This is a genomic window from Mycobacterium kyogaense, assembly GCF_036946525.1.
GTDB classification, from domain to species: Bacteria; Actinomycetota; Actinomycetes; order Mycobacteriales; family Mycobacteriaceae; genus Mycobacterium; species Mycobacterium kyogaense_A.
The window spans coordinates 114,109-227,139 of sequence record NZ_JAQIIY010000011.1 but is presented as its reverse complement, the minus strand read 5'-3'; the positions used below and the strand labels follow the sequence as shown (position 1 = coordinate 227,139).

General features: G+C 66.9%; 111 protein-coding genes, 1 other RNA gene and 2 pseudogenes (1 of these 114 only partly in view). 68 read left to right on the top strand and 46 right to left on the bottom strand.

Annotated elements, in window-relative coordinates; translation table 11 throughout:
- On the bottom strand, positions 1 to 748 hold a 748-nt coding region (locus tag PGN37_RS10500), incomplete at its 3' end, for an APC family permease (RefSeq protein WP_335330968.1).
- A 106-nt stretch (positions 749 to 854) separates the two neighbouring features.
- On the opposite strand from PGN37_RS10500, the gene PGN37_RS10495 reads away from it, so the two are divergent.
- Genes PGN37_RS10495 through PGN37_RS10480 form a run of 4 tightly spaced genes read left to right on the top strand, consistent with a single transcriptional unit; the run spans position 855 to position 3,882 of the window.
- On the top strand, positions 855 to 2,021 hold the full coding sequence (locus PGN37_RS10495) for an LLM class flavin-dependent oxidoreductase (protein ID WP_335330967.1): 1,167 nt from the start codon (positions 855 to 857) through the stop codon (positions 2,019 to 2,021).
- On the top strand, positions 2,021 to 2,821 hold the full coding sequence (locus tag PGN37_RS10490; RefSeq protein ID WP_335330966.1) for an aminoglycoside phosphotransferase family protein: 801 nt from the start codon (positions 2,021 to 2,023) through the stop codon (positions 2,819 to 2,821). Before PGN37_RS10495 ends, PGN37_RS10490 begins: the two co-directional genes overlap by 1 nt.
- A 41-nt stretch (positions 2,822 to 2,862) precedes the next feature.
- Positions 2,863 to 3,387: a nuclear transport factor 2 family protein gene (locus PGN37_RS10485; RefSeq protein ID WP_335330977.1), complete on the top strand. Its 525-nt coding sequence runs from the start codon at positions 2,863 to 2,865 to the stop codon at positions 3,385 to 3,387.
- A gap of 45 nt (positions 3,388 to 3,432) precedes the next feature.
- Positions 3,433 to 3,882 (top strand): VOC family protein, encoded by a 450-nt coding sequence (locus PGN37_RS10480; RefSeq protein ID WP_335330965.1) that lies wholly within the window; start codon positions 3,433 to 3,435, stop codon positions 3,880 to 3,882.
- 6 nt (positions 3,883 to 3,888) lie between these two features.
- On the opposite strand, the gene PGN37_RS10475 is transcribed toward PGN37_RS10480, so the two are convergent.
- Complete coding sequence (locus tag PGN37_RS10475) at positions 3,889 to 5,004, bottom strand: DUF1214 domain-containing protein (protein WP_335330964.1); 1,116 nt, start codon at positions 5,002 to 5,004, stop codon at positions 3,889 to 3,891.
- Positions 5,001 to 5,576, bottom strand: a complete 576-nt coding sequence (locus tag PGN37_RS10470) for a TetR/AcrR family transcriptional regulator (RefSeq protein WP_335330963.1) — start codon at positions 5,574 to 5,576, stop codon at positions 5,001 to 5,003. The genes PGN37_RS10475 and PGN37_RS10470 overlap by 4 nt, the downstream gene beginning before the upstream one ends.
- 31 nt (positions 5,577 to 5,607) lie before the next feature.
- On the opposite strand from PGN37_RS10470, the gene PGN37_RS10465 reads away from it, so the two are divergent.
- On the top strand, positions 5,608 to 6,852 hold the full coding sequence (locus PGN37_RS10465) for a sulfotransferase family protein (protein WP_335330962.1): 1,245 nt from the start codon (positions 5,608 to 5,610) through the stop codon (positions 6,850 to 6,852).
- Between the two features lie 11 nt (positions 6,853 to 6,863).
- Here PGN37_RS10465 and treS read toward each other — a convergent pair whose 3' ends face one another.
- Positions 6,864 to 9,080, bottom strand: a complete 2,217-nt coding sequence (gene treS, locus PGN37_RS10460) for a maltose alpha-D-glucosyltransferase (RefSeq protein ID WP_335330961.1) — start codon at positions 9,078 to 9,080, stop codon at positions 6,864 to 6,866.
- A 209-nt stretch (positions 9,081 to 9,289) separates the two neighbouring features.
- Between treS and PGN37_RS10455 the strand changes: the two genes are divergently transcribed.
- On the top strand, positions 9,290 to 10,186 hold the full coding sequence (locus PGN37_RS10455; protein WP_335330960.1) for a lytic transglycosylase domain-containing protein: 897 nt from the start codon (positions 9,290 to 9,292) through the stop codon (positions 10,184 to 10,186).
- Positions 10,187 to 10,199: 13 nt separating this feature from the next.
- On the opposite strand, the gene PGN37_RS10450 is transcribed toward PGN37_RS10455, so the two are convergent.
- Entirely contained in the window at positions 10,200 to 11,618 is a 1,419-nt protein-coding gene (locus PGN37_RS10450) for a DUF2252 domain-containing protein (RefSeq protein ID WP_335330959.1), read from the bottom strand.
- Positions 11,619 to 11,712: 94 nt separating this feature from the next.
- Between PGN37_RS10450 and PGN37_RS10445 the strand changes: the two genes are divergently transcribed.
- Positions 11,713 to 12,375: a TetR/AcrR family transcriptional regulator gene (locus PGN37_RS10445; RefSeq protein ID WP_335330958.1), complete on the top strand. Its 663-nt coding sequence runs from the start codon at positions 11,713 to 11,715 to the stop codon at positions 12,373 to 12,375.
- Here PGN37_RS10445 and PGN37_RS10440 read toward each other — a convergent pair.
- The 3 genes from PGN37_RS10440 to PGN37_RS10430 are packed head-to-tail and all read right to left on the bottom strand — an operon-like array spanning position 12,330 to position 14,483.
- A complete protein-coding gene (locus tag PGN37_RS10440) occupies positions 12,330 to 12,824 on the bottom strand; it encodes a nuclear transport factor 2 family protein (protein ID WP_335330957.1) in 495 nt (164 codons plus the stop codon). The genes PGN37_RS10445 and PGN37_RS10440 overlap by 46 nt on opposite strands.
- Positions 12,825 to 12,837: 13 nt before the next feature.
- Positions 12,838 to 13,686, bottom strand: coding sequence for a PaaI family thioesterase (locus tag PGN37_RS10435; protein WP_335330956.1), 849 nt, complete (start codon positions 13,684 to 13,686; stop codon positions 12,838 to 12,840).
- Entirely contained in the window at positions 13,683 to 14,483 is an 801-nt protein-coding gene (locus PGN37_RS10430; RefSeq protein ID WP_335330955.1) for an enoyl-CoA hydratase/isomerase family protein, read from the bottom strand. The genes PGN37_RS10435 and PGN37_RS10430 overlap by 4 nt, the downstream gene beginning before the upstream one ends.
- Positions 14,484 to 14,590: 107 nt before the next feature.
- Between PGN37_RS10430 and PGN37_RS10425 the strand changes: the two genes are divergently transcribed.
- From PGN37_RS10425 to PGN37_RS10410, 4 genes are all read left to right on the top strand, one after another.
- Positions 14,591 to 16,213, top strand: coding sequence for a class I adenylate-forming enzyme family protein (locus PGN37_RS10425; protein ID WP_335330954.1), 1,623 nt, complete (start codon positions 14,591 to 14,593; stop codon positions 16,211 to 16,213).
- A 1-nt stretch (position 16,214) separates the two neighbouring features.
- Entirely contained in the window at positions 16,215 to 17,381 is a 1,167-nt protein-coding gene (locus tag PGN37_RS10420; protein WP_335330953.1) for an acyl-CoA dehydrogenase family protein, read from the top strand.
- Between the two features lie 36 nt (positions 17,382 to 17,417).
- Positions 17,418 to 18,176 carry an enoyl-CoA hydratase/isomerase family protein gene (locus PGN37_RS10415; RefSeq protein ID WP_335330952.1) on the top strand — a complete coding sequence of 253 codons (759 nt, stop codon included), beginning with the start codon at positions 17,418 to 17,420 and terminating at the stop codon, positions 18,174 to 18,176.
- 107 nt (positions 18,177 to 18,283) lie between these two features.
- Complete coding sequence (locus PGN37_RS10410) at positions 18,284 to 18,715, top strand: hypothetical protein (RefSeq protein WP_335330951.1); 432 nt, start codon at positions 18,284 to 18,286, stop codon at positions 18,713 to 18,715.
- A gap of 9 nt (positions 18,716 to 18,724) precedes the next feature.
- On the opposite strand, the gene PGN37_RS10405 is transcribed toward PGN37_RS10410, so the two are convergent.
- From PGN37_RS10405 to PGN37_RS10385, 5 genes are all read right to left on the bottom strand, one after another.
- Positions 18,725 to 19,591, bottom strand: coding sequence for an enoyl-CoA hydratase (locus PGN37_RS10405; RefSeq protein WP_335330950.1), 867 nt, complete (start codon positions 19,589 to 19,591; stop codon positions 18,725 to 18,727).
- Positions 19,592 to 19,702: 111 nt separating this feature from the next.
- Positions 19,703 to 20,290 carry a twin-arginine translocation pathway signal gene (locus PGN37_RS10400; RefSeq protein ID WP_335330949.1) on the bottom strand — a complete coding sequence of 196 codons (588 nt, stop codon included), beginning with the start codon at positions 20,288 to 20,290 and terminating at the stop codon, positions 19,703 to 19,705.
- Positions 20,287 to 20,985, bottom strand: a complete 699-nt coding sequence (locus tag PGN37_RS10395; protein WP_335330948.1) for a hypothetical protein — start codon at positions 20,983 to 20,985, stop codon at positions 20,287 to 20,289. The genes PGN37_RS10400 and PGN37_RS10395 overlap by 4 nt, the downstream gene beginning before the upstream one ends.
- A 102-nt stretch (positions 20,986 to 21,087) precedes the next feature.
- Positions 21,088 to 21,519, bottom strand: a complete 432-nt coding sequence (locus tag PGN37_RS10390) for a hypothetical protein (RefSeq protein ID WP_335330947.1) — start codon at positions 21,517 to 21,519, stop codon at positions 21,088 to 21,090.
- 1 nt (position 21,520) lies between these two features.
- Positions 21,521 to 21,898: a hypothetical protein gene (locus tag PGN37_RS10385; protein ID WP_442932903.1), complete on the bottom strand. Its 378-nt coding sequence runs from the start codon at positions 21,896 to 21,898 to the stop codon at positions 21,521 to 21,523.
- A 117-nt stretch (positions 21,899 to 22,015) separates the two neighbouring features.
- Here PGN37_RS10385 and PGN37_RS10380 point away from each other — a divergent pair, with 117 nt between their 5' ends.
- Complete coding sequence (locus tag PGN37_RS10380; protein WP_335330945.1) at positions 22,016 to 22,531, top strand: hypothetical protein; 516 nt, start codon at positions 22,016 to 22,018, stop codon at positions 22,529 to 22,531.
- Positions 22,532 to 22,544: 13 nt separating this feature from the next.
- On the opposite strand, the gene PGN37_RS10375 is transcribed toward PGN37_RS10380, so the two are convergent.
- The 8 genes from PGN37_RS10375 to PGN37_RS10340 are packed head-to-tail and all read right to left on the bottom strand — an operon-like array spanning position 22,545 to position 31,715.
- Positions 22,545 to 24,089 carry an MlaD family protein gene (locus tag PGN37_RS10375; protein WP_335330944.1) on the bottom strand — a complete coding sequence of 515 codons (1,545 nt, stop codon included), beginning with the start codon at positions 24,087 to 24,089 and terminating at the stop codon, positions 22,545 to 22,547.
- A complete protein-coding gene (locus PGN37_RS10370) occupies positions 24,089 to 25,312 on the bottom strand; it encodes an MCE family protein (RefSeq protein ID WP_335330943.1) in 1,224 nt (407 codons plus the stop codon). Before PGN37_RS10370 ends, PGN37_RS10375 begins: the two co-directional genes overlap by 1 nt.
- A complete protein-coding gene (locus PGN37_RS10365; protein ID WP_335330942.1) occupies positions 25,309 to 26,781 on the bottom strand; it encodes an MCE family protein in 1,473 nt (490 codons plus the stop codon). The genes PGN37_RS10370 and PGN37_RS10365 overlap by 4 nt, the downstream gene beginning before the upstream one ends.
- The gene (locus PGN37_RS10360; protein ID WP_335330941.1) at positions 26,778 to 27,860 is read right to left on the bottom strand and encodes an MCE family protein; all 1,083 of its coding nucleotides are present in this window, start codon (positions 27,858 to 27,860) and stop codon (positions 26,778 to 26,780) included. Before PGN37_RS10360 ends, PGN37_RS10365 begins: the two co-directional genes overlap by 4 nt.
- On the bottom strand, positions 27,860 to 28,891 hold the full coding sequence (locus PGN37_RS10355; protein WP_335330940.1) for an MCE family protein: 1,032 nt from the start codon (positions 28,889 to 28,891) through the stop codon (positions 27,860 to 27,862). Before PGN37_RS10355 ends, PGN37_RS10360 begins: the two co-directional genes overlap by 1 nt.
- On the bottom strand, positions 28,888 to 30,054 hold the full coding sequence (locus PGN37_RS10350) for an MCE family protein (RefSeq protein ID WP_335330939.1): 1,167 nt from the start codon (positions 30,052 to 30,054) through the stop codon (positions 28,888 to 28,890). The genes PGN37_RS10355 and PGN37_RS10350 overlap by 4 nt, the downstream gene beginning before the upstream one ends.
- Positions 30,055 to 30,084: 30 nt before the next feature.
- Complete coding sequence (locus PGN37_RS10345) at positions 30,085 to 30,948, bottom strand: MlaE family ABC transporter permease (protein ID WP_335330938.1); 864 nt, start codon at positions 30,946 to 30,948, stop codon at positions 30,085 to 30,087.
- Positions 30,945 to 31,715 carry an MlaE family ABC transporter permease gene (locus tag PGN37_RS10340; RefSeq protein WP_335330937.1) on the bottom strand — a complete coding sequence of 257 codons (771 nt, stop codon included), beginning with the start codon at positions 31,713 to 31,715 and terminating at the stop codon, positions 30,945 to 30,947. Before PGN37_RS10340 ends, PGN37_RS10345 begins: the two co-directional genes overlap by 4 nt.
- Positions 31,716 to 31,916: 201 nt before the next feature.
- Here PGN37_RS10340 and PGN37_RS10335 point away from each other — a divergent pair, with 201 nt between their 5' ends.
- The 4 genes from PGN37_RS10335 (at position 31,917) to dmpG (ending at position 35,702) form a co-directional block, all read left to right on the top strand.
- Positions 31,917 to 32,798: an alpha/beta fold hydrolase gene (locus PGN37_RS10335; protein WP_335330936.1), complete on the top strand. Its 882-nt coding sequence runs from the start codon at positions 31,917 to 31,919 to the stop codon at positions 32,796 to 32,798.
- 82 nt (positions 32,799 to 32,880) lie between these two features.
- The gene (locus PGN37_RS10330; protein ID WP_335330935.1) at positions 32,881 to 33,675 is read left to right on the top strand and encodes a 2-keto-4-pentenoate hydratase; all 795 of its coding nucleotides are present in this window, start codon (positions 32,881 to 32,883) and stop codon (positions 33,673 to 33,675) included.
- Between the two features lie 33 nt (positions 33,676 to 33,708).
- Positions 33,709 to 34,659: an acetaldehyde dehydrogenase (acetylating) gene (locus PGN37_RS10325; RefSeq protein WP_335330934.1), complete on the top strand. Its 951-nt coding sequence runs from the start codon at positions 33,709 to 33,711 to the stop codon at positions 34,657 to 34,659.
- Positions 34,656 to 35,702 (top strand): 4-hydroxy-2-oxovalerate aldolase, encoded by a 1,047-nt coding sequence (gene dmpG / locus PGN37_RS10320; RefSeq protein WP_335330933.1) that lies wholly within the window; start codon positions 34,656 to 34,658, stop codon positions 35,700 to 35,702. The genes PGN37_RS10325 and dmpG overlap by 4 nt, the downstream gene beginning before the upstream one ends.
- Positions 35,703 to 35,747: 45 nt before the next feature.
- Here the strand turns inward: dmpG and PGN37_RS10315 are convergent, their stop codons facing one another.
- A complete protein-coding gene (locus PGN37_RS10315) occupies positions 35,748 to 36,617 on the bottom strand; it encodes an SDR family oxidoreductase (RefSeq protein WP_335330932.1) in 870 nt (289 codons plus the stop codon).
- 2 nt (positions 36,618 to 36,619) lie between these two features.
- On the bottom strand, positions 36,620 to 38,233 hold the full coding sequence (locus PGN37_RS10310) for a flavin-containing monooxygenase (protein WP_335330931.1): 1,614 nt from the start codon (positions 38,231 to 38,233) through the stop codon (positions 36,620 to 36,622).
- 132 nt (positions 38,234 to 38,365) lie between these two features.
- Between PGN37_RS10310 and PGN37_RS10305 the strand changes: the two genes are divergently transcribed.
- From PGN37_RS10305 to PGN37_RS10280, 6 genes and pseudogenes are all read left to right on the top strand, one after another.
- Entirely contained in the window at positions 38,366 to 39,445 is a 1,080-nt protein-coding gene (locus tag PGN37_RS10305) for a ferredoxin--NADP reductase (RefSeq protein WP_335330930.1), read from the top strand.
- Positions 39,446 to 39,544: 99 nt separating this feature from the next.
- A pseudogene (locus PGN37_RS10300) lies at positions 39,545 to 40,727 on the top strand (acyl-CoA dehydrogenase family protein).
- Between the two features lie 14 nt (positions 40,728 to 40,741).
- Positions 40,742 to 41,650 (top strand): biphenyl-2,3-diol 1,2-dioxygenase, encoded by a 909-nt coding sequence (bphC, locus tag PGN37_RS10295; protein WP_335330929.1) that lies wholly within the window; start codon positions 40,742 to 40,744, stop codon positions 41,648 to 41,650.
- The gene (locus PGN37_RS10290) at positions 41,647 to 43,104 is read left to right on the top strand and encodes an FAD-dependent oxidoreductase (RefSeq protein ID WP_335330928.1); all 1,458 of its coding nucleotides are present in this window, start codon (positions 41,647 to 41,649) and stop codon (positions 43,102 to 43,104) included. Before bphC ends, PGN37_RS10290 begins: the two co-directional genes overlap by 4 nt.
- A gap of 149 nt (positions 43,105 to 43,253) precedes the next feature.
- The gene (locus PGN37_RS10285) at positions 43,254 to 44,150 is read left to right on the top strand and encodes an IclR family transcriptional regulator (RefSeq protein WP_335330927.1); all 897 of its coding nucleotides are present in this window, start codon (positions 43,254 to 43,256) and stop codon (positions 44,148 to 44,150) included.
- The gene (locus tag PGN37_RS10280) at positions 44,147 to 45,070 is read left to right on the top strand and encodes an alpha/beta hydrolase (protein ID WP_335330926.1); all 924 of its coding nucleotides are present in this window, start codon (positions 44,147 to 44,149) and stop codon (positions 45,068 to 45,070) included. The genes PGN37_RS10285 and PGN37_RS10280 overlap by 4 nt, the downstream gene beginning before the upstream one ends.
- On the opposite strand, the gene PGN37_RS10275 is transcribed toward PGN37_RS10280, so the two are convergent.
- Positions 45,047 to 46,279, bottom strand: coding sequence for an NADH:flavin oxidoreductase (locus PGN37_RS10275; protein ID WP_335330925.1), 1,233 nt, complete (start codon positions 46,277 to 46,279; stop codon positions 45,047 to 45,049). The two genes, PGN37_RS10280 and PGN37_RS10275, sit on opposite strands and share 24 nt — an antisense overlap.
- A gap of 481 nt (positions 46,280 to 46,760) precedes the next feature.
- On the opposite strand from PGN37_RS10275, the gene PGN37_RS10270 reads away from it, so the two are divergent.
- Complete coding sequence (locus PGN37_RS10270) at positions 46,761 to 47,363, top strand: Dabb family protein (protein WP_335330976.1); 603 nt, start codon at positions 46,761 to 46,763, stop codon at positions 47,361 to 47,363.
- 4 nt (positions 47,364 to 47,367) lie between these two features.
- On the opposite strand, the gene PGN37_RS10265 is transcribed toward PGN37_RS10270, so the two are convergent.
- Positions 47,368 to 48,255, bottom strand: a complete 888-nt coding sequence (locus PGN37_RS10265; protein WP_335330924.1) for an SDR family NAD(P)-dependent oxidoreductase — start codon at positions 48,253 to 48,255, stop codon at positions 47,368 to 47,370.
- A complete protein-coding gene (locus tag PGN37_RS10260) occupies positions 48,252 to 50,177 on the bottom strand; it encodes a flavin-containing monooxygenase (RefSeq protein WP_335330923.1) in 1,926 nt (641 codons plus the stop codon). Before PGN37_RS10260 ends, PGN37_RS10265 begins: the two co-directional genes overlap by 4 nt.
- A 101-nt stretch (positions 50,178 to 50,278) precedes the next feature.
- Between PGN37_RS10260 and PGN37_RS10255 the strand changes: the two genes are divergently transcribed.
- The 6 genes from PGN37_RS10255 to PGN37_RS10230 are packed head-to-tail and all read left to right on the top strand — an operon-like array spanning position 50,279 to position 57,362.
- A complete protein-coding gene (locus PGN37_RS10255) occupies positions 50,279 to 51,865 on the top strand; it encodes an acyl-CoA synthetase (protein WP_335330922.1) in 1,587 nt (528 codons plus the stop codon).
- Positions 51,866 to 51,879: 14 nt separating this feature from the next.
- The gene (locus tag PGN37_RS10250) at positions 51,880 to 53,001 is read left to right on the top strand and encodes a zinc-binding dehydrogenase (protein WP_335330921.1); all 1,122 of its coding nucleotides are present in this window, start codon (positions 51,880 to 51,882) and stop codon (positions 52,999 to 53,001) included.
- 2 nt (positions 53,002 to 53,003) lie between these two features.
- A complete protein-coding gene (locus tag PGN37_RS10245; RefSeq protein ID WP_335330920.1) occupies positions 53,004 to 54,428 on the top strand; it encodes an aldehyde dehydrogenase family protein in 1,425 nt (474 codons plus the stop codon).
- Positions 54,425 to 55,201 carry a crotonase/enoyl-CoA hydratase family protein gene (locus tag PGN37_RS10240; protein WP_335330919.1) on the top strand — a complete coding sequence of 259 codons (777 nt, stop codon included), beginning with the start codon at positions 54,425 to 54,427 and terminating at the stop codon, positions 55,199 to 55,201. Before PGN37_RS10245 ends, PGN37_RS10240 begins: the two co-directional genes overlap by 4 nt.
- Complete coding sequence (locus PGN37_RS10235) at positions 55,198 to 56,307, top strand: acyl-CoA dehydrogenase family protein (protein WP_335330918.1); 1,110 nt, start codon at positions 55,198 to 55,200, stop codon at positions 56,305 to 56,307. The genes PGN37_RS10240 and PGN37_RS10235 overlap by 4 nt, the downstream gene beginning before the upstream one ends.
- 29 nt (positions 56,308 to 56,336) lie before the next feature.
- On the top strand, positions 56,337 to 57,362 hold the full coding sequence (locus tag PGN37_RS10230) for an acyl-CoA dehydrogenase family protein (protein WP_335330916.1): 1,026 nt from the start codon (positions 56,337 to 56,339) through the stop codon (positions 57,360 to 57,362).
- 58 nt (positions 57,363 to 57,420) lie between these two features.
- Here the strand turns inward: PGN37_RS10230 and PGN37_RS10225 are convergent, their stop codons facing one another.
- Positions 57,421 to 58,290 carry a hypothetical protein gene (locus PGN37_RS10225; RefSeq protein WP_335330915.1) on the bottom strand — a complete coding sequence of 290 codons (870 nt, stop codon included), beginning with the start codon at positions 58,288 to 58,290 and terminating at the stop codon, positions 57,421 to 57,423.
- Between the two features lie 576 nt (positions 58,291 to 58,866).
- On the opposite strand from PGN37_RS10225, the gene PGN37_RS10220 reads away from it, so the two are divergent.
- Genes PGN37_RS10220 through PGN37_RS10200 form a run of 5 tightly spaced genes read left to right on the top strand, consistent with a single transcriptional unit; the run spans position 58,867 to position 63,124 of the window.
- Complete coding sequence (locus tag PGN37_RS10220; RefSeq protein ID WP_335330914.1) at positions 58,867 to 59,358, top strand: nuclear transport factor 2 family protein; 492 nt, start codon at positions 58,867 to 58,869, stop codon at positions 59,356 to 59,358.
- On the top strand, positions 59,355 to 60,218 hold the full coding sequence (locus PGN37_RS10215; RefSeq protein WP_335330913.1) for an SDR family NAD(P)-dependent oxidoreductase: 864 nt from the start codon (positions 59,355 to 59,357) through the stop codon (positions 60,216 to 60,218). The genes PGN37_RS10220 and PGN37_RS10215 overlap by 4 nt, the downstream gene beginning before the upstream one ends.
- A gap of 1 nt (position 60,219) precedes the next feature.
- The gene (locus tag PGN37_RS10210; RefSeq protein ID WP_335330912.1) at positions 60,220 to 61,257 is read left to right on the top strand and encodes an alpha/beta hydrolase; all 1,038 of its coding nucleotides are present in this window, start codon (positions 60,220 to 60,222) and stop codon (positions 61,255 to 61,257) included.
- Positions 61,247 to 62,323, top strand: a complete 1,077-nt coding sequence (locus PGN37_RS10205) for a hypothetical protein (protein ID WP_335330911.1) — start codon at positions 61,247 to 61,249, stop codon at positions 62,321 to 62,323. Before PGN37_RS10210 ends, PGN37_RS10205 begins: the two co-directional genes overlap by 11 nt.
- A gap of 18 nt (positions 62,324 to 62,341) precedes the next feature.
- Positions 62,342 to 63,124: an SDR family NAD(P)-dependent oxidoreductase gene (locus PGN37_RS10200; protein WP_335330910.1), complete on the top strand. Its 783-nt coding sequence runs from the start codon at positions 62,342 to 62,344 to the stop codon at positions 63,122 to 63,124.
- A gap of 94 nt (positions 63,125 to 63,218) precedes the next feature.
- Here the strand turns inward: PGN37_RS10200 and PGN37_RS10195 are convergent, their stop codons facing one another.
- Complete coding sequence (locus PGN37_RS10195; protein WP_335330909.1) at positions 63,219 to 64,151, bottom strand: hypothetical protein; 933 nt, start codon at positions 64,149 to 64,151, stop codon at positions 63,219 to 63,221.
- A gap of 249 nt (positions 64,152 to 64,400) precedes the next feature.
- On the opposite strand from PGN37_RS10195, the gene PGN37_RS10190 reads away from it, so the two are divergent.
- Complete coding sequence (locus tag PGN37_RS10190; RefSeq protein ID WP_335330908.1) at positions 64,401 to 65,039, top strand: TetR/AcrR family transcriptional regulator; 639 nt, start codon at positions 64,401 to 64,403, stop codon at positions 65,037 to 65,039.
- Here the strand turns inward: PGN37_RS10190 and PGN37_RS10185 are convergent.
- Positions 65,036 to 65,314, bottom strand: coding sequence for a ferredoxin (locus tag PGN37_RS10185; protein ID WP_335330907.1), 279 nt, complete (start codon positions 65,312 to 65,314; stop codon positions 65,036 to 65,038). The two genes, PGN37_RS10190 and PGN37_RS10185, sit on opposite strands and share 4 nt — an antisense overlap.
- On the bottom strand, positions 65,311 to 66,453 hold the full coding sequence (locus tag PGN37_RS10180; RefSeq protein WP_335330906.1) for a Rieske 2Fe-2S domain-containing protein: 1,143 nt from the start codon (positions 66,451 to 66,453) through the stop codon (positions 65,311 to 65,313). Before PGN37_RS10180 ends, PGN37_RS10185 begins: the two co-directional genes overlap by 4 nt.
- A 138-nt stretch (positions 66,454 to 66,591) precedes the next feature.
- Here PGN37_RS10180 and PGN37_RS10175 point away from each other — a divergent pair, with 138 nt between their 5' ends.
- Positions 66,592 to 68,313 (top strand): 3-ketosteroid-delta-1-dehydrogenase, encoded by a 1,722-nt coding sequence (locus tag PGN37_RS10175; RefSeq protein WP_335330905.1) that lies wholly within the window; start codon positions 66,592 to 66,594, stop codon positions 68,311 to 68,313.
- A 19-nt stretch (positions 68,314 to 68,332) separates the two neighbouring features.
- Here the strand turns inward: PGN37_RS10175 and PGN37_RS10170 are convergent, their stop codons facing one another.
- A complete protein-coding gene (locus tag PGN37_RS10170; protein WP_335330904.1) occupies positions 68,333 to 68,998 on the bottom strand; it encodes a PadR family transcriptional regulator in 666 nt (221 codons plus the stop codon).
- Positions 68,999 to 69,119: 121 nt separating this feature from the next.
- Here PGN37_RS10170 and PGN37_RS10165 point away from each other — a divergent pair, with 121 nt between their 5' ends.
- Positions 69,120 to 69,659 (top strand): flavin reductase family protein, encoded by a 540-nt coding sequence (locus tag PGN37_RS10165; protein ID WP_335330903.1) that lies wholly within the window; start codon positions 69,120 to 69,122, stop codon positions 69,657 to 69,659.
- Positions 69,656 to 70,243 carry a PaaI family thioesterase gene (locus PGN37_RS10160; protein WP_335330902.1) on the top strand — a complete coding sequence of 196 codons (588 nt, stop codon included), beginning with the start codon at positions 69,656 to 69,658 and terminating at the stop codon, positions 70,241 to 70,243. The genes PGN37_RS10165 and PGN37_RS10160 overlap by 4 nt, the downstream gene beginning before the upstream one ends.
- Before the next feature lie 29 nt (positions 70,244 to 70,272).
- Here the strand turns inward: PGN37_RS10160 and PGN37_RS10155 are convergent, their stop codons facing one another.
- From PGN37_RS10155 to prfB, 11 genes are all read right to left on the bottom strand, one after another.
- Positions 70,273 to 70,683 carry a GNAT family N-acetyltransferase gene (locus tag PGN37_RS10155; protein WP_335330901.1) on the bottom strand — a complete coding sequence of 137 codons (411 nt, stop codon included), beginning with the start codon at positions 70,681 to 70,683 and terminating at the stop codon, positions 70,273 to 70,275.
- Positions 70,684 to 70,824: 141 nt separating this feature from the next.
- Positions 70,825 to 71,106, bottom strand: a complete 282-nt coding sequence (locus PGN37_RS10150) for a hypothetical protein (RefSeq protein WP_335330900.1) — start codon at positions 71,104 to 71,106, stop codon at positions 70,825 to 70,827.
- Between the two features lie 71 nt (positions 71,107 to 71,177).
- Positions 71,178 to 71,546, bottom strand: a transfer-messenger RNA (tmRNA) gene (gene ssrA / locus PGN37_RS10145).
- A 69-nt stretch (positions 71,547 to 71,615) separates the two neighbouring features.
- Positions 71,616 to 73,973 carry a putative bifunctional diguanylate cyclase/phosphodiesterase gene (locus PGN37_RS10140; protein WP_335330899.1) on the bottom strand — a complete coding sequence of 786 codons (2,358 nt, stop codon included), beginning with the start codon at positions 73,971 to 73,973 and terminating at the stop codon, positions 71,616 to 71,618.
- Positions 73,974 to 74,001: 28 nt separating this feature from the next.
- Positions 74,002 to 74,856 (bottom strand): EamA family transporter, encoded by an 855-nt coding sequence (locus PGN37_RS10135; RefSeq protein WP_335330975.1) that lies wholly within the window; start codon positions 74,854 to 74,856, stop codon positions 74,002 to 74,004.
- On the bottom strand, positions 74,853 to 75,350 hold the full coding sequence (gene smpB, locus PGN37_RS10130) for an SsrA-binding protein SmpB (RefSeq protein ID WP_335330898.1): 498 nt from the start codon (positions 75,348 to 75,350) through the stop codon (positions 74,853 to 74,855). Before smpB ends, PGN37_RS10135 begins: the two co-directional genes overlap by 4 nt.
- A gap of 2 nt (positions 75,351 to 75,352) precedes the next feature.
- A complete protein-coding gene (gene ftsX, locus PGN37_RS10125) occupies positions 75,353 to 76,249 on the bottom strand; it encodes a permease-like cell division protein FtsX (RefSeq protein ID WP_335330897.1) in 897 nt (298 codons plus the stop codon).
- Positions 76,249 to 76,938, bottom strand: coding sequence for a cell division ATP-binding protein FtsE (ftsE, locus tag PGN37_RS10120; RefSeq protein ID WP_335330974.1), 690 nt, complete (start codon positions 76,936 to 76,938; stop codon positions 76,249 to 76,251). Before ftsE ends, ftsX begins: the two co-directional genes overlap by 1 nt.
- A 64-nt stretch (positions 76,939 to 77,002) precedes the next feature.
- A complete protein-coding gene (locus PGN37_RS10115; RefSeq protein ID WP_335330896.1) occupies positions 77,003 to 77,524 on the bottom strand; it encodes a hypothetical protein in 522 nt (173 codons plus the stop codon).
- Complete coding sequence (locus PGN37_RS10110) at positions 77,521 to 78,492, bottom strand: mechanosensitive ion channel family protein (RefSeq protein ID WP_335330895.1); 972 nt, start codon at positions 78,490 to 78,492, stop codon at positions 77,521 to 77,523. The genes PGN37_RS10115 and PGN37_RS10110 overlap by 4 nt, the downstream gene beginning before the upstream one ends.
- 3 nt (positions 78,493 to 78,495) lie before the next feature.
- Entirely contained in the window at positions 78,496 to 79,614 is a 1,119-nt protein-coding gene (gene prfB, locus PGN37_RS10105; RefSeq protein WP_335330894.1) for a peptide chain release factor 2, read from the bottom strand.
- A 134-nt stretch (positions 79,615 to 79,748) separates the two neighbouring features.
- Between prfB and PGN37_RS10100 the strand changes: the two genes are divergently transcribed.
- The gene (locus PGN37_RS10100; RefSeq protein WP_335330893.1) at positions 79,749 to 81,128 is read left to right on the top strand and encodes an FAD-dependent oxidoreductase; all 1,380 of its coding nucleotides are present in this window, start codon (positions 79,749 to 79,751) and stop codon (positions 81,126 to 81,128) included.
- Here the strand turns inward: PGN37_RS10100 and PGN37_RS10095 are convergent.
- A complete protein-coding gene (locus tag PGN37_RS10095; protein ID WP_335330892.1) occupies positions 81,105 to 81,440 on the bottom strand; it encodes a hypothetical protein in 336 nt (111 codons plus the stop codon). The genes PGN37_RS10100 and PGN37_RS10095 overlap by 24 nt on opposite strands.
- Positions 81,441 to 81,463: 23 nt before the next feature.
- Here PGN37_RS10095 and hisN point away from each other — a divergent pair, with 23 nt between their 5' ends.
- The 3 genes from hisN to PGN37_RS10080 all read left to right on the top strand — a co-directional run bounded on the left by hisN (position 81,464) and on the right by PGN37_RS10080 (position 84,994).
- Positions 81,464 to 82,264: a histidinol-phosphatase gene (gene hisN / locus PGN37_RS10090; protein ID WP_335330891.1), complete on the top strand. Its 801-nt coding sequence runs from the start codon at positions 81,464 to 81,466 to the stop codon at positions 82,262 to 82,264.
- Positions 82,265 to 82,367: 103 nt separating this feature from the next.
- The gene (locus tag PGN37_RS10085) at positions 82,368 to 83,750 is read left to right on the top strand and encodes an acyl-CoA dehydrogenase family protein (protein WP_335330890.1); all 1,383 of its coding nucleotides are present in this window, start codon (positions 82,368 to 82,370) and stop codon (positions 83,748 to 83,750) included.
- A gap of 32 nt (positions 83,751 to 83,782) precedes the next feature.
- Positions 83,783 to 84,994 (top strand): acyl-CoA dehydrogenase family protein, encoded by a 1,212-nt coding sequence (locus PGN37_RS10080; protein ID WP_335330889.1) that lies wholly within the window; start codon positions 83,783 to 83,785, stop codon positions 84,992 to 84,994.
- A gap of 11 nt (positions 84,995 to 85,005) precedes the next feature.
- Here the strand turns inward: PGN37_RS10080 and PGN37_RS10075 are convergent.
- Positions 85,006 to 86,006 (bottom strand): annotated as a pseudogene (locus PGN37_RS10075) (MDR family oxidoreductase).
- Positions 86,007 to 86,104: 98 nt separating this feature from the next.
- Positions 86,105 to 87,082, bottom strand: coding sequence for an esterase family protein (locus PGN37_RS10070; RefSeq protein WP_335330888.1), 978 nt, complete (start codon positions 87,080 to 87,082; stop codon positions 86,105 to 86,107).
- Between the two features lie 295 nt (positions 87,083 to 87,377).
- Between PGN37_RS10070 and PGN37_RS10065 the strand changes: the two genes are divergently transcribed.
- The 11 genes from PGN37_RS10065 to PGN37_RS10015 all read left to right on the top strand — a co-directional run bounded on the left by PGN37_RS10065 (position 87,378) and on the right by PGN37_RS10015 (position 97,308).
- Positions 87,378 to 87,941, top strand: a complete 564-nt coding sequence (locus PGN37_RS10065) for a TetR/AcrR family transcriptional regulator (protein WP_335330887.1) — start codon at positions 87,378 to 87,380, stop codon at positions 87,939 to 87,941.
- 33 nt (positions 87,942 to 87,974) lie between these two features.
- On the top strand, positions 87,975 to 89,153 hold the full coding sequence (locus PGN37_RS10060) for an acyl-CoA dehydrogenase family protein (protein ID WP_335330886.1): 1,179 nt from the start codon (positions 87,975 to 87,977) through the stop codon (positions 89,151 to 89,153).
- Positions 89,154 to 89,163: 10 nt separating this feature from the next.
- Positions 89,164 to 89,553 (top strand): nitroreductase/quinone reductase family protein, encoded by a 390-nt coding sequence (locus tag PGN37_RS10055; RefSeq protein WP_335330885.1) that lies wholly within the window; start codon positions 89,164 to 89,166, stop codon positions 89,551 to 89,553.
- 80 nt (positions 89,554 to 89,633) lie between these two features.
- Positions 89,634 to 90,737 (top strand): homogentisate 1,2-dioxygenase, encoded by a 1,104-nt coding sequence (locus PGN37_RS10050; RefSeq protein WP_335330884.1) that lies wholly within the window; start codon positions 89,634 to 89,636, stop codon positions 90,735 to 90,737.
- On the top strand, positions 90,737 to 91,909 hold the full coding sequence (locus PGN37_RS10045) for an alpha/beta hydrolase family protein (protein WP_335330883.1): 1,173 nt from the start codon (positions 90,737 to 90,739) through the stop codon (positions 91,907 to 91,909). The genes PGN37_RS10050 and PGN37_RS10045 overlap by 1 nt, the downstream gene beginning before the upstream one ends.
- A gap of 107 nt (positions 91,910 to 92,016) precedes the next feature.
- Complete coding sequence (locus PGN37_RS10040) at positions 92,017 to 93,222, top strand: CaiB/BaiF CoA transferase family protein (RefSeq protein ID WP_335330973.1); 1,206 nt, start codon at positions 92,017 to 92,019, stop codon at positions 93,220 to 93,222.
- On the top strand, positions 93,219 to 94,121 hold the full coding sequence (locus PGN37_RS10035; protein WP_335330882.1) for a hydroxymethylglutaryl-CoA lyase: 903 nt from the start codon (positions 93,219 to 93,221) through the stop codon (positions 94,119 to 94,121). The genes PGN37_RS10040 and PGN37_RS10035 overlap by 4 nt, the downstream gene beginning before the upstream one ends.
- A 4-nt stretch (positions 94,122 to 94,125) precedes the next feature.
- Positions 94,126 to 94,749: a TetR/AcrR family transcriptional regulator gene (locus PGN37_RS10030; RefSeq protein WP_335330881.1), complete on the top strand. Its 624-nt coding sequence runs from the start codon at positions 94,126 to 94,128 to the stop codon at positions 94,747 to 94,749.
- Between the two features lie 23 nt (positions 94,750 to 94,772).
- Entirely contained in the window at positions 94,773 to 96,023 is a 1,251-nt protein-coding gene (locus PGN37_RS10025) for an acyl-CoA dehydrogenase family protein (RefSeq protein ID WP_335330880.1), read from the top strand.
- Entirely contained in the window at positions 96,020 to 96,982 is a 963-nt protein-coding gene (locus PGN37_RS10020) for a phosphotransferase family protein (RefSeq protein WP_335330879.1), read from the top strand. The genes PGN37_RS10025 and PGN37_RS10020 overlap by 4 nt, the downstream gene beginning before the upstream one ends.
- A complete protein-coding gene (locus PGN37_RS10015) occupies positions 96,979 to 97,308 on the top strand; it encodes a DUF6285 domain-containing protein (RefSeq protein ID WP_335330878.1) in 330 nt (109 codons plus the stop codon). The genes PGN37_RS10020 and PGN37_RS10015 overlap by 4 nt, the downstream gene beginning before the upstream one ends.
- A gap of 11 nt (positions 97,309 to 97,319) precedes the next feature.
- Here the strand turns inward: PGN37_RS10015 and PGN37_RS10010 are convergent, their stop codons facing one another.
- On the bottom strand, positions 97,320 to 97,556 hold the full coding sequence (locus PGN37_RS10010; protein ID WP_335330877.1) for a hypothetical protein: 237 nt from the start codon (positions 97,554 to 97,556) through the stop codon (positions 97,320 to 97,322).
- Between PGN37_RS10010 and PGN37_RS10005 the strand changes: the two genes are divergently transcribed.
- From PGN37_RS10005 to nuoN, 15 genes are all read left to right on the top strand, one after another.
- The gene (locus PGN37_RS10005) at positions 97,555 to 97,968 is read left to right on the top strand and encodes an Rv3143 family two-component system response regulator (RefSeq protein WP_335330876.1); all 414 of its coding nucleotides are present in this window, start codon (positions 97,555 to 97,557) and stop codon (positions 97,966 to 97,968) included. The genes PGN37_RS10010 and PGN37_RS10005 overlap by 2 nt on opposite strands.
- 166 nt (positions 97,969 to 98,134) lie before the next feature.
- Positions 98,135 to 98,509 (top strand): NADH-quinone oxidoreductase subunit A, encoded by a 375-nt coding sequence (locus PGN37_RS10000; protein WP_221356024.1) that lies wholly within the window; start codon positions 98,135 to 98,137, stop codon positions 98,507 to 98,509.
- Positions 98,500 to 99,054, top strand: coding sequence for a NuoB/complex I 20 kDa subunit family protein (locus PGN37_RS09995; protein WP_335330875.1), 555 nt, complete (start codon positions 98,500 to 98,502; stop codon positions 99,052 to 99,054). The genes PGN37_RS10000 and PGN37_RS09995 overlap by 10 nt, the downstream gene beginning before the upstream one ends.
- A gap of 28 nt (positions 99,055 to 99,082) precedes the next feature.
- On the top strand, positions 99,083 to 99,754 hold the full coding sequence (locus PGN37_RS09990) for an NADH-quinone oxidoreductase subunit C (protein ID WP_335330874.1): 672 nt from the start codon (positions 99,083 to 99,085) through the stop codon (positions 99,752 to 99,754).
- Positions 99,754 to 101,082: an NADH dehydrogenase (quinone) subunit D gene (gene nuoD, locus PGN37_RS09985; protein ID WP_335330873.1), complete on the top strand. Its 1,329-nt coding sequence runs from the start codon at positions 99,754 to 99,756 to the stop codon at positions 101,080 to 101,082. Before PGN37_RS09990 ends, nuoD begins: the two co-directional genes overlap by 1 nt.
- Positions 101,083 to 101,086: 4 nt before the next feature.
- Positions 101,087 to 101,989, top strand: a complete 903-nt coding sequence (nuoE, locus tag PGN37_RS09980; RefSeq protein ID WP_442932899.1) for an NADH-quinone oxidoreductase subunit NuoE — start codon at positions 101,087 to 101,089, stop codon at positions 101,987 to 101,989.
- Entirely contained in the window at positions 101,986 to 103,305 is a 1,320-nt protein-coding gene (nuoF, locus tag PGN37_RS09975) for an NADH-quinone oxidoreductase subunit NuoF (protein WP_335330871.1), read from the top strand. Before nuoE ends, nuoF begins: the two co-directional genes overlap by 4 nt.
- Positions 103,306 to 103,371: 66 nt before the next feature.
- The gene (locus PGN37_RS09970) at positions 103,372 to 105,804 is read left to right on the top strand and encodes an NADH-quinone oxidoreductase subunit G (protein WP_335330870.1); all 2,433 of its coding nucleotides are present in this window, start codon (positions 103,372 to 103,374) and stop codon (positions 105,802 to 105,804) included.
- Positions 105,801 to 107,048, top strand: coding sequence for an NADH-quinone oxidoreductase subunit NuoH (gene nuoH / locus PGN37_RS09965; RefSeq protein ID WP_335330869.1), 1,248 nt, complete (start codon positions 105,801 to 105,803; stop codon positions 107,046 to 107,048). The genes PGN37_RS09970 and nuoH overlap by 4 nt, the downstream gene beginning before the upstream one ends.
- Positions 107,041 to 107,559: an NADH-quinone oxidoreductase subunit NuoI gene (gene nuoI, locus PGN37_RS09960; protein WP_335330868.1), complete on the top strand. Its 519-nt coding sequence runs from the start codon at positions 107,041 to 107,043 to the stop codon at positions 107,557 to 107,559. The genes nuoH and nuoI overlap by 8 nt, the downstream gene beginning before the upstream one ends.
- Before the next feature lie 9 nt (positions 107,560 to 107,568).
- On the top strand, positions 107,569 to 108,321 hold the full coding sequence (locus PGN37_RS09955; RefSeq protein ID WP_335330867.1) for an NADH-quinone oxidoreductase subunit J: 753 nt from the start codon (positions 107,569 to 107,571) through the stop codon (positions 108,319 to 108,321).
- Positions 108,318 to 108,617, top strand: a complete 300-nt coding sequence (nuoK, locus tag PGN37_RS09950) for an NADH-quinone oxidoreductase subunit NuoK (protein WP_335330866.1) — start codon at positions 108,318 to 108,320, stop codon at positions 108,615 to 108,617. The genes PGN37_RS09955 and nuoK overlap by 4 nt, the downstream gene beginning before the upstream one ends.
- A 100-nt stretch (positions 108,618 to 108,717) precedes the next feature.
- Entirely contained in the window at positions 108,718 to 110,598 is a 1,881-nt protein-coding gene (gene nuoL / locus PGN37_RS09945) for an NADH-quinone oxidoreductase subunit L (RefSeq protein WP_335330865.1), read from the top strand.
- Positions 110,592 to 112,172 (top strand): NADH-quinone oxidoreductase subunit M, encoded by a 1,581-nt coding sequence (locus tag PGN37_RS09940; protein ID WP_335330864.1) that lies wholly within the window; start codon positions 110,592 to 110,594, stop codon positions 112,170 to 112,172. The genes nuoL and PGN37_RS09940 overlap by 7 nt, the downstream gene beginning before the upstream one ends.
- On the top strand, positions 112,169 to 113,031 hold the 5' portion of the coding sequence (gene nuoN, locus PGN37_RS09935; protein ID WP_335330863.1) for an NADH-quinone oxidoreductase subunit NuoN. 712 nt of this gene lie beyond the right edge of the window; only the first 863 of its 1,575 coding nucleotides appear in the window; it begins with the start codon at positions 112,169 to 112,171; its stop codon lies beyond the right edge, outside the window. The genes PGN37_RS09940 and nuoN overlap by 4 nt, the downstream gene beginning before the upstream one ends.

Sequence of the window (113,031 nt, the reverse complement as noted above, 5' to 3'; positions counted from 1 at the left end):
CCCCGGCGGTGATCAGCGCACCGAACAGCGCCCGCGGATACACCCGGCTCGGATCCTTGATCTCCTCCACGACATTCGCCGACGTCTCGAACCCGACGAACGAGTAGTAGGCGATGATCGCGCCGCCGAGAATCGCCAACGCCGGCGTCGACCCGTCCGGGAACTCGACCACACGACCCACGTCGCCCTGGCCGCGGCCGAGCATCACGGCCACCACCGCGATGACGATCAGCAGGCCGGACAGCTCGACGACCGTCATCACCACGTTGGTCTTCAGGGATTCGGAGATGCCCCGCGCATTCAGGCACGCGACCAACAGAAGGAACACCAATGCCGCGGGGACGGCGGGCACGTCGAGGAACGTCGCGAGATAGTCGCCCGAGAACGCCAACGCCAGCCCGGCGGCACTGGTCACGCCGGCCGCGAGCATCGAGAAGCCGACCAGGAACGACAGCAGGGGTCTGCCGAACGCCCGGTCGGCGAACACCGACGCTCCCCCAGCGCGGGGATACTTGGTGACCAGTTCGGCGTAGGACCCGGCAGTCAGCAGCGCCAGCGCAAGCGCGATCACCAGCGGCGCCCACAGCACACCGCCGACCTCCTGCGACAGCACACCCATCAGCGCGTAGATCCCTGCGCCGAGAACGTCGCCGAGGATGAACAGGAACAGCAGAGGACCCGTGATCCGACGGGCCAGTTTCGTCGTCGCGACGCCGGCGTCGGGTGTCGCGTCGGTCTCCGATGACATCAGATGTCCTCCCCTGGCAGGCGCGTTCGCGCCGGTCCGCCCGACTCAGTACCCGCTGCGTCGCCATCTAGGCCCGGGGAATCGAGCGACACCGCAGAATGGGCGGATGCGCTTCGGGAGCTTCATGGCACCGTTTCACCCCACCGGGCAGAATCCGACGCTCGCGATCGAGCGCGACCTCGACCTGATCGTCGCGCTGGACCGCCTGGGCTTCCACGAGGCCTGGATCGGGGAGCACCATTCGGCGGGGTTCGAGATCATCGCCTCGCCGGAGGTCATGATCGGCGTGGCCGCCGAGCGCACGAAGCACATCAAGCTGGGCACCGGCGTCAGCTCGCTGCCCTACCACCACCCGCTGATGCTCGCCGACCGCATGGTGCTGCTCGACCACCTGACCCGCGGTCGGGTGATGCTCGGCTGCGGGCCGGGTCAGCTGACCTCCGACGCGCACATGCTCGGCATCCCGGCCGACGAACAGCGCCCCCGGATGGAGCAGTGCCTCGAGGCGATCATGGCGCTGCTGCGTGGCGAGACCGTCACGATGCACACCGCCGGCTTCACGTTGCAGGACGCGCGCCTGCAACTCGCGCCCTACAGCGATCCGTGTTTCGACGTCGCGGTCGCAGCCTCGTTCTCCCCCACCGGTCCGCGCGGAGCGGGCAGACACGGCATCGGGATGCTGTCGATCGCGGCGACCGCCCGGCAGGGGATGGATCTGCTGGCCCAGCACTGGAAGACGTGGGAGGAGGTGGCACTCGAGCACGGGCACGTCGCGGACCGGTCGAAGTGGCGCCTGGTGGGTCCCATGCACCTGGCCGAGACACGCGAAAAGGCCGAGCGCGACGTCGCCTACGGAATCGCCGAATTCTCACGGTATTTCAGCCACATCCTGCCCGCCGGGCCGGTGCAGGGCGACACCGTCGCCGAGATCATCGCGAACAATCACGAGTCGGGCTTCGCCGTGATCGGCACGCCGGACGACGCGATCGCCAAGATCGAGGAACTCGTCGAGGCCAGCGACGGCGGGTTCGGGGCGTTCCTGCTGTTCGACCACGACTGGGCCCCACCGGCGGCCAAGCTGCGCAGCTACGAACTGTTCGCGCAGCACGTGATCCCCCATTTCACCGGTCAGCTCACCCCGCCGCGTGCATCGCAGGAGTGGGTGACCGCGAGCGGGCGCGAATTCGTCGACCGCGCAGCGCATGCCATCGGCAAGGCCATCGAGGATCACGCCGCCGAGCAGCAGGCCAAGCATTCTCCGGCCACCCCGTAGTGCCCGATCGGGCTGAGCTGACAGCACAGCTGGTCGACGAGTGGCGGCTGCGTACTGACGGACCGGCCGAGGACGATGCCGACTCGCTGAGCCTCCCGGTGCGCACCCCCGACGGCGCGCCCGCCCTGCTCAAGATCGGGTCGCCGGCGTCCGCCGACGAGCACCTGGTGCTGCGCCGATGGGCCGGTGACGGTGCGGTCCGACTGCTGCGCGCCGACCCGCACCGCCACGCCGTGCTCACCGAGCGCGCCGGCCCGGCCACCCTGGAGACGCTGGACGACACCGAAGCCTGCGAGGTGGTGGCCGGCCTCTACGCCCGGCTCCACGTCGCGGCGATGCCCCAACTACGTTCCACGGCAGACACATTGCGCCGTTGGCTCGACGATGCGGGGCATGCCGGCACCGCCGTACCGCGCCGGCTGGTCGACCAGGCGCAGTCCCTGGCCCGGGATCTGCTCGCCGACGGCGACGCCACCGAGGTGGTGTTGCACGGCAATCTCCACGTCTCGTCGGTGCGCGCCGCGGACCGCGCGCCATGGCTGGCGATGAATCCCCGACCGGTCAACGGCGACCGCAACGACGAGGTGGCACCGATGTTGAGTGCCCGCTGGGATGAGGTCGCCGGCCGGGTGCGCGACGGCATCCGGCAGCGCTTCTGGACGCTCGTCGACGTCGCAGGACTCGACGAGGATCGTGCCCGCGCCTGGGTGATCGTGCGCATGGTGCGTGCGGCCACCCGCGCCACGCTGCCGGATGAGGTGACGCGATACCTGGCGATCGCCAAAGCGGTGCAGGACTGACCGGCATACGGTGTCTCTCTGTGAGCGATCCCGACCTGGCCATGATGCTCGACGAGTTCGCCCTGCAGCGGCTCGTCCACCGGTACTGCCGCGCGGTGGACCGCGGTGACGCGGAACTGCTGCGCAGCCTCTACCACCATGGAGCGAGCGATCAGCACGGCGGCTTCTCGTCGGGCACCGCCACCGATCTCGTCGCGCAGATCACTGCCGCGCGTCCATATCTGAAAGCCATGCAGCACCACGTCACCACAGTGAACTTCATGGTGGGCCAGGGTGACCTCGCGGGTACTGCCGAAGGTGAGGTGCACATGCTGGCCGTCCACACGGTCGGAGCAGGCGACCGCGACGTCGACGTCATCGTCGGCGGCCGCTATCTCGACAAGTACGAGAAGCACGCCGGGCGTTGGGGATTCATCCACCGGATGATCGTGACCGATTGGGCCAGGATCAGCGATCCCTCGCAGACCGACCTCAGCCATCCCATCACCCGGAACACCGCGATCGGCACGCTGGGCGACGACGACCCCTCACACAGCTTCTTCTCGCTCCTCGGACGAGGCGGATGACGATTCGGTGACTACGCTTCGCTGACTGCCGCGAGGTGTCTCGAGATGGGTACGACCATAAACATGGCTCTCGTCGACAGCTCAGGGTTCGCGCATGTCCGTATCACCGTCAGCGACATCGCGCGCTCCAAGAAGTTCTACGACACCGTGTTCGGCTGGCCGCTGGTGGTGGACGCGTCCTCCATGGCTGACGACCCGGGTGTCGCGCAATCAGCCGAGCGGTTCTTCGGCGGAGCGGTCTACCAGACGCCGCAGGGCACCCTGTTCGGGCTGCGGCCAGGCGGCAGCGGTGGCTTCGATCCGGAACACCTGGGCCTGGATCACGTCAGTTTTGCCGTCGCCGGCCGCGCGGAACTGGCGGCAGCCCAGAGCGCACTGGCGGACGCGGGAATCCCCCACGGGGCGATCTCGGTGCTCGAGGACGCCGGCATCGCGATCCTGTCCTTCCAGGACCCCGACGACATCAACATCGAGCTGACCGCTCCGCTGGACTGAGCGGCATCAGGTCACCTGCGTCGGCGCGTCGGTGAGCTGCACCAGCGCCACATCCGGCCGCGCCGGCACCTGGTCGGCGTGAAACCACCGGAAGGCGAGGTTGCCGCGCGGGTAGTCCACCGTCGATATCGCATTCGGATGCGCTGCTTGGCCTTTCGAGATCACGACGGTCACGGAGCCGTCGCTGTTGGGTACGGCCGTCGCGCCGTTGATCGAGACGCGGGCGTCGGTGACGATGTGGCCACCCATGAATTGGTTCCACACCACGAGGTTCCAGAACCGGCAGGCGGGCGGGCGGTGGGTGACGACGAGCGCCTCGTCGTCGTCGAGAACGAAGCTCGCGTAGGCATAGCAGGCGTCGCGGGCCGACCACCCGAAGTTCGCGTCGGGAACCTGATACGGCTCACCGAATTGGTTGGCGACATTGCCGGTTTCGTGGCCGAGCGCATGCACATCGTCGACCCGGGCACCCACCGTCAGCGGGATGATGGCGAACATGGTTCGCAGCCAGGCCGCGCAGGCGCGCAGCGACGCCGCGGTCTCGGCATCTGAGTGCCGGATCGGATCCGGTTCGTCGAGAGCCTCGATGCGCCAGCGCACCGGCCGCCCGGCCAACGGATCGGCCTGGTAGTCCCGCGTCACCAGCACCGCCATCTCGGGCAGCGGTCCGATCTCGAAGGCGAACTCGCCGTCGGCGTCCATCCGCCCGTCGGCCTCGAGATCGGAATCGTTGACGATGCCGACCACGCGGTCCGACCAGCTACCCGGCGCTGGCTCGTTGTAGGCGGTCACCGAAAAGTACACGCTGTCACCGCGATTGCCGCTGATGCGGTAGCGACGGTTCTCATCGACCGGGCACAGGTGATACCACGCGTCGGTGTTGTCGCCTCCCCAGCGACGGTCTCGGCGGAACGGCGTGTTGAGCTCCACGAACTGCGGTCGGCTCCGCTCGGCGAACAGGTACGTGTCGAAGGCGACGCCGAGCGTGGTGGCCAGCATCCGGTAGCCGTCGGCGAGGTGGCGGTCGTCGACGACGGCGCGGTCACCCCCGGTGAAACCACGGTCGAGCTCACCGAGGGTCTGGACCAATTCTTGCCAGGCAGTGGTGGATTCGGCGCTCATGTGGCGATTCCTCTCGTGATCAGGGTGGCGGTGCGATCCAGCCAGCCGTCATCGGGTGTGGTCGGGTGGGTCAGCAGAGAGAGCATGGTGATACCGACGACGGCTTCGGCGAGCTCTGCCGCATCGACGTCCGGGCGGACCTCGCCGCGCCGGACGGCATCGCGAAGGAAATCGCCGAGCCCGCGGGTGATCACGTCACCGAACCGTTCCAGCAGCGCGGCGTGCAGCGTGGGGTCAGCGGCCATCTCGGCGATCAGTCCCGGGATGGCCGCCCGCGCCGGCGGGGCGGTCAGAATGGCCGCGACGCGGCGCACCATCTCGCGGATGTCGGTGGCCAGTGCGCCGGTCGAGGGGATCTCGGTCGCCTCGCCGATCGGGAAGACCGCCTCGTGCACCAGGTGCGCCTTGCTCGGCCAGCGCCGGTAGATCGCGGGCTTGCTGGTGCCGGCGCGCCGCGCGATGGCACCGACCGACAGCTCGGCGTAGGGCACCTCGCCGATCATCTCGGCAGCGGCGGCCAGCACGGCGTCGTCGATGCGCGGATTCCGGGGCCGGCCCAGCTCTGTCTTCATTACGTGACTCAGAGTAACATAACTGGTTGTGATGCACACCACACCCTCGGCGATAGAGCTGACCGATCTGGCCGCACCGCGGTACAGCGTTAAGGCACAACAGGTTCGCGACATGATCGCCTCGCTCGCCGACGGTTGCACCCTCACGTCCGACGCGCTGCACGCGGCCGCGCGGGACGCGACCGGTCTCGACGACTTCGGCGCCGACGACTACCGGGAACGCCTCGACGTCTACCTCGGCGCGCTCGCGGGACTCGACGACATGCACGACTGTGGACGGGTCAACTTCTTCAGCCAGCTCTCACAGTGGTTGAAGAACCGGCTGCTGCTCACCGACCTCCTGCGTCGGCATCCCGAGATCCACGACATCGAGTTGGCCCCGCCGGTCGTCATCGCCGGGCTTCCCCGCACCGGAACCACACACCTGCACAACATGCTCGCCGCAGGACCGACGTTCCGCACGATGCCTTACTGGGAGAGCGCCGAGCCGTTTCCCGCGCCGGCGGAGATCGGCGCCGAGCCCGACCCGCGGGTGGCCCGCATGGAGATGGCGGTGTCGGTGATGGACCTGCTGCTCCCCCACTTCCGGGCCATGCACGAGATGACCAGTGAGCACGTACACGAGGAGATCCAGCTGCTGGCCAACGACTTCTCCACGATGCTGATGGAGACGCTCGCGCATGTGCCGGCCTGGCGCGACTACTACCTCGCTCACGATCAGAGCCCGCACTACGAATACCTGCGCACCCAGCTGAAAGCCATGCAATTCCTCCGCGGCGGACGCCGCTGGCTGCTGAAATCGCCGCAGCACCTCGAGCAGCTGACCGTGCTGAAGCGCGTCTTCCCCGGCGCCGTGGTGGTGTGCACGCATCGTGATCCCGTCCCGGTGGCGATCTCGATGGTCGCGATGGTGGTCTACACGTCCCGGATGTACAGCGCCGCACCGCCGGTGCGGGCCATCGCCGCCTCGTGGACCGATCGTCTCGAGCGGATGCTCGCTGCGCTGGTGCGTGATCGCGACGTGCTCGGGCCCGACCAGTCGACCGACGTCGGTTTCGACGCCTTCATGGCCGACGAACGACGCACCGCAGCGCGGGTGTACGCGCTGGCCGGCGAACCGATGACCGATGAGAATCGCAGCGCCATCGACCGTTATCTGGCCGACCACCAACGCAATCGGTTCGGCCGGGTGACGTGCACAGCCGAGATGTTCGGGCTCGACGAACACGAGCTGTCCGAACGTTTCAGCGGCTACACCGAGCGCTTCCTCACCTGATCACTCCCTGCTCATTCCGGTTCGGGGGCCTCCACCAGAAGCGACATCCCGTGCAGCGGCGGCATCTCGGTGGCGAAGCTGTGCAGATCGTCGACGGTCGCGATCTCGTTGCCGCTGAACATGTCCGACACCACCGCACCGGGCGGGAGATGCTCCGAGCGCACGGTGCCGGCGATCTGCTCCTGGGCGAAGTTCAGCACGGTCAGCTGGAAGCGACCCTCACCCTCGAGTTCGTGGACGAGCACCAGCATGCCGCGGTGCGACACCTCGGGGATGTCGAGCTGGCGGCTGGTCGCAATCCCGTAGTGCGAGCGAACTTTCAGGATCGCCTGGAGTTGGCGGATGAAGCTGGTCTCATCGGCGAGCTGCGCCGGGATGGGACCGTACAGGTTGCGGCCTACCGGCATGCCCGCGATCGATTGGCGCGCATGCGGGTTGATGCCCATCAGGTCGTGCGCGCCCCGGTTGATCCAGCGGGTGTCACCTTCGGCGACCAGTTCGGCGACGTCGGAGACCGGCAGCGTCAGCATCCCGACCAGATCCCAGCCCGACAGCGCGAACACCCCCGGCTGCAACGCGTTGAACATCGCGAGCAACAGGTGGGCGCGCCGGATCGGATCGATGTCGCCGATCTCGTCGAAATCCTTCACTCCGAGCGAAGCGCAGACGACAGTCGCTGTCGTGCAAGCGATTCCGTTGGTGGTGAAGGTCCGATTGTACGGCGCGTCGGGTCCGGTCAGGTTCTCGACGAGGTCGCTGCGCACGGTCGCGGCAACCTGCTCACCGGTGACCTCTTCGCCCCGGAAGGTGTAGACATCGTCGCGATGCCCGTTCTCCCAGTGCAGCAGCTCATAGGTCAGCTCGTCGTGGTTCTGCAACGCATGCACGAGTGACGCCGGATCGACACCGAGCTCCAGTGTGGTGCGCAGTGTCAGCCGCAGGAATTCGGTGTCCCCGGTGGCCAGCGCGTGCTGATAGGCCGGCCGGTTGATGAAGTCATAGGACAGATCGGCACCCGCCTCGCCGATCTGGCGGATGTCGTCGATGGTGAGATTCAGCTCCTGGAAGGTGAATCCGCCGACCTTGCGCACCATGCTCGCGATCAGGTGGTTGGCCGCCTCGGACAGCGGATGGCCCTCCGACCACGCCGACGAGCCTTCCGCCGCTGCCTTTTCCACACCGAGGAACCCGTTGGCGTCCAGACGCAATGCACCGGTACCCAGATCAGCGAGCGAATGCAGGGCATCGCCGATGACGAGTCGCATACCCGCGAAGGACGGGTCCAGCCAGTTGATGGACGGCTGGCCGTCCTTGAAGTAATGCAGGTAGACCCAGCGCCGTTCGACTCCGTCGACACCGGTGACCGCGCGGGTCACGCTCCAGTTCGTCTCCTTGACGCCCTCGGCGTAGAAGATGACGCGCTGCAGCCGTCCGATGATGTAGCCGGCTTTGTCGAGCCACTCCTCGGTGGCCGCGTCGATGTTGATTGAATCGGCGCCGGCGGGGACGTCGGGCAACTCGTGCCAGTCGCGCGGATCGATTTCGACCATGTGGTAGACGCCCGGGTAGTCCGCGTACTTCATCTCGGCCAACCGGAAGTCGGCGCCCTTACCGGTATGGCCCGGGACGATGTCGTCGATGATCGTTCCGCCGTACCAGCCGGCCGTCGCGCACATCTGGCGGAATTCGTCCTCGGTGCCGAACGCCGGGTCGATCTGCGTACCGATGCGGTCGAAGTGCCCGTCGACGCTCGGGGTGTACTGCCAACCGGAGATGCCGCCGGCCCGCTTCACCGGGCCGGTGTGGATGGCCTCGATGCCGATCTCGGCGAACGCCTTCCACATGTCCTCGCTGGCCATGGCCTTGAGGAAGGACTCGTCGGGCCGGGTGATCAGGGACAGCGGGTAGGCGGTGAACCACACCGAGGCGGTGTCGACAGCACCGCGGGGATTCGGCGTGGCGTAGGGGTTCTGCCACATCGAGCCCTGGCCCGAGAACTGAGCGCTGATCTCGTTGGCGTCAGCCAGCATCGACTGCGCACGCAGCCACTCCACGTAGGCGGGGTTCGTGCCGTTGGCGGGACCGTCCTGGGCCACCGAGCGGCGCACGAACGGCGTCTTGACCCGCGGCCGGAACCGCAGCGTACGCGGGCGCGCCGGGTGAAGGTGCTCGGCGTAGGTGGGCTCGACCGACTCGTGTCCCTCGTCGGTGACCTCCAACTCCGACATGCATCTCCTCCTCATCGGTGGCGATCGTGATCGAACATTCCAGCCCGTATTGCCACCGCACCGTGGCCGGAAACCGCCGGACGCATTCTGTGGCGCGATCGCCAGTGACGACGATACTGGCGGCCGGGGATCCACTCGACGCGAGAGACAGGGAGCGCGCCCTGAGCAGGAGAACAACCAGGAGACCAACACGGTGCCGCGGTCGTGCCGTGGCGGTACTCGTCACGGTGTGTGCGCTGGCCGGTTGCTCGCCCGCGCCGACTCCGCCCGCGGTGGGGCCGTCTTCGGCGGGCCCATCAGCGCCGCCGTCTCCGTCCGCCGGTCCGGCGCCCCGGGTGTTGGCGACGGAGCCGGCCGGTCTCGCCGACGGCGTCGTCGCCGACGAACGGGCGCTGCGCGACCCTGCGTCGTCCGACGCGCTGGTCGTGGCGGCGGCCCGTCGCCAGCAGGCCGCCTATCGCCTGCTCGCCCGTCATCCCGAGTGGGACGTCCCGGCGCGTGCACGTGTGCCGACCGAGCTGCTGAGCTCCTATGACCACAACATCGACGCCCGCCGTCAACTCGGGGCCATGGCGCGGCCCCGCGCGACCCTACCGGCGTGGCGGATCGTCGAGCCGCGGCCCATCGACGAGCTGACGGGGTACTACCGCGAGGCGGAGGCCGCCTTCGGAGTCGACTGGCATGTGCTGGCGGCGGTCAACTTCGTCGAGACGGCGTTCGGCCGGGTGGCCGGGGTCAGCACGGCCGGCGCGCAGGGCCCGATGCAGTTCATGCCGTCGACGTTCGCGGCATACGGGGCCGGCGGCGACGTCCATGCTCCGCGTGACGCGATCATGGCCGCGGGTCGCTACCTCGCCGCCAACGGCTTCGCGCGCGACCGCGACTACGCGCTGTACCGGTACAACAACTCGCAGCAGTACGTGCGGGCGGTCAACGACTACGCGACGGTGATCGCCGCCGACCCGGCGGGACTTCGGGGCTACTTCCACTGGGGCGTCTACGTCAACACCACCGCCGGAGACGTGCTGCTGCCCGACGACTACGCCGCCACCGAACCCGTTCCGGTCGAGGACCACCTCGCATCGAAACCTCCTGCCAGACGCTGACTTTCGTCAGCTCTCACACGCCGCGCTCGACGGGCATCCTGCCCCGCTCGACGGCCGTCACCAGCGCGGCATGGTCGGCTTCGGTCTGGTCGGCGTAGCGGCGGGCGAACGCGCACAACGCCTTGTCCACCTTCTCGGAGCGGCCGAGGTATCCGGCGATCATCGACGCCCCGCTGGTGCGCGCATGCCCTTTGGCGAGCAGCTGGCCGACCACCGCGGTGTAGTCGATGAGCGCCTCGGAGTCCATCGCGTCCAACGGGATGGTGCCCTTCATGTTGCGGAACTGCCGCACATAGAACTGCAGGCCGTCCATCGTCGTCCACCCCAACAGCGGATCGCTGACCGTCTGCAGCGCCTTCTGGTACTCGACCACACGCTGACCCTGATGTGCGTGCCACGCCGATTCGCCGTGCACGTAGCGCGCCAGTACCGAGCGGCGCGCCTGTTTGAGCTGCAGGAAGACCACGTCCTCGGGTGAGGAGCCCTCCAGCAGAGCCACGTAGGCGCGCAGACCGACGCTGCCCACACCGACGACCTTGTGCGCGACGTCGACCAGGGTGTACCCCCCGAGCACCCGGCGCCAATGCGTGGACAGCGTCGGGAGGTAGTCGTCGAGCGCCTCCGCCAGCGCCTCGGCTTCCCGCTCGGGCAGGCGCGTGATCAGCGGCGGTTCCTCGACGATCTGGCGGACGCCGTCGACCTCCTCGGTGAACCGGGGCACGGCACGGTCGCTGGTCCGGTGACGGGCACGCTTGGCTGAGCGCCGCACCTCGTCGGCCAGCGGCCCGTGCGCTTCTCCCGCCAACCGGTCCACGTCGAGGCGCGCGAAAGACCGCGAGAACAGCGGCTCGTCGGCCAGGCGGCGCACCTCGCTGCGATACGCCGCGACACACGAGCGGACCGCGCACCCGCAGTCCTCCTCCGACGAACCGTTGTGGCGGCCGGCCACCCAGATGCTGGCGACCAGGCGGCGCAGGTCCCATTCCCACCCGCCGGGGTGGGCCTCGTCGAAGTCGTTGAGATCGATGACCAGATCGCGCTCCGGTGATGCGTAGAAGCCGAAGTTGCCGAGGTGGGAGTCGCCGCAGACGACCGGTGTGATGCCGGTGGCAGGCAGATGCGCGACGTCCTCGGCCATGACGACGGCGCTGCCGCGAAGAAATCCGTACGGCGAGGCGACCATGCGCCCCACCCGGATCGGAACGAGGCGGTCCACCCTGCCGCGGTGGTTCTCCTCGATGAGTGCCACCGGGTCAGGCCTGCCGGCGGGAGGGGTCCAGTCCGCAAGCGCTTTTCGAGGCACCCGCTGACGCAGGCTCTTACCGAGCGCGTACCGCTCGGCCCGCGTCACCGGTTGTTGCCTCAACGAGTGGTATGCCGCACTGTCGGTCTCCGCCAGAACGGTGTGCCGTGTCGGCTCAGCAGTGGTCATCGGGTTCCATGGTGCGCGGGTCGGCGGCCCGGCGTTGGCATTCGGCGCAGTTTTGTTGCCGAAACGGAGCTCCGCCCCCCACTACAGTGACCCCATGACTGCTGACCGGACGGGCGACGGGACGTTGTCCAAACGGCAATTGCAGCGTGCCGCTTCGGTCGCCCGCATCGTCTCGGCAGCCCAGGAGCTGCTGTCTGAGGCAGACCGATTCTCCGACATCTCCGTCGACCAAGTGATTGCGCGAGCGGGCATTTCACGGTCGACGTTCTACAGCTACTTCGACGACATGGGTCACCTGCTGCGTGCCGTCAGCGAGGGCGTGGTGGAGGAAGTGGTGACGTCAGCTCGCGCGTGGATGGATCTCGACACCGGTGCCACCGAAGCGCAACTGGTCGACATCTTCTCCGATCTGGTCGCGACGTATCGGCGTCGCGCCAAGCTGCTGGCCGCGTTGGCCGAAGCCTCCGTTTACGATTCGGGCGTTCGCGACGAGTGGCACCGATTGCTCACGACAGGCCACGTCGAACTCGCCAAACACATTCGGCGGGCACAGAAAGCCGGTGGCGCGCGTGCCTCGATCGATCCCGAGAGCACGGCGGCGTGGCTGGTGTGGATGGTCGAACGCGGCCTCTATCAACAGGTGCGCCCCGCCAGTGCGGCCGGGCGGCGCCGGCACGTCGCATCACTGGCGGCGATCGTCTGGCACGCCCTCTACGCGCCGGATCCGGGCTCAGATACCAGCAGCGACAAGAGGTAACTGCCGCCGATGCGATCACCCCGTGGCGGCAAGGCCCCGTACTGACGCATCATCTCGGTGATCTCGTACTGCGCGAGATATCGGGACAGCAGGCCGTCACGGAACTCCAGGAAGATGTCGCACCCGTAGGTCTCGAAACGCCCGGTGCCGTAGCGCGCCGGACCGGTTCCGCGCTGGATGAACAGGAACAGGCCACGTCCGTCCTCGGGCGCGGTGAAGAACTGCACTTCCTCGAAGGTCACGTCGGGCATGACTTTCCAGATCATGTCGACGTAGGCCGGCATCGCGTCGATGCCGGTGATCACGTGTGGCCAGAACACGGTGTCGTCCCAGACGATCTCGGGATGCAGGAGCGCCAACACCTTCTCGGTGCTGTGCGAGTTCCAGGCGTGACTCCAACGGGTTCCGAAGTCGCGCAGGAACTCTGGATCGTGGGGCGTGGCGCTCATGGGCGACTCCGTTCTAAGCGACAGGGGGCTCGATGTGTCGTGCGGTGACGGTCGAGACGGTGCACAAGGTTCCGTCATCGGTGTAGCCGCTCACCTGTGTCAGTGCGAAGCGGCGACCGACACGCACGACTGATGCCCGCACGGTGATCCCGGCGGCCGGCACACCGGGTCGCAGGTAACTCGTGTGCACGTGGGCGGTGGCGAGGTCGCGGTTCGCGGAGCTGATCGCCTCGGCGGCAACCATCTCGGCCAGGCAGGCCCAGACCCCCCCGTGGAGGACGCCGAATCCGTTGGTCCACGTCGCGGGTTCGGCGAGCCGGGCGGAGATGCCGTCGGCCGTGCTGCGGTAGGTGACCCGCAGTAGGTCCTCCAGCGACGCAGCTGAGCTCGAAACAGGCAGTGGCGACGAGGAATCGCGCGCCTGGCCGCGCTCGGCGGGGACGTTGACCGTGCGGGTGGTCGCCATCACCACGGGATTGCCCGCACTGTCGCTCATCGTCCCGGTGGCGAATCCGGAATGCCGCTCCAATCTCACCGGTGATCCCGTGAGGCGCAGGACCTCATCCGGACGTACCGTGGCACCGACGAGGTCCAAGGTGAGCTCAGCCGTCAACGACCAGTGCCCCGGCGGGCGACGCAGAAATCCGACCTCTCCCAGGACGTGGTCGACGGCGACCGCGAGAGCACCGGCGCGCACGCGGCCGTGGTCGTCGACCGCCCAGGGCGGTACCACGTAGTCGCAGAAGCTGTCCGGCAGTTCGGGTTGGCAGTTGCGCACTCCGAAGCGCGCCTCGACAGACGTGGGGTCGGTACCGGCGCAGCGCGGAGGCAGCGTGGACGCCGCACTCCCGGACGTCGTCACAGCGAGGGCTTCGCCAGTCGCTCCGTGGCCCGGCTCCGACCGGACTTCAGTCGGTTGATGCCGTCGTCGATGCGCCGGGTGAACAGGCCGCGCTGGAGAAGATCCTGCGTCACGCGGAGCTCGTAGGCCGTGGCGCTCACGTGGTCCATGTTCTGCGACCGCAGCGCAACCTCTTTGAGCACCGTCGTCAGCTCGGCCCCGGACTCAGCGATCTGCTTGGCCAACGTCAGCGCGGTCTCGCGCAGCCTTCCGACGGGGACGACTTCGTCGGCCAGGCCGACCCGTAGCGCTTCCTGCGCGCCGATCGGGTCGCCGGTGAAGAACATGCGGCGACTGCGTTGTGTGTTCATCTTGCCGACCATGCCATGGTAGAAGCCGTTCATGGCGTACTTCACCTGAGTGGAACCGAATACGGCGTTCTCGGAGGCGATCGTGATATCGCACATGTTCGCGACGTCCATGCCATACCCGGGCGCGACACCGGCCACTGCTGCCACGGTCGGCTTCCGGTAGTCATACAGGTCGGTCATGAACCGTAGGGCGAGATCGGTGAAACGGGTGCGCTCGTCGCCCCTGGTCCCCTGGAGGACGTCGAGAGCCCAACCGGCGCAGAAGTATTCCTCGTTGCCGATGATCAGGACCGCGGCGACGTCGTCGTCGTAGGCCCACTCGGCGAGCGCGGCGATCAGCTCTTCGTGCAGCTCCCATCCCAGCGCGTTGCGCTTCTCCGGGTGGTTGAGCTGCAGGATGCCCACACCGTCTTCGGCGCTCGTGATCAGGTACTTGCGAACGGCCATGATCGAAAAACATACACGGCGTTCGAGTTTTACTCAAAAAGTCGAACGCCGTGTATGGTTTTTTCAATCGGTCCGGTGAGGACCGTCGACCGCCACCGAGGAACCCCATGACCGTGCCTCCCGAACGGGTGCAGCAGTACGAGGCACTCGGCTCGTGGACCGAAGACCGCGTCGGCGACCTGGTCCCCCGGCAGGCAGCCACCCATCCCGATCGCGAACTCTTCCTCTTCCAGGGGCGCCGGGTCACCTACCTCGAGTTCGATTCCTGGGTCACCGCGGTGGCCTCCGACATGGTTCGCCGCGGTGTCACCCGTGGCGATCGCGTCGTCGTGCAGCTGCCCAATTGCCTCGAGGCGCTGGTAGTGCAGGTCGCAGCCTTGCGTATCGGAGCGCTGGACGTGCCCGTGATACCGATCTACCGCCAGCACGAGACACGGCAGATACTCGCCGACACCCGTCCATCGGTGGTCGCCGCCGCGGCCACCATCGGCGACCGCCGACCGCCGACCGAAATCGACCACCTGCTCGCAGAACTCGGCCACCAGCCCGCGGTGCGGTACCTGGTGGGTGGCGTGGCACCGGGATGGTCACCGGTCCCCGACGACATCTCCGGTCACGCCACTCTGCCCGATCCCGCAGCCGCGCACGAGCCGGCGGTGATCTTGTACACCTCGGGCACCACGTCGGCCCCCAAAGGTGCTGTCCTGTCCTCGCGTTCACTGCTGGCGCAGCTGCGCAACATGACCGGCATCGCCGGCCTCGACCACAGCACCGTGGTCGCCGTGGGGACTCCGCTGTCACATCTGAGTGGACTCGTGGCCGGCCTGCTACTGCCCGTCTTCCTGGGCGCACGCGCTGTCATCCTGCCCGCCTGGCGCCCCGACGAGGCCGTCGACGTCATCGCCACGGAGAGGGTCACCACCATGATGGGCGCGACGGTGTTTCTCCAGGACCTGGTGTCCGCGTACACCCGCGCCTACGACACCGACCATCGGCTCACCGCGTACATGTGTGCCGGCGCCACCATTCCGCCCGGGCTGATCCGGGCCGCTGCACAGGTCGGGATCTTCGCCACGCGGCACTACGGAATGACCGAGACCGCGGGTATCTGCACCGGAGCAACCGCCGACGACCCGATCGACAAGCGCGAGAGCTGGGATGGCCGCCTGCTGGCGGGCATGGAGATCGACGCCGTCGACGAGCACCACAGACCCGTCGCACCCGGGCACGACGGCGAACTCCGCATCCGCGGTCCTCAACTGTTCGACGGATACACCGACACCGCCGTCACGACAGCACAATTCGACGACGACGGCTGGTTCTACCCCGGAGACCGCGGCATCGTCGAGGACGGCTGGGTGCGGATGACCGGCCGCAGCAAGGACATCGTCAATCGCGGCGGCGAGAAGTTCTCCACGCAGGACATCGAGGCAGCCTTGCTCAGCCACCCGGACGTGCGCGCGGCAGCCGTGACCGCGGTGCCCGACTCCCGATTCGGCGAGGCCGTCGGCGCGTGGATCGTCCTGGCCGACGGTGTCGCGTGGACCGGACACGAGACGTACGTGCGCCATCTCCACGACGCGCAGCTCGCCAAAGCCAAACTCCCCGTCGAATGGCATGTTGTGGAATCGATTCCGACCACCGCGAGCGGGAAAGTCCAGAAGTTCCGTCTCCGTGAACTCACCGACCTGGCCGACAGTGCCGACGTCTCGATTCCGGGGAGGGCCTGACATGACCGCACCGACGGTATCGGCGCCGCGCAGCGTCTACGACGACGACCACGAGCAATTCCGCGCCACCGTCAGAGGTTTCATCGAGACCACCGTCGCCCCGAATTTCGACCGCTGGGAAGCAGCCCACATCGTCGACCGGTCGATGTTCAGCAGCGCGGGCACACAGGGGATGTTGCTGTTCAACACGCCAGAGCGCTTCGGGGGCGCCGGAGTCGACGACTTCCGCTTCAACGCCGTTCTCGACGAAGAGTTCGGCCGCTCCGGGTACTCCTCCGCCGGTTTGGGTTTGGCCCTCCAGAACGACGTCGTAGGTCCCTACTTCACCGATCTCACCACCGACGATCAGAAGCAGCGATGGCTGCCCGGCCTGACCGACGGCACCCTCATCGGCGCCATCGCCATGACCGAGCCCGGCGCCGGGAGCGACCTGTCCGGAATCCGCACCCGCGCGGCCCGCGACGGCGAGTTTTACGTGATCAACGGCGCGAAGACCTTCATCTCCAACGGGCAGAACTGCGACCTCGTCGTCGTCGCCGCCCGCACCAGCGACGACAAGCACAAGGGTTTGTCCCTGTTCGTGATCGAAGATGGTACAGCGGGATTCGAGAAGGGACGCAACCTCGACAAGCTCGGTCTACACGGCCAGGACACCAGCGAACTCGGCTTCACCGACGTACGCGTGCCCGCCGACAACCTCCTCGGGCAGGAGGGTGAGGGCTTCTACCAGTTGATGCGCAACCTCCCTCAGGAGCGGCTGTCACTGGCCATCACCGCGGTCTCGGCCGCCGAAGGAGTGCTCGCCCGCACTCTTGACTACGTCACCGAGCGGACAGCGTTCGGCCGCCCCATCGGCACGTTCCAGCACAACCGCTTCCTGCTCGCTGAACTGGCCACCGAGGTGGACATCGCCCGCGTCTTCGTCGATCACTGCGTCAGTGTGCACAGCCGCAAGGAACTGACTGCGGCCCGCGCGGCGAAAGCCAAGTGGTGGACCACCGAACTCCAGGTCCGCGTCGCCGATCGGTGCCTGCAACTGCATGGCGGTTACGGATACATGCGCGAGTACTCGATCAGCCGCGCGTTCGCCGACGCCCGAATCCAGACGATCTACGGCGGGACCACCGAGATCATGAAGGAAATCATCGGCAAAGACCTCGGCCTGTAGCCACGCTCGACCACCACTTCGAAAGGGACACCAGTCATGTCGACGTTCACCGAAATCCTCACCGATGTCACCGACGGCGTCGGAACGATCACCTTCAATAGGCCCGACCGCCGCAACGCGTTGAGCCTGGAACTCATGGCCGACCTCAGCGACTGCCTGGACCAGTGGCGCACCGACGACGACGTCGCGTGCGTCGTGATCACCGGTGGCGACAACGTATTCTGCGCCGGCCTCGACCTGAAACTGCAGTCCGTCTTCACCGGAGAGACCCGCGTCGAGTACTCCAATGCCTGCATGCGTGCCTACGGCACGCTGCTCGACTACGCCAAGCCCACCATCGCCGCCGTCGCCGGTCCCGCGCTCGGCGGCGGATGTGACATCGCGGTGTTCGCCGACATCCGCGTCGGCTCCGAGGACGTGGTCATGGGCTACCCCCAGATCAAGATGGGCCTCACCCCGTACTTCTCCCCGCTGTGGAAGATCGTCGGGCTCAGCCAGGCGAAATTGCTCACCTTCTCCGGCGACCGTATCGACGCCGCCGAAGCCTTCCGCATCGGCCTGCTCGACCGCCTCGTTCCGGCCGGCCAAGTAGTCGGCGCCGCAACGGAATTGGCGCGATCGATCGCCGGCACCACCACAGCGTCGGCGATGAACAACAAGGAGATGGCCCTGCGGGCGCCCGCGATGGACCCCATCGCCGCCCTCACTTACGAGACACTCGCCTACCGCGAAGTCATCTGGCACCCCGAGGTCACCGACCGTATCGGCCAGGCGTTCCGCAACCTGCGCAAGTGATCAGCTGACGCCGTCAGAGTCTCCCGCTCACCGGGCGGCCGGTTGTTCATCGCCATCAGCGTCTGCAACCGTGTGGTCTCCGGAGAGACGTCAGGGAGAAGGGCGACATGAAAACCGTCTTGTTGATCCTGCTCGCGATCTGCGCTTCGGCGCTCGGCCCTCCTCCCGCGGTGGCAGAGACTCCGCACGGCAATTTCGAGCTCCGCCTCGAGGGTAGATACGACTTCCACACGTGGATCTGGGCGCTGGCGAGCTGCGACGGCGACTGTGTTTTCGTCCAGGCAATTCCCCAACCGGTCGCGAGGGCATTCCCCTACGCCGGCGATGCGTGGCTCGATGACGGCCGCTACACCCTTGCTGTGGATGTCCCGGACGGATTGCGCTGCGGCAATGTGTATTACGGGACGACGATCCCCACTCACGACGTCTACACCTGGGACGCTGTCACCCGCGTGGGTACGCTCACCTCGTCGTTCGATGCCGGGTGCGACGGCAAACCTGGCACGCTGACGTATCCGTTCTCCCTGTCGCTGATGTAGCGCCGACCTTCACCTGTCGACCGGACGTGCGGCCATGGTCTTGGCGTCCATTCCGCCGAGAGATCCCGCGCCTGTCTCGGCATTGTGCGCGTGGGCGAAGTGGTGCAGCCCGAACACCGATTCCATGCCATTGCGCAGTCCCATCTGGTCTTCGCACTGGTTGACGGCCCGTTTGGCCAGCGCCAGTCCGAACGCCGGCATCTGCGCGATGCGCTCGGCGAGATCGAGGGTCGCCGGCTCGAGTGCATCCCGCCGCACCACGCGGTTCACCATCCCCACCTCGTGGGCCCGCTGAGCGGTGAATCGTTCGGCGGTGAAGAGGATCTCCTTGGCGAACCGCGGGCCGAGAACCCAGGGATGGGCGAAGTACTCGACGCCCGGAATCCCCATTCGCACAACAGGATCAGCGAAGAATGCATCGTCCGCGGCGACGATGACGTCGCAGACCCACGCCAACATGAGGCCGCCGGCGATGCATGCGCCGTGCACCATCGCGATCATCGGCTTCGGGATGTCGCGCCAGCGCCGGCACATCCCGAGATAGACCTCCATCTCGCGGGCATAGCGCTGATCACCGCCGTCTCTTCCGACGTGGTCCCACCACATCACGGCCTGATTGTCATAGGACACGTGGTGGTCGCGGCCCGGGGTTCCGATGTCATGGCCGGCACTGAAGTGGTCACCGTTGCCGGCGAGAACGATCACGCCGATGTCGTCGTCGTCGACCGCGCGTCGAAACGCCGCGTCCAACGCGTAGGTCATGACCGAGTTCTGCGCGTTGCGGTACCGGGGCCGGTTCATCGTCACCACCGCAACTCGACCGATGGCCTCGTACGTCACCACATCGTCGGATGAGTCGCTTTCAGGTGTCGCCACCGTGACCACCTTTCTGCTCGTTGTCGTCGAGCCAAGGGTGCGTGGCACGAAGGCATTGCGGCAGAACGGGTTCCACTCATCGGGAGTCGCGCGGATCACATACCAGGGGCCTCAGGCCGGATCGAACGAGGAGATTCGCCAGGCGCCGTCGACCTTCGTGAGCCCCACTTTCACGCTGCTCGCCGCCTGGGCCGAGGTCGGATTGTCGCGACTGGTCGTCGACTGGTTGATGAACAGCAGCACATGCGCGCTGTTGGGGCGGGCATCCATCACAGCGGAGCGCACCACTGTGGCGCTGGCATGAACGTCTTTCTGCTTGGCTGCCGGTACCAGGATCTGCTCGGCGAACTGGCTGTAGTAGGTGAGGAAATCGCCGGTGAGGTGAGAACGCGCAGCCGCGAGGTCCTGGTCGAGACTGGCAGGCGCGTAGGACAACAACGCCACAGCGCCCTCCTTTGCGGCGGCGAGCGCCTGCGCCGAGGCAGCTGCGGTTTCGCGATCCTCACGGTGGGGCCCGAAGAAGACCACCGCGGCGATCGCGATCGACATCACCAGGAAGCAGACGGTGGCGATCAACCGCCAGCGCGCCGCCAGCACCCGGCGCCACGTTCCCGCCGCGGTGGCCGCTTCCGGGGCCTGCGGCTCCTCTACCGACTCCTCGGCCGCGGTGGACGTGTCCTCATCGATGCTGGCGGTCACGGCACGAACTCCACTTTCGTCAGTTTCATCTGCTGGCCGTCATCGACCATGTCCACGCTGAGCCGCCAGTTGCGCGGCTGTTGGTACGCTCCGGCGGAATTGCTGACGGTCGTCGCGGCGGTGACGAGCACGGTGGCGGTGGTGGGGGTCATCGATTCGACGGCGACGGCCTGTGCGTCAGCCTTCGTCACCGACTTGGACTGCTGCGCCGTTTTGACGAAATCCTGCGCTTCGGCCTGGAAGTCGTCGTGGAACTGGCCCGCGGAGTTGTCGAGGATCTGACGCACGTTGTCTTCGGCCTTGGCGCTGTCGATGGACATCAAGGTGACGACAGCCTGCGACGCGGCGGCCGCGAACGCGGCGCGACGTTGCACCTCCCGCTGCTCGAGATGGTGCCCCCACAGCAGATATCCACTTGCTGTCAGGAGCGCGACGCCCGCGAGAAGTGCGATGACGGAGACCAGCCCTGTCACACTCGGTCGCCACCGCCTGCCCCGGCCGACAACAGAATCGGTGGGCTCCGGCGCGACGGCGTCATCATCGGGCTGCGGGTCTGCTTTGCGGCGCAATTCGTCGGCGCGGGCGCGCGCCGTCGCGGCCCGGGCTTCGGCCTCGACGGCTTCAGCTTCCGCCTGGCCGATCAGGGACTGTTCTTCGGTCGCGGTCGTCTTGTCGACGCGGCTCATCAGCCGCATGGCCTACCTCCCGATACACGCATCACTGTGACTGCTGCCACACGGTAAGCGGGCAGACCACCTGGCGACACCGGACATTCCCACCCAGCGGTCACCGCTGGTCTACCAGTGCCGCATCGAGCACAACGCTCCGCGTGGCCCCTCGCCGTGATCGACGTCGACACCGTCGACGGCCAACTGACAGCGCACGGTGACAGGAGCGGGCGAAGGCGGCCCTGCTGCGGTCACCGTGACCATGGCCCACTGATCGGGTGCGGCCAACGTGGCCTCGTGGATCCACGGTGCCCCCGGCTCGAGCACGACGTCGTCGCGCGGGCTGAATCGGTAGGGGTCGTGGCTGTAATCGGCCCATGACGGGGGATCCACGTCGCGGTAGTAGATGCCGACGTCGATGGGACGGTCGGTGGTCACGGTGTAGGTCACGCGATGCCGCGGCGCGCGGTCATCGGCATGCGCCGTCGATGTCACGGTCGTGCACAGCGCGCAGGCGACCAGCACGCAGCCGGCCGCGCCGGTCTTCGGGGACTTCGTCATCTCAGGCGTCTCCACGAACCCAGCGGGCGGTCCCGTCGACCGCGATGCAGGACAGGAACAGCCCGTCGGGCGCCTGGGCGACCGTGTTCATCGCACCCTCACATGACGAATTCTCTTCTCGGATGCCCTCCAGCGGCGGTGACCGGAAATAGCGGGGGGCATAGCGCCGCGGGGAGCCGCAGAACACCAACCTCCCCCACGAGGTCGTGCCGAACACGTAATGAGCGGTGTCGGCGCACGGCGCGCCGAGAACCACGCCGCCGGTGATACCGGGCACGCAGGACGGGTCGTTGCACTCCAGGGGTGCGGCGTGGGCGCTGGCCGGAAGGCCGAGACCCGCGATGAGGAGCGCCGTTGTCGCGATCACCCGTGCCTGCACGGCCGACACTGTGCCACCGCAGGCGCGAAGCGTCGTTGTATTGCCCACTGGGTGGGAGGTTTACGGCCACAACGCACCAGACCGGGGAAAGTGTGCGGCGACGTGAGGAGTGAGCCAATGCGGTTGTCGAAGGCGTCGGTTGCATGGGGAGTCCTGACCGCCGCGGCGGCAGTGGCCGGTCAGTCGGGCCCGGTCGCCGGGGCATCCCCGCAGTGGGGCCTCAACGGCACCTACGTCGCCACGTCCGACGGCGAGTGGGCGAAAACCTACGACGTGTTCAAGGACGCGGCCAGCACCCGCAGTATGTGGTCGATCAGCACGTCGTGCAGCTATCCCGGCGAGTGCAGCGGCACCGTGCACAGTGACTTCGGTTGGGATGCACCGATCTACCAGAAGAGTGGGGTCTGGTACGTGAAGAAGATCGTCGATGGGTGGCAGCAGTGCCCCGATGGCAGCGCCGCACCCGGGCTGCAGGTGTTCCGCTTCTACCCCGCCACCGCTGACGGTAGCGAGACCGATCCGACCTCGACCACACTGATGGGTGAGGATTCGACGACCGGGACCAGCGGATCGTGCGGGAGCAGCAAGGTGCTGTTCACGACGATGCCCTTCAAGCTGGTCAAAGCCGGCTGAGCCGCAGCACCTCTCAGCTCGGGAAAAGGTCTTTCCAGCTGCGTTCACCGTTGTGCGGCACCAGATCCGCCTGCCGATACACCTCACCGGAAGGGGTGGCGTACTGGCCGGTTCGCGGATCGTAGGTGGCGATGGCCACCGACGGGCCACCGGAAACGTTGGGGCGGTGCGCGCTTGGCGCCACCGTGGCATTCTCGGGGGTTGGCCCAGCCCCCGCGGCGGGCGCCTCTTGCGGTGGGGCGGCGGGTGCCGGCGGGGTGCCTTCCAACGGCCCGTGGATTGCCCCGTCGCGGTCGACACGGGAGTCTGGCGGGACGCCCTGGGCCAGCAGATTCGGATCGATGGGGTACGGGCCGAGCACGTGCTGACGCATGGCCAGCGGCTCGTAGGGCTTGTCGCTGTCGCAGATCTCGACGGTGGGCGCACGCTTGCCCGGGTTGCCCATACAGGGATAGTTGCGTGCGCCGCGCACTCCGATGGGCGAGTCCTGCGGGAGTTTGCAGTACAGGCCATCGGGGGTGTCGATGTCGCTCGTGTCTTCCGGTGATCGCCACGCAGAGGGCGGAAGGAATCCCACCGTGCACGCCGGAGGGTCACCGATGGTCAGCGTGAAGTCACCCAGCGACATACCCGTCGGATTGTTCTTCGGCGCACCATACGACTGGGTCGACGCGACCACGGGCGGCAGAAGCACCAGCAGTTGCTCCAGGGCCGGCTGGTAGGTGACGCCGACCTGACCGAGGGTGGTCAGGTTCGCCAGCAGTATCGGCAGCGTGGGCTTCACGTCGTTGAACAAGCGTGACGCCTCGTCGGCTGCACCGGGCCCGGTCGACAGCAGAGTACGGATTTGGGGGTCGTTGGAGGCCACCTGCCCGGTGATGCCGGCGAGGCTACGAGCCCACGTGCGGATGGCGTCAGCCGATTCGGCCTGACCGTCGAGCAGCGGTGCGCTGTCGTCGATGAGCGCTTTCGTCTGGTCGGCGTGGGCGTTGGCGTCGCCGATCAATTGCGACGACGAATCCAGCAGTGATCCGATGTCGGGCCCGGTTCCGTTGAAGGCGGTGAAGGTCTCGTCCAGCAACGGGCTGATCTTGTCTTTGGGGACGCTGCCGATCAGCGCGCTGACCTGGTCGAGCATCGGGCCGACCGCCTGCGGGATCGATGTGTCGGCGATAGAGATCACCGATCCGTCTCGCAGATACGGACCTGCGTCGCTGCGGGGCTGCAGGTCGACGTACTGCTCGCCGACCGCCGAGACACTGAGCACCGCGGCGTGCAGGTCAGCCGGGATCTTCGGCGACGTGTCCAAGGACAAGGTGGCCTCGGCGCCGTCCCTGGTGGGTCGTACGTCGGTCACCTTGCCGACCTGGACGCCGCGGTACGTAACATTCGAGAACCGGTACAGGCCACCGGTTCCGGACAGTTGGAGCGTGACGGTCATGCGGCCGATGCCCAGCAGGGTGGGCGCCTGCAGGTAGGTCACCGCCATCACCGTGATCCCGATGACCGAGGCGATCGCGAACAGGACGAGCTGTGTGCGGATCAGGCGGGTGAGCACTAGCTTCCTCCTGCGGTCGGGGTGACCGGCGCTGGCGCAGCCCCCGGTGACGCGTCAGCACCTTCTGCGGGCTGATCGATCAGCGGCGGCATGGTGGAGACATTCTTCGGAGCGGGAGTGATCGGCATGGCGATCGGATCCTTGGTGTAGTTGGCGTACCAGGGATCTCCGGGTGCGGGCACCAGGGGCGCACCTTCCTGACCCCACCGGGTGCCCAGGAACAGGCCCCGCTTCAGCCGCGGAATCGTGAAGTCGAAGGTGATGAAGATGTTCATGTAGTCGCCGCGGATCGCTCGGTCGATGAAGTTCTGCGGATACGGGTAGGTCGGCACGAAGGCCAGATCTGCGGCCAGGTTGGGTCCCACGTCGGCCAGCGCGCGCACCGTGGGTTCGAGGTTGCGCAGGTTGGTCAGCAGGTCGTCGCGGGTGGCGTTGATCACCGTGGTGGCGGTGTCGCTGAAGTGCCCCAGCTTCTGCAGCGCGGTGGTGATGCGAGGCCGTTCCCTGACCAGCACGTCCAGCGCCGGCGGAATGCGTTGCAGCGCCTGGGTGATGACGTCGCGTTGGCCGGCCAGCGTGCCCGAGAGGCGGTTGAGCGCGGCGATGGACGCGTTGATGTCGTCGCGTTGGTCGGCGAAAATCCCCACCAGGTTGTCGAGTCGGGTGAGCAGGTCGCGGATCTTGCTTTGGCGACCGTCGAGCGCGGCGTTGAATTCGGTGACCAGTTCCCCGATCTTGCCCAGACCGCCGCCGTTGACGAGCACGGACAGCGAGGACAGGGTCTGTTCGGTGGACGGATAGGTGGAGGTCTGGTTCAGCGGGAGCGTCGCTCCGGGCGTCAGACGTCCGGTTGCGGCCTGGCCGAGCGGCGGGTCCAGGGCGACGTGCATGGAACCCAGCAGGCTGGTCTGGCCCACGGTCGCAACGGCATTGGCGGGGATGACGACGTCGGGTTTGACGGAGATCTCGACATCGGCATGCCAGTTCCGCACGGTCATCCGGGCCACGCTTCCGACGATCACGTCGCTGACCATCACCGGTGAATTCGGTTCCAACGTTCCCACATTGGTCAGTTCGAGGCGATAAATGGTGGCGTCGGCTCCCCGGCCGACGGTGCCGGGCAGCGGCAACGAGTTGAGGCCGTTGAAGGCGCAGCCCGTCAAGGTCACCACCGAGGCACATCCGATCGCCGCGAGTCGGAGGACGGATCGTCGTCTGGTCATGGCGTGCCTCCGGAGGCTGGTGGTGCCGGGGACGGCGCGGCCTCGGCGGGCAGCAGCATGTCTTGCAGGGAACGCCCGGGCGCGCTGACGGGTGCAGGTGCGGGCACGCCGGGCGGGATCGGGGCGCCGGGGAACAGTGCTGGGGACGGGTTGGCGGGCACCGCGGGGTTCGGCGCGTACGCCCCTGGCGGCCCGGGGGGCGTTCCCCACCCCGCGGGGGGCGGTACGTCGCCAGCCCCGGTGTAGGCCGAGACTGCCGGCGGCGCCGTCACGGGCTGGGGCCGCCCTCCGGGACCTCCGGGGGCGATGTTGGGATCGGTGTAGACCAGGTTTCCGGGGCTGGGCGACTTCCGGAGGTAGGCGTTGAACGGCATCGGCAGGTAGTTGAAGTTGATCAGAGACAGTGCGGGCCCGAGGTATTGGGCGCACAGCTTGGATGTCTCTGGGGCGGTGGCGTTCTTGACCGCGGCGATCGCCGAACACACCACCGCCACGGGATCGGCGAAGTTCGACATGGCGAACGCGCCGACGGCGGTTCCGCTGTCAGGGTTGTAGATGTTGTACCCGTTGGCGATGGCGTTGGGTGCGACGTGCAGGAGGTTCTCGAGTCTGAGTTTGTTGTCGACCAGGTTCTGGGTGACGTTGGTAAGGCGCTGCAGCTGTTCGACTGTCTGGTTCCTGCTTCCGGCGATGAAGCGCTGGACATCCCCCACGGCGGTCGCGAGGTTGGTCAGCGCGGCGTCCAGGTCGGTGCGGCTGCCGTCGATGACACTGGTGACGCTGGCCAGCCTGTGCTGGAACTCGACGATCTGAGTGTTGCTGTCCCGCAGTGCCGTGACGAAGACCTGCAGATTTTTGATGATGTCGGTGATGTTGCCGCTGCCCTGAGCGAGGACCCTGCCGACGCCGGCGAGTTGGCTGAGCGCCTGGTGCAGTTTTTCACCGTTGCCGTCCATCGCTGCCGACGCGCTGTCGATGAATCGGCTCAGTGATGTGGCCGACGCACCACCCAGCGGTCCCAGGTCGGTGGCCAGACGCATGAGCTGGTCTTTGACCTGATCCCATTCCACCGGAACAGCGGTGCGCTCCAAACCGATTCGGGCTCCATTCGCCATGACCGGACCCTGGTCCTCGTAGGCAGGGGTGAGCGCAACATAGCGGGCCGCGACCAGGTTCTGCGCCATGATGATCGCTTTGGCGTCGGCGGGGATGGCGACACCGTGGTCGATGGCGAGCGTCAGTGTGGCGTGGTCGCCGACAGGGTCGATACTGGCAATCCGGCCGATTTTCACCCCCGCGACGCGCACGTCGTCACCGGGATAGATCGCGGTGGCCGAGCTGAAGTCGGCAGTGACGGTCGTCGGTCCGAAGAAGCTGTGCCGCACCAGCACCGCCGACGCTGCCACGCCGAGGGCGATCAGCACGATCAGGGCCACTCGGGTGATGGACGCACGGTGGCGGGTGATCATCGGCTGCCTCCGGGAATGCCGTTGCGGGGCCAGGGGAATTCTGCGCGGGGCCCGGCGTTGTCGGGGGGTTGGCCGGCGTTGGTGCCGCGCCGGAATCCGAACGCGTAATCGAGGAACGGCTGCAGCGTCTGGGACGGCAGCAGATTGCCGATGAACGCGTTGTAGTAGAAGCCGTTGTTGACTGACTCACCCTGTGTGACTTGATACTTCGCCAGCCCGGAGAGGGCGCTGGCGATGTTGTCGCGGTTGCGCTCGAGCATCTCGGTCACCGAGTTGAGCTGCTCGAGGGTGGGGGCTAGTTCCTCTTCGTTGTCGTGCACCAGACCGGACAACTGCTGCGCGAGAGCCGAGGTGTTGGCCAGCAGGGTGACGATCTGATAACGGCGCTGGTCCAGCACCTCGGTGAGGGCGTTGGCGTCGAGCAGCAACGTGTTGACCTGTTGGCTGCGCTCACTCAGAATCCCGGTCACGTCGGCTGCGTTGCGTAGCAGATTCGCCAACGATTCGTTGCGGTCGTTGAGCGTTCGAGACAACTCGGTCAGACCGTCGAACGTCGGGCCCAGCTGCGGCGCCATCGCGTCGATGGTGTCCGACAGCGTGTCGAGGGACTGGTTCAGCGCACCGGTGTCGGTCGCGGCGGTGTTGACGGTGAAGTCGCTGACGGCGTCGGTCAGTGAGTACGGAGAGGACGTGTGGGTCAGCGGGATGGTGTCCGCGGTGCGCAAGGTGCCGGCACCTGCAGGTTCGAGGGTGAGCATCCGGGCGCCCAGCACCGTCCCGGTGCGAATGTGGGCGGTGGTTTCGGCGCCGAGATGCACTGCGCTGTCGAGGGTGAACGTCACCAGCGCCTTGCCATGGCTGAGCGAGACGTCGGTGACCGACCCTTTGGTCACCCCCGACACCTTGACGTCATTGCCGGGGGCCAGACCGCCGGCTTCGGCGAACAGAGCGCGGTACTTGATCGCCGTCGCCCACGACCAAATGGCCTGAGGCTGCAGCCCCACGGCGATGACGAGCGCGATCAGGATCACGCCGATGAGTCCGCTGCGGATGAGCTGGGGTCCGCGGTACTTCAGCATCAGGGCTCCCCGCAGCGGCCGTTGTTCTGGGTGATCCAGGGGAAGTAGGCGGTCCGGCCCTGGAGGTCGGTGACTCGTATGTTCATCCCGCACAGGTACTGGTTGATGAAGCTGCCGTAGGAGCCCAGCCGAACCAGCTTGCGGTAGTTCGCCGGAGCCTTCTGCAACGACAGGTCCAACTTGGCCTTGTTCTCCTCGTCGGCGAGCAGAGGAGCCAGCCGGGTGAGTTGATCGACGGTGCCCGACAGCGGCGGGCGTGCCTGGGTCATCAGATCGGCGAGCGACGCGGTGCCGTTGTCCAGTGCGGTGATGGCTTCCCCGATGGGGTCACGTTGCTCGGACAGCCCGGTGATGAGTTGTTGCAATCGCTCTACCGCGCCGGCGAACTGGTCACCGTCGTGGGCCACCGTCGCCATCACGGTGTTGAGGTTTTCGATGAGCTGTTGCACGGTCTGACCGTTGTCGGCGAGTGCCTGAGTGAACGACGACGTGTGCGACAGAAGGGATTGGACGGTGCCGCCCTGTCCTTGCAGGATCTGGATCAGCGAGTTGGTCAGCGCATTGACGTTCTGCGCGTTGAGGCCCTGGATGACGGGCTTGAGTCCGCCCAACAGCAGATCGAGATCCAGTGCGGGCTCGGTCCGCTCGCGCGGGATCTCCGAACCCGGGGGTTGCAGACGGGTCGAGCCGGGGCTGTCCAGCAGCTCGAGGTACCGGTTGCCGACCAGATCGAGGTAGCGCACGGCGACTTTCGTGGAGGTGGTCAACGCGATGTCGCGGTCGGCGTCGAACCGGACGACCACGGTGTTGTCCGGCTGCAGCGCAACATCGCCGACCGTGCCGACGCGCAGTCCCGCGACGCGCACCGAATCGCCGGCTTTGAGGCTGGACGCATCGGTGAACACCGCGGAGTAGTCGTTGGTGGACCCGGTGCGGAATTGTCCCATGATGGCGAACAGGGCGGCGGTCAGCAGCGCCATGATCACGCCGAACACGCCGAACTTGATCGCGGTGCCGTAGCGGCCGGTCATCCGGGCTGGCCGATCTGTGCGGTGTTGCGAGGCGGACCGTCCAGCGGGCCGAACAGCGCCTGCTTGAGGGCGTCGGAGTTCAGCAGGATTCCCTGGTTTCCGTACTGAGCCGGGTTGGCGTCGATGTCGGTCACCACGAACGGGGGGCGTTCCCCGAAGCCCACATTGGGCAGGCCCATGCATTGCGGACCGCCGGTGGCCGCGACCTTCGGCAGATTCTTGGGATATCGATAGCGTTCGGTGCCGAGCAGGAAGGAGTCGAGGAGCATGATCCCGGGCAGCGGTTGCGGCGCACCCGTGGCCAGGGGTTCGACACCCTTGAGCGCGCACGTCAACGCGGGGTTGTACCTGTTGGTCAACGTGGTGGTCGGCACCAGTAGACGCATGGTGGTGGCCAGCGAATCTCCGTTGGCGGCAACGACGTCGGTGCCGATGTCGGCCAGCCCTATCGTGCTGATCAGCAGGGTGTCGAGGTCCTGCTGGCGATCGACGAGGGTGTCGCTCAGACGCGTCGCGCTCTCTGCCGTCGTCGTGAGGTCGGGCGCGACGTCCGCGTATGCGTTGAGGACACCGGGTGCGACGGACAGCTCGTGGCGCAGCACCGGGAGGCTGGGCTCGAGTGTGGCCAGCAGGTCGTCGAAGTCTGCCATCGTCTGTCCGAGTTTGTCGCCGCGGCCGCCGAATGCCTGGGCCAGCGCGCCCAGGGTTTCGTTGAGCTTCTCGGGTTGAACTTCGCTGAGCACCGTGACCAGCTGCTCGAAGACGGTGTTGATCTCGACGGTGACGTGCCGTGCGTCGAGCACCTGGCCGGCGCGCATCGAGTCGGCCGACGGTGTCGTCGGGGGAATCAGGTCGATGACCTTCGCACCGAAGACCGTGCTCGAGGCGATCTGCACCCTGGCGTTGGCCGGAATCAGCTCCAGATCCCGCGGATTCATCGCGAGCCGGATCGCGGCCTGCCCGTCCGGCAGCGAGTCGATGGCGACGACCTTGCCGACTTGCGCCCCGTGCCATTTCACCTTGGCTTCGGGGTTCATCACCAGCCCGGCTCGCGGCGAGAGGACCGTCACCGACGCCGTCGGGGCGACCCCACCACGGAACAGCGCCACGGCACTGGCGATGACGGCGGCGATCACAGCCAGTGCGACGGTACCCGTCCACATGCGTACAGCGTTGTTCGACAAGGGATTCTGCTAACCGGAGAGATTGAAGTTGCCGTTGGAGCCGTAGACCGCCAACGAGGTGAGCAAGGTGATCGAGACCACCACGATCAACGACGTGCGTACCGCGTTGCCGACGGCGACCCCGACTCCCGCGGGGCCGCCCGACGCGAAGTACCCGAAGTAGGTGTGCACCAACAGGATCGCGAGCGCCATGAGAATCGCCTGGAGGAAGGACCACAGCAGGTCGATCGGGTTCAGGAACGTGGTGAAGTAGTGGGTGTACAGACCGCCGGACTGCCCCAGCAGCACCACGGTGGTGAACTGGCTGGCCAGAAACGACAGGATCACCGCGATCGAATACAGCGGCGTGATCGCCACCATGCCGGCGACGATGCGGGTGCTCACCAGGTACTCGACGGCCCGGATGCCCATCGATTCCAGCGCGTCGATCTCCTCGTTGATGCGCATCGCCCCCAACTGCGCGGTGACACCGGCACCGAAGGTCGCAGCCAGGCCGATGCCGGCGACGATAGGCGCCGAGATGCGTACGTTGATGAAAGCCGCCAGGAAGCCGGTGAGCGCCTCGATGCCGATGTTGCCGAGTGAGCTGTACCCCTGGATCGCCAGTACCCCACCGGTGGCCAGTGTCAAGAAGCCGACAATGACCACCGTTCCGCCGATCATCGCCAACGTCCCTGCGCCCATGCTGATCTCGGCGATGAGACGGATGACTTCGCTGCGGTAGTGAGCGGCCGCGTACGGCATCGCCCGTAGCGCTCTCCCGTAGAACAGGACGTGATCGCCGATGCCGCCGATGATGACGGCCGGCTGTCGCGTCACCCGCGCCAGCCGGGGATAGGTCGATTGAAGAGCCACCGTAGTGCCGCCCGTCACTTGCTGGTCATCTGGATGCCGATGGCGGTGACCACGACGTTGACGACGAACAGCGCCATGAACGCGTAGACCACGGTCTCGTTAACGGCGTTGCCGACGGCTTTGGCGCCGCCGCCGCTGATGGTCAACCCGCGATAGCAGGCCACCATCCCGGCGATGAGACCGAACAGCGCGGCTTTGACACAAGAGATGACGACTTCCGGAATGCCGGTCAACAGCGTGATGCCCGCGGCGAACGCACCCGGGTTGACGTCCTGCACGAAAACGGAGAACAGGTAGCCGCCGAGAATGCCGATGATCACCACCAGGCTGTTGAGCAGCATCGCGACCAGTCCCGAGGCGAGCATCCGGGGCGTGACCAGTCGCTGTATGGGGTTGATGCCGAGTACTTCCATCGCATCGATCTCTTCGCGGATCGTGCGAGATCCGAGATCTGCACACATCGCCGTCGCGCCCGCGCCGGCGACAATGAGCACCGTCACCATCGGGCCGACCTGAGTGACCGCGCCGAACGCCGCACCGGCTCCGGACAGGTCCGCCGCCCCCAGCTCGCGCAGCAGGATGTTGAGCGTGAACGACACCAGCACGGTAAACGGAATCGCCACCAACAGGGTGGGCGCCATGGACACCCTCGCCACGAACCACGACTGGTCGAGGAATTCGCGCCATTGGAACGGTCCGCGCACGACGAACTTGGCCGCGTCGACCGACATGGCGAACAATCCACCGATCCCCTGCAGCGGGACGGCGAATTGTCGCTGCGGCATCGCTTCCTCCTGTGACCGGGGACACGTCTTGACCCCGGGGAACCTTCGCAGCTTCGCCGTGAACAGACCATGGAGTGTCCCGCCCATCGGGAGGCGCAATCGTCCGCCGCGGGTCACCGGTCACCGGAACGCGGCGTTGCGCCCGCAGCACCATGCGTGTGACGCTCGGCATGACGATCCCCGGCAACGAGAAGAGGACCCGTGTCACATTCTGCTGCTGTCCCGAGCGCAGCCGAGACGTTGCGTGAAACAAGCACCGATGCAGGGGTTTTGCGCTACTACGACACCGGGGACACCGGGTCTGGGCCGGTGGTGTTGTTCCTGCACGGGTCGGGGCCTGGAGTGACGGGATGGCGCAACTTCCGCGGCATTCTGCCGACCTTCGCCGAGCACTTCCGGTGTCTGATCCTGGAGTTCCCCGGGTTCGGGGTGACCGATGACTGGGGTGGGCACCCGATGGTCACCGCACAGGGCACCGTCGTCCCGTTCCTGGATGCGTTGGACATCGAGCGGGCGCACATCGTCGGCAACTCCATGGGCGGTGGGGTGGGCATCAACACCGCGATCGCCGCGCCCGAACGAGTCGACCGCCTGGTGACCATCGGCGGGATCGGCACCAACGTCTTCTCCCCCGGACCCAGTGAAGGCATCCGACTGCTTCAGGAGTTCACCGAGGACCCGACCCGGCAGCGTCTGGTCGACTGGCTGAACTCGATGGTGTTCGACCAGGCGCTGGTGACCGAGGAGCTGATCGAGGAACGGTGGGCGCTGGCCACCGATCCCGAGACATTGGCCGCCGCACGCCGGATGTACGGCAAGGCCGCGTTCTCGGCCATGATGGCGGCGATGGCGTCGTCCGAGGCACCGCTTCCATGGGCGCGCATGCACAAGGTCGCGGCGCCGACATTGCTGACGTGGGGGCGCGACGATCGAGTCAGCCCGCTGGACATGGCGTTGATACCGATGCGCACGATCCCCGACGCCGAGCTGCATGTGTTCCCACGCTGCGGGCACTGGGCGATGATCGAAGCGAAGGCTGCGTTCGAATCAGTGGTCACTACTTTTCTTCGGCGGGTGGCCTAGCACACGTCCGCTGGGCGGAACACGACCGCCTGTTCTGCGCGACCACCTCTCTAGCGTGATCGCACCGCCCGAAGGGATCACCATGCTCGACAACGCAATCCGTGACGCGGCCGCGCACACGCTGCGCCGCGCCGAACAGCAGCGACGCCCGATCGACCCGCTCATCGACTCGTACCCCGATCTCGACGTCGCCGACGCCTACGCGATCCAGCGCGCCAACATCGCCGAACGCCTCGCCGCAGGCGCGCAGATCTGCGGGCACAAGGTCGGCCTGTCGTCACCGGTGATGCAGCAGATGATGGGTGTCGATGAGCCCGATTTCGGTCATCTGCTGACCGACATGGTCGTCGACAACGGCGCAGTCGTCGATCTGTCGTCGCTGTGCCACCCCCGCATCGAGGTGGAGGTGGCATTCGTTCTCGGGGCCCCGCTCCCCGCAGACTGCACCTCTGACGACGTCCTGAGAGCCACCGAGTATGTCAGCGCTGCAATCGAACTCATCGACAGCCGGATTTCGAACTGGCGCATCGGCATCATCGACACGATCGCCGACAACGCGTCATCGGGCAAGTTCGTCCTAGGCCCTGACCGCGTGGCACCCGATGTCCTCGACCTGGCTGACGTCGATACGGCGCTGTACTCGGGGTTCGGCGGTCGCGACGTACTGGTGACGCGCGGCTCCACCAGCGCGGTCCTCGGACATCCGGCCAATGCGGTGGCATGGCTGGCGCGCACCCTGTCCGCATACGACGTCACGCTCGAAGCAGGGCACGTCGTGCTGTCCGGGTCGTGCACCCGCGCGATCGACGTGGCCAAGGGTGACCATTTCCGAGCCGAACTCACCGGAATCGGTGAAGTCTTCGTCGAATTCGTTTGAAACAGTGCTCTTTCAATGTCAGGAGTAAGCCGCATGGCTGACAAGGCAACCGTGGCGATCGTCGGGTCGGGCAACATCAGCACCGACCTGCTGTACAAGCTTCTGCGGTCGGATTGGCTCGAGCCGCGGTGGATGATCGGTATCGACCCGGACAGCGAGGGTCTGGCGCGGGCCCGCAAGCTCGGGTTGGAAACCTCCCACGAGGGTGTGGACTGGTTGCTCGCGCGAGATGAGATGCCCGACATGGTGTTCGAGGCGACCAGTGCCTATGTGCACCGGGATGCGGCGCCGCGGTATGCCGAAGCCGGTATCCGCGCGATCGATCTGACTCCGGCGGCGGTCGGGCCGGGGGTGATCCCGCCGGCGAACCTGCGCGAGCACCTCGACGCTCCGAACGTGAACATGGTGACCTGCGGCGGCCAGGCGACCATCCCGATCGTCTACGCCGTGAGCCGGGTGGTCGGCGTTCCGTACGCGGAGATCGTCGCGTCGGTGTCCTCGGCGTCGGCGGGACCCGGCACCCGGGCCAACATCGACGAGTTCACCAAGACCACCAGCGCCGGCGTGGCGAACATCGGCGGTGCGCAGCGCGGTAAGGCGATCATCATCCTCAATCCCGCCGATCCGCCGATGATCATGCGCGACACCATCTTTTGTGCCATTCCCGACGACGCCGACCACGCCGCGATCACGCAGTCGATCAAGGACGTGGTGGCCGAAGTGCAGACCTATGTGCCCGGCTACCGGCTGCTCAACGAGCCGCAGTTCGACGAGCCGTCGGTGGTCAACGGCGGCACCCACGTCGTCACCACGTTCATCGAGGTCGAGGGTGCGGGGGACTACCTCCCGCCGTATGCGGGAAATCTGGACATCATGACCGCCGCGGCGACGAAAGTCGGCGAGGAGATCGTGAAGGACGGGCTGGCTGCCACGCGCGATGAGCGCTCGCGCGAAGAGCAGACGATTTCAGGAGGTCACGCATGAGCGGCATCTACTTCGACCCGATGTGGGACGTGCGGATGACCGACACGTCGCTGCGGGACGGGTCGCATCACAAGCGGCATCAGTTCACGAAAGACGAAGTGGGTGCGATCGTCGCGGCACTGGACACGGCCGGGGTGCCGGTCATCGAGGTCACCCATGGTGACGGGCTGGGCGGGTCGAGCTTCAACTACGGGTTCTCGAAAACGCCTGAGCAGGAGTTGATCAAGCTGGCCGCCGAGACGGCCAAGGAATCCAAGATCGCGTTCCTGATGCTGCCCGGCGTCGGCACCAAGGAAGACATCAAAGAGGCGCAGAACAACGGTGGGTCGATCTGCCGGATCGCCACGCACTGCACCGAGGCTGATGTCTCGATCCAGCATTTCGGGCTTGCGCGTGAGCTCGGCCTGGAGACGGTCGGGTTCCTGATGATGAGCCACACCATCTCCCCGGACAAGCTGGCCAAGCAGGCCCGCATCATGGCTGATGCGGGCTGCCAGTGCGTCTACGTCGTCGACTCGGCCGGCGCTCTGGTGCTCGAAGGCGTGGCCGAGCGGGTGGCGGCGTTGGTCGCCGAACTCGGCGACGACGCGCAGGTGGGTTTCCACGGACACGAGAACCTCGGCCTGGGCGTGGCGAATTCGATCGAGGCGGTCCGTGCCGGGGCCAAGCAGATCGACGGTTCGTGCCGACGCTTCGGCGCCGGGGCCGGCAACGCGCCGGTGGAGGCGTTGATCGGCGTGTTCGACAAGATCGGCGTCAAGACCGGCATCGATTTCTTCGACATCGCCGACGCGGCTGAAGAGGTCGTCGCGCCGGCGATGCCGGCCGAATGTCTGCTGGACCGCAACGCGTTGATCATGGGCTATTCGGGCGTCTATTCGAGCTTCCTCAAACACGCCATCCGCCAGTCCGAGCGCTACGGCGTGCCTGCGCACAAGCTGCTGCATCGCGCCGGGCAGCGCAAGCTGATCGGCGGCCAGGAGGACCAGCTGATCGACATCGCGCTGGAGATCAAACGCGAGATGGACGCGGCGTCCCAGTAGACCCGCCGAACGCACGGTTTCTGACGCAGAATTCGACACGGCTCGTCAGAAACCGTGCATTTGCGAACCCCGCGAGAAGGCGGCCATCCGATACAGATACCGCGGGATCGTCGCCGTGGGAACCCGGCGGGGCCAGTGGTCGGCGCGGAAGTACGCATCAGATCCGCCGTCGACGAAGATGACACTGCCACAAAGGAAATCGGCGGCGTCGGAGAGCATGAAGTGTATCCAGGCGGCGATGTGGTCGGGATCTCCGAAGCCGCCGACGGGCACCGGGAACGTCTTGACCGCTTTGGCTTGGCGCGGTGTGGCCAGTTGTTCGTCCAGCAGCGGCGTATCGACCGCGCCGGGTGCGATCGCGTTGAGCCGGATCCCGGCGCCCGCCCACATCGGCTGCACCGCCGTGCGGCGGACCCAGCGTGCCACGGCAATCTTCGACGCGCCGTATGCCATCGCCGGTGCGGTCGAGCCGAACACCCGGACCGCGCGGGACGCAGCGCGGAGGTCGCCACGCAGGAGTGCGCGCTGGGCGCGACGAGGCACCATCGGCATGGTCGTTGCTGAATTACTGCCCACCACAACGACCTTCGCGGCCCCCGCAGCCGCTAAAAGCGGCTGCCAGGCCTGCGCGAGCTCGACCACACCGAAGTAGTTGACCGAGAGGATCGTTTCGGCACTGCCCTTGCCGGGGCGTGGCCCCACCCCCGCCGCGAGGACCGCGCCGTCGAGCTGTCCGTCCGCCGCGGCCAGGACCGCTGCCGCCGCGTGTGCACGCCCGTCCGGGGTGGATAGATCCGCGATGACGTCGGCATCGCGCAAGTCGACCGTGATCACGCGGTGCCCGTCGGTGCGAAGTCTCTGCGCTGCGGCGCGGCCCATTCCGGAAGCAGCACCCGTCGCCGCGAAGACACCCATATTCAGCGGGCCGTGAGCAGCTCGAAGCCCTTATAGCCGGCGTCGGCGACCTCGCGGCAGATGTCGAGGTATGTGCCGAACCCACCGATGAACAGCATGAACTGCCGTGGCTTGCCCGGCACGTTGGCGCCCATGTACCAGGAGTTGGCCTGGGTGAACAGTGTCGCCTCTGCGCGCCGCGCACATTCGACGTTCCAGTTGTCGACGGCGTCGGCGGTGGCTTCGATCGCGGCGTACCCCCGGTCGTCGAGGTAGGCGATGGCCTCGGCGATCCAGTTCACGTGCGCCTCGGCATGCAACACCATGTTCGCCAGCACGGCGGGCGAGCCCGGTCCGGACACCAGGAACAGGTTGGGGAATCCGTCGGTGCCCAAGCCCAGATACGTCCGGGGCCCGGCAGACCAGTCGTCGGCCAACTTCTGTCCCCCGCGACCGGCGATGTCGATTTTCGCCAGCGTTCCGGTGAGCGCGTCGAAACCGGTTGCCAGCACCAGTGCGTCGATGTCGTAATGCTTCTCCGACGTGCTGATGCCGGTGCGGTCGATCGACTGAATCGGCGTCGCGCGGACGCTGACCAGGGTGACGTTGGGTCGATTGAAGGTCTGGAAATAGTTGGTATCGGTGCAGATCCGCTTCGTACCGATGGGATGGTCGGTGGGAATGAGCAGTTCGGCGACGTCCGGGTCGTCGATGACGGCGCGGATCTTCTCCTCGTAGAACTTGCGGGCTTCGTCGTTGGCCTCCGACGCGATCATCTGATCACTAAAGGTCTTGGAGAAGAGCACGCCGCCGAGTTCCCAACGCTTTTCGAAGGCAGCGCGGCGCTCGTCGGGAGTGGCCTCCATGGTCAACTTCGGATGAGCGACATGCGGTGAGCCGCCGCCGCTGCGCCAGGACATGTGGCGGCGCTGCGCGTAGTTCGCTTTGATGTCGGCGACCTCGTCACTGCCAAGTGGGCGATTACCGGCCGGCACACTGTAATTGGGGGTGCGTTGGAAGACGTAGAGGTGCTCGGCCTGTTCGGCGATGATGGGAATGGACTGGATACCCGAAGATCCAGTGCCGATGACCGCGACGCGCTTTCCCGTGAAGTCGACGCCGTCGTGCGGCCAGTGCGCCGTGTGATAGGTCTCGCCGCCAAAGGTGTTCAGCCCGGGAATGTCTGGCGTCATCGCCGCCGACAGCGGTCCGGTGGCCATCACGACGAACCGGGCGTCGATCCTCTCACCGGAGTCGGTCGTCACCGTCCATCTCAACGCGGATTCGTCGAGTGCAGCGCCCGTGATCCGAGTGTTGAACGTGATCTCGCGCCGCAGATCGAGTTCGTCGGCCACCCAGTTGATGTAGGCCAAGATCTCGCGTTGCGTGGCGTACTTCTCCGACCACGTCCACCGCTGTTGCAGGTCATCGGAGAACGAATAGCAGTAATCGACGCTTTCGACGTCGCAACGCGCGCCCGGGTAGCGGTTGTAGTACCAGGTGCCGCCGACGTCCGGGGCCGCTTCGAAGACACGCACGGACAGGCCCTGCTCGCGAAACTTGTGCACAGCGTAGAGGCCACCGAATCCGGCGCCCACCACGACCACATCCACGCGAGGAATCGATCCACTGCTCACGCGCCGAACGGTAGGCCTTCTCGGATGGGGTTCCCGCCGATCCTCCCGGTCACCGGGCGGCGTGACCGGATCTCCCGGCCATCGGACCGACCGGGTTGGCGCCGCAGGCGATGGCCGCCAGAATCAGCGGCCATGACCGACCTCGACACCGGCACCGAAGTCGTCGGCGTGGGCCGCGGGGTGGTGGTACAGGTCGCCGAGGTCATCGACGAGAGTGCCGACGCCCGGTCGCTGGTGTTCGCGATCCCCGATGATCAGCAAGATCTGTTCGCCTACCGGCCCGGACAATTCCTCACCCTGCGAGTGCCCAGCGAGCAGACCGGGTCGGTGGCCCGGTGCTACTCGCTGGCCAGTTCCCCGCACACCGATGCCGCACCGAAGGTGACCGTCAAACGGACAGTCGCCGGGTATGCATCGAATTGGTTGTGCGACAACATTTCTTCGGGCGACCAGATCGAGGTGCTCCCCCCGGCCGGAGTGTTCACCCCGCAGGACCTCGACGCCGATTTCCTGCTGTGGGCCGCCGGCAGCGGCATCACTCCCGTGATGTCGATCCTGAAATCGGTGCTCTTCGCCGGCACAGGACGGGTGGTGCTGTGCTACGCCAACCGCGACGAGTCCTCGGTGATCTTCGCCGCGGAGTTGCGTGATCTGGCCGCCCGCTATGCCGGCCGCTTGACGGTGCTGCACTGGCTGGAGTCTCTGCAGGGGCTACCCACCCGCGCCCAGATGAGGGGCTTCACCCACACCGTGTTGACCGCATCGCCCGCCGTCGAATCGTTCATCTGCGGTCCGGCTCCGTTCATGGCGGTGGTCAAGGAGTCCCTTGCTGAGGCCGGGGTCCCGCGCGAGCGGATTCACCTCGAGGTCTTCCAGTCGCTCTCGGGCGACCCGTTCACCGATGATGCGGACACCACGGCGGCGCTCGCCGACGATGCGGATGCCGCCACCGTCCGCGTCGACCTCGACGGCAGCGCTCACCAGTTGCGCTGGCCGCGGCGCGCGACTCTGGTCGAGACCATGCTCGCCGCCGGACTGGACGTGCCCTATTCCTGCCGGGAGGGTCAGTGTGGTTCCTGCGCAGCGACATTGGTGCGCGGTCAAGTCGACATGACCACCAGCGACATCCTCGAACCTGACGACATCGCAGACGGGCTGATCCTCGGCTGCCAGGCCCGGCCGGTCACAGACGACCTGCACATCGAATTCTGACATCGACCATCGGGCTTCCGCTGAACGGGAAAACCGACCACAGCCCCATCCGCGGCGGGACACCATGACACACAGGCCAGCGAGGAAGAGGACCACGAGATGACTGAGCGGGTAATCGACCGGGTGCAGGAGCACGCCGAGCACTTACGCACCCAAGGCGCGGAGGCCGAGAAGATCGGCAAGCTCACCGACGACACGGTCAAAATGATGAAGTCGGCGGGCAACATCCGCCTGCTGCAGCCCAAAGAACACGGCGGTCTGCAGGTCCATCCGCGCGAGTTCGCGGAGACGGTCATGGCCACGGCGGCGCTGGACCCGGCGGCCGGCTGGATCAACGGCGTGGTGGGCGTGCATCCCTATCAGCTGGCCTACGCCGACCCGCGCGTGGCCGCCGAGATCTGGGCCGACGACGTCGACACCTGGGTCGCGTCCCCCTACGCCCCGCAGGGTGTTGCCGTGCCGGTCGACGGCGGTTACCTCTTCAACGGTCGCTGGCAGTTCAGCTCCGGCACCGATCACTGCGACTGGATCTTCCTGGGCGCGATGATCGGTGACGCGGAAGGCAAGCCGCTGATGCCGCCGCAGATGCTGCACATGATCCTGCCCCGCAAGGATTACGAGATCGTCGAGGATTCCTGGGATGTCGTCGGACTGCGCGGGTACCGGCTCCAAGGACGTCATCGTCAAGGACGCCTTCGTGCCGTCGTACCGGACGATGGATGCGATGAAGGTCATGGACGGCTCCGCACAACGCGAGGCCGGCATGACGGACACGCTCTACCTGATGCCGTGGTCGACGATGTTCCCGCTGGGCATCAGCGCAGCGACCATCGGCATCGCGGAGGGTGCGCTGGCCGCCGCTCTGGACTACCAACGTCAGCGGGTCAACTCCAGCGGTGTTGCGATCAAGGACGACCCCTATGTCATGTACGGGATCGGCGAAGCAGCCGCCGACATCAATGCCGCCCGCCAGGAACTGCTGGCCAACGCCGACCGCATCTACGACATGGTCGACGCCGGGCGTGAGGTGTCCTTCGAGGACCGCGCGGCGGGGCGGCGCACCCAGGTGCGCGCGGTGTGGCGCGCTGTGTCGGCCGTCGACGAGATCTTCGCGCGCTGCGGCGGTAACGCGGCCCGCATGGACAAGCCGTTGCAGCGATTCTGGCGCGACGTGCACGTCGGTCAGGCGCATGCCATCCACGTGCCTGGAACCGTCTATCACGCCTCGGCACTGAGTTCGCTCGGAGTCGACCCGCAGGGTCCGCTGCGGGCGATGATCTGAAAGGACTTCTCAGCATGGGACTGATCAAGAGCCTCGGCTATGTCACCGTGGCCGCTACCGACATCGACCGGTGGCGCCGCTTTGCTTTCGATGTCCTCGGCTTCGCCCGCGGCCACGGTCCCGACGACACCGCCCTGTACCTGCGGATGGACGAGCGGGCCGCCCGCATCATCGTCGTGCCGGGCGACGCCGACAGAATCGTCACCGTCGGATGGGAGGTCCGCGATCACGCCGACCTCGACGCGGTCAAGGCGGCACTGGATGTCGCCGGTGTGCCCTACAAGCAGCTGTCGCTGGAGGATGCCGACGCACGACGGGTCGAGGAGGTCATCGCGTTCGACGACCCGGCGGGCACCTCGCTGGAAGTCTTCCACGGTGCAGTGCTCGACCACTCCCCCGTGGTGACGCCGTTCGGTGCGCGGTTCGTCACCGGTGGACAGGGATTGGGCCATGTCGTGCTCCCCGCCCTCGACGTCAACGGCGTGTTCGAGTTCTACACGGGAGTACTGGGGTTCAAGTCCCGCGGCGCGTTCCGCGTTCCGGTACCCCCGGAGTTCGGACCGGTCCGGGTGCGATTCATGGGCGTCAATCAGCGCCATCACAGCCTGGCCATCTGCCCCGCGCAGACGGTGCGCGATCCCGGCCTGATCCACCTGATGGTCGAGGTCGACACCCTCGACGCGGTCGGTCAAGCACTCGACCGGGTCAACGCCGAAGGATTCCAGCTGTCCTCGACGCTCGGCCGCCACACCAACGACAAGATGGTGTCGTTCTACGTACGCGCTCCCGGAGACTGGGACATCGAGTTCGGCACCGAGGGCATGCGCGTCTACGAGGAGCACTACACCGCCGAGGAGATCACGGCCGACAGCTACTGGGGTCACCAGTGGGTGTCCGACCTGCCCGCAGCGGTGCGGCCGTGACCGACATCCTCCCGATCCCCGCCGCCGAGATCACCTCCTGGGACCACCACGCCGACGTCGTGATCGCCGGATACGGCGTCGCGGGCGCGGCGGCTGCCGTGGAGGCCGCCCGCGCGGGGGCCGAGGTCCTGGTGCTCGAGCGCAGCGGATCCTGGGGTGGGGCTGCGGCGATGGCCGGCGGATTCATCTACCTCGGCGGCGGCACCCCGATCCAAACCGGCTGCGGTTTCACTGATTCCGTGGACAACATGGCCGCATACCTCAGTGCCGCCATGGGCCCCGGCGCCGACGAGCAACGGATCGCCGACTACTGCGCCGGCAGTGTCGCCCACTTCGAATGGTTGACCGGCTGCGGTGTGCCCTTCAAAGCCGAGTTCTTCGATCAACCCGGCTGGGAGCCCATGGGCGATGAGGGGCTGATGTACAGCGGCGGAGAGAATTCCCACCCGTTCAACACCATCGCCGAACCCGCGCCCCGCGGCCACGTGCCGCAGATGCAGAACAAGAAGCAGGGAGAATCCAGCGCCGGCTTCATGTTGATGAAAGGCCTCGTCGAGACCGCCATCACCGCAGGCGCCCAGGCGCTGTACGACGTGCGGGTGCAGGCGCTGATCGTCGAATCCGACGGCCGTGTGGTCGGTGTCCGGGCCCGCCGCTACGGCACGACGATCGACATCCGTGCCCGGCGCGGGGTTGTGCTGGCGACCGGAAGCTTCGCCTACAACAACGACATGGTGGCCCGGTATGCGCCGCGTATCTCCGGCCGACCGGCCGCCTCCATCGAACAGCACGATGGACGAGCGATCAGAATGGCCCAGGCACTCGGTGCGGACCTCGCGCACATGGACGCCACGGAGGTGGCGTTGTTCATCGATCCGCAGCAACTGGTGCGCGGTGTCTTGGTCAACGAGCACGGACAGCGCTTCGTCGCCGAAGACACCTACCCCGGACGGGTCGGACAGCTCACGCTCTACCACCAGAACAACACCGCCTACCTCATCCTCGATGAGACCGCGCAGGCCGAGGCGATGGCCTCCCCCTCGCCGCAGCTGATGATGCGCCCACCGACCTGGGTCTGCGAAACGGTCGCCGAGCTCGAGGCTGAGATCGAGTTACCGCCTGGCGCACTGCAATCCACCCTTGCCGCCTACAACAACGGCGCGGCCGAGGGGCGCGATCCGCTGCTTCACAAGAAACCGAAGTGGCTGCGGCCCCTCGGATCGCCGATCGCCGCGATCGACCTGCGCGAGTCCACGGGAGGATTCACCCTCGGCGGACTGCACACCACCCTCGATGCCGAGGTGTTGCACGTCAGCGGAGATCCGATCCCCGGACTGTTCGCCGCTGGACGCTGCAGCGCCGGACTGGCGGCTTGGGGTTACGCTAGCGGCGTCTCGCTGGGCGACGGCAGCTTCTACGGACGCCGCGCCGGACGTGCCGCCGCGCGCGGCTGACTCATCGGGCCTTTTTCCGGCACCACGCGGCGTATCGCGCCATGTGCTGTGGCCGCATCAGACACATTCGCCACCAACACGCCGTCATGCGATTCATGTGACAGCGCCCACACCCCTGTGCTACAAAGAGGCATATTACTAATAGGCATATGCCTGCACGGCATGTGTCGAGTACGGAGGAGGGCATCGTGACGGTTGCGGTCGAAAAGGCTGTTGAGAAGGCGAACGAAACACCCAGCGCGGTCATCGATCGGATCTCTCTGGTTCTCGACGCCTTCGACGGACCGGGTCGTCTGACCCTGGCGCAGATCGTGCGCCGCACGGGCCTACCCCGTTCCTCCGCGCACCGCATGCTCGAACGCCTGGTCGCACTTCGCTGGCTGCGTCGCGACGGCCGTGACTATGAATTGGGCATGCGGCTGGTCGAATTGGGCTCGCTGGCGTTGCACCAGGACCGCATCCATCGTGCCGCGATCCCATTGCTGCGCGACCTGCATCGGGCCACCGGGCTGGTGGTGCACCTCGCCGTGCTCGACGGCTCTGACGTCGTGTACCTGGAGAAGATCGGCGACCAGATGGCAGCGGCCATCCCGACGCGCGTCGGGGGACGTCAACCGGCGCACTGTACGGCCGTCGGAAAGGCGATCCTCGCCGACAACGAGAATGCCCTCGTCGATCTGTCGACCCGCAAGACCCGCTACTCCATCGCCAACGCCGCCCAGTGGAATGCCGAACTGGCCCGTGTGCGCGCCCATGGGATCGCCGTGGAGCGCGAGGAGTCGCTGGCCGGCTTCGGGTGCGTCGCCGCGCCGATCGGCCCTGCCGGTCAGGCGGTCGCAGCTGTGTCCGTGTGCGGTCCGATCTCACGGATGACCTTCGACCATCGCATGGCGGCACCGGTGCGGATGACGGCGATGGGCATCTGGCGCAACGCAGAAGACGGGCCGGAGCGTGTCGCGCCCACTCTGCAGCCGCTGCGGCCGCTACGGGGCGGCATGGCGCCGCGGCCCACCGAGGCGCGTCACGCTTCCCTGTTGCCGGCGTGAGGCTCGATCCGCAGGTCGCCGACATCATCGAGGCGCTCGATTCGGGCTTTCCGCCAGTGCACGAGATGACGGGCGCACAAGCGCGCGCCGCGATTCGCGCACGGTTCGTGCCGAACCCGGCACCCGAACCGGTCGCGATCGTCGAAGATCACGAGATCGCCGTCGACGGGGGCTCCGTGGCGCTCCGGGTCTACCGTCCTGAAGGATCGGAACCGTTGCCGCTGCTCGTGTACGCCCACGGTGGCGGATTCGTCTTCTGCGACATCGACAGTCACGACGGACTGTGCCGCAGTCTCGCCAATCTCGTTCCTGCAGTCATTGTTTCGGTCAACTACCGGTTGGCACCCGAGCACCGATGGCCGACCGCCGCAGAAGATTTCTACACAGCCGTCGAGTGGGCGAGCGATCGTGCCGCCGATCTCGGCGCGGATCCGGGACGACTGGCCGTCGGCGGTGACAGCGCCGGAGGAAATCTGGCCGCGGTGGCCGCCCTCATGGCGCGCGATCGGAACGGCCCGGCCCTCGCGGCGCAGCTGTTGCTCTACCCGGTGATCGCCGCGGATTTCGAGACGCCCTCCTACCGAGCGTTCGGGCGAGGCTTCTACAACCCCCGCCCAGCCCTGCAGTGGTATTGGGATCAATACGTGCCCACCGTCGGTGACCGCACCCACCCGTACGCCAGCCCCCTGGGCGCCGAACTCGGCGATCTGCCACCGGCGGTGATGGTGCTCGCAGGCCATGACCCCCTACACGATGAAGCCAGCACCTACGCCGATGCAATGTCCTCGGCGGGTGTGCGGGTCACACGATGCGAATTCGACGGCGGCATACACGGTTTCATGACGATGCCGATGCTCGACATCGCCCACGATGCTCGCCGACAGGCCGCCGAGGCGTTACGGCATGTGCTCGACCGGTAGCGCCGCAGGCGCCCCCTCACGGTGCGCCACCGGACCGTAGCGCTGGTCCGGGGCGAGCACGCAGTGCGTCCGCCCGAACACCGTGACCATGCACTTGTTGTTGTGGGTGCACAGGCTGCGCCAGGCCGGCTCGGCCATCATCGTCTTCACTCGATCAGGTTCGCGCAGGAGTGCCCGCCCCATCGCGAAAAAGTCGAAGCCCTCGGCCGAACCGGTCATCACGTGGGCGCGCTCGGTGATGCCCCCCAGCAGGATCAGTTTCGTGTTGGTCATCAGCGGCACGAACTGGCGTGCCGCGTCGAGCATGTAGAGATCGTGATAGGGATAGTCGCCCATCGCACGCTTTCCCACGAGCTGCAGCGCCGGACGTAGCGCCCTCGGCATCACCTGCGCGAACTCCCGCACCGGCGCGTCACCCCGGAAGAGGTACATCGGCTTGTAGACCGATGACCCCTGGGTCAATTCGAGAGCGTCGAGAGTGGCGTCGGCATCGAGCAACTGCGCGGTTCGCAGCGCCTCGTCGATCCAGATGCTGCCTGGCACCCCGTCGTCCATGTCCAGCTTGGCGATCACCGCGATCTGATCACCGACGACCTCGCGGACGTGCTCGGCGATCTCGCGCACCAGCCGCGAGCGGTTGTCTATCGACCCGCCGTAGGCGTCTTTGCGTCGGTTGATCAGTGGGCTGAGGAACGAGCTGGGCAGGTACAGATGCCCGAAGTGCAACTCAACCGCATCGAAACCCGCGTCCACGGCCACTCGGGCAGCAGTGCCGAATTGTGCGATGACAGTGCGGATCTCATCGACGGTGATGGCGCGGCAATACGCCATCGACGTGGGGTTGACGAATCTGCTGGGGGCGACCGCGGTGACTCCGGTCAGCTTCCGAGGGGCGACGACTCCGGCGTGACCGAGTTGGGCCGAGATCGCCGCGCCGGCGTCGTGCACCGCATCGGTGAGGCGCCGCAGCCCCGGCAGGGCCGCGACACTCATCACGATCTGACCGGGAGCGCTGGCCGCCTGCGGCGACACACAGCAGTACGCGACCGTCGTCATCCCAACCCCGCCTTCGGCGAACCGGCGGTGGAAGTCGATCAGTTCGTCGGTCACCGCACCGTCGGGCGAACGGCCCTCGGACGTGGCAGCTTTGATGACCCGGTTGCGCAATGCCACTGGGCCCAGCCGAGCTGGACTGAACGGATCACTCATGGACACACCGTCATCCCGGCGGTCTGGACGGTCAACCGGGGCCTCCCAGTGGCCGGGAACGCGGCCGCGTCCGCACGAGAGACAACCGTAGCCTCGCGCCATGAGTGAGGTCTTCGTCGTCGACCGGGTGACCACTGCTCCCGGCCGCGCCCGCGAGTTCATCGACGCCTACCTCACCGGTTATGCCCCCGGCGCGCGCGAGCGCGGAATGAACCTGCGTGACGTGCTCGTGAGCCCACCGATCTGGTTTCCCGACCGCACCAACGTCGTCACCATCACCTGGACGCTGCCCAGTCCCCAGGCCTGGTGGCAGATGACCTGGCAGGGCCGGCCGGACCCGGCACTTGCGGGGTGGTGGTCCGGCGTGGCCGATCTCGTCGTCGACCGCACCCGCAGCGTCGCCACCACCGCCGTCGAGGTCGAGGCTCCACCCGCCACCGCGGTCCCACCTGCCGATGTGGCCGCCCCGTCGACCGTGGCGATGACCCGGTTGATCGACGTCGCCGAGCCGGACCGCGAGCGAGTACTCGCCGACCTCGCGGCCGCGGCGGCGCGCAGCGGGGCCGTCCGAAGCGTGGTCGCCCCGACCCTGCCGGGATCACGCAACGGTGGAGACATACTGCTGCACTTGAGATTTGACGATTCGCAGGCCGCGGCCGATTGCGAAGTCGATGCGGCACTGTCGGACCCTGCCATCTCCCGTGTCAACGGCGCCACGTACCGCGGCAACGCAATGCGCAGCTCAGCCGGCACCGTGTATCGGGCCCTGCTGCTGCGCGTCTCACCCGAGGCCGATCCGGCGACCGTGGCTGACTTCGAACGCGAACTGGCGATGATGGCGGCCTATGTTCCGACGATCGCCGCCTGGCAACTCAGTCGGGTGGACGAGGCAATCGGAACCACCGGGTGGACGCACGTGTTCGAGCAGGAGTTCACCGATGTCGACGGACTGATGGGCCCGTATCTGATGCACCCCGTGCACTGGGCCGTCGTCGACCGGTGGTTCGATCCCGAGACCACCGACGTGATCGTCCGAGATCGGGTGTGTCACAGCTTCTGCGAGTCGGCCGCCCCTGTGCTGTAGGTCGTCAGAGGCCGGCGGGCAGGATGTTCGGATTGGCGGTCGCCGGGGGCTCGAGAGGCGGCAACACGGTGCGCCCGTCCAGGGTGTGCACCGGCAGGTTCTGCGCCCACGGGTAGTGGAGGCTGAAAGCGACTAGCCCGGTGCGGGTTTGAGCGGGAAGGTGACACATGGCCAGCACCGTCTCGGCCAGGTACTCCACCGGTTCGGTGGGAAAGCTGTCCGGAATCAACGATGCCGCGCCAGGAGTGCGCACCGCCGTGGAGGGACCCACGCAGTTGACGGCGATGTTGTCGTCGAGCAACTCGGCGGCAACGCCCTGGGTGAAGCGATGCAACGCCGCCTTGCACGACGCATAGACGACGTCGCCCGCCGTCTTGTTGTACTCCCGGTAGGGCCGCAGCGGCGCGACGCCGGTGACCGAGCCGATGTTGACGATCCACCCCGCACCCCGCCGACGCATGTGTGGTATCCCGGCTTGAGTCAACGCGAACGGTGTCGTCAGGTAGTGGGCCACAGTGCGATCGAAGGTGGCCCGCGGCATGTTCTCCACCACAGAGTAATCGGCGAAACCCGCGTTGTTGACCAAGATGTCGATGCCGCCGGCGCGCTCCACCACCGACTGGACCAACCCGTCTCGGGCCGCGTCGTTCTCGAGGTCGGCAGCCACCCCGAACGCCGATCCGCCTGCCGCCTCGATGAGTGCGATGGTCTCGCCGATGGTGCCGGGGATCGCTTCGCTCGTGCCGGCCCGCACCGACGGTGAGGGCTGGTAGGAGCGGGCCGTGACCGCGACGGTGGCACCCTCGGCGGCCAGCCGCTGCGCGATGGCCCGCCCGATGCCCCGGCTGCTTCCGGTCACCAAAGCTGTCTTGCCCGAGAGTAATCCGGTCATCGCAGAACGAAGTCCGATTCGACGGGGGCGCGGTGCTGCTGCCAGAGATCGACCAACCGGAACGGGGTGGCGACGACGACTCGACCGGACTCGGACCGATAGTAGGTGTGCGCATTGGGCGTGTGACACCACACGGTGTTCTGCATCGCTGCGTCGATGGCGGCCACGTAATCGGAGAACGCGCGCTCGGTGACCTCCATCGTGGCTGCTCCGCGCAGAGCCATCAGCTGCAGACATTCGATGATGTAGTGCGCCAGCACTTCCATCGAGAAGTTGGCGCCGGCGCCGTGCCCGGGACTGTAGTTGGGCGCTGAGGTGATGAACAGGTTCGGGAACCCGGGTACGGTCCCGCCACGGTAGGCGCGCGGACTGTCGCCCCACTCCTCGGCCAAGGTCTTGCCGTCGCGACCCCGGATGTCCATCGTGGACAGGAAGTCGAGGTGATAGCCGGTCGCGTAGATGATCACGTCGAGGTCGATCTGACGGCCGTCGGCGGTGACGATCCCCGCGGCGTTGATCCGCGCGGGTTCGCTCGCTTCCACATCGACGTGGTCGCGGTTCAACGCAGCGTAGTAGCCACCCGGGTCCCGGATGATGCGCTTACCGTAGGGTGCGAAGTCCGGGGTCACCCTGCGGGCCAACTCCGTTCCCGCGCCGAAGGTCTGGTCGATGTACTCGAGGCACATCTGCAACAGGACATCGTTCGTCGGGTTGATGGACAGATGCGACTTGGACCACTCCGGGTCCTGCAGGATGATCGGGTAGTTGTTGTCGGCGGTGCCCCAGTAGGACTTCACCCGGTGCCACATGGCGTAGTACGGGAGGACCCGGCCGAGGTGGCGGCGGTGTTCAGGAACAGCATCGGTCAGTCGCTTGCGCGGCGCGACCCAGTGCGGCTGCCGCTGGAACACCGTCAGATGCTCGACCTGATCGACGCAGGCATCGACGATCTGCACCGCAGTACAGCCCGCGCCGATGATGGCCACCTTCTTGCCGGTCAGGTCGAGTTCCGGGTCCCAGCGGGCCGAGTGAATGCTGATGCCGGCGAACGTGTCTCGGCCCTCGATGTCCGGATACCGGGGGCGGTTCAGGTAGCCCGCTGCGGTGACCACCACCCGCGCGTGATCCACCGATTCCGTGCCATCGGCGCGGCGGGTGTGGATCGCCCAATGTTGTTGCTGCTCATCCCAGTGCAGGGCTTCCACCTCGGTGCCGAACCGGATCTGGTCGCGCAGGCGGTGCTTGTCGGCCAGCGCGACCAGGTATTGCTGATACTCCGCGCCCTGCGGGTAGTAGTTCGACCACTCGGGGTTGACCTCGCGCGAGAGCGAGTAATAGGCCGACGGGGTGTCCACGCCGATACCGGGGTAGGTAGTGGTCAGCCAGGTGCCCCCCACTTCGTCGTTGCGGTCGTAGACGGTGAAGTTCACGCCTTCCTCAGCGGCGGCCAGAGCGACCGCGATACCGGCCAACCCGGCGCCGACGATCGCGACGCTGGTGGTCGTCGGGATCGGAACGGTGCGCGGGAGGGTGGGAGTCGAGGGCCGGAAACCCCCTTGTTCGAGCAACAGATCGACCTGCTCGTCGTCGACCTCGCTGCCCAGGGCCACCGGCAACAGTCGGGTGAAGAACTCGCGGTCGTCCGGGGCCGGGGCGTCGGCCGGCCGCTCGGCGCTCAAGGCGGCGATGATGTCGTCGGCCAGCGCCTGCGCGGTGTGCGCGTCGGTCCGCCCCGCCCGCTCGGGCGGATCGGGTACGTAGGAGATCTTCGCTGCGTAGCGGTCGATCGCCGTGACGTCACCGGTCATCTGCGCCAACACGGCCACCAGCACACCGGGGTCGGCCTCGAGCAAGTGGGCGCGCAGAACGTCCGGATCCGTTGCACTGTCGGCCGGCGACGGCGATTCCGTGGTGGCGGTCATGGTGGCGAGTATCGAAGCGGTGACGCCTCGGTGGTCGGGGTCTGTCTACTGAGCGGGAGACGAACCACCGTGACGCACCGTCTCATGCCACGCTGCGGCACATGCACCACGACGACCTCGCCGCCGTCATCGCCAGGGCCCGCAGCCACAGCCTCGCCGACATCCCTCGCCGCTCGGCACGCAAGCAGCCCGACAAGACCGCGATCATCGACGGTGAGGTCGTACTCTCGTTCGCCGAGTTCGATCACTGGGTGGATCGGGCCGCAGCGGCGTTGCGCGACAACGGACTCGGGCCCGGCGATCGGTTGGCATTGCTGTCTCGCAATTGCTGGCAGTACGCGGTGCTGACATTCGCCACCGCGCGAGCCGGTGTGGTGCTGGTACCGATCAACTTCATGCTCACCGCTGCGGAAGTCAGCTACATCCTGGGGCACAGCAAGGCACGAGGATTCATCGTGGAGGCCGATCTCGTCCCGGTCGCTGAGCAGGCCATGGAGCTCGGCACCGTGGTGACCACCCACGCTGCGCTCGTCCCGCCGGGCCAAACATGTCCCACGGATTGGGCGGACCTCGCTGATTGGCTGACCACCACCAGCCTCGCACCGGCCTGCCGACTCGACGACGACCAGTTGCTACGGATCATGTACACCAGCGGCACCGAATCCCGCCCAAAGGGAGTGATGCACAGCAGCCGAAGCCTCATGTGGCAGTACATCAGCACGATCGTGGCCGGATCGATGTCCGGCGACGACGTCGAAGTTCACTCACTGCCGCTCTACCACTGCGCTCAGCTCGACAACTTCTTGGCCACCGATCTCTACCTCGGGGCGACGAGCATCATCCTCCCGCGCCCCGACCCCGAACTGGTGCTGCGCAGCATCGAGCGCTACGGCGTCACCAACTATTTCGCGCCACCCACGGTGTGGATCAGCTTGTTGCGCAGCCCGATCTTCGACGACGTGGATCTGTCGAGCCTGCGCAAGGGTTACTACGGCGCATCGCCGATGCCCACCGAGATCCTCCTGGAGATGCGCGATCGACTCCCGCAACTGCGGTTGTGGAACTTCTACGGTCAGACCGAGATGGCGCCCTTGGCGTCTGCGCTGGGTCCCGACGAGCAGGACGCGCACGCCGGGGCGGCGGGGCGCCCGGTGGTCAACGTCGAAACTGTCATCCTCGACGAGTCCGATGAACCGGTCGCCGTCGGTACGGTCGGTGAGATCGCCCACCGCAGTCCGCATTTGATGCTGGGTTACCTCGACGACGCGGGAAAGACCGCCGAAGCCTTCTCCGGGGGCTGGTTCCACTCCGGAGATCTGGGCTTCTACGACGCACACGGCCTGCTACACGTGGTGGACCGCAAGAAAGACATGATCAAGACGGGCGGGGAGAACGTCGCCAGCCGCGAGGTCGAGGAAGTGCTCTACCGCCACCGCGGCATTCAGGAGGCGGCCGTCTTCGCGTTGCCACACCCACTGTGGGTGGAGGCGGTTGTCGCCGCCGTGGTCGCGCGTGCGGACTGCGAGTTGACCGAAGACGACGTGGTGACGCATTGCCGCGAGCACCTGGCCGGGTTCAAGACGCCCAAGCGGATCTTCTTCGTCGACGCCCTACCGAAGAACCCCAGCGGAAAGCTGCTCAAACGCGATCTGCGGCAACGGTTCACACTCCATCCCGCCACCAACTGAAAGGCCACCACAGCGTGCACACCGGCCGCATCGCCCGTTTTGACGAACCCGGCTCACCCTTCACCATCGAGACCGTCACGCTGCCCGAGGTCGGCGCCGGAGAGATCCTTGTCCGCGTGTTGCGCGCCAACATCTGCGGGTCCGACGTACACGCCTGGCACGGCACCTTCGCCACCCGAGGACTGGGCGGCCAGCTGCCCACGGTGCTCGGTCACGAGATGGTCGGCGCGATTGAAGCGCTCGGCGACGGCGTGGCTTCCGACTCCAACGGCGCGCCGCTGACCGCCGGCACACGGGTGGTGTTCCCGTACTTCTACAGCTGCCACACGTGCCGTAATTGCCTGGCCGGCCGGCGCAACGGCTGCTTGAACCTCTCGATGGCGATGCTCGGCCGCGCCGACGAGCCGCCGTACTTCGTCGGCGGCTACGCTGACTACTACCTGCTGCCCGCGGGCGCGGTGGTCTACACCGTGCCCGACAGCGTCGGCGACGACATCGCCGCCGGCGCCAATTGCGCTCTGTCGCAGGTCATGTACGGCCTCGAACGTGTCGACATGGCGCTCGGTGAGCATGTCGTCGTGCAAGGCGCGGGGGCTCTCGGGCTCTACGCCATCGCCGTGGCCAAGGCCCGCGGCGCCGCACAGGTGATCGCCATCGACGCCGTGCCCGAACGGCTGGAACTGACCTCCGCGTTCGGCGCGGACACGGTGATCGACCTCAACGAGGTCGCCACGCCCCGGGATCGCGCCAAGGCGGTCCGCAAGCTCACCGGCGGGCACGGCGCCGACGTGGTCGTCGAAGTCGTCGGACACCCAGCCGCCATCGACGAAGGCCTGCAGATGCTCGGACAGTTCGGCCGCTATGTCGAGATCGGCAACATCAGTGTCGGGCAGACCTTCGCCTTCGATCCATCGCGGTTCGTGTTCTCCAACAAGACGATGGTCGGGGTGTCGCTCTACGACCCGGCGGTCCTGTCGCGGGCCCTGACGTTCCTCGAACGTCATCAGCATCAGCTCCCGCTCCAGCAACTTGCCGCGGCGTGCTATCCGCTCGCAGACATCAATGACGCGTTCGCTGCCGCCGACGGCAAGCGCGACGTGCGCGCCAGCATCGTTCCCCACCCCGCAGAAGGATGACCATGCCCACCTACGAGCGCCCCTCGCTGTTCATCGACGGCCAATGGGTCACACCGGCCGGCAACGGTCTCATCGACGTCGTCGATCCGGCCACCGAGAAGGTGATTGGCCACGTGCCTGCCGGCAGCTCCGCCGACGTGGACGCCGCGGTCGCGGCGGCCCGGCGGGCCTTCGACCCGACCATCGGTGTCGCCGAACGCCGCGAGCGTCTACACCGGGTGATCGACGCCCTCGAGAAGCGCCTGCCCGACATCGCCGAGCTGATCACCGCCGAGATGGGCGCCCCGGTCCGCATCGCGCAGACCGTACAGACTCAGGTCCCGCTGGCGGTGGCCAAGGGCATCGCCGAAGTCGTCGACACCTTCGACTTCCAGGAACGCATAGGCAACTCGCTGGTGCTGCGCGAACCCTACGGCGTCGTCGCGGCGATCACGCCGTGGAACTATCCGCTGTATCAGGTTGTGGCCAAGGTGGTTCCGGCGATCGCAGCCGGGTGCACCGTGGTGCTCAAGCCCAGTAACGACGCTCCGCTGTCCGTGTTCGAATTCGTCGAGGCCTGCCAGGACGCGGGATTGCCCCCGGGGGTGCTCAACGTCGTCTCCGGCCCCGGCCGGGTGATCGGCGAGCGGCTGGCCACTCACCCCGACGTCGACTTCGTCTCGTTCACCGGCAGCACCGAGGTGGGCGCCCGCGTCGGCGAACTGGCCGGCCGATCGGTCACCAAGGTCGCGTTGGAACTGGGCGGCAAGTCCGCCAACGTCATCCTCGACGGGGCCGACCTGGCGACCGCGGTCAAGGTGGGGGTCGGCAACGCGTTCCTCAACGGCGGACAAACCTGTATGGCCTGGACGCGGATGGTGGTCCCACAGTCCCGCTACACCGAGGCGCTGGACCTCGTGGAAAGTGCCGTCGGCCGCTACACCGTCGGCGATCCGTGGGACCCGGCCACACGCATCGGGCCGTCGGCCTCACGCTCACAGTTCGAGACGGTCCGCGGATACATCGAGCGGGCGCAACACGACGGTGCACGCCTGCTCGCCGGTGGTGCCGAACCGGTACGCGACGTCGGGTTCTTCCTTGCCCCCACCGTGTTCGCCGACGTCGATCCCGAGTCGGAACTCGGCCAGGAAGAGGTCTTCGGTCCGGTGCTGGCGGTCATCCCCTACACCGACCACGACGACGCCCTGCGCATCGCCAATGCGACCCCCTACGGTTTGTCGGGAGCGGTGTGGGCCGCTGATGACGACACCGCGATCGCGTTCGCCCGAGGTGTGCAGACCGGTCAGCTCGACATCAACGGCGGCGCCTACAACCCGCTCGCCCCCTTCGGCGGATACAAGAAATCCGGAATCGGCCGCGAACTGGGTCGATTCGGATTCGAGGAATACCTGCAGACCAAATCCCTCCAACTGAACGGGCACCGATGAGCACCCCGCTCCGCGTCGAGACCGACGGGCCGGTACAGGTGTGGACCATCGATGTTCCGGAGGTCGGCAACGCCATCACCGGGACCGACGTCATCTCCGCGTTCGAGACACTCGTCGACGAGGTCAACCGTGACAACGCCATTCGTGCGATCATCCTCACCGGCGCGGGCAAGATCTTCTCCGCCGGCGGCAACGTCAAGGAGATGGCGGACCGTCACGGCATGTTCGGCCTCACCCCGATCGACCAGCGCCGCGCCTACATCGACGGCATCCAACGCATCCCACGAGCCCTCGCCCGCCTCGAGGTGCCGCTGATCGCCGCGGTCAACGGGGCGGCCATCGGCGCGGGCTGCGATCTGGCCATGATGTGTGACATCCGGATCGCCTCGCAGCGCGCATCGTTCGCCGAGAGCTTCGTCACTCTGGGCCTGATCCCCGGTGACGGCGGCACCTGGTTCCTGCCCCGGGCCATCGGGTACGCCCGCGCCGCGGAACTGACCTTCACCGGCGAACGCATCGACGCCGACACCGCCCTGGAGTGGGGGTTGGTCAGCCGCGTCGTCCCACACGAGGAACTACTCACTGCAGCAAAGGCTTTGGCTGATCGAATCACCGTCAACCCGCCGCACGCCCTGCGAATGGCCAAACGGTTGTTGCAGGAATCGGTGAGCGGATCGCTGGAATCCACCCTGGCGATGGCCGCAGCGATGCAGCCGTTGGCTCATCACGACGCCGAACACGACCAGCGCATCGCGAAGTGGAGAACCTCATGACGTCGTCAAGGCTGCGTGGCGAAGTCCGCGCCTTCGTGGCCGAGCAACTCGCCGCCGGCGCGTTCACCCCGTCGGTCGATTCGTGGTTGTGCGGGTGGGATGAAGCCTTCACCACGGCCCTGGCGCGACGCGGGTGGCTGGGAATGACGGTGCCCCAGTGCTACGGCGGGCATGGCCGCACCTTCGGTGAGCGCTTCGTCGTCACCGAGGAGCTGCTCGCCGCCGGCGCACCGGTGGCCGCGCACTGGATCGCTGACCGACAAATCGTCCCGTCACTGCTCAAATACGGCACAGAGGAACAGAAGTCACACTTCCTGCCGAAGATCGTGGCCGGAGAGTGTTTCTTCGCCATCGGGATGAGCGAACCCGACTCGGGGTCGGACCTGGCCAGCGTGCGCACCCGTGCCGTGCCGGTCGACGGCGGCTGGTCGCTCACCGGCACCAAGGTGTGGACCTCCGGAGCGCATCACGCGCACGCGTTCATCGTGCTCGCCCGCACGGCGCCGGTGGATCCGGCGCACCGCCACGCCGGCCTCAGCCAGTTCATCGTCGACCTCCGCAGTCCCGGGGTCGAGGTGCGTCCGATCGTGTCGATGAACGGCAACCACCACTTCAACGAGGTGATTCTCGACGAGGTCTTCGTCCCCCAGACCCGGGTGTTCGGTGAGATCGGCAGCGGCTGGGAACAGGTGACATCGGAACTCAGCTTCGAGCGCAGCGGGCCGGAACGGTTCCTGTCCACCTTCCCCCTACTCGCCGCAGCCATCGACTCCCCCGCCGTGGCGCCGGTGGGTACCGACGCCGCGTGGGGACAGCTGGTAGCGCGCGTCAGCGCACTGCATCACATGTCGACCACAGTCGCCGATGCGTTGCAACGGGGCGAGAACGCCGACGTCCCGGCTGCGGTCGTCAAGGTTCTCGGTACCACCACCGAGGGCGATATCGCTGACTACGCGGCCTACGGAGCCGAAGATGAGGCGCCGTCCGACCGGCCGTGGGAAGCGTTGGTCGTCAACGCCGCCGACCAACGGCCAGGCTTCACTCTGCGTGGCGGGACCAACGAGGTGATGCGCGGCGTGATCGCGCGTGGATTGGGGTTGCGATGACGACAACTGCACCACAACAGGTTCCGTCGATGGTCGATCCCGAACTCGCCGCGATGATCGACGGTGTCCTCGCCGACCATCGCGCCACGGCTGCACCCATCGGCGCCGGCGAACGCAGACGTTGCGACCGCAACCTCTGGCAGCAGCTCGATTCGCTGGGTTTGGTACGCCTGACAGGCGCCGAACGCGACGGCGGGAGTGGCGCTGGCTGGGCGGAGGCGGCGGAGCTGATCACCGCGGCCGTCCGCCATGGCGTTCACCTGCCGCTGGCTGAACACGATCTTCTGGCGTGCTGGTTGATCGACGAGGTGTCCGGGCCCGCTGAGCCAACGCTTCACACGCTCTGCCAGCTCGCGCCCGGGGCATCGACCGGCCTGGCACCGTGGGCGGCAGAGGTTGACCGCCTGGCCGTCCTGTGGCACGGAGACGACGGTCATCGGCTGGCCCAGGTCGACACCGCGGACGTGCAGATCACTCGTGTCGCCAACATGATCGGCGAGCCCCGTGATCGCGTGACGGTCGACGTCTCGACGCTGCGAGGCGTCGCTGTGCCGCCCGAAGTGGTTGCCGTCGTCGCCCGCAGAGCTGCGATGCTACGGGCGCTGCAGGTGTGCGCGGCACTGGATCATGCCGTGGCTCTGTCCATCGAGCACGCGGCATCGCGCGTTCAGTTCGGCCGACCGATCGCGAAGTTCCAGGCCATCCAGAATCTCATCGCCGACGCCGCTGCCGAGGCCGCGCTCGCCCGCACCGCCAGCCAAGCAGCTCTGCAGACGGCAATCGACAGCAACTGGGCCGCAGCATGTCTCGACTTCCAGATCGCGGTCGCAAGGTCGTGCGCAGGACAGGCAGCACTGGTGGTGACACGCAACGCCCATCAGGTGCACGGCGCCATGGGAACCACCTTCGAGCATTGCCTACACGAATACACGCGCAGTGCACTGGCGTGGCGCTCCGAGTTCGGTTCCGCACGATTCTGGGATCTGCAGGTCGCCGCGCAGGCCAGCGCGAGCGGACGCTCAGGGCTGTGGGAAATCATCACCAGCGGAACGTGATTCACCGACGAGGGGCGCTCGGTCCAGATGACCCAGCGCCCCCCGATCCACTCGAATTTCAGACGACGGTGAGCATGACAGTCTGCACCGGATCCCCGTTGTACCGCTTGAACAGCTTGGCGAGGCTGAACCGGTTGTCGGTGACGAGCACCTCGAATGAGTCGGCGCCCCCGCCCGCGGCGAGGTACGCGGGGTCGGCCTGATAGGAAAAGGTGCCGGTGATCTCGTCGATGGTGACCGTACCGTTGACCGGCTTGCGCACCACGACGTAACGGACCTCGGGGCGCACGACCTCACCGGTGAGCACTCCGAGTGCGGTGCCGTCTGCGTTGAGCGCGCTCTGACTGATCACCGTCCCCTCCACGCCCTTCAGATCACCTTTCCCGAGATCGCCATTGAGCGTCGCCACCGATTTCTCGGCGGTTCCACCGGCGAGCAGATTGCCGACGAAGTCCAGCACCACGCCACCGGTGCCGAGGCCGTCGATGGTGACGGTGCCGGTTTCCTTGCCGGCGTAGTACGCCACGGAGTAGTCCGGGTTCAGGTAGACCGTCGTGTTGTCGACCGCGGCGGGCGCGTTCCAGTTGTCTCCTGCCTCGCCGCCGATGACCGCCGGGTTGGTATATGCGAGGGCAATCAGTCCCGGTACTTCCTCACATCCGCAGATTGCCGGTGACGGTGAGCCGGCGCGTACCGTCGACCGAATCTGTACACGCGTTCCGAGCTCGTCGGGATCGCGGGCGTCGAGGTCGCCAGTGATGATGCCGTTGGCGCCCTGCCGGTTGATCTGGACGTCGGTGACGACCGGTGCGGCGTTGAAGACGTTGCGCTGGAGGAAGGTCGCCACAGCCGCCAGGGGCTTGGGACGTTGCACCGGCGGAGTGTCGACCGCCTTCTCCCCGGACACAGCCTCGGAGGTAGCTGCCATGCGGGCGGATCGCTCTGCACGCCTGTCGTTGAACGACCCCTTCGCGCGGACGACGTCACTCTTGCTCTGCTGACGGGCTTCCCGTGCTTTAGCCACGCGGGACGGGCCTTTCGTGTCGCCAGCCGATCGCGCTGTAGCACCGGATGCACTCTGCGCGGTCGTCGATCGGCCGGCCGAAGACGAGGACTCACCATCGTCGGCGGACGCCACCCCGGTGGCCACAGACGTCATCAGCCACGCCGATGCGGCGAAACCCGCTGCGATACCGACCCCCTTGGCCACTGTGCGCGCCTGGGTGCTACGCGACGGCTGAGGTGAGACGGTCGGTGGTCGCGCGGAATCCGGCGTGTGTGACGGAGCTGCCTGCATGAGGATGACCTTCCTGAGAACGAGTTGTGAGACAGCCAGAGAGTGCCGACCCGGTGTGTCCTACGCCACATCGCGTCCCGATCACCGGACACACTCGCCTCCCGTCATCGATGACTTCTCCGGCACCAGTGCTGTGCTCGCATCAACCTCCCGCTCACCGGTCAGGTCAGCTCGGCGCTGCTGCACGGTCGGTTTCACTGATCTGTCATGAGCACCGAGATCACGCTGCCTGAGGTTCAGGAATTCATCGCCGGCTTCTGGTACCACTACGACGAAGGGCACTTCGACGAGCTGCGTTCCCGGATCGGCGAGGAGATGCAGTACCTGAGTCGGTCGCTCTCCGGCAACTGCCCGTTCGAGCACCTGTTGGCCGCCGAACTGCACGGCGGCGCAGAAACTCTCGCCTGGCTCATCGAACACCGCAACGAGAACCCCCACCCGTGTCGGCACCACGCCACCAACATCTTCCGCACCGGTACCGATGGTGACACGACCCGTGTCCGCTTCAACATGTTCGTCAACCAGATCACCAACAACGTGCCCTTCGCTGTGTCCAGCGGCGTCGCAGACGTAGGTATCCGCCGGGAGGGGGACGGTCTGGTGTTCACCTCGATGACGGTGATGCTCGACGCCGACGACTCGATCCCCTTCGCCGAGCACGCCGCCAAGGCGACGTCGGCAAGTACGCAGCCCGCGTGACCGCCGCCGAATTGTTCGGCGGCGGCGTCGCCGTCATCACCGGCGCCGGCGCCGGGATCGGCGCGGGCCTGGCCCGCCAGGCCAGCCGGCTCGGCATGAACGTCGTCCTCGTCGACATCGACGCCGGCGCCGTGGCGGCGCTGCGCGACGAGTTACGCGCGGCCGGCGGCACGGCGATCGACAAAATCTGCGACGTGCGCGATGCCGAGGCCGTACAGGCGCTCGCCGCCGCGGTGCATCACGATCTGGGGCCGGTGCGTCTGCTGGTCAACAACGCGGGCGTCGAGCAATTCGGCTATCTGTGGGACACGCCCGTCGACAACTGGCGGCGCGTCGTCGAGGTGAACATCAACGGTGTCTACCACGGCATCCGGGCGTTCCTACCGCACATGCTCGCCGGCGACACGCCGGCGTGGGTGTGGAATCTCTCGTCGATCGGCGGGGTCGCCGTCGTACCACTGCAGGCGCCCTACATCATGAGCAAGCACGCGGTGCTCGCACTCACCGAGTGCCTGCACCTCGAGGTCCAAGCTGCGGGGCACGCCGACCGTGTGCACGTGCAGGCAGTGCTCCCCGGCGCCGTGGTGTCGAACATCTTCGAATCCGCCGGTGGCGTCGACGGTGGGGACACCGATGCCGCCGAGTCGCAACGGGCCGCGATGCTCGACATCAAAGCCGCCGCCATGGATCCCCTGGCCGCCGCCGAAGTGGTGTTCGACCAGGCCGCCGAGGGTCGGTTCTACCTCCTCACCCAGCCCGACTACGTCAGTTCGGCGATGATCGAGCGTGCCCGCGTCTTGACCAGTCAAGAGGCGCCGCGGCTGCGCACAGAGCGCCGCTTCGATCCCTCGCGGAGCTGATGTGCGTTCTCCCACTTTGGATCCGGATGCCGCAGCACGAGTCGCCGCGTTCGGCGTCCCGACGCCGATGCGCACCCGTGGGCTCGCGGCCGTCCGGGCCGCCGTCGAATCGGCGCCACATCCGGCGATGCCCGACATGGCGTGCATCGACGACCTCACCGCACCCGGGCCTGGCGGGCGCCCCATCGCCGTGCGGTTGTACCGGCCCACCACCGCGCCACGGTGCCCGGTGCTCGTGTACTTCCACGGCGGCGGTCTGGTGATGGGGTCGAATCATTCGTTCGAACCTTTGGCCCGGGAACTGGCTCGGGCCAGCGGCGCAGCGGTCGCTGCCGTGGACTACCGGTTGGCTCCCGAATCGCCACCACCGGCGCAGTTCGACGATGCGTACGCAGCCACCGAATGGGTTGCCACTCAGGCCGACCGGCTGTCGCTGGATGCCGAGCGGCTCGGCGTCATCGGGGACAGCGCCGGCGGATCCCTGGCCGCCGCAGTGGCTCTGGCGGCCCGCGACCACAACGGACCCGCCATCTCGGTGCAGGTCTTGCTCTATCCCGGTTTGGATCGCGACATGGGTGCTGCGTCCATCACCGCCATGCCCGATGCACCCATGCTGGCCCATGACGACATCGTGTTCATGCACGAGACGGTCGACGGAGGCACCACCGCGCACTCGCCGTACCAAGTCCCTGCTCACGCTACCGATGTCGGCGGCCTGCCCTCGGCGATCGTCGTCACCGCCGAATGGGACCCGATCCGGGATTGGGGGGAACGCTACGCCGGCCGGCTGCGCGACGCCGGGGTGCAGACCACCCTCACCCGCTATCCCGGTGCCTACCACGGCTTTCTGATGCGCTCGGACGCGACGGCACGTGGGCGATTGGCCATTGCTGAGATCGGTGCGCTCGTGGCTGCGAAGTTCGCGCACCCCATCAGTTTTGGAGTACCTCCCGATCACCGGACGGTCACCACATCGCCGGCCGCGGTGATGCCCACAATCGACGATCACATCACCGAAGGAGAACACGATGCTGACTGACGAGCGCCGCCTGGAGCTGTCCGACGTGCTGCGGCCGGTCGCGCCGCCGCGCGAAATCACCGACGTCTACACCGCCGACCAACGCGAACGTCTCTTCGACGTCGTGCGCGCGAACGGGCCGTGGAAGCTGATCATCGCTCAGCACTTCGCATCGGCAGACGAGCTCATGGCCACGATGAGCGGCGCGTTCCCCGAAGGCTTCGAGCCGACGCTGGATCTGTTCCTCACCCCCACGTTCCGCGGCTATCTCGCCAACTACGGCACTGTGCTCTACCCCGAGCTACACGACTGCTTCTACAACGCTGAGTTCCTCGAGCACGCCAAGCGGTACTGGAGTGCCGAGTACGCCAAGCCGGAGCTGATGCTGTTCAACATCAACGGCCCGTGCGCCAATCGCGATCCGGGTCACCTGGACTCCCCCAGCTTTCGCGGTGTGCGGCACGAGAACGCCCCCACATGGTTGTGCAGCGTGATGGGCAAGTCGGGGCTGTTCACCGACTACTTGATCAAGATGGCACAGGTCATCACGTGGTTCTCCCTCGACGAAGGATCGGGGTTCACCTACTGGCCCGACGGCCCCCTGAAGGCGCCCGCGCGGGTGCTCCCGCCGATCAACAACCGCGGTGTGGTCGTGCAGAACGAGATGATGGTGCATCGTGGCGAAGCCAATGGCCCGGTGGAGCAGCAGGTTCCGGCCGGCCTGGCCTTCGACACCGTCTTCACCGGGGACCCGGCCGATACTGATGCCTGGCTGCTCAAGAACGGTGATGACGTCATCGCGCGCCATCGCACCGACGAGCTGCGGTTCCTGGTGCACTGGTCGGCGGAGGTGTTCACCGACTACGACGAACTCAAGAAGAACATGGACGGGTCCGACGACCTGACCGTCGACAAAGCCATCGACATGCTGGTCGACAACCTCGCCAAGCAGGGCACCAGGTTGGACATCCCCAGCGCACCCCTGCACGATCCGGCATTCATCGGCGCGCTCAATGCCGCGTATGACTTGGGTGGGCCCACCAGCTATCCGGAAGAAGCTCCGCTGAGCGCGTTTCAGCTGGCCTAGAGCGAAAGGCAGACTGCCATGGACCGTTTCGCTGATCGACGCGTCATCGTGACCGGCGCCGGCTCGGGCATCGGCGCGGCCACCACCGCACGCCTGCTCGACGAGGGCGCCACCGTAGTGGCTTTTGACATCTCGACCGACGGCTTGGCAGCCACGGCCGCGACAGCCGCCGAGGCCGGCACCGACAAGCGCTTGACAACAGCAGTGCTCGACATCGCCGTCGAGGACGACGTCGCCGCCGCCGTCGACACCGCGGTGGCCGACCTCGGCGGCCTGGACGTTCTCGTGAACGTGGCAGCGATGCAGACCTGCTCTCACACCCACGAGACGACCCTGGCGGAGTGGAACCGAACGCTGGCGGTCAACCTGACCGGCACCTTCTTGATGACTCGCCAGGCGTTGCCGGCACTGCTGGCCAGCAGGCGGGGCGTAGTCATCAACTTCACCTCGACCGCCGCGACGTTCGCTCACCCCTACATGGCGGCCTATGCGGCCAGCAAAGGCGGCATCCTCAGCTTCACCCATTCACTGGCACTGGAGTATTCGAAGCAGGGACTGCGCGCGGTCAACATCCAGCCCGGCGGTGTCTCCACAGCATTGGCGAACAGCACGCTGGACAAGATGCCAGAGGGCTACGACCTCGGGCTGTGGGCCAAGCAGACTCCGCTGCTGCACGGGACCGACAACGCCATCCTCGGTGATGCCAGCGCCGTCGCATCGGTGATCGCCATGGCGGCGTCTGATGACGGCGCCTTCATCACCGGAACGGAGATCCGCGTCGACGGTGGCGCACATGCGTGACGGCTGAGCCCAATCGCATCGATATCGGCGGATGAGGCCCGGCGGCTGGCGACGCGTTTCGGGCCTCATCCGTCCGAACATGTTGGAACACAACTTAACCGCGCACGGTCACATCCATCAACGGTATCCGCTCCATGGCGGACGCCCTGGGATCCGGCGCCGCCTCGGCGGCGGCGTGGTTCTCCTCGCCGCGCGTATAGGTCCAGACGCAGAACGGCTCACCCTGGGCGAATGTGAAGTCGTTGGGCGGTAGGTTGATGGCCAGCTTGCAGCCTGGGAAGAACGGCGCCGAGATGCGCTGCTCGAAGGTGCAATTCATCCATGCCCGCGCCGGAGGATAGAGACCCTCGTCGGTGTACTTCTGCAAGACTTCGCAGCGGCGCATGTTCAGGACGACGTGATCCGGGTTGTACACGATGTACTCGCCGCCGTAGCCCAGCGTCCCATCGATGCTCAAGACAGCCAGCTTCAAGAAGTCGACCACGTGGACCGGTTCGATCTTGAGGACCTTGGCGAGTTTCGGATACTGGTAGTCGATGATCAGCTGATACATGTCCGGCAGACCGAGCCACACCTCTTCTTCCGGGATGATCTTCGTCCACTGGTCGATGAGGTAGTTGTGCCCTTTCAGGTACTGATCCCAGTACGTCTTGATGAGTCGGATCAGCGCCGGCTTGGTCAGGTCCTCGGTCTGCACATCGAACGGAATCGCCTGGTACTGAGCGTCCTTCCAGTCCCACCCCGGCGGCGCGATATAGCGGCCCATCGGCATGACCTGACGCATGCCGGCGCGCGAGACCTTCGCGGTGACATCCATTGCGGCGTCGATGCCGACTTTCTCGGAGTAGATCTTGACGTGGGCGTACGGCATGAAGTTGAGGACGTCTTCGAACACGCGAGCCAGTCCCACGAGAAAGTCGCGGGAGAAGTCCGCGACATTGCCTACCTTGCCCATGAAGTCGTGGGTGTAGTCGTCGTAGTTCAGTTCCTCACTGGCGGAGGTCGATTCCTCGGGGGCGAGGGTCATTGGAACTCCAATCTGGGTGCCGGTTCCGGGCGGGGAGTCGCGGACGCAGGCTGTCACACACGCGACTCGCTGATGGATCGCAGTCAGTTTCTGCCTCTGTGGCAGAATCTGACTAGCGAAACGTTAAGTGGGCCACGCCGGCTACTGATGACGCGTTCCCGCTCAACGGGACGTCCGCGAGTGGAGACGGCCTGCGGCGCAAACGGGTGGTTAGGATCGATGGGCTGGTCGCCGAGGAGGGCTTGGTTGATGACGGTGGACAAGCCGGCGAAGTTGACGGCGCGACGCGCCGACGAACTACGGCTGACCATCGCGTTGGCCGCCCGCGACATGTCCCTTGCTGCCGGATCGACATCAGCAACGGTGGAGCGCATTTGTGAGACCGTCGGCATCGCGCCGCGGACCTTTCACCGTCACTTCCCCGTCAAGGAGGACGTGGTCCTCCCCTTGTTCCGACGGTTCGGCTCTCTGAGTCTCGACATGTTGGCCGTCGCCGACGTCGACGGCGACGCAGTCGCGGTGTTGGTCGAAGCATTCAGCACCGAGGTGCCTCGGCGCGGGCGGATGGACGTCGACCGCGCATTTCTGGCCCTGATGATCAGCGATCCCCAATATCGGCTGCGCTGGCTGGACTGGGGTCAAGACCTGGTCGAGCCGCTCACCGGCTTCTTGGATCGGCGTTTCGACCTGGACAATGAGCCGTACGTTCGCGATTTACCTGCGCAATTGATCGTTCAAGCCTGCCGGTATGCGTACGAGGACTGGGCCGAGCACGGAAATTTCGCGCGCCTCAGAGCCACCTTGTCGTCGGCGATGCGGATGATCACCGGATCCCTGGAACCTCTCGATCGTCCCTGCCGCACCGCATACCGGGTACCCCGAACCTAACGGGCGTCTGTGTCGACGACCAAGAGCGAACCGCTCTGCACCGCAGCGGTGATCGAATCAGCGAGCGCGCTGCACGTCAAGAACAGCCGACCACCGTGGGGCTCCAATTGAGTTGCCTGACAACGTTCCTGGCATTGCTGCGATGCCATGGCCGTCCATTGCACGCTGGTTTGATTCAAGCTGCTCTTGCGGACCTCGACGCCCGCGTGGCACCGCCGGCACGTCACCGACACCATCGGGACGTCAGCCAGCCGATTGTCGGGGCGGACGGTCATCCGGCCGTGGCCGCGGCCGAACGGGCGGCGATGTTGGCTTCCACTTCCTTCATCCACGCCTCGGTGGGACGCGTGGTGTCGAGTTCGAATTCGAAGCGATCCACCATCTCGGGCGTTACGTCGGCGACGTCGACGTAAAACTGCTCGTACCACCGCCGCAGCTGATAGACGGGCCCGTCCTCCTCGACCAGAAGTGGGTTGTCGATCCGGGCCTTGTTGCGCCAGATCTCGACATCCTGTTCGAAGCCCATCTTCACGAAGTCCCCCAGCGCGACCGCAGTCTGCACCGCGAGTTCGTCCGGCACGAAGGCATTCTTCTCGACCACGATGCCGTATTGCAGCACAAAGGAATTCGCATCGATCGGATAGTGGCAGTTGATCAGCACGGTGCGCTGGTCGAAATCGCCGTAGTGGTAGGTCAGATCATCGATCATGAAGGAGGGGCCGTGATAGGACGCCAACGATGTTGTGCCCGTCAGTTTGGATCCTTCCGGATCGGCGAGGTCGGGGCGGCCGGCGCTCTTCATGTACTGCGTCGCGACGTGGCCCTCGAAGATGTTCTTGAAATGTGTGGGCAGCGAGCCGTGGATGTAGAAGAAGTGCGCCATGTCGACGACGTTGTCGATGATCTCGCGGCAATTGGTGTGCACGACCGTGCTGTACCAATGCCAGTCGGTCCATGCGTCACTGGTGGCGCCTTCGATGCGTGGGATGGTGACCTCTGCGGGCGGCGCCTTGCGCTCGGGGTCGTTCCAGACGAAGAGCATGCCGTCTTGTTGAAGCGTGGGCCAGGACGCCGTGCGCGCCAGGCGCGGGGTGCGCTTGCTGTAGGGCACCAACTTGCACCGGCCGTCCCCGCCCCACCGCCAATCGTGGAAAGGACAGGCGATCTCGTTGCCCTTGATCGCGCCCTGCGACAGGTCTCCCCCCATGTGACGGCAGTAGCCGTCCAAAACGTTGATGGTGCCGTCCTCGCCGGCGAAGACCACGAGCTTCTGCCCGAAGGCGTTGATCTGGTGCGGATGACCGTCGGTGAAGTCGCGGATCAACCCCAGGCAGTGCCACCCCCGGGCGAACCTGGTTGGGACCGAACCGGCTTCGATGAGCCGGATACCGTCGGCGTCAGGGTGGGTCGTCATCGAATGCCGTCCTTCGATCAGTGCGGTGTGGGCTTCTCCACCCCATCCAACCGCTAGCCCGTGCCAGCGGCAGGCGAGCGTTCCGCTCACCAGGACACGGGAAATACACCACGCAGAACCGCGCTTATCGTCACCGCCGTGACCGCCGCGCCCCGCCACCACACCATTCCCGCCGGATTGACCGTCTCAGACACCGAGGTCGACCTACTGATCGTCGGCTCGGGGACCGGGCTGGCAGCCGCGCTGGCGGCTCACGAACAGAGCCTTTCAGTGCTCGTCATCGAGAAATCAGGGGTTGTCGGCGGCTCCACAGCGCGCTCGGGGGGTGCGCTGTGGCTGCCGGCCAGCCCCGTCATCGCCGAAGGAGGAGGCAACGACCCGGCCAGCCGCGCGCAGACCTATCTGCACGCGGTGGTGGGCGATTCCGCGCCTGCGGCCCGATCAACGGCGTACCTGAAGCAGTTACCCGCCACCGTCGACATGCTGCGGCGTACGACGCCGATGAAGCTGTTCTGGGCCAAGGACTACTCCGACTACCACCCCGAGGCAGCCGGCGGGTCGGCCGCTGGGCGCACCTGCGAATGCCGTCCTCTGGACACCGCGATCCTCGGGCAGTACCGGTCGGCGCTGCGGCCGGGGGTCATGGAGGTCAGCATCCCCATGCCGACCACCGGCGCCGACTACCGGTGGCTGAATTTGATGAGCCGCGTGCCCCGGAAGGGCATCCCCACCATCGCGAAACGGTTGGCGCAGGGCGTCGGCGGCCTGCTGCTGGGACGGCGCTATGCCGCGGGAGGTCAAGCGCTGGCGGCGGGACTGTTCGCCGGCGCGATCTCGGCGGGCATCCCGATCTGGCTCGACACCACGCTGACCTCTCTCACCACCAAAGGTCCCCGAGTCACCGGTGCGGTCATCGAACACCGCGGCGCCAGCTTGACGATCACAGCCCGCCGCGGAGTGGTTCTCGCCGCAGGCGGGTTCGACCACGATATGGACATGCGTCACAAATTCCAGTCGGAAAGGCTTGACGCTCATCTGAGTTTGGGGGCAGACACCAACACCGGCGATGCCATCCGCATCGGCCAGGACGTCGGCGCGGACATCGCGTTGATGGACCAGTCGTGGTGGTTCCCCGCGGTCGCACCGCTGCCCGACGCCGCGCCCGCAGTTCTTCTGGCCGAGCGGTCCCTGCCGGGATCGTTCATCGTGAATCAGCACGGGCAGCGGTTCGCGAACGAATCGGCGGACTACATGAGCTTCGGACAGCGCATCCTGGACCTGGAGAACGCCGGCACGCCAGTCGAGACGATGTGGATGGTGTTCGACCAGCAGTACCGCAACAGCTATGTCTTTGCCGCAGAACTGTTCCCACGCATGCCCATTCCGCAGCGCTGGTATGACGCGGGTATCGCAATACGTTCCGAGGACTTCACTGAACTGGCCGCCAAGATGGGGATTCCGGTGAACTACTTGCTTTCCACCGTCACCCGGTTCAACGAAAACGCCTCCGCAGGGCAGGATCCCGATTTCGAACGCGGTCGCAGCGCCTACGATCGCTACTACGGCGACCCCACCATCACACCCAACCCCAATCTACGCCCGCTGGTCAAAGGTCCGTTCTACGCGGTCAAGATGGTGCTCAGCGATCTGGGTACCTGCGGTGGGTTGCGCGCTGACGAGCGGGCCCGGGTACTGCGTGAGGACAGCACGGTCATCGACGGGCTCTACGCCATCGGGAACACCGCGGCCAATGCCTTCGGGCACACTTACCCCGGTGCCGGCGCCACCATTGCGCAGGGACTGGTCTACGGCTACATCGCCGCACTCGACGCGGCGCGCCCGCGGCTGGCACAGGTGTGACGAGCCGGCCTGAGTACGACTAGTCGGCGTCCTCGGCCTCGACCTGCTTCTCGATCTCGTACCAGAACGCCGGATCCGGCCACGGAATCTTGGCGCTCTCACCGACTTTCGGGAACGTGGCTTCGGCCTCGTCGAGATCCTTGATCAGCTTCAGCGTCAGTTCCCGTTCGGAGGTGTAGTAGCGCTCGGCCCAGTCCAAAGCGATCTTGGCGTATGCCCACGATGGGTCAGCTCCGGCCCACCGGGCTTCCTTGGCGGCGTCGCTCTGCATTCGGTCGACGTAGGCGATGTGCTCCTGGAGCATCGCTTTGAGCGCTGTGGGATCGCTCAGATGGCCCAGCGTGATCCGAAGAATTGCAGGATGTTTCAACGACGGAGGCTCCACAGGAGCCTCGCGGGCCCACCGGGTGGCAGCGTCCAGTCCCGATTGCGTGATCTTGTAGAGCCGGCGGGAACGTGTGCCGTTGTTCTCCACCCGCGAGGTCAGATATCCGAGCTTCTCGAGTTTCTTCAACTCGGAATAGATCTGGCTGTACGCGGGACTTCCGTAGAAGAATCGCATGCTCCAGTCGATCCACTTGCGGATGTCGTACCCGGACAGTTCCTGTTCGTACGACAGCAAGCCCAGCAGGGCCCAGCTGGTGGCGGCCAGCTGCGGCTTGCCCGACGGTTCGGAATCTGTCACTGACCGAGCGTAACAACCCAGCTCATCAGCCTGCATCTGGTGAACCGCTGGGTGGGAGGAGACGTTGCACGTCAACGCCGTATCCGAGGATCGTTGGTGGCTACCACCGAAGGGACAGAACATGATGCGATCCGACGAGTCGACCGCGGCCACGCCTGCCCGGCCGGCTCCCCAGGACATGCGTGCTGTGCTCGGCCACTTCTGCACCGGTGTTGCGGTGATCACCGGCCATGACGGCCGCAGTCCGCTCGGCTTCACCTGCCAGTCGGTGACCTCGGTTTCCCTCGGCCCGCCCTATGTGTCGTTCTGCCCTGCCCTGTCCTCCACCAGCTGGCCGGCGATCCGCGCCACGGGCCGTCTGTGCATCAACATCCTCGCCGACCATCAGGAGGCCGTCTGCGCGCAGTTCGCACGCCGGTCCGACGACAAGTTCGCCAGCGTCGACTGGAGTCCCGCCGGCAACGGAGCCCCGCGTATTCACGGCGCGCTGGCCACAATCGAGGCCGACGTGGAGTACGAGCACGGCGCCGGCGATCACACCATCGTCGTCGCCCATGTCACAGCACTTCAGGCACACAGCGGCCGACCGCTGCTGTTCTACCGCGGTGATTTCGGCGGCTTCGCCGACCGGCCGGTGGGCGAAGCGATGTCGGTGTCGTGAGTGCAGCCCACCACCACGTTCCGGAAGAGCTCTATCGCGGGTTGACCGACTCGGTGCGCCGGCTGGTCGACGTCACCATCCGCAGCCAGGCCGATTCCTCCACCCTTACGGCGGCGAAAAAGGCGATCGATGCAGCCGCCGACGAGCTGAGTCAGGAGCCTCTCGCGGAGTCCTTCGGCGTTCGGCCCGCACCCGACGGATCGCACCGCGCGTGGGGCAATGTCGTCATCGGACTACGAAACCCGTTCGCCCCGCCGCTCGTCGTCCACCACGACGCCGACGGCCGCGTGTGGGCCGATGTCACGCTCGGCGCCGCCTACGAGGGTCCGCCCGGACACGTGCACGGCGGCATCTGTTCCCTGATCCTCGACCACATGTTGGGGGCTACGGCGCACGAGGCTGATTGGCCGGCCGTCACCGGAACACTGACCGTCCGCTATGAGGCTGGCACGCCGCTCGGACCGCTGCATGCCGAGGCGCACATCGACCGCGTCGAGGGTCGCAAGGTCTTCGCCGTCGGACATCTCGCCACCGAGGCTGGCATCACCGTCCGTGCCCATGGCGTGTTCTTCCGCAAGAGTTAGCGCGGACCCACGAAACCTTTCGACAGTGATCAGCTGACTGCTTTGACGAAGTACACCCTCGAATAACCCTCGTCCACATGGCGATCCACCTCGACGTAACCGAGGTGGGGGTAGAGCGCCAGGTTCTCCGTCATAGCGGCATTGGTGTAGAGCCGGACCTCGAAGAGTCCGCGATCACGCGCCCGCTGCTCGGCGAAGTCCAGCATCACGCGTCCCAAGCCGCGCCCCTGGTGTTGAGGAGCGACGGCGACGCTGTCGACGAACACGTGATCGGGGTGGTCGATGAGCACGAGAACGCCGGCGACGCGGTCGTCGTCGATCACCACGTGCACGTGATCGGTGCTCGTGATCAGCTCCCCGTAGTCGACGGTCATCGGGGCCGGCGGTCGGCCGATGCGTTCGATGTAGGGCTCATACGCCTCGGTGATGATGCGTGCCACGTCAGCAGTATCGGCGGATGTCGCCGTCCTGATCTCGGGGGTTGTTCTCACCTGGGTGATGCTCCGATCCGTGGTGAACGACTGGGGGCCGCAGCACCTCCGGTCTGGACCGCTCAAGTCGAGGGTTTCAGCGTCAGGCGGTCAGAAGGCAAAAGTACAAATGCCGCCGAGGTTGGGGTAGAGATCCATGACCTCCAGTCGTGGATCGTCATCACCGACCCACACTCTCCATGAGCCGTCGGGGGTGCACCACACTTCGACCTGATTCGACGATCCGACCAGTGATGGGATCACCTTTGACACGACAAGTGTCGGGCCGACGACGGTGATCCCCACCAACCCGAGGGAGGCGGCGAACTTTTTGCCGTAAGTGAGGCTGGAGAACCAGGACGCAAAGACGTCGCCCCACCGCACATCCCCCATGAGCTGACGATAAACGCACACGGCGAAACGAGAAACAGGCCAGAGCTCAGTAGCTCTGGCCTGTCCTCATCCGGTGGAGCTGCCGGGAATCGAACCCGGGTCCTACGGCATTCCCTCAAGGCTTCTCCGTGCGCAGTTCGCTATGTCTCTACTCGGATCTCCTGATCACGCGAACAAGTCAGGATGACGATCCCAGTCGCTGTTTGATGTCCCCGTACATCCCGCGACCGGATGTATGGGTGGGTCCCTCTAGCTGATGCCAGGGTCCGGGCCGAGGGCGCTCCCGGTCTGACAGACTCACCGTCGCTTAGGCAGCGAGGGCGAAGTCGCGCTGATTGGAATCGGCGCTTAATTGGTTGCAACGACGCTTACGGTGGTCAATTGCCTGCACCGGCACGCTTCCCTTGATTCGATGCGCGAAGTCGAAACCGTTCAGCCCCTCGCACCCCCACTGACTCTCAGCAGGAACGTTCATACTACCGGCCCATCCAACACAATCCAGCCGATATTTAGTCCGCGGGCGCCACCATGTCGTCCATGTCGTCCATGTCGTCCATGTCGTCCATGTCGTCCCTGCCGTCGCGGACCGCGCCGTACTCGGCGACGATGTCGGCGAGCGGGGCGGGCCTGCCGAACAGGTACCCCTGAGCGAATCGACAGCCCGCCGCCAACACCGTCGTCGCCTGCTCGGCCGACTCGATCCCCTCGGCGATCACGTCGAGACCGAGATCGGCACACAGTCCCACCACCGAGCGGTACAGCGTCAACTCTCGCACGGCCTCCAACCCCACCGCGAGGCTGCGGTCCAGCTTGACGATGCCGACCGGCAACGCGTGCAGATACGCCATGGAGTTGTAGCCGGCGCCGAAGTCGTCCAGGGCGACACGTGCGCCCATCTCGTTGAGGCGATCGATCTGTGCCGCCGCGTCCGCCAGATCCACGATCGGCAGCGTCTCGGTGATCTCCAACACCAGGCATCCCGGGTCCATCGCGCACTGCGACAGCGTCCGCGCCACCTCGTCCTCGAATCCGGAATGACCCAGTCGTGAGGCGCTGACGTTGACGTGGATGTCGACGTCGAGGCCGGCATCGGCAACCTGCTGGCAGGCCAGCTGCAGCACCATCCCGTCGAGCGCGGCTCCCAGACCCGCCGATTCGGCCGCCGCGACGAACGTCTCGGGCGGGATCTGCACACCGTGCGGCGTCGTCCACCGGGCCAGCGCCTCCACCGCGACCAACCTCTCGTCGGGCAACGTGACGATGGGCTGGTACACGAGGTTGAAGCCGGCCGGCACGCCGCCGGCGGCGGCACGCAACGCGGACGGGAAGTCGGCGTACAGCCCCGCCGAACCCTGGTAGACCACCACCGTGTCCTTGCCGAGCCGCTTACCCGCATACATCGAGATGTCGGCTTGGCGCAGCAGATCGTCGGAGCTCAGCGTGCTCGCCCCGTCAGCGTGTACCAACCCCATGCTCGCTCGCACCCGCACGGACCAGCCGTGCAGAAGGAACGGTTCCCGCAGCGCGACCCTCAGCCGGTCGGCGACGAGGTCGGGACCCTCGGCGTCGCCGGATTGGCTCGCGTCGACCAGGATGGCGAACTCGTCGCCTCCGATCCGCGCGAGGGTGTCGGCGTCGGAGAGGCACCCCGTCAGCCTCTCCCCGACCGCTCTCAACAGTTCATCGCCGGCGGCATGCCCGTATCGGTCGTTGACGTCCTTGAAGTCGTCGAGGTCGACGAAGATCAGGCTGAACTCGCCGTCGTGCATCGCCCTGTCGAGCCGCTGGGCGAAGAGCAGCCGATTGGGCAGCCCGGTCAGCGCGTCGTGCATCACCTGGTGGGCGAGGCGCCTCTGCACCTCGTAGAGCCGGCGGGTCAGCAGGCGCTGCTGCCCCATCGCCGCGACCTGCCGTGACGCCACCAAGACCACCATGATCACTGTGGTGCCGACGACCACGGCTCCCAGTTCGTGGCCCGTGAGCACGTGAAAGGCCAGCAGCACCGTGATCCCGAGAAACCCCGTGTACGGCAGCACCAGCTGCGCCCAGTCGAGGAGTCGCGCACGCCCTGACACTGGCGACGGGGCGGGATCTCGCGGTCGCATCGACAAGGCGACGAACAGCGGACCGAGCGCCAGACCCGTTTCGCCCCACATCGCCGCGCCGTGCATGTCCAGCGTGTCGAAGTAGGCGATCATCCGATCCGAGGCGGCGATCAGCACGAATCCACTGCCCAACTGGAGATAGTTGACGCGGTAGGCGTGCTCGGCGCGGTAGATCATGCCGGTCACCGCGGCGACCACCACGACGACGAGCTCGGCCATCGCGAACGGGATCTCCACCGCGGCGTTCGCGGACCGCGGAAACGACGAGGTCGACAGATTGCCCAGGCCGAAGATCACCAGGATCGCGAACGACGCCGCAGCCACCAACCCGTCCAGCAGTGTCAACAGCGCGGCATGGCCGAGCGAACCGTCTTCCGGCACGCCGACGCGACCCCCGCGCAGCGCCAACACCAGCACCGAGGCCAACGCCAGGACGGGGAACAGCCAGTACAGCACCACCCAGATGGGAAACCCGTCGGGGCCGAGCAGCCACCAGGAGGCCTGACCTCCCAACAGCCCGGCGACCGCGCCGACCGCGAGCAGACGCCACCAGCGGGCGGTGCCGTGCACCCGACACGCGACGACGAGTCCGTAGACGACGGCGACCAGGCCGGTACCGCACAACGCGACTGCAGCGAACCGGTGCGCGGCCTCGTCACCCCAGGGCGCGAACGCATTGATCGCCAACACCACAGTGGCGGCGACGATCAGCACGACACGTACCCCGAAGCCCGTGCGGCCACCTCCCTCGCCTGACGACACGCGCGTCGGCTACCCACGCTGAAAACAGCTAACCAGCGGCGATCAGCGCGACGGAGGCGAACGCGAGAATCATGCCGACCACCTGCGACCGAGTCACCGACTCACGCAGCACCGCCACCGCCAGCGCGACCGTCGCCGCCGGGTACAACGCGACGAGCACCCCGGTCAGCGACAGCAGCGAGGAGTGCAACGCGAGCAGGGTGGCTGCGTTGGCAACGGTGTCGAGCACCCCGGCGAGCAGCGCCAGGCGCAGCGGGAAACCACGCACCAGGGTGAGGTTGGCCGTGAGCGCCGCGGCGATCACCACGATCACGGTCGCCGCCAACCGCCCGAACACCAGCGGCCAGAGCCCCGCCTCTACCGGCACCTGGTCCAGGATCACGAAGTTCATGCCGAACGCGATCCCCGACCCGACCGTCAACCAGGCCACCTTCACGGTGAACCGGTGCCGACGCACGTCGCCGTCGAGGTCCTGATCCGCCTGCCGGCTCACCATCACGACCGCCACCAGCGCCACCACCACGCCGACACCGGCGAGCGCGCTCGGCCGCTCGCCCAGCGCCACCCCGAATCCGACCGGCACCGCCGCGACGAGCACCGACGTCAGAGGCGATACCACGGAGATGGGTCCGGATCCGAGTGCGGCGTAGAACCACCACACCCCGAACGCCTGGCCCACCCCTGCGAACAGCCCCCACAGCACCGCGGCGCGGCTGATCTCACCGCCGAACGGCACAGCCAGGATCGTCAACAGAACCAGCGCCAGCGGGTAGGACACGATGACCACCCGCAGCGCGGCCACCCGCCGCGAGGCGTAGCCACCGACGAAGTCGCTGACGCCGTAACCCAGCGCCGCGATCAGCGCGCTGAGAATTCCGGTCAGGAGGTCATGCCCTTGACACGGCGCCCCAACTCGCGGGTGACTTCACGCTCGGCATCCCGGCGCGCCAGATCCTGACGCTTGTCGTGGGCTTGCTTACCGCGAGCCAACGCCAGCTCCACCTTGACCTTGCCGCCGGTGAAGTACAGCGACAGCGGCACCAGCGTGAGGTTGCCGTCGCGGGTGCGTCCCACCAAGTTGTCGATCTGGGTGCGGTGCAGCAGCAGCTTGCGGTTGCGCCGCGGAGCGTGGTTGGTCCAGGTGCCGTGGTGATACTCCGGGATGTGCAGGTTGCGCAGCCAGATCTCGCCGTCGTCGACGGTGGCGAAGGCATCGGCCAGCGATGCCTGCCCCTCCCTCAGGCTCTTGACCTCGGTGCCCATCAGCGCGACGCCGGCCTCGAAGGTCTCGAGGATCGTGAAGTTGTGGCGCGCTTTGCGATTCGTGGCCACCACCTGGTTGTTGGAGTCCTTGACGCCTTTGGTCTTCTTTGCCACCGCTACCGCCGCACGTAGAGGCGCAACGTGACGTACGAGGTGATACCGGACATCGCGAGACCGAGCAGGAGCATCCACGGCGCGCTGTAGTAGAGGACGTCGGCGTAGTCCACCCTGGCGATCAGATTGGCCTGATAGAACTGGTCGAGCGCGCTCTCCAGGAACAGCGCCCGCACCGCGATCAACCCCGCGATCGCGATCACCACCCCGACGAATGCCGCGAGCATCGCCTCGAGCAGGAACGGGAGTTGGGTGTACCAGCGTGTGGCGCCGACCAATCGCATGATGCCGATCTCGGTGCGACGGGTGTAGGCCGCGACTTGGACCATGTTGGCGATCAACAGCACCGCACCGATCGCCTGCACCAATGCCACCGCGAATGCGACGTTGCTGATGCCGTCGAGAACCGCGAACAGCCGGTCGATCAGGTCTTTCTGGTTCAACACGTTGAGCACGCCGGGTTGACCGATCATCGCGTCGTCGAAGTCCTTGTGCTGTTCCGGATCGTCGAGCTTGACGACGAACGACGCCGGGAACGCGTCCTTGCCCGCAACGTCCTTGTACTGCGGGAACTTCCGGATCGCGTCGTCGTAGGCCTCGTCGCGGTTGAGGAAGCGCACCGACCGGACGTCGTCGCGGTCCTCGATCGTCTTGCGCAGCGCCTTGCAGGGGTCCGCGTCACAGGTCGGGTCGTTGGCCGACACGTCGTTGGTGAGGAAGACCTGGCTCTCGACCCGGTCGAGGTAGATGGCGCGCGACTGGTCGGCGAGCCGCACGACGAGCAGACCGCCGCCGAACAGCCCGATGGAGATCGCGGTGGTGAGCACCATCGCGATCGTCATGGTGACGTTGCGGCGAAGCCCGGTCAGGACTTCGTTGACGAGGAAGCCGAAGCGCACTAGCGATCCATTCCGTAGACGCCGCGCTGTTCGTCGCGAACCAGCCGGCCGAGTTCGAGTTCGACGACCCGCTGACGCATGGAGTCGACGATGTGGTGGTCGTGGGTGGCCATCAGCACCGTCGTACCGGTGCGATTGATCCGCTCGAGCAGATCCATGATGTCCTTGCTGGTGTCCGGGTCGAGGTTTCCGGTCGGCTCGTCGGCCAGCAGCACCAGCGGCCGGTTGACGAACGCGCGGGCGATCGCCACCCGCTGCTGCTCACCACCGGACAGCTCGGCCGGAAGCCGGTTGGCCTTGCCCGACAACCCCACCATCTCGAGCACGTCGGGCACCACCCGGTTGATGGTGTCGGACCGCTTGCCGATCACCTCGAGCGCGAACGCGACGTTCTCGAAGACGGTCTTCTGCTGCAGCAGCCGGAAGTCCTGGAACACGCAGCCGATGACCTGGCGCAAGCCGGGGATGTGACGACCGGACAGCTTGTTCACATGGAACTTCGACACCCGGATGTCACCTGAGGACGGATTGTCCTCGCCCAGCAGCAGACGCATGAACGTCGACTTGCCTGACCCGGACGGACCGATGAGAAAGACGAACTCGCCCTTGTCGATCTTCAGCGAGACGTTGTCGAGCGCGGGACGCGCAGACGACTTGTACTGCTTGGAGACATGGTCGAGGGTGATCATCACGGCACGCCAGTGTAGCGGCCGGAGATGCGGACACCGCATCGCCGGACGGGTGCCGCGTGGCTCACTGAGGCGGCAACGCGGTTGTGATCGCGGGGGCACCGGGCGGCGCGACCGAGGTCGGCGCCAGAAGCGGCGGTGCCTGAGTGAACGTGACCGGACCCAGTGGGCCGGGCCCATCGGGGTCGATCACTGTCGTCGTGGCTCCGCCGGGCGCCGTGCCGGTCGTGCTGGTCGGCGTCGGGGTCTCCGACTCCGACGGTGTGGGTGTCGGTGACGGCGTCGTGGTGGTCGTCGTCGTTCTGGTGGTGGTGGTCGTGGTGTCGCGCGGTGCGACGTTGGTGCGCGGCACCCACGTGTAGGCGGGGTCCGGCACGAAACCCGGAGGCACGACCTGCGTCGGATCGGTCTGCGTCGCGCTCGGCGCCGGCTGGAACGTCTGGTTCACCCAGAACAGCGCGAAGAACGCGACGATCAGCGTTGCGGTCGAGGTGCGCATCCTCCCGCCGAAGATGTAGTTCGGCCACTTCTTCTCGGCCTTCGTGCCCCCGGCCCGCTTCGGGGCCAGCCACTCGAGCCACCTCATCGCTGCGTCTCCGGCCGGGTTTCCGCGACAGCGGCATCGTCCACCCGAGCCGGGTGCGGGATCGCCGCGACGACCGGCGCCGGCTCGCCCGGAGCGACGATCCCGGCGCGTCGCAGCGCGCGGATCACCAGCACCCGCAGACGCCGTCCCACCTCGAACTGCTTACCGGGCAGCGTGCGGGCGACCATGCGCAGGTTCACCGTCTCCAGTTCGATGCTCTCCACGCCCATCAGCTGGGGCGCATCCAACAGCAGATCCTTGAGTTGTGTGTCGTGCAGCGCCCTGTCGGCGACGTCGTGCAGCACGTCGTTGACCTCGTTCAAGTCCGCCGACACCGGCACCGGGATGTCGATCACCGCCCGGGCCCAGTCCTTGGACAGGTTGACCGTCTTCACGATCTGGCCGTTCGGGATCGTGAACATCTCCCCCTCCGAGGAGCGCAGCTTGGTGACGCGCAGCGTGACGTCCTCGACCGTGCCCTCAGCGGGGGCAGCGATGCCCGCGACGGTCAGCGCCACCAGATCGCCGAAGCCGTACTGCTTCTCGGTGATGATGAAGAAGCCTGACAGCAGGTCCTGGACCACTCGCTGGGCGCCGAAGCCGAGCGCGGCGCCGATGACCGCGGCAGGGGCGACGAGAGACCCGACCGGGATGGCCAGGATGTCGGTGATCTGCACGAGAACCATCACCAGCAGCAGGCCCACCGACACGTAGGAGATCACCGAGGCGACAGCTTGGCGGTGTTTGGCACTCTCCGAGCGCACCAGCTGGTCGCTTTCCTGGTACTCGGCGTCGATGCGGCGGGTGACGCGCTGCGCGGTCCAGTTGATGAACCGGGCGGCCAGCAAAGCGCCGACCAGCAGCAGCGCGATCCGCACGCCACGGTCGAGAATCCACACGCCGATGTCGCCGCGCCAGAAGCCGTGCCACCGCGAGGCGAAGTCGAATGCCAGGAGCGTGCTGTTCACGGGTTACTCGTCGTCGTCTTTCCTGTTGCGCCACCGGATGCCGGCTTCGAGGAAGCCGTCGATGTCACCATCGAGGACGGCGCCGGGGTTGCCGACCTCGTATTCGGTGCGGAGGTCTTTGACCATCTGATAGGGGTGCAGAACGTAGGACCGCATCTGGTTACCCCAGGAACTACCGCTGTCACTCTTGAGGGCGTCGAGTTCGGCGCGTTCCTCCTGGCGTTTGCGTTCGAGCAGTTTGGCCTGCAGCACCCGCATCGCCGACACCTTGTTCTGCAGCTGCGATTTCTCGTTCTGGCAGGTGACGACGATACCTGTCGGAATGTGGGTGAGCCGGACCGCGGAATCGGTGGTGTTGACCGACTGCCCGCCGGGACCGCTGGAGCGGTAGACGTCGACGCGGATGTCGGTTTCGGGGATGTCGATGTGGTCGGTGGTCTCCGTGACGGGCAGCACCTCGACCTCGGCGAACGACGTCTGCCGGCGACCCTGGTTGTCGAACGGACTGATGCGCACCAGCCGATGCGTGCCCTGCTCGACCGAGAGCGTGCCGTAGGCGAACGGGGCGTGCACCGCGAAGGTCGCGCTCTTGATGCCGGCCTCTTCGGCGTAGGACGTGTCGTAGACCTCGACGGGGTACTTGTGCTGTTCGGCCCATCGGACGTACATCCGCATCAGCATCTCGGCCCAGTCGGCGGCGTCCACGCCGCCGGCACCGGAGCGAATGTTGACCACCGCCTCGCGTTCGTCGTACTCCCCCGACAGCAGCGTGCGGACCTCGAGCGCTTCGATGTCCTCACGCAGTTGCCGCAGTTCCGCGTCGGCCTCCGTGACCGCCTGGTCGGATGCGTCGCCTTCCTCCTCGGCGGCGAGTTCGTAGAGCACCGGCAGATCCTCGACGCGCTGACGCAACTCCTCGATCCGCCGCAGCTCGTTCTGGGCGTGCGACAGATCGCTGGTCACCTTCTGCGCCCGCGTCTGGTCGTCCCACAGCTTCGGGTCGGACGCCTCCTCCTCGAGCGTTGCGATGCGCCCGCGAAGGGCCTCGACGTCGAGAACACGCTCCACTGTGGTGAGCGTGGAGTCGAGGGCGGCGATATCGGCTTGACGGTCAGGATCCACGGGAGTTCAGGGTACCGGTCCGCGCGTTCTCCTCGACCGACGCCGACTGCGTTCTAGCATCGGGAGGCAACCTCGTCCGGCTGCGGCGCGACAGCCCCCTGCGCGCGGCCGGGCCGCGACAGAAGGCAGCCCACATGCCCCCACAGCGTCCGTATCACGTGGCGATCGTCGGCTCGGGACCGTCCGGGTTCTTCGCCGCCGCCGCCCTGCTGAAGTCCGCCGGCGGAGACGAGCTCGACCGCGACGTCTGCGTCGACATGCTCGAGATGCTTCCGACTCCGTGGGGACTGGTGCGCTCCGGGGTGGCGCCGGACCATCCGAAGATCAAGTCGATCTCGGCGCAGTTCGACAAGATCGCCGCCGACGCCCGCTTCCGGTTTTTCGGCAACGTCGTCGTCGGCGAGCACGTCCAGCCCGCCGAGCTCGCGCAGCGCTACGACGCGGTCGTGTACGCCAACGGCGCCCAGTCCGATCGGCCGCTCGGCATCCCGGGTGAGGACCTGCCGGGCAGCGTGGCCGCGGTCGACTTCGTCGGCTGGTACAACGCTCATCCGCACTTCCGGGAGATGACCCCGGACATCTCCTCCGGCCGCGCCGTCGTGGTGGGCAACGGCAACGTGGCGATCGACGTGGCCCGAATCCTGGTCAGCGATCCCGATCTGCTGGCCGAGACCGACATCGCCGACCACGCGCTGGACTCGCTGCACGAACGCGGTGTCGAGGAGGTGCTGGTGATCGGGAGACGCGGCCCGCTGCAGGCGCCGTTCACCACGCTCGAGTTGCGCGAGCTCGGCGACCTCGAGGCACTCGGTGACGTCGACGTGATCGTCGACCCGGCTGACTTCGCCGACATCACCGACGAAGACCTCGATGCCGCGGGTAAGACCGTGCGCAACAACATCAAGGTGCTGCGCACCTACGGGGAGCAGGAGCCCACAGGGGCCAAGCGCCGCATCGTCTTCCGGTTCCGCACCTCCCCGATCGAGATCAAGGGCGACGGCAAGGTCGAGTCGATCGTGCTGGGCCGCAACGAGTTGGTGCGCGGGGAGGACGGCAGGGTGTCGGCCCGCGACACCGGCGAGCGTGAGGAAGTCCCCGTGCAACTGGTCGTGCGCGCCGTCGGCTACCGCGGCGTGCCGATGCCCGGCCTGCCGTTCGACGAGCGGTCGGGCACGATTCCCCACACCGACGGGCGCATCGAGGGCAGCCGCAACGAGTACGTCGTCGGGTGGATCAAACGCGGCCCCACCGGCGTGATCGGCAGCAACAAGAGCGATTCGGCCGACACCGTCCACACGCTGCTCGCCGATCTGACGGCGGCCGAGCCGACCGATCGGGGCGACGATCACGCCGCGAACGTCGAGGAGTGGCTGCTGGAACGCCAACCGAAGCTGGTGACCAACGATCACTGGCGCCTGATCGACGAGCACGAGCGCAGCACCGGCCAGGGGTCGGGACGGCCGCGGGTCAAACTGACCAGTCTCGAGGACTTACTCCGGATTGGGCACGGGTGAGGAGAACGCCCACTTCTCCGGGTTGCGCGGCGAGTACCTGACGTCGATGAGCTGGCCCATCGTCGGCCAGGCGTTCACGTCGACGGCCATCCGGGTGTAGACGGTGTACTCGTTGACCGTCGGACCGTTGATGACGCCGGTGATGGTGACGAACTGCTCGCCCGTCACGTCGGCGGGACGCGGACTGACCCCGGTGACCAGGAGAGTGCCCGGCGGCCAGTCGTTGCCCGCACCGCGCTTGCGCATGATCCGGGGTGCCGCGATGAGCACGATGGCACCGATGATGAGGAGCATGATCGCGAGTTCGGCCACACCGCCATGGTAGGACTCCACATATGAGCACCCCTGACATCGCCGACGACCTGGCCCTGGCCCTCACGCTCGCCGGGGAGGCCGACGCTCTGACGATGCAGCGTTTCGGCGCGGTGGATCTTCGCGTCGAGACGAAGCCGGACATGACTCCGGCGACCGACGCCGATCTGGACACCGAGACTCTCCTGCGGGAACGGTTGGCCGAGCAGCGTCCCGCCGACTCGGTGTTCGGCGAGGAATTCGGCGGCACCAAGGACTTCACGGGCCGGCAATGGGTGCTGGACCCCATCGACGGCACGAAGAACTTCGTGCGCGGGGTGCCGGTCTGGGCGACGTTGATCGCGCTGCTCGTCGACGGGGTTCCGGAGGTCGGCGTGGTGAGCGCACCCGCGCTGGCGCGACGCTGGTGGGCCGCGACGGGCCAGGGCGCTTTCACCTCTTTCTCTGGTCCGGCCGGCACGACGCGGCCCATCTCGGTGTCCCGCGTCGCCGACCTCGGCTCGGCCAGCCTGTCGTACTCCGACCTGACCACCGGATGGGAGTCGTTGCGCGCGGCGTTCGTCGACCTCACCGACGCGGTGTGGCGTACCCGCGGCTACGGCGATTTCTGGTCGTACTGCCTGGTCGCCGAGGGCGCCGTCGACATCGTGGTCGAGCCGGAGGTCAAGCTGTGGGATCTCGCCCCGCTCGACATCCTGGTCCGAGAGGCGGGCGGTCGGTTCACGGACCTCTCGGCCCAGCCGGGGCCGCACGGCGGCAGTGCGGTGGCGACGAACGGTCTGCTGCACGACGCCGTACTCGGCGCGCTCCCCGGTGTGAGTTAGGCAACAATCGCCCTACCTTACTCATAAGTCAGTTTCGATACCTTACTCTGGAGTCAGTTAGCGCGCTCGCGCTTTTCGACAACCTGACGGAGGCAGCTGACCGATGACGAACACCCTGCCGTCCAAGCAATCCGGCCGCGAGAGCGGCGTGGGCTTGCAGAAGCACAAGAGATCGGCCACCGATGTCGGGATCGCGCTGATCACGCCGTTGCTCGGCCAGGACTTCCTGGACAAGTACAACCTGCGCGACCCGCTGAACCGTGGCCTGAAATACGGCGTGAAGCACGCCTTCTCCGCCGCGGGCGCCACGACCCGCCAGTTCAAGCGGGTGCAGGGTCTCGGCAAGCCCGCGACGCGGCTGAAGCCCAGCGGCGCCGACTACTTCGACCTCACTCCCGACGACGACCAGAAGATGATCGTCCAGACCGTCGAGGAGTTCGCCGAAGAGATCCTGCGTCCCGCCGCGCACGACGCGGACGCCGCGGCCACCTATCCCCGGGACCTGATCGCCAAGGCCGCCGAACTGGGCATCACCGCGATCAACATCCCCGAGGATTTCGACGGGATCGCCGAGCAGCGCAGCACCATCACCAACGCACTGGTGGCCGAAGCTCTGGCCTACGGCGACATGGGTCTGGCGCTGCCGATCCTGGCACCGGGCGGCGTCGCGTCTGCCCTGACCCACTGGGGCAGCGCCGATCAGCAGGCGACCTACCTGCCGGAGTTCGCGGGCGAGAACGTGCCGCAGGCATGCGTCGCGATCGCCGAACCGCACCCGCTGTTCGACCCGACGGCGCTGAAGACCGTCGCGGTGCGCACCCCGAGCGGCTACCGGCTCGACGGCGTCAAGTCGTTGGTGCCGGCGGCCGCCGACGCCGAGCTGTTCGTGATCGCCGCACAGCTGAACGGCAAGCCCACGTTGTTCCTCGTGGAATCGGCGGCCAACGGGGTGACGGTCACCCCTGATCCGAGCATGGGTATCCGCGCGGCGGCCCTGGGTCGCGTCGAACTCGACAAGGTCACCGTCCCGTTGAGTGCTCGTCTGGGCGAGGACGCCAGCGACGCGGACCACGATCGCAACTACTCCGAGGCCATCGCGTTGTCTCGGCTGGGCTGGGCGGCACTGGCGGTCGGCACCTCGCACGCCGTGCTCGACTACGTGGTGCCCTACGTCAAGGAGCGCGAAGCGTTCGGGGAACCGATCGCCCACCGGCAGTCGGTGGCGTTCATGTGCGCCAACATCGCGATCGAACTCGACGGCCTGCGCCTGATCACGTGGCGTGGCGCCGCGCGCGCCGAGCAGGGGCTCTCCTTCGCCCGCGAAGCAGCACTGGCCAAGAAGCTCGGCACCGACAAGGGCATGCAGATCGGCCTGGACGGCGTGCAGCTGCTGGGCGGCCACGGTTACACGAAGGAACATCCGGTCGAGCGGTGGTTCCGCGACCTACGAGCTCTCGGCGTCGCCGAGGGTGTTGTGGTCCTCTAGCAGCAGCATTTCTCTAGGAAGGCGAACCGAACATGGCTATCAATCTGGAAATGCCGAAGAAGCTGCAGGCGGTCATCGAGAAAGGCCACCAGGGCGCGGCGGAGATGCTGCGCCCGATCTCGCGCAAGTACGACCTGCGCGAGCACGACTACCCCGTCGAACTCGACACGCTGGCGACCCTCTTCGAGGGCATCTCCGAGGCGAACACGATCTCGTTCGCCGGCGCCGGTGGGCTCAGCAAGGACGGCGACGGTCCGAAGGGAAACGTCAACGGCGCCAACATGTCTGCGCTCCTCAACGCGCTGGAGGTGAGCTGGGGCGACGTCGCGCTGCTGCTGTCGGTGCCCTACCAGGGCCTCGGTAACGCGGCGATCTCGAGCGTGGCCTCCCGCGAGCAGCTGGAGCGGCTGGGCAAGGTGTGGGCCGCGATGGCCATCACCGAGCCGGGCTTCGGCTCGGATTCCGCGGCGGTGTCGACGACGGCGGTGCTGGACGGGGACGAGTACGTCATCAACGGCGAGAAGATCTACGTGACGGCCGGATCCCGCGCGACCCACATCGTGGTGTGGGCGACGTTGGACAAGTCCATGGGGCGCGCGGCGATCAAGTCGTTCATCGTGCCCCGTGACCACCCGGGCGTGACTGTCGAGCGACTCGAGAACAAGCTCGGGATCAAGGCTTCCGACACTGCGGCGATTCGGTTCGAGAACGCCCGCGTTCCGAAGGAGAATCTGCTCGGCAGCCCTGAGATCAAGGTGGACAAGGGTTTTGCCGGGGTCATGGAGACCTTCGACAATACCCGTCCGATCGTCGCGGCGATGGCCGTCGGCGTCGCTCGAGCGGCGCTGGAGGAGTTGCGCAAGATCCTCACCGATGCCGGCATCGAGATCTCCTACGACAAGCCCGCACACGCGCAGAGCGCCGCGGCCGCGGAGTTCCTGCGGATGGAGGCGGATTGGGAGGCGGGCTACCTGCTGACCGTGCGCTCGGCGTGGCAGGCCGACAACAAGATCCCCAACTCCAAAGAAGCCTCGATGGGCAAGGCCAAGGCCGCCCGCGTGGGTACCGACATCACCCTCAAGGCAGTCGAAATGGCCGGCACGACAGGCTATTCCGAGCAGACCCTGCTGGAGAAGTGGGCTCGCGACTCGAAGATCCTCGACATCTTCGAGGGCACCCAGCAGATCCAGCAGCTCGTGGTGGCTCGTCGCCTCCTCGGATTGTCCTCAGCTGAACTGAAGTAGCGCGGTACCGGTCAGAACCCGTCGTGCACGACCACGCGGGTTCTGCCGGTGACGCCGCCGCCGATGATGGTCTTGAGCACCTCGTCGACGCGCAGCACCGGCACGTCGGTGGTGACACGGTCGAGATGACGTGGGGCCAGCCCGGATTCGATCTGCGCCCAGACGTCTCTGCGCCGGGCGATCGGCAACAGCACCGAGTCGATACCCGCCAGCGGTCACGCCACGCAGGATGAACGGCATCACCGTGGCGGGCAGGTCCGTCGATCCCGCCCAAGCCCGAAATCGCCGCCACACCTTCGTATTTCAGGGTGCTCAGCGCGTAGGCCAGCGTGGGGCCGCCGACGCAGTCCACCACGGCGGCCCAGTGAGCTTTGCCCAGCGCCCGCACCTTCTCGTCGGGCCCGGGAACCCGGTCGATGACGTCCGCGGCGCCCAGGTCGCGCAGCAGCTCGTGTGCCTGGGCCTTGCCCGTCGACGCCACCACCTCGTAGCCCTGGCCGGCCAGCAGGTCCACGCTGACACTGCCCACCCCACCGGTGGCACCGGTGACCAGCACCGGCCCGTCACCCGGCTGCACGCCGTGCGCCCGCAGCGCCTCGACGCTCATCGCCGCCGTGAAGCCGGCGGTACCGATGGCGGCCGCATCTGCCGTGCTCAACGCGTCCAGCTTGACCAGGTAGTCGGCCGGGTAGCGGGCGACCTGGGCATAGCCGCCGTGCCGTCCTGTGCCGATGTCCTGGCCGTGAGCGAACACCGCGTCTCCCGCGGCGAAGTCCGGTGACGTGCTCGCGGTGACGGTCCCGGCGACGTCGATGCCGGGGATCAACGGATAGCCCCGCGCCACACCACCTTTCGGCGTGACAGCGAGAGCGTCCTTGTAATTGACGCTGGAATACTCGACGTGGATCTCGACCTCGCCCTCGGGCAGGAACGACTCGTCGACGGTCTCGTGGCGCAGAACCACGCCGCCCTCGCCGTCCTCGTGGGCCACCATCGCGTTGATCTCGGTCATTCCGCCACAGTAGCCACGGGCTCGTCGACACGAAGAAGCCCCCGACCCTATCGGGCCGGGGGCTTCGTCGTTCGGTGTCGAACCCCTTGCGTCGGTGACTATCCGACGAGGTGGCTGATCAGGTCGGGCTTCATGGTCTGCAGCTCACGACCCCAGTACGCCCAGTTGTGCGTGCCGTTGTCGGGGAAGTTGAAGACACCGTTCTTCCCGCCGGCAGCGACGTAGTTGTCCTGGAACGTCCGGTTGGTGCGGATGGTCAGGCCCTCGAGGAACGTCGCGGGCAGGTCGCCACCACCGAGCTCGTTGGGTGTGCCGTTACCGCAGTACACCCAGATGCGGGTGTTGTTCGAGACTAGATTCGGGATCTGCACCATCGGGTCGTTGTACTTCCAGGCGGGATCGGTCTCCGCGGGACCCCACATGTCGTTGGCCTTGTAGCCGCCGGCATCACCCATCGAGATGTTGATCAGACCGGGCCACCAGCCCTCGGACGGGTTCAGGAAGCCGGACATCGAACCGGCGTAGGTGAACTGCGAGGGGTGGTGCGCAGCCAGCACCAGCGAGGCGCTACCGGCCATCGACAGACCCACAGCGGCGCTGCCGGTCGGCTTGACCTGGCGCTCCGAGGCCAGGTAGTTGGGCAACTCCTGGGTCAGGAAGGTCTCCCAGTTGTAGGTCAGGCAGCCGGCTTTACCGCACGCGGGCTTGTACCAGTTCGAGTAGAAGCTGGACTGGCCGCCGACCGGCATGACCACCGAGATGCCCGAGTCGAGGTACCACTCGAACGCCTGGGTGTTGATGTCCCAGCCGTTGAAGTCGTCCTGCGCGCGCAGGCCGTCGAGCAGGTAGAGCGCCGGCGAGTTCGGGCCGCCGCTCTGGAACTGCACCTTGATGTCCCGGCCCATCGACGGCGACGGCACCATCAGGTACTCCACCGGCAGGCCCGGCCGCGAGAAGGCTCCGGCGGTCGCCGAGCCCCCGGCGAAGCCGATGATGCCCGGCAGCAAAATCGCAGCGAATGCGGCGATGCCGAGGCGGCGAGCCCACGGGCCACGAACCCTGTCAAGAAGTCTCATACGGTCATTCCATCCATCGTCGGTGTACCGCGCGAGGCGGTTTTTCCAGCGGTTTCCCGTGCGGTCGCCGACACCACAGCGATGTCTTCACCGCGTTGTGGCGCCATCCCCAAGGTGCCGTGACGGCGAAGGATGGGCCGAGAAAGAGTTCAGTTGTCGCGGTTGCAGTAAAACATGTGACACCCAACCGACAAAGCCCGGCCACGGCTAATTAGCCCATTTTCCTTGCAGATGGCTGGCAAGCACGTTGCCGCAGTGACCGCGGTCACAGTGCGCGTCGTCATAGGCTCGATCGATGGCAAGAGGTGCGTCGGACGCTCGTCGGCGCTCGGCCGACGACTGGATCGAGGCCGGCTATGCGCTCGTCGCAGAGGCCGGTGTCGAGTCACTCAAACTGGACCGGCTGTGTGCGCACCTGGGCGTCACGAAGGGCAGCTTCTACTGGCATTTCGCGGACATGGCCGCGTACCGGGCCGCTCTGATCCGGGCCTGGGCCGAATTGCGCGACCGCGACCGCAGCGGGTTCGCCGAGCTGCCGAGCGCACCGCCGAGGGAACAGCTGAGCCACATGATGGCGTCGCTGCGCGGCGAGCGTCAGCGCAGCCTCGAGAGGGCGATGCGGGAGTGGGCCCGCACCGACCGCGAGGTCGCCGAGAGCGTGCACACGTCGGACCAGAGGGTGCTCTCAGCAGTTCGGCGCGCCTACCAGGACGCGGGCTTCGACGCCGCCGAGGCCGACATGCGCGCCAACGCCACGTTCGCGGCGGGGATCGGCTTCCTGCACCTGTCCAACCTCCCGGCCGAGCCCCGGATGGCTGACCAGCTGGAGCAATTCCTGGACGTGATGCTCCGCCGCTGACTTCCATACCAAAAAGTATGTTACGGTCACGTCGTGGCCTCAACGATCGCGCCAGAAACCGCTGTCACTCCCGAGTTCGTGACTCGCCTCGCCGACCGCGCAGGCGAGGCAGAACGATCCCGCCGGTTGCCCCCGGACACCGTGGCCGAGGCTGCCGCCTCGGGACTCTTCGATCTGCTGGTGCCCGCCGAGTACGGCGGTCGACAGGCTCCGTTCCCGGCGATCCTCGACCCCGTCCGGCAGATGGCGCACGGTTGCGCGTCCAGCGCGTGGACCCTCGGCTTCTACGTCCTGCACAACTGGATGCTGGCGCTGTTCGACGAGCAAGCCCAGCGCGAGGCGTTCGACAGCCGACCGTTCCTGGCCCCGGCCCCGCTGGCGCCGACCGGCCGCGGCGTCGACTGCCCCGGCGGTATGCGCCTGACCGGCCGCTGGTCGTGGGCCACCGGCGTGATGGACGGCAACTGGATCATGGTCGGGGCGCTGCGCGACACCGTCTCTGACGGCGCCCAGACGATCCAGCCGGTGCTGGCGCTGCTACCGATGAGCGACGCCCGGGTCGAGGACGTCTGGCACACCGACGGGATGCGCGCCACCGGCTCGAATGACGTGGTGATCGACGACGCGTTCGTTCCCACCCATCGGCTGGTCGCGGTGGCCGACATCTACGCCGGCACTGCTCCCGGCGCCGCGCTGCACGACAGCCCGACCTATCGGTGGCCGATGGTGCCCGCGCTGGCGCTGCTCGCGGCCATGCCGGCACTGGGCAGCGCCGAGCGCGCCGCCGAGATCTATGCCGGCCGCCTCTCCGAACGGTTCCTCGCCTACGAGGGCGTCCTGCAGAAAGAGAAGCCCGTGGCCGCGCTGCGACTGGGTGACGCGCAGGTGCGCCTACGCGCCCTGCGCGGGCTGCTCGCGGACACCGTCGACGAGATCGAGCAGACGGTGACGGCCGGAGAGCCGGTGACCCGCCCGGTACGCGGGCGGGCCCGCCTGGCCGCTGCCCGCATCGTGCACGAATCCAGGTCGGTCATCGCCGACCTCCTGGAGGCCTCAGGTGCCAGCGCTCATTTCCTGGACAACCCACTGCAACGGATCAAGCGCGACGTCGACGTGATGGCAGGGCACGTGATCTTCGACTACGACACCAGCCGCGAACTGGCCGGCGCGTTGAGCCTGGGCGCGAAGATCCCTCGCACCGCGATGGTGTGAGAGGACTGCCATGGGCCCCACAGTGCGCGACATGGTGATGGTCTTCTTCCAGAAGAGGATCGCCAATCCCGTGATGCGGCACCTGCCGTTCCAGACGTTGCTCGAGACGACGGGCCGCCGGTCGGGCCAGCCCCGGCGCACCCCGATAGGAGGCCGGCGCATCGGGGAGACGTTCTGGTTCGTCTCCGAGTTCGGGGAGAAGTCGCAGTACGTCCGCAACATCGCGGCCGATCCCCACGTCCGCGTCCGCCTGAACGGACGTTGGCACCAGGGCACGGCCCGCCTCCTGCCCGACGACGACCCACATGCGCGCATGCAGGAGCTGCCCAGGTTCAACAACGTCGGGGTCCGCACCTTCGGCACCAACCTGCTCACGATCCAGGTCGACCTGGACGACTAGATCGACCGTTGGCGGGCGGGTCTTGACCCGCCCACAGAACTAAAAGTAACGTCAGTTTCACTTTGACACGAGGAGCTCGCATGGAATCGTTCGTTCACCTGAGCAAAGGCACCGTTCCGAAGAGGATCCACGCTGACCTAAATGGCCTCAAAGACGACGAACTCGGGCGCGGTGGGTTCACCGGCCGATTCGCCCACCTCTACCGGCGCAATGATCCGACGGCGTACCGCTCCTCCGGCCCACTGCGCCCCATCGACCTGCTCGCGAGTGAGCTGAAACCCTCCGATGCCGGTGACGCCCTCGGCACACCGCTGCTGTTGTTCTCCAATGAGGATGCGCAGTTCTTCCTGTCCCGGCGCACCGACGAGATGCCGTTCTGGGTTCGCTACGTCGACGGCGACCTGCTGAGCTTCGTGCACGAAGGCTCCGGCACCCTGGAGACGGAGTTCGGGCCGTTGCGCTACCGCGCAGGCGACTGGGTCTACCTGCCCAAGTCGTGCACATGGCGGCAGCTGCCCGACGAGCCGGGCACCTGGTTGATGATCCAGGCCACCGACGAACTGCGGGTACCGCCTCCAGGCCCACTGGGCCGCCACTTCCCGTTCGACCCCTCGCAGGTCGTCATCCCCGACCCCGCACCCTGCGACGACGACGGCCGGGAGACCTACGAGGTCCGGCTCGTGCACTCCCCCATCGACGGGCAGACCACGACGACGCTGCACTACAAGCACCATCCGCTCGACGTGGAGGGCTGGCGGGGCGACAACTTCCCGTTCACCTTCAACATCGACGACTACCACGTGGTGACCTCCGACAGCGTGCACCTGCCCCCGACGGTGCACTTGTTCATGCAGGCCACCGGCGTGTACGTGATGAACTTTCTGCCCAAGCCCGCCGAAGGGGTCCCGGGCACCGAGCGCACCCCGTGGTATCACCGCAACGTCGATTTCGACGAGATCGCGTTCTTTCACGGCGGCTCCCTCTACGGCATCCCGATGCCGCCCGGGTTGATTTCCCATGCGCCGCAGGGGGTGCACCACGGGGCGCCGGAGAAGGCACGCGAGCGAGCGCGCCGCAAATTCGACGACTATCAGTCGGTGGACTGGCAGGTCATCTCGATCGACACCCGCCGACGCCTGACCCCGTCGGCCGAGGTGCTCGCCCACGACCTGGGGCAGCACTGATGGGCACCCGCCACGAGTACGAGCGCATCCCGTATCTGGTTGCCTACCAGAACAATTCGGCGGTCCGTGACGTCTACGGCGGCGTTGCCGAGCTGGTGGTGCTCGAGAGCTATCTACTCAAGCCCGAGAAACCATCAGAAACCGTGCTGGTGTTCATGCACCCGATCGGCGGTGGCGCGTACCTGCCGATGATCAACGCACTGGCCCGCGCCGGCCACCATGTCATCTACTGCAACAGTCGATTTCGTGGCACCGACTCGGCCCTGCTGATGGAGAAGGTGGTCGAGGACCTCGGCGAGTGCATCAAGGACGCCAAGAATCGTCTGGGCTACCGCAAGGTGGTGCTGGCCGGGTGGAGTGGCGGAGGTTCGCTGTCGGTGTTCTACCAGCAGCAGGCGCAGCACCCGACCGTGACCGCGAGCCCGTCGGGGGACGGACCCGACCTCACGACGCTGGGCCTGATTCCCGCCGACGCCATCATGCTGCTCGCCGCGCACATCAGCCGGCACGGCACGATGACCGAGTGGATGGACGCGTCCATTCTCGACGAGTCCGATCCGAGCCAGCGTGATCCCGAGCTCGACCTCTACGACCCGGACAATCCGAATCAGCCGCCCTACACCCAGGAGTTCCTCGAGCGCTACCACCAGGCCCAGATCGACCGGAACCGCCGGATCACCTCATGGGTCAAGGACAAGCTCGCCGAACTGAGGGCCGCGGGCAGACCGGACGACGAGTTCGCCTTCGTCGTGCACGGAACGATGGCGGATCCGCGATGGCTCGATCCGACGGTGGATCCGAACGAACGCACTCCGGGCACCTGCTATCTGGGCGATCCTCGAGTGGTGAACATGAGCCCGGTCGGCCTCGCGCGATTCTGCACACTGCGCAGCTGGCTCTCCCAGTGGAGCTACGACGACGCCCACGGCGACGCGGTGAAGGCCGGCCCGGACATCGCCGTGCCCGCGCTGGTGATCGGTAACCTCGCCGACGACGCATGCACGCCCAGCCACACCCGCAGGATCTTCGAGGCGATCGGACACCCGGACAAGGAGATGCACGAAATCCCCGGCGCCAATCACTATTACGCAGGCCCCGACCAGCGCGACAAGCTGCGCGCGGCCGTGGACATCTGCACCGATTGGCTTCAGCGGCACGGGTTTTCGGCATGACGGTCACCGGCGGGCAGGAGCGAAGCGACCCGGGAAAAGGTTCCGGCGGGCAGGAGCGAAGCGACCCGGGAAAAGGTTCCGGCGGGCAGGAGCGAAGCGACCCGGGAATGGACTGTGCTGGACCGCTCGACGGAATCCGGGTGATCGAAGTCGGCACGCTGATCTCCGGACCGTTCGCCGGACGGCTGCTGGGCGACATGGGCGCCGAGGTGGTCAAGATCGAGCCACCGGGTGCTCCGGATCCGCTGCGTACATGGGGGCAGGCCGAACTCGACGGTCACCACTTCTTCTGGACCGTGCACGCTCGCAACAAGAAGGCGGTCACGCTGAATCTGCGCGTGCCGGCTGGCCGCGAGCTGTTCCTCGAGCTGATCGAGCGCAGCGACATCGTGGTGGAGAACTTCCGTCCCGGCACGCTGGAGAAATGGGATCTCGGCTACGACGTTCTGCGCGAACGTAATCGAGGCATCATCCTGGTTCGGGTGTCGGGGTACGGGCAGACGGGTCCGGAGGCCCACAAGGCGGGGTACGCCTCGGTCGCCGAGGCGGCCAGCGGGTTGCGGCACATGAACGGCTTTCCTGGCGGCCCTCCCCCGCGGCTGGCGCTCTCGCTCGGGGACAGCCTGGCAGGGATGTTCGCCGCGCAGGGCGCACTCGCCGCCCTCTACCGCCGCACCGTGACCGGTGAGGGCCAGGTCGTCGATGCCGCGCTGACCGAATCGTGTTTGGCGGTACAGGAATCGACGATTCCCGACTACGACGTGGGTGGCGTGGTGCGCGGCCCGTCGGGAACGCGGTTGGAGGGCATCGCCCCGTCGAACATCTACCCGACCGCAGACGGCAGCTGGGTGGTGATCGCGGCCAATCAGGACACCGTGTTCCGTCGGCTGTGTCAGGCGATGGAACAGCCCGAGCTGGCCACGGACGAACGCTTCGCCACGCACGTCGCCCGCGGGCGCAACCAGGACGAGCTCGATGCGATCATCGGCGCCTGGGCCGCCGCGCGCGAACCCGCGGACATCATCTCCACGCTGTCGGCGGCCGGGGTGATCAGCGGTCCGATCAACACGGTGGCCGAGGTCGTCACCGATCCTCAGTTGCAGGCACGCGGCATGATCGCCGACCACTACGACGAGCGCATCGGCCGCGCCGTCAAAGGACCCGGCGTCGTGCCCGTGCTGTCGGAAACGCCGGGAACGATCCGCAGCGCAGGGTCAGCACGACCCGGCCAGCACAACGAGGAGATCTACCGCGACCTGCTCGGCCACACCGACGCGGAGCTGGCTGACCTGCATGCCGAGGGGGTGCTGTGAACCTTCCTTCCCACGTGACGATCCGGGACGTCTCGATGCGCGACGGGCTCCAGATCGAGGCGCCGATCCCGTTGTCGGCCAAGCGGGAACTGCTCGCGGCGATCGCCGCCACCGGCGTGCGCGAGATGGAGGCCACCGCGTTCGTCTCGCCGTCGAAGGTGCCCGCTCTGGCTGACGCCGCCGAGCTCGCCGAGCACCTCGGTGACTTCCCCGACATCGAATTCTCGGCTCTGGTGGCCAGTCCCACCGGTGCCCGGCGCGCGATCGCGGCGGGACTGCGGTCCATCGAATACGTGGTGTCGGCCGCCGACGGACACAGCCGCGCCAACGTCGGACGGACGTCGGCCGAGGCGGCCGCGGCGATCCCGGACATCGTGACGATCGCCCACGACGCAGGCGTGAGCGTGGAGGTCATCGTCGCCACCGCCTGGGACTGTCCGTTCGACGGTCCGACTCCGACGTCTCGGGTGACCGACGTGCTCACCGCGGCGCTGGACGCCGGCGCAGACCGAGTGGCCATCGCCGACACGATCGGCACCGCGACCCCCCGCCGGGTCACCGAACTCGTCGCCCTGGTGCGCCCGCTGATCGGCGACCTGCCGCTGGGCGCCCACTTCCACAACACCCGCGGCGCGGGACTGGCCAGCGCCTATGCCGCGATCGAGTCCGGTGTGACGCGGCTGGACGCATCGGTCGGCGGGTTGGGCGGTTGCCCGTTCGCCCCCGGCGCCAGCGGCAACATCGCCACCGAGGATCTGGTGTATCTGTTGCGCGACTGCGGCATCGGGGTCGATGTCGACCTCGAGCGGGCGATCGACGCTGCCCGGGTCGCCCAGGACGCCGTCGGCCACGAACTCCCCAGCGCGCTGCTGCGCGCCGGCGACCGGATCCTGGGCTGACCGCGTGCCGCCGACCCCGTCGGAGTTGAGCGCCAAGGGGCGTCAGACTCGCCTGGCGATCGAACAGGCTGCACGGAAACTGTTCGCCGAGCGCGGTTTCCACGGGACCACTCTGGGTGACATCACCTCGGCGGCCGGCCGATCGACCGCGGCGTTCTACCGGTACTTCGCCGACAAGGAGGATCTGCTGGCCGATCTCGCAGAATCCTTCCTTCACGAGGTGGTGGCGCCGTCGGGCCTGAGTGTGCCGCTCCCCCAGTCCCCCGACGACGATGCGTTCTTCACCACCGTGGTCACCGGCTACTGGACGATGTTCACCCAGAACATCGGCATCATGATCGCCGTCGCGCAGCTCGCGGGTACCCAGCCGCGGTTCGCCGCGGTGCAGAACGCGTTCCGCCGCTTCGGTATCGACATCGTCGCGGCATCGGTGCGCCGGGCCCAGGACCAGGGCTACGCGGGCGAGCTGGACCCCGAACACACGGCAGCAGCCATCGCGCTGCTGTTCGAGAACTTCACCACCGTGTTCGTCGGCGACGCCGCCACGGGCATCGGAATCAGCATGAGCGACGACGAGGCGATCACCACGCTGTCGCGGATCTGGAAGAAAACGCTGTACGGACAGTAACGTCGACCACCAAGGAGATCATCGTGGATTTCAGCCTCCCCGAACACCTGCCGGGGCTTCTCGCCGAGATGGACGCGTTCATCGAAGCCGAGATCAAGCCGCTGGAGCGCGAGCACATCCAGTACTTCGACCACCGCCGCGAACACGCTCGCACCGACTGGGACAACGGTGGGGTGCCGCGCCGCGAGTGGGAGGATCTGCTCGACGAGATGCGCCGGCGCGCCGACGCGGCGGGGTGGTTGCGCTACGGCTTGCCCGCCCAGTTCGGTGGTCGCGGCGGCAGCAACATCGACATGGCCGTCATCCGGGAACACCTGGCGCACAGGGGGCTCGGTCTGCACAACGATCTGCAGGACGAGTCGTCGATCGTCGGGAACTTCCCCCAGGTCATCATGATGGACCGCTTCGGCACCGACGATCAGAAGGCCGCGTGGACGGAAGCGTTGATCACCGGTGAGCGGTCGATGGCGTTCGGGCTGACCGAACCGAACCACGGCTCCGACGCCACCTGGCTGGAGACGACAGCGGTACGCGACGGGTCCGGGAACGACGCCGACTGGGTCATCAACGGCGCCAAGCGCTGGAACACCGGGGTGCACCGGGCCACCCACGACCTGATCTTCGCGCGCACCTCGGGTGAGCCGGGTCAGGCCCGCGGCATCACCGCGTTCCTGGTCCCGACCGACTCACCCGGCTTCACGGTGCCCTACTACTGGTGGACGTTCAACATGCCCACCGACCACGGTGAGGTCGTGCTCGACAACGTCCGGGTGCCCGCCGATGCGGTGCTCGGCGAGGTCGGCCGTGGCCTCGACGTCGGACAGACATTCCTGCACGAGAACAGGATTCGGCAGGCCGCCAGCAGCCTCGGAGCGGCCCAGCACTGCATCGACCGCGCGGTCGGCTACGCCAATGCGCGGTCGGTGTTCGGCAAGCCGCTCGCGGTGAACCAGGCGGTGCAGTGGCCGCTGGTCGAGTTGCAGACCGAAGCCCAGATGGTGCGGCTGCTGGTCTACTACGCCGCCAGCCAGCTCGACGCCAACCACCACATGGAGGTCTCCGACAAGGTGTCGATGGCCAATTACCGGGCCAACCGCCTGGTCTGCGAGGCCGCCGACCGCGCCATGCAGGTGCACGGCGGTGTCGGATACAGCAGGCACGAACCGTTCGAGCACATCTACCGCCACCATCGTCGGTACCGCATCACCGAGGGTGCCGAGGAGATCCAGATCCGCCGCGTCGCGCAGCGGCTCTTCGGATTCGGTCGGAAATGAGCCTGGCAGACCAGCTGCACGAGGTGCTGACCCCGCTGCTCGGCGAGGTCGAGATCGACAACCTCACGCGGTTGACCGGCGGCGCGAGCCGCACGACCTGGGCCTTCGACGCCATCGGCGAGACCCGGCGGGCCCTGATCCTGCGCACCGGGCCGCCCGATGACATCCACGCCGGCATGGAACTCGAGGCAGTAGTGCAGCAGCGCGCCGCGGCCGCCGGTGCCCCGGTACCGCACATCGTGACGGCCAGCGATTCGGCCGCCGACGTGGGCAGCCCGTATCTGATCTGCGACGCGGTGCCCGGAGAGACGATCGTGCGCCGCATCTTTCGTGGGCTCGACGACGCGGGCCGCGCTCGACTTCTGCGTCAGTGCGCTGAAGCGCTGGCGGCCATCCATCGAGCCGACATCGAGGGTGCGGGGTTGACCGCACCCGACGACCTGGCCGGCTGGCGGGCACGGCTCGACGAGATCGGCGACACCACAGCCACGTTCGAGTGGACCTTCCGCCGGCTCGCCGATCAGCGACCGGCTCCCTCGCCGATGCGGTTGGTGCACGGCGACTTCCGGATGGGCAACCTGATCGTCGACGACACCGGCCTGGCAGCGGTGCTCGACTGGGAGCTGACGCACATCGGGGAGGTGTACGAGGACCTGGCGTGGTTCTGCATTCGTGCTTGGCGTTTCGGCGCGCCGGCCACGCTCGGTGCCGGCGGTCTCGGCGGCGTGGAGACGTTCGTGCGGGCCTACGAGGATGCCGCCGGCATCCACGTCGACCGGTCCGCGCTGCACTGGTGGCTGACGGTGGCGACGCTGCGATGGGGAGTGATCTGCCGACACCAGGCCGAACGGCACCTCTCCGGGGAGACACCGTCGGTCGAACTCGCCGCGATCGGCCGACGGGTCAGCGAAACCGAATGGGATCTGCTCGATCTGCTCGCGGGTGGGGGCCCGGCATGACCGCGCGACCCACCGCTGCCGAACTGGTCGCCGCCGTCGCGATGTTCCTGGAGACCGACGTGCGGGCCGCATGCGACGGCCAGGTCGGCTTCCACGCCCGGGTGGCGGCCAACGTACTACGCACCGTCGAACGCGAATTACTCTCCGCGACAGGGTCTTCGGTAAAGGACGCGATGGTCGCGCTGGGAGTTGCCGACGAGGCCGAGCTGGCCGCGGCCATCCGCACCGGCGATCTCGACGACCGAGCCGACGACGTGCTGTCCTGCCTGCGACTCCTGGTGACGCATCGGTTGTCGATCGATCACCCCGGCTACGCCGACGGCTGAGGGCGAACCGATCAGTCGCGACGCACCCGCGGCAGGTGGGCGGGCTCGTCGCCGCGGGTTCCGATGGGCAGGCCGAGCGCCACGGCGTGGACGTCGCTGACCGCGGGACCGAAGCCGTGTCCGTCGTCGAACCGCGCCATCACGCCACGCTCGGCGGCGTGACGCCGGGCGATCTCCACCGCCGTCGGGGCGCCGTCGACGCCGAACGGTCTCGCGGACGCACGCGCCGCGGCTACGATCGCGGCCATGGTGCTGCCCTCGTCACCGCCCGACCCGGTCACCCTGCGTGTGCTCGTCTACAGCGACAACCCGCGGACTCGGGAGCAGGTGCGCCTGGCGCTGGGTAAGCGTGTTCATCCCGAACTCCCGGAACTCAGCTACCTGGAGGTGGCGACGGGTCCGATGGTGATCAGGCAGATGGACGCCGGGGGATTCGATCTGGCGATCCTCGACGGGGAAGCCAGCCCGGTCGGTGGCATGGGGATCGCCAAGCAGCTCAAGGACGAGGTCTCGAACTGCCCGCCGGTGCTGGTGCTGACCGGACGGCCGGACGACGCCTGGCTCGCCAACTGGTCCCGCGCCGAGGCCGCGGTGCCCCACCCCATCGACCCCATCCGGCTCGGCGACGCCGTCGTGTCGCTCTTACGGCAGCGTCACTGACGCGACACGCACGTTAACGCGCTGTCACGCTTGCTTTTTCGGGACGTTACGCCGGCTTCCTGGCACTCCTTTAGAGATACTCATCAAAATGTGTGGCGTGGGTCGCTATCGGGGTTAGGGTGTGGGAAAGCTCACATCGACAGCCCGCGAGGAGCTCCTACGCAGCATGAGCCTCTATACGCCCATCCTGGTGCTTGGTGCGATAGCTGCCGTGTTCGCCGTCGGTTCGGTGGGCATCGCGGTCCTCATCGGCCCGCGCCGCTACAACCGCGCCAAGCTCGAGGCCTACGAGTGCGGCATCGAACCGATGGACGCCTCCGATCCCGCGGCGGCGGCCACGGGCCAGCGCTTCCCGATCCGCTACTACCTGACGGCGATGCTGTTCATCGTCTTCGACATCGAAATCGTGTTCCTGTACCCGTGGGCCGTCGCCTTCGACAGTCTCGGAGTGTTCGCCCTGGTCGAGATGCTGTTGTTCATGGTGATCGTCTTCGTTGCCTACGCGTACGTGTGGCGCAGAGGAGGCTTGCAATGGGACTAGAGGAACGGTTGCCCGGCGGCATCCTGCTCTCCACGCTGGAAGCGGTCGCAGGGTACGTCCGCAAGGGCTCGTTGTGGCCGGCGACGTTCGGGCTGGCCTGCTGTGCGATCGAGATGATGGCGACGGCGGGTCCGCGTTTCGACATCTCACGCTTCGGTATGGAGCGCTTCTCGGCTACTCCGCGGCAGGCCGATCTGATGATCGTCGCGGGCCGGGTCAGCCAGAAGATGGCCCCGGTGCTGCGCCAGATCTACGACCAGATGGCCGAGCCAAAATGGGTCTTGGCCATGGGCGTGTGCGCGTCGTCCGGCGGGATGTTCAACAACTACGCAGTGGTGCAGGGCGTCGACCATGTGGTGCCCGTCGACATCTACCTGCCCGGGTGCCCGCCCCGGCCGGAGATGCTGTTGCACGCGATCCTCAAGTTGCACGACAAGATTCAGCAGATGCCCCTCGGCGTCAATCGTGAGGAGGCCGTCAGGGAGGCGGAGCAGGCAGCGCTCGCTGTGCGGCCGACCATCGAGCTGAAGGGCCTGTTGAGGTGATGAGCGCTTGCGCGAAGAACAGGCAATCGTGACCGGCAGCGAGGGCCCCGAGGTGATCGGTGTGCGGCGCGGCATGTTCGGCGCCCACGGCAGCGGGGACACCTCCGGATACGGCCGTCTGGTTCGTCCCGTGGCGTTGCCAGGCAGCACACCTCGACCGTACGGCAGCTACTTCGACGATGTCGTCGACGCGCTGAGCGCCAGCCTGGGCGAGGACGCGATGGCCGAGGCGATCGAGAGGGTCATCGTGCATCGCGGCGAGCTCACCCTCGAGGTTCACCGCGAGCGATTGGTCGACGTCGCGCAGGCACTGCGTGATGACGCGGCCCTGCGTTTCGAACTCTGCCTGGGGGTCAACGGCGTGCACTATCCCGCCGACACCGGGCGGGAACTGCATGCGGTGTATCCATTGATGTCGATCACCCACAATCGCCGCGTCCGAGTGGAAGTCGCTGCGCCCGACACTGATCCGCACATCCCGTCACTGTTCTCGGTCTACCCGACAACGGACTGGCACGAGCGGGAGACCTACGACTTCTTCGGCATCATCTTCGACGGGCACCCGGCGCTGACCAGGATCGAGATGCCCGACGACTGGGTGGGCCATCCCCAGCGCAAGGACTATCCGCTGGGCGGCGTGCCGGTGGAATACCACGGCGCCCAGATCCCGCCGCCCGATCAGCGGAGGTCCTACAACTGATGACCACATCACAGCACCGCCCGGAGAGGGTGGTCGTCGTCGGCGGCCAGGACTGGGACCAGGTCGTCACCGCAGCCCGCGAGAACGCCGCCGAACACGCCGGTGAGCGGATCGTGGTCAACATGGGACCGCAGCACCCCTCGACACACGGGGTGCTGCGCCTGATCCTCGAGATCGAGGGCGAGACCATCGTCGAGGCCCGGTGCGGGATCGGCTATCTACACACCGGTATCGAGAAGAATCTCGAATTCCGAACGTGGACACAGGGTGTCACCTTCGTGACCCGGATGGACTATCTGTCGCCGTTCTTCAACGAGACCGTGTACTGCCTGGGCGTGGAGAAGCTGCTCGACATCACCGACGCGATCCCCGAACGGGCGTCGGTGATCCGGGTGATGATGATGGAGCTCAACCGGATCTCCAGCCATCTGGTCGCGTTGGCCACCGGCGGCATGGAATTGGGCGCGATGACGGCGATGTTCCTCGGCTTCCGGGAGCGCGAACTCATCCTGTCGGTGTTCGAGACGATCACGGGCCTGCGGATGAACCATGCCTACATCCGGCCGGGTGGTGTCGCCGTCGATCTGCCCGACGAGGCGATGCCGCAGTTGCACGAGCTCTTGACGCTGCTGCCCGAGCGGCTGCGCGACATGGAGAACCTGCTCAACGAGAACTACATCTGGAAGGCGCGCACCCTCGGGGTCGGTTATCTCGATCTCACCGGATGCATGGCACTGGGTATCACGGGCCCGGTGCTGCGCTCGACGGGGCTTCCGCACGATCTGCGGAAATCGCAGCCCTACTGCGGATACGAGACCTACGACTTCGACGTCATCACCGACGATCGCTGTGATTCGTACGGGCGCTATCTGATTCGGGTCAAGGAGATGCGTGAGTCGATCAAGATCGTCAGGCAGTGCGTGGAGCGGCTCGAGGGAATGGCCGGTGCGCCGGTGATGATCGACGACAAGAAGCTGGCCTGGCCGGCCGACCTGAAGGTGGGGCCGGACGGTCTGGGTAACTCCAATGAGCACATCGCGAAGATCATGGGGCGGTCGATGGAAGGCCTGATCCACCACTTCAAGATCGTGACCGAGGGGTTCCGGGTGCCGGCCGGGCAGGTGTACACGGCCGTCGAATCCCCGCGGGGTGAACTCGGCGTGCACATGGTCTCCGACGGCGGAACGCGGCCGTATCGCGTGCACTACCGCGACCCGTCGTTCACGAATCTGCAGGCCGTAGCGGCGATGTGCGAGGGCGGCATGGTCGCCGACGCGATCGCGGCGGTGGCGTCGATCGATCCGGTGATGGGCGGGGTGGATCGATGAGCGCTTGCGCGAAGAGACGAGGGCAGGACTAGTGAGTGTTTTCCTCGAGCTCGGTCAGCGTCCCGACGAACCGGGACCGCCGATCCACGGCCCGGCGACGTATCCGTCCGACGTCACGGCGCGGCTGACGCAGGACGCGGGCGAGATCGTCGGCCGCTACCCTGACGCACGATCGGCTCTGCTGCCGCTGCTGCACCTGGTGCAGGCCGAGGACGGCTATCTCACTCCCGCCGGAATCGCTTTCTGCGCAGGGCACTTGGGCCTGACGCCGGCCGAGGTGACGGCTGTCGCGACGTTCTACTCGATGTACCGTCGCACCCCCACGGGTGACTATCTGGTGGGGGTTTGCACCAACACGCTGTGTGCGGTGATGGGAGGGGATGCGATCCTCGATTCACTGCAGGAGCATCTCGGGATTCTCGCCGGGCAGAGCACGCTGGACGGCCGGATCACACTGGAGCACGTCGAGTGCAACGCGGCGTGCGACTACGCCCCCGTCGTGATGGTGAATTGGGAGTTCTTCGACAACCAGACCCCGTCGTCGGCGCGTGAGCTGGTGGACGCGTTGCAGGCTGGGCAGCCACCGGCGCCGTCACGGAGCGGATCGCTGTGCACGTTCCGCGAGACCGCGAGAGTGCTTGCCGGCGTCGGTGATTCCGCCGGTGTCGACGACGCGGGGAGTGCAGGTGCCGCGACGCTGGCAGGTCTGCGGATCGCCCGGGAGCGCGGCATGAGCGCGCCCGATGCCGACGGGCCGGCCACCGACAGCGTCGCCGATCCCCCGGGCCACGAACAGGCCGAGGCGACCGAGGCCGTCAAGGACCAGCCGGCACCCGCGCCGTCGGCCGAAGTCCCTGCGCGCGGGCAGACCGCTGATACCGATCCGACTGCGACGGATGCCTCATGACCGTCTTGACGCCGGTGCTCAGCAGCTTCTGGGACGAACCGCAACCGTGGAGCATGGACACCTATCGCCGCCACGGTGGCTACGAGGCACTCGGGAAAGCCCTGGAGATGGGTCCCGACGCGGTGATCACGACCGTCAAGGACTCGGGGTTGCGCGGTCGCGGCGGCGCGGGCTTCCCGACGGGCACGAAGTGGTCGTTCATCCCGCAAGGAGACGAGGGCGCGGCCGCCAAGCCGCACTACCTGGTGATCAACGCCGACGAGTCGGAGCCCGGCACCTGCAAAGACATGCCGCTGATGTTGACCACGCCGCACTTCCTGGTCGAGGGAGCGATCATCGCGGCGTATGCGATCCGCGCCCACCACGCATTCATCTATCTGCGGGGCGAGGTCGTTCCGGTGCTGCGCCGGTTGCAGGCCGCCGTCGCGGAGGCGTATGCGGCCGGTTATCTGGGCACGGACATCGCCGGGTCGGGCTTCGATCTGGAGCTCGTGGTGCACGCCGGGGCGGGCGCCTACATCTGTGGCGAGGAGACCGCGCTGCTGGATTCACTGGAGGGACGGCGGGGGCAACCGCGGCTGCGGCCACCGTTCCCCGCGGTCGCCGGTCTGTACGCCTGCCCGACGGTGGTCAACAACGTCGAGTCGATCGCGAGCGTGCCGCCGATCCTGCGCAACGGCGTGGATTGGTTCCGTTCCATGGGGTCGGAGAAATCGCCCGGCTTCACGCTGTATTCGCTGTCGGGCCATGTCACGACACCGGGCCAGTACGAGGCGCCGCTGGGCATCACGCTGCGCGAGTTGCTGTCCTTCGCCGGCGGGGTGCGGGCCGGTCACGAGCTGAAGTTCTGGACTCCGGGAGGGTCGTCGACCCCGCTGCTGACCGCTGAGCACCTCGACGTGCCCCTCGATTACGAGGGAATGGCGGGTGTCGGGTCGATGCTCGGCACCAAGGCGTTGCAGATCTTCGACGACACCACGTGTGTGGTGCGTGCGGTGCGGCGCTGGACGCAGTTCTACGCCCACGAGTCGTGCGGTAAGTGCACGCCGTGCCGCGAGGGCACCTACTGGTTGGCGCAGATCTACGAGCGACTGGAGACGGGCCGGGGCACCGAGGAGGACCTCGACAAGCTGCTCGACATCTCCGACAACATCTTCGGTAAGTCGTTCTGCGCACTCGGTGACGGTGCGGCGAGCCCGATTCTGTCTTCGCTCAAGTACTTCCGCGACGAGTACGAGGCGCATCTCGGCGGGGCCGGGTGCCCCTTCGATCCGTACGCGTCGATGCTGGCCGCACCCGAAGGAGTCGGCGCATGAGGGTGGTTTCTGTGCGCGAGCAGACGCGAGCTCGAGTGGACACGCGGGGAGAAAGGTGGGGCTCGCATGACGCTGGCTGAGCACAGTCACGACGCCCCGGCAGTCGAGATGGTCACGCTCACCATCGACGACACCGAGGTCAGTGTGCCCAAGGGCACGTTGGTGATCCGCGCGGCCGAGCTCATGGGCGTGCAAATCCCCCGGTTCTGTGACCATCCCCTGCTCGACCCCGTCGGCGCATGCCGGCAGTGCCTGGTCGAGGTCGAGGGACAGCGAAAGCCGTTGGCGTCGTGCACGACGACGGTCTCACCCGACATGGTGGTACGCACCCAGTTCACCTCGGAAGCGGCCGACAAGGCGCAGCACGGGGTGATGGAACTGCTGCTGATCAACCACCCGCTGGACTGCCCGATCTGCGACAAGGGCGGCGAGTGCCCCCTGCAGAACCAGGCGATGTCGCACGGCCGCAGCGAAACTCGCTTCGAGGACGTCAAGCGCACGTTCCCGAAGCCGATCGCGATTTCGTCGGAAGTGCTGCTCGACCGCGAACGCTGCGTGCTGTGCGCCCGGTGCACCCGGTTCTCCGACCAGATCGCCGGCGACCGCTTCATCGACCTGCTCGAGCGCGGAGCGAGCCAGCAGGTCGGCATCGCCACCGGCGAACCGTTCCAGTCGTACTTCTCGGGTAACACGGTGCAGATCTGCCCGGTCGGCGCGCTGACGGGCACCGCGTACCGGTTCCGGGCCCGGCCGTTCGACCTGGTGTCCAGCCCGAGTGTGTGCGAACACTGCGCCTCGGGATGTGCGCAGCGCACCGACCATCGCCGCGGAAAGGTGTTGCGCCGCCTCGCCGGTGACGATCCCGAGGTGAACGAGGAGTGGAACTGCGATAAGGGCCGCTGGGCGTTCACCTACGCCGCGGTCGGCGATCGAATCGCCACACCGCTGATGCGCGAGGGCGGCGTCCTGCGCCCCGCGTCGTGGTCCGAGGCGCTCAGCGTCACGGCGAGCAGGCTCGCCGCGGCGCAGGGCCGCGCCGGGGTGCTCGTCGGTGGCCGCTGCACCGCGGAGGACGCCTACACCTACGCAAAGTTTACTCGGATCGTGCTGGGCAGCAACGACATCGACTTCCGCGTTCGCCCGCTCAGCGACGAGGAGACGGCCTTCCTGGGCGCTCATGTCGCGGGCCTGCCGATGGACGTCACGTACTCCGACCTGGAGAAGGCGCCGGCCGTTCTGCTCGCCGGCTTCGAGCCCGAAGACGAGTCACCGATCGTGTTCCTGCGGCTGCGCAAGGCGGTCCGCAAGCGTGGCCTGCGGGTGCTGTCGGTGGCGCCGTTCGCCTCGCGCGGGCTGCACAAGCTGTCCGGTGCGCTGGTGCCCGCCGCGCCGGGCGGCGAGGCCGCCGCGCTCGACGGGTTGGCCGGCGACGAGCTGGTGTCGATGCCCGGCGCGCTGATCCTGGTCGGTGAGCGGCTCGCAGCTGCACCCGGCGCGCTGTCAGCCGCGGCGCGATTGGCGGCGAGCACCGGGGCGCGGTTGGCGTGGATCCCGCGCCGGGCCGGCGACCGCGGCGCTGTGGACGCCGGAGCGCTCCCCACCCTGCTGCCCGGTGGCCACCCGGTGGCCGATGACGCCGCCCGGACTCTGATGGCGACGGCGTGGAACGTCGACGCGCTGCCGGCACAGCCCGGACGCGACACCACCGGGATACTGGCGGCCGCCGCAGCCGGGGACCTCGATGCGCTGCTGGTCGGCGGAGTCGACCTCGACGACCTTCCGGACCCCGCGGCCGCGCGCGCCGCGCTCGATGCGGCACCGTTCGTCGTCAGCCTCGAAATGCGTCGCAGCGCCGTCACCGACCGAGCCGACGTGGTGTTCCCCGTCGCGCCGGTCGTGGAGAAGGCCGGTTCATTCGTCAACTGGGAGGGGCGGATTCGCCCCTTCGAACCGGCGCTGCAGACCAACGCGCTGTCCGATTTCCGGGTGCTCGGTTTCCTCGCCGACGAGCTCGGCATCGATCTGGGCACCCCGTCGGCAGCAGCCGTCGCGGCCGACCGGGCCCGCGTCGGCCTGTGGTCGGGCGCCCGCGCCGGCGCCGACGGACCGAGTGCGCAACAGCAGCCCGAACCGGCTGCCGGGCAGGCGGTCCTCGCGACATGGCGGTTGCTGCTCGACCAGGGGCGGTTACAGGACGGCGAGCCTCATCTCGCCGGGACCGCGCACGCGGCGGTCGCGCGCATGTCCGCGACGACGGCCGCCGAGATCGCCGTGCAGCCTGGCGATTCGGTGACGGTGTCGACCGAGCGCGGTGCGATCACGCTGCCGCTGATGGTCACCGACATGGCCGACCGGGTGGTGTGGTTGCCGACGAACTCACCCGGGTGCGCGGTGCACGACACGTTGGGTGTGACGTCGGGGGCCTTGGTTTCGTTAGAACGGGCTCCGATAGAGCGGGTTTCGATAGAACAGGCGTCGATCGGACGGGAGCAGTCGTGACGTACCCCGATCCCACGCTGTTCGGCCACGATCCGTGGTGGCTGATCCTGGCGAAGTCGCTCGGCATCTTCGTGTTCCTGCTGCTGACGGTGCTCACTGCCATCCTGTTGGAACGAAAGATCCTGGGCCGCATGCAGATGCGGTTGGGCCCCAACCGGGTCGGTCCGCGCGGGCTGCTGCAGTCACTGGCCGACGGGGTCAAACTCGCGTTGAAGGAAGGTCTCATCCCCGCCGGGGTGGACAAGTGGATCTATCTGGCCGCACCGGTCATCTCGGTGATCCCCGCGTTCATGGCATTCGCGGTGATCCCGATGGGCGGCGAGGTGTCGGTGTTCGGCCACCGCACGGCCCTGCAATTGACGGATCTCCCGGTGGCGGTGCTCTACATCCTCGCCGTCACCTCGATCGGCGTGTACGGCATCGTGCTCGCGGGTTGGGCGTCAGGCTCGGTGTACCCGCTGCTGGGTGGGTTGCGTTCGTCGGCGCAGGTGGTCTCCTACGAGATCGCGATGGCGCTGTCGTTCGCCGCGGTGTTCATCTACTCGGGCACCATGTCCACCTCGGGCATCGTCGCCGCGCAGGAGAACACCTGGTTCGTGTTCCTGCTGCTGCCGTCGTTCCTGGTCTATTTGACCTCGATGGTGGGCGAAACCAACCGGGCGCCTTTTGATCTGCCGGAAGCCGAGGGCGAACTCGTCGGCGGCTTCCACACCGAGTACTCGTCTCTGAAGTTCGCGATGTTCATGCTCGCCGAATACGTCAACATGACCACGGTGTCGGCGTTGGCCACCACCCTGTTCCTCGGCGGGTGGCATGCGCCGTGGCCGCTGAGCCTGTGGGACGGCGCCAATTCCGGGTGGTGGCCGCTGCTGTGGTTCACCGCCAAGGTCTGGGTGTTCCTGTTCGTGTTCATGTGGCTACGCGCGACGCTGCCCCGGATGCGGTACGACCAGTTCATGGCGCTGGGGTGGAAGATCCTGATCCCGGTGTCGCTGGCCTGGATCATGGTGGTCGCCGTCACCCGGTCTCTCGGCGACGAGGGGCTGCCGACGTGGGTGACGGCGCTGATCGGTCTCGCCGCGGTCGTGCTCGCGGCGCTGGTGACATTCGCATGGCGATCCCGGCGTGCGCGCCGGGAAGCGTCCTCCCCCAGCCCTGTCCCCCCGCAGGTGTCGGGCGCCTTCCCGGTCCCCCCGATGCCCCCGATGTCCTCGTTGTCCCAGAAGGAGCGTGCCGATGCCTAGGTTCCTCGACGCGATCGCAGGATTCGCCGTCACCTTCGGGTCGATGTTCAAAAAGCCTGTCACCGAGGAGTATCCGGAGAAACCGGGACCTGTCGCGAAGCGCTACCACGGCCGCCACCAGCTCAACCGGTACGCCGACGGTCTCGAGAAGTGCATCGGGTGTGAGCTGTGCGCGTGGGCCTGCCCGGCCGACGCGATCTTCGTCGAAGGCGCCGACAACACCGAGGAGGAGCGCTTCTCCCCCGGCGAGCGGTACGGCAGGGTCTATCAGATCAACTATCTGCGGTGCATCGGCTGCGGGCTGTGCATCGAGGCCTGCCCGACCCGCGCGCTGACGATGACCAATGACTACGAGTTGGCCGACGACAACCGGTCGGATCTGATCTACGGCAAGGACAAGCTGCTCGCCCCGCTGAGCGCCGGCATGGAGGCACCGCCGCACGCGATGGCCCCGGGTAGCACCGACGACGACTATTACCTGGGCAACATCAAGCCACTGGAGGCGCGGTGAGGGGCCGACATGGGTGAGGCGGTGCTGTTCTGGATTCTCGGCGCGGTCGCAGTGATCGGTGCACTCGGCGTCGTGTCGGCGCCGAAGGCCGTCTATTCGGCGATCTCGCTGGCCGTCACGATGATCGCGCTGGCTGTCCTCTACATCGCGCAGGACGCTCCGTTCCTCGGTGTCGTCCAGGTGGTCGTGTACACGGGCGCGGTGATGATGCTGTTCCTGTTCGTGCTGATGCTGATCGGCGTGGATTCGTCGGAGTCCCTGGTGGAAACGCTGCGTGGGCAACGCATTGCGGCACTCGTGGTCGGTGTCGGCTTCGGCGTGCTGCTGATCGCCGGGATCGGCACGGTGTCGACGACCGGATTCACCGGCCTGGCACAGGCGAACGGGAACGGCGCGAATGTGAACGGAAATGTCGAAGGCCTCGCCGTCCTGCTGTTCACGAAGTACCTGTGGGCGTTCGAACTGACGGGTGCGCTTCTCATCACGGCCGCGCTCGGGGCGATGGTGCTGGCGCATCGGGAGCGTTTCGAGCGCCGCAAGACCCAGCGCGAGCTCGCGATCGAGCGGTTCGCGCCGGGCGGGCATCCCACCACGCTGCCCAATCCCGGCGTCTATGCGCGCCACAACGCGGTCGACGTCCCCGCGCGGTTGCCCGACGGACGCGGATCGGAGCTGTCGGTCAGCGGAATTCTGCAGCTGCGCCCGATCCCCAGCGACGGCGGATCGGGCGAGCCGACTGACGGACGCCGGGAGTTGCGATGAGCCCCGACAACTACCTCTATCTGTCTGCCCTGCTGTTCACCATCGGAGCGGCCGGAGTTCTGTTGCGCCGCAACGCCATCGTGATGTTCATGTGCGTGGAGCTGATGCTCAACGCCGGTAACCTCGCGTTCGTCACGTTCTCCCGCATCCACGGCACCCTCGACGGACAGGTCGTGGCGTTCTTCACGATGGTGGTCGCCGCCTGTGAGGTCGTGATCGGGTTGGCAATCATCATGACGATCTTCCGGACGCGACGGTCGGCCAATGTCGATGACGCGAGCCTGCTGAGGAATTGATGAGCGCTCGCGCGAAGAACAGAGGGAACTGATGAGCGCTCGCGCGAAGAACAGAGGGAACTGATGAGCGCTCGCGCGAAGAACAGAGGGAACTGACCTGATGACACTTCCCGTGTGGCTGCTCATCGCCCTGCCGCTGGGCGGTGCGGCTGTCCTGTTGCTGGGCGGCCGTCGCACCGATCGGTGGGGACATCTCCTCGGTACGGCCGCCGCGTTGGCGTCGTTCGTCTGCGGTGCAGTGCTGTTCACCGGCATGGTCAACAGCCACCCAGAGGACCGCCTCGTCCACGAGGCGCTGTTCAGTTGGGTGCCCGTCGGTGCGCTGAAAGTCGACTTCGGCCTGCAACTCGACCAGTTGTCGATGTGCTTCGTGCTGTTGATCACCGGTGTCGGCTCGCTGATCCACATCTACTCGATCGGCTACATGTCGCACGACCCGGACCGCAGACGGTTTTTCGCCTACCTCAACCTGTTCCTGTCGGCGATGCTGCTGCTGGTGCTGGCCGACAACTATCTCGGCCTCTACATGGGCTGGGAGGGCGTGGGTCTGGCGTCCTACCTGCTGATCGGTTTCTGGTCGCACAAGCCGTCGGCAGCCACGGCGGCCAAGAAGGCGTTCGTCGTCAACCGGGTCGGTGACATCGGCCTCGCGGTGGCGTTGATGGTGATGTTCGCGTCGATCGGCGCCGTCTCGTTCGCCGAAGTCTTCGACGCCGCACCCCAACTCACGCAGGGCACGCTGACCGCGATCGGCCTGATGCTGCTGCTCGCCGCGTGTGGCAAGTCGGCGCAGGTGCCGCTGCAGTCGTGGCTGGGCGATGCGATGGAGGGCCCGACTCCCGTGTCGGCGCTCATCCATGCGGCCACCATGGTCACCGCCGGGGTGTACCTGATCGTGCGGTCGGCGCCGGTGTACGACCTCGCACCCCACGCGCAGACGGCGGTGGTGGTCGTCGGCGCCGTCACCCTGCTGTTCGGCGCGATCATCGGCTGCGCCAAGGACGACATCAAGAAGGCGCTCGCGGCGTCGACGATGAGCCAGATCGGCTACATGGTGCTGGCCGCCGGCCTCGGCCCGGCCGGCTACGCCTTCGCGATCATGCATCTGCTCACCCACGGATTCTTCAAGGCGGGCCTGTTCCTCGGCGCCGGCTCGGTGATGCACGCGATGGACGACGAGGTGAACATGCGGCGCTACGGCGGTCTGCGCACCGCGCTGCCGATCACGTTCGCCACCTTCGGTCTCGGCTATCTCGCGATCATCGGCATTCCCCCGCTGGCCGGCTTCTTCTCCAAGGACGGCATCATCGAGGCCGCCCTCGGCGCGGGTGGCGTGAAGGGCGTGATCCTCGGCGCGGCAACCATTCTGGGCGCCGGCATCACCGCGTTCTACATGACGCGCGTGATGCTGATGACGTTCTTCGGCGAAAAGCGTTGGGCTCAAGGCTCTCGTCCGCACGAGTCGCCCGCGGTGATGACGTGGCCGATGATCCTGCTCGCCATCGGCTCGGTGGGGGCGGGCGCGGCGTTCGCGATCGGCGGCACGCTGGAGCACTGGCTCGAACCCGTGGTCGGCGCGCACGAGGTGCACCATGTGCTGCCGGTGTGGGTCGTCACGGTGATCGTGCTGTCCGTCGTGGCGGTGGGCATCGCGGTCGCCTACCGGATGTACGGCACCCGCGCGGTGCCTGACGAGGTGCCGCAGGGCTCGGCGCTGACTGTCGCGGCGCGGCGCGACCTCTACGGTGACGCGTTCAACGAACGCGTGCTGATGGCGCCGGGCGCCCAATTGACCAGAGGCCTGACCGAACTGGACGACGAGGTCGTCGACGGCGCGGCGGGCGGGCTGGCCGCGGCGATCAGCCGCGTCTCCACCGGCCTGCGCGGCGTGCAGACCGGGTTCGCCCGGTCCTACGCGTTGTCCATGCTCGCCGGCGCGACGTTCGTCGTCGCCCTGATCCTGGCGGTGAACCTGTGGTGACATCCGTGCCGTGGATGACGGTCCTGTGGGCGGTCCCGATGGTCGGCGCGGTGGTGGTCATGCTGCTGCCCGCGGCGGCCCGATCGCTGGCGAAGTGGGTCGCCCTCGCCGTCTCTCTGGCGGTTCTCGCGGTCACCGCCGTCGTCGCGGTCGGTTTCGATCCCGGTGGCGAGCAGTACCAGTTCGTCGAGAACTACCGCTGGATACCGTCTTTCGGCACCGGGTACATCCTCGGCGTCGATGGCATCGCACTGGCCCTGGTCGTGCTCACCGCGGTACTGGTTCCCCTGCTGATCGTCGCCGGCTGGAACGATGCCGGCGATCGGATCAGCTGGGGCGGCCGTTCCGTGCACGTCTACTTCGCGCTCACGCTGGCCGTCGAGGGCATGGTGCTGATCTCGCTGGTCTCGCTGGACATCCTGCTGTTCTACGTGTTCTTCGAGGCGATGCTGATCCCGATGTACTTCCTCATCGGCGGGTTCGGCGGCCGCGAGCGTAGTAAGGCGGCGGTGAAGTTCCTGCTGTACAACCTCTTCGGCGGCCTGATCATGCTCGCCGCGGTGGTCGGCCTCTACGTCGCGACCGCGTCGAGCGACGCGTTCGACGCCGGCACATTCGACCTGAGGGCGATCGTCGCCGCGGTCGCCAGCGGCGACTTCGTGGTCAACCCGGCGGTCATGCACCTGCTCTTCGGCGGCTTCATGTTCGCGTTCGCGATCAAGGCGCCTCTGTGGCCACTGCACCGCTGGCTGCCCGACGCCGCTGTCGAGGCCACCCCGGCGAGCGCGGTGCTGATGATGGCGATCATGGACAAGGTCGGCACCTTCGGCATGATCCGGTACTGCCTCACCCTGTTTCCAGACTCCGCAACCTATTTCAGCCCGCTGATCATCACGCTCGCGGTGATCGGCATCGTCTACGGCGCGGTCGTAGCGATCGGGCAGACCGACGTGATGCGGCTGATCGCCTACACATCGATCTCGCATTTCGGCTTCATCATCCTCGGCATCTTCGTGATGACCAGCCAGGGTCAGGCCGGGTCGACGCTGTACATGGTCAACCACGGCATCTCGACGGCGGCGCTGTTCCTGATCGCCGGATTCCTGGTCTCGCGCCGAGGGTCCCGCCTCATCAGCGCCTACGGCGGTGTGCAGAAAGTCGCTCCGGTGCTCGCCGGCACGTTCCTGGTGGCGGGTCTGGCCACACTGTCGTTGCCTGGTCTGGCACCGTTCATCAGCGAATTCCTGGTGCTGATCGGCACATTCACCCGCTATCCGGTGTTCGGTGTGTTGGCCGCCAGCGCGCTCGTACTCTCCGCGATCTACATCCTGTGGACCTATCAGCGCATGATGACCGGGCCCACGCCGGAGGCGCTGGCTGACGGCGAGTCTCGGGTCACCGACCTGCGGCCCCGCGAACTCGCAGTCGTGGCACCGCTGCTCGCGCTGCTGCTGGTTCTCGGGGTGTATCCCAAGCCCGCGCTCGACGTCATCGACCCCGCGGTGACGCACACGCTCACCACGATCGACCGGCCGGATCCGGCACCTCGGACAGCGGAAGGACCGGTGCGATGAGCATGCCCACCCCGTCGGTCGAGTACAGCCTGATCGCACCGATGCTGATCGTGTTCGGCGCGGCGGTGCTCGGTGTCCTGCTGGAAGCGCTTCTGCCGCGCCAGCACCGGTATCGCGCACAGATCACACTCAGCCTCGTGGCGCTGGTCGGCGCATTCGTCGCCGTGGTGCTGGTGGCACAAGACATCGGCGGCGGCAACGGCTTTCCCGCGGTCATGGGCGCAGTGTCGATCGACAAGCCTGCGGCGTTCCTGCAGGGCACCATCCTGCTGGTGGCCGTGCTCGGTGTTCTGCTGATCGGTGAGCGTCGGATCGCGGTGCCCGATCGGGCCGATCAGGGTGACGGGTTGGACGCGTTCACCCCGCAGGCCTCGGCGATCGCCGGCAGCGTCGTCGAGAAGCAGGCCACCGCAGCGGGTGTCGTCCAGACCGAGGTGTTCCCGTTGACGATGTTCGCCGTCGGCGGGATGCTGTTGTTCCCCGCGGCCGACGACCTGCTGACGATGTTCATCGCGCTCGAGGTTCTGTCGCTGCCGCTGTACCTACTGTGCGGGCTGGCGCGTCGGCGGCGTCTGCTGTCGCAGGAATCGTCGCTGAAGTACTTTCTGCTGGGCGCGTTCTCGTCAGCCTTCTTCCTCTACGGCGCGGCCATGCTCTACGGCTACGCGGGAACCCTGTCGCTGCCCGGGATCGCCGACGCGGTGTCCGCGGACCAGGGCAGCCGCTCGCTCGCACTGGTCGGCATCGCCCTGCTATTGGTCGGCATCCTGTTCAAAGTCGGCGCGGTACCGTTCCATTCCTGGATTCCCGACGTCTACCAGGGCGCGCCGACACCGATCACGGCCTTCATGGCCGCGGC

Excerpts from the sequence above, each read along its gene's own strand:
- PGN37_RS10495 (WP_335330967.1), top strand. The coding sequence starts at position 855 with ATGCGCTTCGGGAGCTTCATGGCACCGTTTCACCCCACCGGGCAGAAT.
- PGN37_RS10485 (WP_335330977.1), top strand. The coding sequence starts at position 2,863 with ATGATGCTCGACGAGTTCGCCCTGCAGCGGCTCGTCCACCGGTACTGC.
- PGN37_RS10480 (WP_335330965.1), top strand. The coding sequence starts at position 3,433 with ATGGGTACGACCATAAACATGGCTCTCGTCGACAGCTCAGGGTTCGCG.
- PGN37_RS10475 (WP_335330964.1), bottom strand. The coding sequence starts at position 5,004 with ATGAGCGCCGAATCCACCACTGCCTGGCAAGAATTGGTCCAGACCCTC.
- PGN37_RS10470 (WP_335330963.1), bottom strand. The coding sequence starts at position 5,576 with ATGAAGACAGAGCTGGGCCGGCCCCGGAATCCGCGCATCGACGACGCC.
- PGN37_RS10465 (WP_335330962.1), top strand. The coding sequence starts at position 5,608 with ATGCACACCACACCCTCGGCGATAGAGCTGACCGATCTGGCCGCACCG.
- treS (WP_335330961.1), bottom strand. The coding sequence starts at position 9,080 with ATGTCGGAGTTGGAGGTCACCGACGAGGGACACGAGTCGGTCGAGCCC.
- PGN37_RS10450 (WP_335330959.1), bottom strand. The coding sequence starts at position 11,618 with ATGACCACTGCTGAGCCGACACGGCACACCGTTCTGGCGGAGACCGAC.
- PGN37_RS10445 (WP_335330958.1), top strand. The coding sequence starts at position 11,713 with ATGACTGCTGACCGGACGGGCGACGGGACGTTGTCCAAACGGCAATTG.
- PGN37_RS10440 (WP_335330957.1), bottom strand. The coding sequence starts at position 12,824 with ATGAGCGCCACGCCCCACGATCCAGAGTTCCTGCGCGACTTCGGAACC.
- PGN37_RS10430 (WP_335330955.1), bottom strand. The coding sequence starts at position 14,483 with ATGGCCGTTCGCAAGTACCTGATCACGAGCGCCGAAGACGGTGTGGGC.
- PGN37_RS10425 (WP_335330954.1), top strand. The coding sequence starts at position 14,591 with ATGACCGTGCCTCCCGAACGGGTGCAGCAGTACGAGGCACTCGGCTCG.
- PGN37_RS10420 (WP_335330953.1), top strand. The coding sequence starts at position 16,215 with ATGACCGCACCGACGGTATCGGCGCCGCGCAGCGTCTACGACGACGAC.
- PGN37_RS10415 (WP_335330952.1), top strand. The coding sequence starts at position 17,418 with ATGTCGACGTTCACCGAAATCCTCACCGATGTCACCGACGGCGTCGGA.
- PGN37_RS10410 (WP_335330951.1), top strand. The coding sequence starts at position 18,284 with ATGAAAACCGTCTTGTTGATCCTGCTCGCGATCTGCGCTTCGGCGCTC.
- PGN37_RS10395 (WP_335330948.1), bottom strand. The coding sequence starts at position 20,985 with ATGCGGCTGATGAGCCGCGTCGACAAGACGACCGCGACCGAAGAACAG.
- PGN37_RS10390 (WP_335330947.1), bottom strand. The coding sequence starts at position 21,519 with ATGACGAAGTCCCCGAAGACCGGCGCGGCCGGCTGCGTGCTGGTCGCC.
- PGN37_RS10380 (WP_335330945.1), top strand. The coding sequence starts at position 22,016 with ATGCGGTTGTCGAAGGCGTCGGTTGCATGGGGAGTCCTGACCGCCGCG.
- PGN37_RS10370 (WP_335330943.1), bottom strand. The coding sequence starts at position 25,312 with ATGACCAGACGACGATCCGTCCTCCGACTCGCGGCGATCGGATGTGCC.
- PGN37_RS10365 (WP_335330942.1), bottom strand. The coding sequence starts at position 26,781 with ATGATCACCCGCCACCGTGCGTCCATCACCCGAGTGGCCCTGATCGTG.
- PGN37_RS10360 (WP_335330941.1), bottom strand. The coding sequence starts at position 27,860 with ATGCTGAAGTACCGCGGACCCCAGCTCATCCGCAGCGGACTCATCGGC.
- PGN37_RS10355 (WP_335330940.1), bottom strand. The coding sequence starts at position 28,891 with ATGACCGGCCGCTACGGCACCGCGATCAAGTTCGGCGTGTTCGGCGTG.
- PGN37_RS10350 (WP_335330939.1), bottom strand. The coding sequence starts at position 30,054 with ATGTGGACGGGTACCGTCGCACTGGCTGTGATCGCCGCCGTCATCGCC.
- PGN37_RS10340 (WP_335330937.1), bottom strand. The coding sequence starts at position 31,715 with ATGCCGCAGCGACAATTCGCCGTCCCGCTGCAGGGGATCGGTGGATTG.
- PGN37_RS10330 (WP_335330935.1), top strand. The coding sequence starts at position 32,881 with ATGCTCGACAACGCAATCCGTGACGCGGCCGCGCACACGCTGCGCCGC.
- PGN37_RS10325 (WP_335330934.1), top strand. The coding sequence starts at position 33,709 with ATGGCTGACAAGGCAACCGTGGCGATCGTCGGGTCGGGCAACATCAGC.
- dmpG (WP_335330933.1), top strand. The coding sequence starts at position 34,656 with ATGAGCGGCATCTACTTCGACCCGATGTGGGACGTGCGGATGACCGAC.
- PGN37_RS10315 (WP_335330932.1), bottom strand. The coding sequence starts at position 36,617 with ATGGGTGTCTTCGCGGCGACGGGTGCTGCTTCCGGAATGGGCCGCGCC.
- PGN37_RS10305 (WP_335330930.1), top strand. The coding sequence starts at position 38,366 with ATGACCGACCTCGACACCGGCACCGAAGTCGTCGGCGTGGGCCGCGGG.
- bphC (WP_335330929.1), top strand. The coding sequence starts at position 40,742 with ATGGGACTGATCAAGAGCCTCGGCTATGTCACCGTGGCCGCTACCGAC.
- PGN37_RS10285 (WP_335330927.1), top strand. The coding sequence starts at position 43,254 with ATGCCTGCACGGCATGTGTCGAGTACGGAGGAGGGCATCGTGACGGTT.
- PGN37_RS10275 (WP_335330925.1), bottom strand. The coding sequence starts at position 46,279 with ATGAGTGATCCGTTCAGTCCAGCTCGGCTGGGCCCAGTGGCATTGCGC.
- PGN37_RS10270 (WP_335330976.1), top strand. The coding sequence starts at position 46,761 with ATGACCCGGTTGATCGACGTCGCCGAGCCGGACCGCGAGCGAGTACTC.
- PGN37_RS10265 (WP_335330924.1), bottom strand. The coding sequence starts at position 48,255 with ATGACCGGATTACTCTCGGGCAAGACAGCTTTGGTGACCGGAAGCAGC.
- PGN37_RS10260 (WP_335330923.1), bottom strand. The coding sequence starts at position 50,177 with ATGACCGCCACCACGGAATCGCCGTCGCCGGCCGACAGTGCAACGGAT.
- PGN37_RS10255 (WP_335330922.1), top strand. The coding sequence starts at position 50,279 with ATGCACCACGACGACCTCGCCGCCGTCATCGCCAGGGCCCGCAGCCAC.
- PGN37_RS10245 (WP_335330920.1), top strand. The coding sequence starts at position 53,004 with ATGCCCACCTACGAGCGCCCCTCGCTGTTCATCGACGGCCAATGGGTC.
- PGN37_RS10240 (WP_335330919.1), top strand. The coding sequence starts at position 54,425 with ATGAGCACCCCGCTCCGCGTCGAGACCGACGGGCCGGTACAGGTGTGG.
- PGN37_RS10235 (WP_335330918.1), top strand. The coding sequence starts at position 55,198 with ATGACGTCGTCAAGGCTGCGTGGCGAAGTCCGCGCCTTCGTGGCCGAG.
- PGN37_RS10230 (WP_335330916.1), top strand. The coding sequence starts at position 56,337 with ATGGTCGATCCCGAACTCGCCGCGATGATCGACGGTGTCCTCGCCGAC.
- PGN37_RS10225 (WP_335330915.1), bottom strand. The coding sequence starts at position 58,290 with ATGGCAGCTACCTCCGAGGCTGTGTCCGGGGAGAAGGCGGTCGACACT.
- PGN37_RS10220 (WP_335330914.1), top strand. The coding sequence starts at position 58,867 with ATGAGCACCGAGATCACGCTGCCTGAGGTTCAGGAATTCATCGCCGGC.
- PGN37_RS10205 (WP_335330911.1), top strand. The coding sequence starts at position 61,247 with ATGCTGACTGACGAGCGCCGCCTGGAGCTGTCCGACGTGCTGCGGCCG.
- PGN37_RS10200 (WP_335330910.1), top strand. The coding sequence starts at position 62,342 with ATGGACCGTTTCGCTGATCGACGCGTCATCGTGACCGGCGCCGGCTCG.
- PGN37_RS10195 (WP_335330909.1), bottom strand. The coding sequence starts at position 64,151 with ATGACCCTCGCCCCCGAGGAATCGACCTCCGCCAGTGAGGAACTGAAC.
- PGN37_RS10190 (WP_335330908.1), top strand. The coding sequence starts at position 64,401 with ATGACGGTGGACAAGCCGGCGAAGTTGACGGCGCGACGCGCCGACGAA.
- PGN37_RS10185 (WP_335330907.1), bottom strand. The coding sequence starts at position 65,314 with ATGACCGTCCGCCCCGACAATCGGCTGGCTGACGTCCCGATGGTGTCG.
- PGN37_RS10180 (WP_335330906.1), bottom strand. The coding sequence starts at position 66,453 with ATGACGACCCACCCTGACGCCGACGGTATCCGGCTCATCGAAGCCGGT.
- PGN37_RS10165 (WP_335330903.1), top strand. The coding sequence starts at position 69,120 with ATGATGCGATCCGACGAGTCGACCGCGGCCACGCCTGCCCGGCCGGCT.
- PGN37_RS10150 (WP_335330900.1), bottom strand. The coding sequence starts at position 71,106 with ATGGGGGATGTGCGGTGGGGCGACGTCTTTGCGTCCTGGTTCTCCAGC.
- ftsE (WP_335330974.1), bottom strand. The coding sequence starts at position 76,938 with ATGATCACCCTCGACCATGTCTCCAAGCAGTACAAGTCGTCTGCGCGT.
- PGN37_RS10115 (WP_335330896.1), bottom strand. The coding sequence starts at position 77,524 with ATGAGGTGGCTCGAGTGGCTGGCCCCGAAGCGGGCCGGGGGCACGAAG.
- PGN37_RS10100 (WP_335330893.1), top strand. The coding sequence starts at position 79,749 with ATGCCCCCACAGCGTCCGTATCACGTGGCGATCGTCGGCTCGGGACCG.
- hisN (WP_335330891.1), top strand. The coding sequence starts at position 81,464 with ATGAGCACCCCTGACATCGCCGACGACCTGGCCCTGGCCCTCACGCTC.
- PGN37_RS10085 (WP_335330890.1), top strand. The coding sequence starts at position 82,368 with ATGACGAACACCCTGCCGTCCAAGCAATCCGGCCGCGAGAGCGGCGTG.
- PGN37_RS10080 (WP_335330889.1), top strand. The coding sequence starts at position 83,783 with ATGGCTATCAATCTGGAAATGCCGAAGAAGCTGCAGGCGGTCATCGAG.
- PGN37_RS10070 (WP_335330888.1), bottom strand. The coding sequence starts at position 87,082 with ATGAGACTTCTTGACAGGGTTCGTGGCCCGTGGGCTCGCCGCCTCGGC.
- PGN37_RS10065 (WP_335330887.1), top strand. The coding sequence starts at position 87,378 with ATGGCAAGAGGTGCGTCGGACGCTCGTCGGCGCTCGGCCGACGACTGG.
- PGN37_RS10055 (WP_335330885.1), top strand. The coding sequence starts at position 89,164 with ATGGGCCCCACAGTGCGCGACATGGTGATGGTCTTCTTCCAGAAGAGG.
- PGN37_RS10050 (WP_335330884.1), top strand. The coding sequence starts at position 89,634 with ATGGAATCGTTCGTTCACCTGAGCAAAGGCACCGTTCCGAAGAGGATC.
- PGN37_RS10045 (WP_335330883.1), top strand. The coding sequence starts at position 90,737 with ATGGGCACCCGCCACGAGTACGAGCGCATCCCGTATCTGGTTGCCTAC.
- PGN37_RS10040 (WP_335330973.1), top strand. The coding sequence starts at position 92,017 with ATGGACTGTGCTGGACCGCTCGACGGAATCCGGGTGATCGAAGTCGGC.
- PGN37_RS10020 (WP_335330879.1), top strand. The coding sequence starts at position 96,020 with ATGAGCCTGGCAGACCAGCTGCACGAGGTGCTGACCCCGCTGCTCGGC.
- PGN37_RS10015 (WP_335330878.1), top strand. The coding sequence starts at position 96,979 with ATGACCGCGCGACCCACCGCTGCCGAACTGGTCGCCGCCGTCGCGATG.
- PGN37_RS10005 (WP_335330876.1), top strand. The coding sequence starts at position 97,555 with ATGGTGCTGCCCTCGTCACCGCCCGACCCGGTCACCCTGCGTGTGCTC.
- PGN37_RS10010 (WP_335330877.1), bottom strand. The coding sequence starts at position 97,556 with ATGGCCGCGATCGTAGCCGCGGCGCGTGCGTCCGCGAGACCGTTCGGC.
- PGN37_RS10000 (WP_221356024.1), top strand. The coding sequence starts at position 98,135 with ATGAGCCTCTATACGCCCATCCTGGTGCTTGGTGCGATAGCTGCCGTG.
- PGN37_RS09995 (WP_335330875.1), top strand. The coding sequence starts at position 98,500 with ATGGGACTAGAGGAACGGTTGCCCGGCGGCATCCTGCTCTCCACGCTG.
- nuoD (WP_335330873.1), top strand. The coding sequence starts at position 99,754 with ATGACCACATCACAGCACCGCCCGGAGAGGGTGGTCGTCGTCGGCGGC.
- nuoF (WP_335330871.1), top strand. The coding sequence starts at position 101,986 with ATGACCGTCTTGACGCCGGTGCTCAGCAGCTTCTGGGACGAACCGCAA.
- PGN37_RS09970 (WP_335330870.1), top strand. The coding sequence starts at position 103,372 with ATGACGCTGGCTGAGCACAGTCACGACGCCCCGGCAGTCGAGATGGTC.
- nuoI (WP_335330868.1), top strand. The coding sequence starts at position 107,041 with ATGCCTAGGTTCCTCGACGCGATCGCAGGATTCGCCGTCACCTTCGGG.
- PGN37_RS09955 (WP_335330867.1), top strand. The coding sequence starts at position 107,569 with ATGGGTGAGGCGGTGCTGTTCTGGATTCTCGGCGCGGTCGCAGTGATC.
- nuoK (WP_335330866.1), top strand. The coding sequence starts at position 108,318 with ATGAGCCCCGACAACTACCTCTATCTGTCTGCCCTGCTGTTCACCATC.
- nuoL (WP_335330865.1), top strand. The coding sequence starts at position 108,718 with ATGACACTTCCCGTGTGGCTGCTCATCGCCCTGCCGCTGGGCGGTGCG.